This window comes from Rhodobacteraceae bacterium Araon29 (assembly GCA_039640505.1).
Classification (GTDB): domain Bacteria; phylum Pseudomonadota; class Alphaproteobacteria; order Rhodobacterales; family Rhodobacteraceae; genus CABZJG01.
The window spans coordinates 2051884-2167226 of record CP046865.1; the positions used below are offsets into that span (position 1 = coordinate 2051884).

Sequence of the window (115343 nt, forward strand, 5' to 3'; positions counted from 1 at the left end):
TTTGATCGCTCCATAAGATAACACCATACATAGCAGCACCCTTTTTAATTTCATTACCTGATTTTGTTTTAAAATGGCTTTATTAACCATATTTATCTATCAACATTTTCTTGTATTTTGTGTCTAAAATACTCACAATACGCGAATAATGTGTCAGCTCTAGAACGATATGGCATCAGATTTCAAAAAGTAACGTTTTAAAAATCACGTCTTTAACAGGTTAAGAGTTTAAAAAATAATATTTAGACCTGAGGATCATTCATGTCCCCCAATTCAAGTGCAACAAACACAATCATGTCCCCCATAGAATTGCGTGCCGTTTTCGGTCAAAACCTGCGTATTTTGTGCCAGAAACATTCTTCGATTTCGTCAATTTGCCGAGACCTTGGGATCAACCGCACACAATTCAATCGCTATCTATCAGGGGAAAGCTTTCCCCGACCTGATGTCTTGCATAAAATTTGTACTTTTTTTAAAACCGATGCGCGCATACTACTTGAGCCTCTTCAACAAATCGAAGCGCGAAGCGAAGGTGCACTTAGCCACCCGGAAATGCGCGAATATTTTGGCCCAAAAGAAACTGATATCTTGCCCGAAATTTTTCCCAGCGGTTTTTTTCGTTTCTCAAGGCATAGCTTTGGTGAAAAAAACCGTTTTGTTCAGGGTCTAATTTTTGTCTATAAAAAGAATTATCAGATGTTTCTCCGTGGGATGGAAGCCAAAGAAGCCGTTGCAGGTCAAGGATTGGATGCAAATGCCAAAACCCGCGAATTTAGAGGGTTTGTCATTGCTCAAGAGGGCGGCGTTGCAATGCTCGCCTTTCGGCGCGGATCTACGTCATGTTCCTTTAGCTATCTTTCTCCCACACCCTCTTTTCAAAACAATTTTTGGCTTGGCTACACTACAAGAACCTTTCCAGAGCATATAAATTGTACCCGTGTGACGCGCTTGGTTTTTGAACATCTGGGCCAAAAACGCTCTGAAATAATGGCTACGGCGAGACAAGCCGGTATTTGTGAAAGTGATAATCTTTGGCCCTATCACCGAACATTGCTACGCCCCAATGAAGCATTCTCTTAAAGGTGTCGCAAGCTGGCCCTCAGGGTCGCAGATCGGCAGATAAAGCATCACGAAACTGCTAGAGTTGCCTTATCGTGATGCTAGCTATGAGGTTCACCGTGACGCAACCCACGAATTTATCTTCCGTGCGCCGCCCGGTTGCACAGGCAAATGGCTTGCCGAATGAACATTATATTAATAGCGATATCTTTGACGAAGAAAAACATGCCTTGTTGTTTAAAAAATGGGCTGGTCTAGCTGTTGGTGCGGATGTTCCAGACCCTGGTGACGCCGTGCCAATAACCTTTTTGGGAATGCCGCTTCTCTTAATTCGCGATCGCTCCAACCAAATTCGGGTGTTTCAGAACACCTGCAGACACCGCGGCATGATCCTGGTTGAGACGCCGCAAAAAATCGAAGGCGCTATTCGCTGCCCCTACCACAGTTGGTGCTATACCACCGATGGCCGGCTGGTGAGCACCCCTCATGTGGGCGGCCCCGGGCATAACACTCATAAAGATATCGACCGCTCAACGCTTGGCCTTATCGAAATTCGCAGCCATATTTGGCGCGACGTCGTATGGGTGAACATAAACGGTAAAGCCGCTCCATTTGAACAGGCGATGCGCGATGTCATCCAGCGCTGGTCCGAATTTGATCAACCGATGTATCATGGTGGCACCGACAGCCGGTTTGAACTCAAACTAAAGTGCAATTGGAAACTTGCCGTTGAAAATTTTTGTGAAAGCTACCACTTGCCTTGGATTCACCCCGGCTTGAATAGTTATTCAAGGCTTGAAGATCACTACAATATAGAAAACTATGGGCACTATTCAGGTCAGGGAACGTTGGTATATCGCCAGATTGAGGGTGAAAATGGCGCGCGTTTTCCCGATTTCTCAGGTCTAAGCGAAAAGTGGCAAACCTCGGCGGAATATATTTCCGTTTATCCAAATGTACTGCTCGGTGTTCAGCGAGACCATGCTTTTGCGATACTCCTAATACCCGATGGTCCGGAAAACACAGTTGAAAAGATACATCTATACTATCCTTCAAACGCGACTGATGCTGCTTTGCGCGCAAAAAATACAGAGCAGTGGAAAGGTGTGTTTAAGGAAGATATCTTTGTGGTCGAAGGCATGCAACGCGGGCGCCATGGTGCCCAGTTTGACGGGGGCCGATTCTCACCCGTAATGGATTCTCCGACCCACTGCTTTCACGACTGGACCGCACAAAACGTTCAGGCCCATCGAACAGCCAGCCAAAAGAGCGGATGAGTGCTCTAAACGATCAGATTCTCGCAGCATTTTCGACCAATGATAAAAAGGCATTGGCAGAGCTTTACAGCCAAGCCGCAAGGACCGCCAGTACATTGGACAGTGCCTGCTTTTTTGCCACCCAAGCCTATATTTTTGCGCTTGAATGCAATCACGACATTCGCGCTGACCTCTTGGACTTTCTCAAACAGCATGGCCGAGAAGAGTAAAGCCATTTGACAGCCTCTTAGGTTTGCCGCATCACAGTGCTATCGTGAAAGAGACTTATTTGAATGTATTTTAAGAATTGTATACCCACCATTGCCCTGCTGGCACTCGGCGGGCTCGGAGGTTTTATTGCCAGCCTCACATTCATGCCCCTGCCTTGGATGCTTGGCGCGTTGATTGCAACCGCGGGCTTCACAATTGCTCGCCCTGATAGCCTGCCCAATACCTATAAATTCCCAATGCTATTGCGCATGCTCTTTATTGCGGTAATCGGGGTGATGATCGGCGCTCAGGTCACACCAGACCTCATGGCGCGCGCGCCCTTGATGATCCTGAGCTTGATCGGCCTCAGTGTTTTTGTACCCATTGGTTTTATAGCTAATTTGTGGATTTTTCGCCGCTTGGGTGGTTATGATCCAATGACGGCATTTTTTTGCAGCGCACCGGGCGGATTGCTGGAAAGTATCGCGATGGGCGAAGCACGTGGTTGCGATATCCAACTTCTCACTCTGCAACAGTTTTTGCGTATTATTATGGTCATTATGATCGTGCCAATGCTTATGTCGGTATGGATCGGCGCACCCGTAGGCAGCGCCGCTGGGGTGCAAATCACCACTGGGGTTCAGGCCGATATGACTGTGCAACAAATGATGATTAGCGCAGCGGTCGTATTTGCCGGACTGATCTTTGGTCTCAAGCTTAAAATCCCTGCCGGACAACTGATGGGGCCACTTTTAATCGCAGCAGCCGTCAGCCTTTCGGGGCTGGCCACACCGCAACTACCCGAAGGCTTGATCACAATCGCGCAAATGGTGATCGGTACAGCGCTTGGCTCCCGATTTACAGGTCTGAAACGTTATATGCTGTTGCGCGGGATCGCACTTAGTTTTGCCAGTGTGGCAGCTATGCTTTTAATCGCTCTTGCAATTTGCCTTATACTGAGTGCTTTTCAACCCTTACCATTTGACGTTTTACTGATTAGCTTTGCCCCCGGAGGCCTAATAGAAATGTCCCTGATCGCTCTGAGCCTCAACGCCAATCCCGCTTTGGTCAGCCTGCACCATATGTACCGCATACTTTTGACCGTTTTTGGATTGCACGCCTTGCAGCGGTATTTACCGCCAAAAAGTTAAAACAAAGCAGCGCATATTGCGCCGATTGTTCAAAGCTTGCCGAATGTCTGCAGCCCCTTGAATATCTCCGCATTGGGCTGATTTTTTCTTTGTACAAATACTCCCTTTCAGCGGCGCATTTTTTGCCAGACCGTTTAGATTATGACTACGGTGCTGTACAAGTTACCGTCCCCTTGCGTCGCCCTTATGGGGCTCAAGGCTGGTTTTTTTCTTCCAATGTAAGCCAATCGTCTTCCGCAATCTGCAAGGCTTGTTGCCGTTCAACCAGTGCCGCACTTGCTTTTTGAAATTTAACCGGCGCCTGCTGGTAAAGATCGGGCACAGACAGGTACTCTTCAAGCTTGGTGATTTCCGCCCCCAACTTTTCAATCTCCGCAGGGAGGCTTTCAAGCCGATGCCGCTCAGTAAATGTAAGCCCCGGCTTTTCTGCTTGCTGCGCGGTTTTCACCTCTGGTTTGGCTTTGGTCGCTGCGGGTTTTACCGGGGTCGGTGTAACCTGTTTCTGAGCTTGATAATCTGACCAGCCACCAGCATAGGCGACCGTGCGCCCTTGGCCTTCCATCGCGATGGTTGTTGTGGCCACACGGTCCAGAAAATCGCGGTCGTGACTAACCAAAATCACCGTTCCCTGATAATCATCCAGCAGCTCTTGCAGCAAATCAAGCGTTTCCACATCAAGATCATTGGTCGGCTCGTCAAGCACCAAAAGATTGCTTTCCCTCGCCATGATCTTGGCAAGCAATAGCCGTGCCTTTTCGCCCCCCGACAGCGAGCGCACAGGCGCACGGGCCTGTTCTTCGTCGAACAGAAACTCTTTTAAATACCCCACCACATGTTTTGGCGCGCCGCGCACCAATACCTGATCGGCTTTGCCCGATACCCGCATTGCCGGATCACCCGTCAGGCTGTCCCAAAGCGTCATCTCCGGATCAAGTTGGCTGCGGTTTTGGTCAAAAACAGCAGGGACCAGATTGGTGCCATGTTTAATCTGACCTTGGTCCGGATCAAGCTCGCCCATCAAAAGCCGCAGCAACGTGGTTTTCCCCACTCCGTTTGGTCCCACAAGCGCGATCCGATCTCCACGCTGAATGGTGATCGAAAACCGGCGCAAGATAAGTATCTCACCAAAAGATTTCACAACATCTCTGGCCTCAATGACCTTACGGCCGGACTTTGGCCCCGCATTTAGCGCCATCGCCGCTGTGCCTTGCCGGCGGATCATCCCCGCCCGCTCTGCCCGCAGGCTATGTAGCGCCCGTAACCGCCCTTGATTGCGTTTGCGCCGCGCACTGATGCCTTCCACTGCCCACCGACCCTCAGATTTTATCTTGCGGTCCATTTTATGGCGCTGCATGTCTTCGTCTTGCCACAGCTTGTCTCGCCAAGCCTCAAACCCGTCAAATCCCTGTTCATTGCGCCGCACCTGCCCACGATCAATCCACAAGGTCGCGCGGCTGAGTGCATTTAGAAAAGCCCGATCATGGCTGATTAAAACAAAGCCGGCTTTGCTGGTCTTTAACTCGGCTTCCAGCCAGGTGATGGCTTCAATGTCCAAATGGTTTGTGGGCTCATCCAATAACAGCAAATCCGGCGCTTCGGCCATCAACTTGGCCAAAGCTGCGCGGCGGCGCTCTCCGCCGGATGCGGTTTCCACCAAGCGCTCTGGATCAAATTTTAACCCTTCCGCTGCACGCTCTACGCGGTAAAGTTCCCCAGGCTCTAGCCCGCTCGTGGCAAAATCACCCAAAGTGGTAAAGCCAGTCATAGCTGGGTCTTGCTCCATATATCCTGCCGCCAAACCCGGCGGCATCACACGCGCACCGCGGTCCGGCTCTGCCAGACCGGCCATCACTTTCATCAAGGTCGATTTTCCTGATCCATTGCGCCCGACCAAAGCAAGCCGTTCACCAGGGTGAATTACGAGGTCCAGCCGGTCAAAGACCGGATTTCCGCCAAATGTCAGCGCAATATCGTTAAGCTGTAATAATGGAACTCGTGCCATAGCGCGCTGCTAAGCGCCCGATCCCCAAAGGTCAAGAGAGAGCTTGCAAAAGCCGTCTTCGCACGGCCGGAATTGACCCAATTTCTATACCCGTAAAGACGTGCAGCGTATTCATCTGAGAATCGACCACAGCATGATCACTGACCCAGCCCCCCATCATTAAATAACTGCGCAGCAGTGGCGGCATTTTGCGCAGGGCCTGCCTCATATCAGGTTTGCGGCGCAGCCGGGCCGCAAAACGAAAAACCCTTGGGGCTTTTACCCGTGGAAGCCAGCGCTTTGGGGCAAGATATTTATCTCGAAGCACAGCAAATGCATCAAGATATGCTGTTGCATCTGTGCCCTGAAAAGACGCGCAGCCAAACAAAAGCTCGACGCCTTCTTTATCAACGTATTTGGCAAGCGCACCCCACGCTAACCTGAGCACATCAGGGTCTTTGACCTCTGGATGGATACAAAAGCGCCCCATTTCGACAAGTTTACCACTATATGAATGCAGCGCAGAAAGCTCATAGTGCTGCGCAGAGTAGCTTTTTTCAATCTCTGAGCCACCATTCAAGTGCAAAAGCCGGTAGCAGCACACAAGTCGGTTGGTTTTGCACTCTTCTAACAAAACATGAGCACAGACTGGATCAAACTCATCCACATCAAGGCCGCTTGGCGCCCTTAAACCAAATGCGAGATGCCGCAGCTTTTGTGCCGCTAAAATGTCACTTGGTTTATCAGCCAACCTGACGCGGTATTTTTTGCTGATCCGCTTTTCCAAAGACTGCCCCTTCATGTTAAGTCACTTTTGTACAAATACATCTAGAGCAACTGCATGTAACAATCGCATAACAAACAACAGAGAGTTGATGAGTTACCCAGCTATCAAAGACTGGGTGCACTTCCACCCACTGACCCGATGATTTGGCGAATCAAACTTAATTCAGGACCTGCAGCCTTGGTCACTCTGTGTTCTAATGAAATAACGTTGCCATCTTGCAAGCCAAACCGCTCGATGTTGCTCAACACCCCTTGTTTGTTGAAACTTAACACAAGAACCTCGCGGTCCACTTCGGTGGGTCGAGCAAGAGCGCCCTGCCGCATTTGGCTTCGTACATAAAAATATGCATTTTCACGCATTAAACCGCCCGATGAAGGAGCACCCAAGGATTCTGCAACGCTGCCCCGAGTATCAACTCCGACCACAAGGTCATCAACATACTCTTTTGGCGGCATATATCCATGCGCTCGATACTGAGAAGAGCAGGCAGATAGCATAATAAGCAACGCTGCTGCCCCAATTATTGTCCTTGATCTTTTCATAGTTAGATGTACCGACCCTTGTCTTGTTACACATTGGGCTTTATTCCATTTTTGCAATACACGCAAACTTGTCCTGAAAGGTAAATATGTTGCCCTCGCCGACGCCCCCTTCTCCGCAGAGCATATTTCGCTTGGCCGACCTGAGCCAACAGCGCCCAACTTCCTTTGATATCAGCCCGGATGCAAACCAACGTCGTCAACTCGCAAAAGAGCTAGGATTTCGAGCTTTGCGCAAACTACGGTTCACCGGAAAGATGATTGCCAGCGGTAAAAAAAACTGGGCGCTCAAGGCCAAGCTTGGAGCAACCATCGAACAAGAGTGCGTGGTTACACTACAGCCAGTGATCACGCGTTTGGATTGCGCAGTGCAACGGCGATTTATGCCTGCCGCAGACTTGGCACCAATGGAAAATCCGGTGGACGAAATTGAAATGGATGGCGATGAAACGCTTGAGCCTTTGCCAGAGGAAATCAACCTTTTATCGGTCCTGACCGAGGCCCTGTCGATTGAAGCGCCGGATTACCCGCGGGCGCAGGGGGCGGCTTTGAGCGAAACCAATTTTAGCCAACCCGGTGTTGCCCCAATGACTGATGCGGATGCTAAACCCTTTTCCGGGCTAGCCAAACTCCAAGAAAAAATGCAAAAAGATAGCTGAATGTGTACTGTGAGCTCTTGTCAAACACACAAATCGCAGTATTTTCGCGCCTTCTTGCGAAATTGGCTTGTATCTGAACGGCAATTAGATGTATGCGCCTCGGATACACGGATGGAACCAAGGGCTGATGCCCTGATAAATTGAGGTTGAGACATGGCTGTCCAACAAAATAAAGTATCGAAATCACGGCGCAACAATCGCCGGGCTCATGACGCACTTGTGGCGGGGAATCCCAACGAGTGCAGTAATTGTGGTGAGCTAAAGCGCCCGCATCATATCTGTGCTGCTTGCGGCCATTATGGCGACCGTGAGGTTGTTGCGATGGTTGACGAGATCGATCTGGACGAAGACGCGGCCTAGTTTTTTTAGGGCCCTGGTTTGATGACCGCAGCACAAAATACACCGGTAGACGCGCCTCGGCGCACGGTTATAAGTATTGATGCTATGGGCGGTGATCGAGGCCCTGCTCCAGTGGTTGCTGGAATTGCCAGATCTGCAAAGATAAATCCTGATCTACATTTTATTCTGCATGGACCCGACGATAAGTTACAAAAACTTGTCGAGCGGCGTCGTGCCCTCACCGGTCGTTGCGATATCCGCAACGCCACTGATGTGGTCTCGATGCAAGACAAGCCAAGCCATGTTTTGCGGCAAGGCAAAGGCACCTCAATGTGGTCCGCTATAGAATCAGTGCGCAACGGCGAAGCCGAGGTTTGTGTTTCTTGCGGCAACACCGGCGCCTTGATGGCTTTAAGCATGATCCGTTTGCGCAAATTGCCGGGTGTGAACCGCCCTGCAATCGCAATCTTATGGCCATCGCGGAGCGCAGGTGGTTTTAATGTCATGTTAGATGTCGGTGCCGACATTCGTGCAGATGCTAATGATTTGTTGCAATACGCGTTGATGGGTGTTTCATACGCCCGAAACGGTCTACAGCTAAAGACCCCTCGGGTGGGTGTGCTAAACGTGGGAACCGAAGAACACAAAGGTCGCCCCGAATTGCGCGAAGCGCATGACTTGATTGCTCAGCATAGTGAAAGTGGGCATTACGACTTTGTTGGCTTTGTCGAAGGCGGGGACATTCCTAGAGACAAGGCCGATGTGATTGTCACCGATGGTTTTACCGGCAACATAGCGCTCAAAACTGGTGAAGGCACTGCCAGCTTGATCGGCGATTTGCTAAAACAGGCTTTCCGCTATTCCCCACTGTCACGTCTTGCACAGCTGTTGGCCGTCTCGTCTTTGCGGCGCTTGCAAAAGCGCATAGACCCAAGGCAGGTCAATGGCGGTGTCTTTCTAGGGCTCAATGGAACAGTGGTTAAATCGCATGGCTCGGCGGACGCACTGGGCGTTTCAGCGGCGGTCAAATTGGCCGTGCAGCTAACTCAATCAAAGTTTTCGCAAAAAATTGCGGCACGCCTTGCATCTATAACGCCAATAAAGCACGATGAAACATCTGCTGAACCAGGGACCAAGTAACAAATGCAAATTAGGGCCGTTGTACGGGGCGTAGGGCATTACCTTCCAGAGAGGATTGTGCCGAACTCTGAGTTTGAAGAAACCCTCGAAACCTCTGATGAATGGATCAAAGCCCGCTCGGGAATCGAGCGTCGGCATTTTGCAGCCGAAGGCGAAACAACGTCTGATTTGGCTGTTGCAGCCGCCAATGCGGCGCTTAAAGATGCCGGGCTTTCAGCCGATGATATGGATGCGATCATCGTTGCTACATCCACAGCAGACCTTACATTTCCGTCCGTTGCGACCATGGTTCAAGCGGGGCTCCATATGCAGCGCGGCTTTGCCTATGATGTGCAGGCTGTTTGCGCCGGATTTATTTTTGCGCTTTCTTCGGCAAATGCGCAAATAATATCCGGACAAGCCAAGCGCATAATGGTCATCGGTGCTGAAACCTTTAGCAGATTGATGGACTGGAGCGATCGCTCTACCTGCGTGCTTTTCGGCGATGGCGCCGGTGCGCTGATCCTTGAAGCGCAAGAGACCAGCGGCAGCAAAGCCGATCGCGGAATTTTATCGGTTGATTTAAATTCAGATGGGCGGCACCGAGATATTTTATATGTTGATGGGGGCGTATCCACGCACACCACGGGCCATTTGCGTATGCAAGGCAAAGAAGTGTTTCGCCATGCTGTTGAAAAACTGGCAATCACGGCACAAACCGCAATGGATCAGGCCGGCGTCACCGCCGATGACATTGATTGGGTGGTGCCGCATCAAGCCAATTTGCGCATAATCAACGGCACCGCAAAGAAAATGGGCATCCCAACAGAGCGTGTTGTGATCACTGTCCAAGACCACGGCAACACCTCTGCAGCTTCAATTCCGCTTGCGCTTTCGGTTGCCAAAGCCAATGGGCAGCTTAAAGAAAATCACCTTATCGTCACCGAAGCGATCGGCGGCGGCTTGGCCTGGGGCGCAGTGGTTTTGCGTTGGTAGCAAATTTAAATTGCTAAAAACTCCTGAAAAATTTATAAAAGTAAAAAAATGCCTTTTTAAATAAGCCATTGTTATTGACTCGTAAAATCACGACACATTACAAATATACAAAATGGGGATACATAATGAGTGATACAACCTTGACTCGAATGGACTTAAGCGAAGCCGTTTTTCGCGAAGTCGGATTATCAAGAAGTGAAAGCGCCGAACTGGTCGAAAGTGTTTTAGAGCATATTTCGGCATCGCTTGTGCGCGGAGAGCAAGTCAAAATCTCTTCCTTTGGGACTTTTAGCGTGCGTGATAAAAATGCCCGAGTGGGGCGCAACCCCAAAACTGGGGAAGAAGTGCCCATCACCCCGCGTCGGGTTTTGACCTTTCGGCCCTCACATCTGATGAAAGATCGGGTTTCTGAGGGTAACAAATAATAATCCAGAGTGCCGGAATGAACAAATCAGCCGAGGCCTTTAGAACCATTAGCGAAGTTGCAGACTGGCTTGGGATTCCGACTCATGTGCTTCGGTTTTGGGAAAGTAAATTCAATCAAATCAAACCCGTTAAACGCGCCGGAGGACGGCGCTATTACCGCCCTGCTGATATGTTATTGATCGGCGGCATTCGCAAATTGCTGCACGAAGATGGGATGACCATCAAAGGGGCGCAAAAAATACTGCGCGAAAAAGGCATCAAACATGTAAGCAGCCTGTCTCCACCGCTTGAAGCAGTGCTTGCTTCAGATTCTGACCAACCACTTGAGCAAACCGACCCCATAGAGCAAAAAGAAGTGGGTTTAGCCCAGGACAATGTGATCAATCTTACCCGAGCCCCCGTTTTGCCTGCCGATACTGAAAATATAGACGAACAAGGTGAGCAAACTACTTTGAACTTCTGGTCTAATGAAGTTCCAAACAGTGCAAGGACTGATAACGAACCGATTGTTGCAAACACTGCAGGTTTGATCAGGGCAATTAAGCGGTTATCTCCCTTGGGTTCAAAGCCCGGCGATGAATTACATTCGCTCAGTGCAGAACTGAAAGAAGAGCTCGAACGGCGCAAGGCCAACGATCCGCATTAAATGGTACTTTTTCCCTTGCCCCTGCTGTCAAAACCGTTAAGAGATTGTGCAATTACGGGCTATGGCGCAGCCTGGTAGCGCGTCCGTCTGGGGGACGGAAGGTCGCAGGTTCGAGTCCTGCTAGCCCGACCAAAAACAGTTTTTATGTTTTGTTTATTGTTTGCACACCACCCTTTTATAAAGGGCTTTATGGCAAACTCAGGCCAGCCTTGCAAAAGATTGCAGCTTTACCTAAAATTCTGGAGGCCGGTTTTGCACTTATCTTTTACTTTGAATGTGGCTCGTTTTTATCGGTGACAACAATGTGCTCTGGGCCTTTACCTTGCAAATAGCGATCATAGGCCATTTCAAAACCTAGTTCGAGATTGCGCGTGTAGCGGCCTGTATCAAATAATGGATTGGTTTTTATGTTTCGTGAGAGCTTGTTGCGAATTCTGTTCAGTTTTTCACGGTTTTGCGCCAAGTCAAGCGCTAGGCTTTCATACTCTTGATCTGTTGTTGTTATTAATTCTGGTAAGCCTACCGCATTTAGCAGGCTTCCGGCCATTCGGGAAGTGTAACTTTTTCCAGATTTTGTAAGCACGGGCAGACCTGCCCAAAGTGCGTTACTGGCCGTTGCGCCAGCGTTATAAATAAATGTATCAAGAAACAGATCGGCTTGTTGAAACCGGGCAAGATATTTTTTGTGTTCGACTTTCTCTGAAAATACCAGTCTTTCAGCATTTATACCCTGTTTTTGGGCCTGTTTGATCAAGTTCATCTTTGAGGCTTTATTGCTCATGACCAACCAAAGAACGCTATTTGGCTTTTCCTTTAGCAACCGCATCCAAATCTTAAAAACCTGTGGATCAATTTTATAGCTTCTATTGAATGCGCAAAACACAAATCCATCCTTGGGCAAACCCAACTCAAACCTTGACGGCACCGAATGATCCATCAACAGACCATCGTCCTGAGGCTGATATGTATGGGGCATATAGATAATTTTTTCTGAGTAATAAGTCTGATAGCTCTCAGGAATTAAAAAAGGATCCGCAACTATATAGTCCATAAAATCTGCACCCATTGAGCCAGGATATCCAAGAAAATTTATTTGAATAGGGGCTAAGCGGCTGGCAAAAAGACCGCTGCGACCATCTTTTGTATATCCGGTCAAATCAATAGCGATATCAATTTCATCGCTATGCACTGTTTCTTTGATCGCTTGGTTGCTGAGGCCATGGACATCTTTAAATTTATCAAATGTTTCTGCGAGCTTTGTTTGCATTGTATCGAACTTTGAACCAGCGACAGCATATCCAAAGACATCAAAACGTGATCGGTCATGCACCTTAAAAACTTTAGCCATCAGACGTGTAACCGGGTGCTCTCTAAAGTCAGCGCTGAAATAGCCAATCCTAAGCTTTTTAGGCTTTTTTATAGGGGGCGCCGGTAATGACAGTGGGTCATGTTTAAATTTTTCTGCTGCATATTTTTGCGACCGCAATAGATGGCGCTCTGGATTATCTTCTAATGAAAGCATGGAAAACGGCGGCACTGCAGTTGCTTTTATTCCTAATTTTGCAGCACTGGCCAAATCTTGGGTCCTATTGCTCCAATCGCAAATGTGTTGTTTTTGATGAATCATTTGAGTATTGGCACCGGCATATTCAGGTTTGAGAGTGACTGCCTTCTTAAAAGCTTCTATAGCCTCTTCTAGCTTTTCTTGCTCTACAAGAATAACACCCATGTTGTTGTAAGCTTCGGCGAAATCAGGATTAAGAGCCAGAGCCTTCCTTTGTGCATTAATTGCCTGTTCCAGCTTTCCTTGCTGCCTTAAGGCAATGCCCAGATTACTGTAGCCGTCCGCATAGCTAGGACTAAGCTGAGTGACCTTTTTAAAGGCCTCTGCGGCTTCTTTAATCTTGCCAAGTCCTTTATAGGCAGCTCCTAAAATATTCCAAATATCAACAGCTTCCGGGTGTCTTTTGATATGCACGCCAGCCCGCGAAATCACTTGCGTCAACTGCCCCTGATCATAAAGCGTACGTAGTTCATACTCTGCTTCTTGGACAGAGTTTTGCGATCCCGTGATGGTTTGGGCAGTGATTAAATTATTTAGCTTTTGGATGAGATCGCCGGGTAGATTATCATTCTTTGCTTTTTGAGCTAACTTCTTTGCATCGTCAATTTTCCCCAAGTCAACCAAAGTAGAAACACATCTAAGCCAGTGTTTGTGAACGGACGGGTTTGATTTTAAGGCCTTTTCAAACAAGCCAAGCGCCTGCTCAGGCTTGCCAATACTAAAGGCCAATACGCCTAAATTATAATTGGCCGCAGGATGATCCGGTTTCACTTTCAAAATAGAAGTGTAGTATCCATCCGCTTTTTGAGCCTGGCCTGTTTTTTGGGCCTCAATCCCCAGTTTTAATGCATCAGCCAAGGTTAGTTTAGCCATTCGGTAACTCTCTTTTGGTCATTTAAATTCAATAGCTTTCTGAGAATATCAAAATAAAATCCATCGCTTTATAATTCTTACCTGATTATCAACGATGCTGGCGGCACGATCAAGTAAAGAGCTTTTCATCACATAGATGAATATCTTTGAAGCCAAGAGCTTTCTATATTCAACGCTTGGGAAGGGGTGATAACCTCATCGGACCGGAAATCATGTGCACGGCAAAAGCGCTGTATTAATGGTATAAAGTTACCCGCAGGTTCAACAGAGTTATAGTGATGATTAGGCGGTTAAAAGCACCCAGATGTTTAAACATTTTATGTTGCGAGAAGTCATCGAAGGGCTTACTGGTGTACGGTATTATGACAGCAGTGCCTGCCGTCATCTTGAAAAAAGACGCAATGCGTTTAACTGATAACGCTAGGATCGGCGCGAAAAATAGCGCAAGCCTGATAAGAAAATGCAATGACAACAGAGATATACGAAGCCTCAAGTTTCACTAGCCCAACCAAAAAACCGCTTGCAGCCGTATGGGTTCCAGGCGTTTTTTTATTTGGGCAAGCTCCCGAGCAGAGAGGAATATAAGATGAGCGGCGTATTGCCTGACCAAAGTATCCAGCAAATGATCAATAGCGCGACCATTACTGCACAGCCGCCAATTCTATCCGAGCAAATTCAACCTGCCAGCCTAGACCTGCGCCTAGGCAATACAGCCTGGCGGGTTAGGGCTTCGTTCCTTTCAGGCGATGAGCGCAAGCTTACAGATCGGCTTAAAAACTTTGAAATGCATGAAATTGACCTTTCTCAGGGCGCAGTATTGGAAAAGGGCTGTGTCTACGTGCTTCCATTAATGGAAACGCTTGATCTGCCCGACGATATTCAGGCGGTGGCAAACGCTAAAAGCTCAACTGGCAGGCTTGATCTATTAACCCGGGTTATCACCGATAATGGCACCGAGTTTGACCGCATTCGCCCCGGGTATAAAGGCCCGCTTTATGCTGAAATTTGCCCACGGTCCTTTTCGGTTTTGGTGCGCCCCGGCATGCGGCTTAATCAGATCCGGTTTCGTCAAGGACAGGCTATTTTAAACGATAGTGAGCTAAGTGATCTGCATACCAGTGATCGCCTTGTCAGCGGCGAGGCTGTGATCAGTGACGGGCTTGGGTTTTCGGTTGACTTAAAACCGGCCAATGGGACTTTGGTCGGCTACCGCGCCAAACCGCACACCGGCGTGATCGACCTTGACAGGATTGGCGCCTATGAGCCGGCGGAGTTTTGGGAAGAGGTTCACAGCTCGGACGGCCAGATCATTTTAGATCCCGGCGCTTTTTATATTTTGGTTAGCCGTGAGGCTGTTCATATTCCCCCTGCCTATGCTGCTGAAATGGCGCCTTTCCTAGCCATGGTTGGCGAATTTCGCGTGCATTACGCTGGTTTTTTTGATCCCGGGTTTGGCCATCAAGCTGCCGGCGGTGGCGGATCGCGCGGCGTGCTTGAAGTGCGCTGTCACGAAGCTCCATTTGTACTTGAGCATGCGCAGATTGTTGGACGTTTGGTCTATGAAAGAATGCTAAAAGAACCAGCGCAGCTTTACGGCGCCGGGATTGCATCAAATTATCAAGGCCAAGGGCTTAAATTATCCAAACATTTTAAAAGCGGCTAATACGCCTTACAGCTTTCATACTTTTCCGTATCCGCTTTGCGTCAACTTTAGAGGACGGATTTGATTGAGTTTGTTGGTCCCCCTGCTCCGCTTTTGCTGAACGGCTGCCCATAGAAAAGGCTTTGTTTACACCACGGCGCATCAACTGACGCATTGCCATATTCATTATCATCTTCAAAATTCGGGTGATATCCACACTCTATTCCTTTCATCAATATGTGGGGAATAGAGACGAATCACGCCGGAATTGTGGCGCTTTAATTTTAATCTTCGAACAGCTCACTCTGACCGGGGGCGCCAGTATCTTCATCCTCGTCGCTCTCTGGTCCGGGCACGGCACCTAAAGGCGGCCGGCTTTCCAACAGACCAGCGGCGCGCAATTCTTTCAGACCTGGCAAATCACGCGCACTTTCAAGCCCGAAATGGTCTAAAAACGTCTGCGTCACGACAAAGGTAACAGGCCGCCCGGGGGTCATTTTACGCCGGCCAAAGCGGATCCATTCCATTTCAAGCAATTGATCCACTGTGCCGCGCGAAACAGATACACCACGGATTTCTTCGATCTCTGCCCGCGTTACCGGTTGATGATAGGCGATAATGGCCAATGTTTCGATCGCAGCACGGCTGAGCTTGCGGGTTTCAACAGTTTCTTTTTGCATCAAAAACCCAAGATCACCGGCTGTCCGGATGGCCCAAGCATCCCCCACTTTTACCAGATGAACGCCGCGCCCTTCATAGCGCTTGCGCAAATGCATCAAAGCCTCTGCGGCATCACAGCCATGCGGCATTCGGGCATTTAATTCGGTCACTGTCACAGGCTCTGCACTGGCAAAAAGGATCGCTTCCACCATACGTTCCTGCTCGCCCATTGGTGGCGCTTCAAACAGGCTTTCGCTGTCACGGCTGATGTCCGATGGGATGTCAGTCATCGGCGGTTCCTTTTCGTCTAAGCTCTATCGGCGAGAACATTTCATCTTGGCGCAGCTCAACGCGCCCAGCTTTGGCCAATTCTAATGAGGCTGCAAAAGTGGCCGCTGTGGCCGCCCGTCGCCGCTCTGGGTTGTGTAGCCAGTCTTCGGGCAGATAGCTTGAAATATCTGTCCAATCACCGGCATAGCCGATTAATCCCCGCATCCGTTCCAGCGCAGTCTCAAGGGTATAAACATTATCCCGGTCCATCACAAACGGCCGAAATTCATCGCGGGTTTTAATCCGAGAATAGGCCTGCATCAATTCAAGCAAATTAGCCGTGTAACTCACATGGCGGACACGTTCTACGGTTTCAGGCAGCCCGCGCACAAAAAAATCACGCCCCCGTTGATCGCGGGCCATAAGCTGTGCAGCGGCAGTGCGCATTGCCTGCAGACGTTCCAGTTGAAAGGCTAGATGCGCTGCCAACTCTTCCCCACTTGGCCCCTGATCATTTGGATCAGGTGGCAATAAAAGACGGGACTTCAAAAAGGCCAGCCAAGCAGCCATCACCAGATAATCAGCTGCCAGTTCAAGGCGCAGGGCTTTGGCCCTTTCAACAAAGGATAAATACTGGCGCGCCAATTCCAAGATTGATATTTTCCGCAAGTCCACTTTTTGCGTGCGCGAGAGTGTCAGCAACAAATCAAGCGGCCCTTCATAGCCGTCGACATCAATTATAAGGGCCTCGGCCGAGACACGCTCAGCCACTATTGGCTGTAGGTCAAAAGAGGCCGTCGTATCGCTCATTCCATGTCTCCAGGCGCTGAGCTGCCTTTGAAATTGTTTCGTCTTATTGACTGCATAATTTGTATTATGGCATCCCCTTCAGCAACAAAAGCCATCTGTGGGCGAGCGCTCTGCTTAGCGTGTGACAACAGGGACACAATCGGTTTCAGCCGCTTTAAGTGTTGAACAGAAACGGCGCGCGTCACTGAGGTCGCTAAATCCAGCTGCGCGCAGCCGGTAGAATATACGGCCGCCATTCACGGCGCGCTGGATCACCAACTCGCGCCCTGCCATAAAGCTTGAAAATTTGCCGCTAAGCCGGCGCCATTCCGAGCGGGCGATTTCTGGCGAGGCAAAAGCCCCCAGTTGCACCAAAGCCGTGCCAACTGGAATTTGGTCAGGGGCAAGTTCGCGCAAAGCGGCAAGTTCACCGCTGGGAACAGCCACGTCGCGCTGCAATCTATCGGGCCGTTTTTTGGGGCGTAACGAAACAAACTCAACGCTGGTTTGCGGCTCACTCAAGGCTTGCTTGAGCGCATTTTCAATACTAGAGCTGTCAAGACGCACAATTTCGCTTGTATCCAACTCACCATTCAACGGCGCAACTTCGACCGCTATCTGATCGGCTAATGTTTGAATATCAACCGTGGCCGCCTTGCGGCTGGGCGCGGCGATCACGGCCGTACTTACCGGTTCGATTTGCGCCGTAGGAATGTCGTCGTCACCCAAAGCCACTGGTCGCGGCGCGAGAGTGACAAACTCTGGTTGGGTATCATCCCCGGCCTCGACCACTTGATTGACCGATAGACCTTGGTTTAGTGCCGCTGTCCCACCGGGGTTTTGCGGTGCCACGCGCATCGGTTCGGCCGAAGCTTTAATCACGGGTACGCCGCTTACATCGCGCACCACCAGCCGGTATGCCCATAGTGACACCCCGATGACCAGTGCCAAGCTGACCAGTGCCCCGATCCAATTTGCAACTGAGCCAAGCGCACGGCTATCCTCTGCACCCTCTGGATCAGGCGTGCTTTGTTCACTCCGGGAATATACCACCATACTGCCCTCCGGTTTGAAACAGTCATCTGCTGTTCCTACGGTTCTCTGCCTCAGCTCTGCAGATTAGGCTTTATCCTAGCGCATTTCCTCTGCAGGCGTTACGCCAAGAATAGCAAGACCGGCGGAAATAACAACAGAAACGGCGCGTGCAAGAGCAATTTTTGCCTGCGACGTGCCAGGATCATCTTCCTGAACAAACCGCAAGGACGGCTCGTCATTGCCTTTGTTCCAGAGCGCATGCAATTCACTGGCCAATTCATAGAGGAAAAACGCCACCCGGTGCGGCTCATTCGTGCGCGCCGCTATTTCAATCAGTCGCGGCCATTCTGCCAGTTTCTTGGCAACATTTAGCTCTGACGGATGCGACAGCAGCCTTAGATCAGCCGCTTTTAATGTAGTGTCATCAACTGTGATACCCGCCTCGCTTGCGCGGCGCAGCACACTGCACACGCGCGCATGGGCGTATTGCACATAAAAAACCGGATTTTCGCGCGATTGCTCGAGCACCTTGTCGAAATCAAAATCCAGCGGCGCATCATTTTTGCGGGTCAGCATGACAAAACGGGTGACATCCGCGCCCACCTGATCAATCACATCACGCAGAGTGACAAATGTCCCTGCCCGCTTGGACATTTTAAACGGTTCGCCGTCTTTATAGAGACGCACAAGTTGGGTCAGCTTAACCTCGAGCGGGACCTTGCCATCCGACAAAGCAGAAACCGCAGCTTTCATGCGTTTCACATAACCGCCATGGTCGGCGCCTAGAATATCAATCAGCAAATCAAAGCCGCGGTCCACTTTATCACTGTGATAGGCAATATCAGGGGCAAAATAGGTCCAACTGCCATCTGATTTCATCACTGGGCGGTCGACATCATCGCCATGATCAGTGGATTTAAACAACGTTTGCTCGCGCGGTTCCCAATCTTCGGGCTTTTTACCCTTTGGGGGTTCTAAAACGCCTTCGTAAATAAGGCCTTTGGCGCGCAGCTTATCAATTGTAGATTCGATCCGCCCAGTGCCATAAAGGGACTTTTCACTAAAGAAATAATCCATCTTTACACCCAAAAGCGCAAGATCTTCGCGGATCATCTCCATCATGGCCGTGGATGCAAATTCGCGCACATCGGCCAGCCAAAATTGTTCGCCTTTATCAATGAACTCAGCGCCGACTTTGTCTTTAAGTGCCTGACCAACAGGAATAAGGTAATCACCGGGATAGGTGCCATCTTCAAAGGCCACCTCGCGCCCATGCGCTTCGAGATAGCGCAGATAGACCGAGCGTGCCAAAACATCGACCTGAGCGCCGCCATCATTGATGTAATATTCGCGTGTGACCGCGTAGCCGGCGTAATCCAAAAGACTGGCCAGCGCATCGCCAAAGACCGCGCCGCGAGTGTGGCCCACGTGCAAAGGTCCGGTTGGGTTGGCGCTTACATATTCGACATTCACTCGCTGACCTGCTCCGACTGACGAGCGCCCAAAACTCTGGCCATGTTCAAGCACATCTTTGACCAGTGATTGCCAAACCTCAGGCGCAAGCCGCAAGTTCAAAAACCCCGGGCCAGCCACGTCCGCCGCCGTAATCCGCATGTCTTGGCGCAGGGCGGCGGCCAGTAGATCCGCGATCTCACGTGGCTTGCGGCCAGACGGCTTGGCCAAAACCATAGCGGCATTGGTCGCCATATCCCCATGCAAAGGATCACGCGGTGGCTCGACCGCCACAGCGTCAAAGCTTAGTCCAGTGGGCAATTCCCCATCTGCGGTCATTTTTTCAAGTGCCGCAAGAACCAGCGCCCGGATTTCGCTAAAAAGGTTCATAAGTCTTAATCCTTTATCTTGCGCTGCGGTTTATCATGCACAGGGGCAAGGTCAATGTGTCTTTGTTTGTGCAAGCCGTTCGTATTCTTGCAAGGCAAACCGATCCGTCATCCCAGCGATATAATCCACCACAATGCGCGCCAGCGCCACATCATCTTCGGCTTTTTGCACGTCCTTACGCCATTGTTTTGGCAATAGCTCGGGGTGCTGCATAAAAAGTGGAAATAACGTGGTCACCGCCTCGGTAACCTCTTTGCGCATTTTCACCACACTGGGCGCGCGGTACATCCGATGGAATAAAAATTTACGTACCACTTTAAGATCACCCCATAACCCATTGCTAAACTGAATCATTGGACGGCCAGCATAGCGAACGTTACTCGCAGTTTTAGGCGTAAGCTCTGCCAAATTGGTGCGGGCAATGGCAATTACATCTTCGACCAGCACACCAAAAAACCGCCGCAAGGCTTCGTGGCGGCGGCGATAGTAATTCAGGCCCGGATATTTGCGATCAACCTCGGCAAAACAGTCCTGCAAAATAGGGAGCTCTGCCAACTCATCAGTGGAAAACAATTCCGCCCTTAGACCATCGTGAAGATCATGACTGTTATAGGCAATATCATCAGCCAATGCGGCCACCTGTGCCTCGGTGCTGGCATAGCTGTGCAATTCAAGATCATGCAGGGCATTATATTCAGCCAGAGCATAGGGCAATGTGCCGATGACAGGCCCGTTATGTTTGGCAATTCCTTCCAAAGTTTCCCATGTTAGGTTGAGCCCGTCAAAATCCGCATAATGGCGCTCGAGGTTGGTTACGATCCGCAGAGCCTGTGCATTATGATCGAACCCACCATAGGGCTCCATCAGAGCGTTAAGCGCATCTTCGCCAGTGTGGCCAAATGGGGGATGACCCAGATCATGAGCCAGAGCCACCGCTTCGGTCAATTCAGCGTTTAACCCCAAAACGCCCGAAATAGTACGGGCCACTTGGGCCACTTCGATGGAATGGGTCAGACGGGTTCGAAAATAATCCCCTTCATGTTCGATAAAAACCTGCGTCTTGTGCTTAAGTCGGCGAAACGCGCTGCAGTGAATGATTCTATCGCGGTCCCGCTGAAAACAAGAGCGAAACGTGCTTTCGTCTTCGGGGTATAACCGCCCCCGACTGTTCGCCGGGTCTGATCTAAATTCAACAGCCATTATTAGGTCTTTCTTGTCGTGGCGCTTTAAAGCGCTTATATGGTAAAAAAAGACAAGAGTTAACCGGTTGGAGCGGCGTGAAATGCAACTACCCCCAAAAGTTACCGAACGCGCCTTTGCGCGGCTTGCAGAAATCAATGCCGGAAGCGAGGGGCAAGCACTGCGTGTTGCGGTCGAAGGCGGTGGTTGTTCCGGATTTCAATATGATATTCGGCTAGATGCGCCGGCAGCGGATGATTTTGTGCTTGAGGGCAACGGCCAAAAAGTCATTGTTGACAGCACCTCGCTGCCGTTTTTGGAAAATGCAGTGATTGATTTTTCCCAAGAATTGATCGGGGCACGGTTTGTGATTGAAAACCCCAATGCGTCAAGCTCTTGTGGATGTGGTACAAGCTTTTCAATTTAGCCTAAATTTTACAGTATTCTGCTCTGCGGTTAGCTGCGCAGAAAATACTAGCGCATAAGCACCGCATTGCTGCGCGCAAAGCCGGCGAAAAACTCTTCAAAACGGGGGCTTGATTTTTCCGCCAGCTCTAGAATGCTATAAGCATCGGTTGACAGATCAACGGTGATCCTTCCCCGCATTTTTTCCCATTCAGCACAGCGCTGAGCATCCATTTTAAAAATGCTTTCAGATAGCCCCCGTAGTGGAGAAACTGATTTTTGGGAGGCTTGAAAACTCATTGCCCGAGCCAGTAGCTTGCCTTCAAACACGGGGTTTCCCCGCAGAGCGGCCAGCCAGTTGCCCATAAAATATGAATGATAGTGATCCTGAACAGCGCCATTGGCACATTCAGAAACTTGATACTCGGCCAATTCCTCGCCAATCCAGGTTTCCCATTCTTTGGGCGGCATGGCCCCAGCAAATCGCATGGCAATACAAATCTCAGACAGCAGATCAACGTTTTGATCGAGCAAAGCCAGGAGACCGGCGAATTCAAGTGAAATAAAGGCGTCGGCGCTAATCTTGGGGTCTTGATTGCCATACTCACTTAGATAAAAAATAATATGCGTCAGCTCATATGCGGCTTTTTTATTTGGTACGGCGAAGGTTTTGGTATGGCTGATAAATCTGTGTAATCTTTCAAGCAGCCCACCGTTGCCCGAGGCAATTTGGATGCCGCCTCTTTGCAAAAGCCGTTCCGCCTCGGCACGCTGTAAATCTGACAGCTCAGCCGATGCCAAAGACTGTGCATCAACCCAATTGGTCAGGGGAACGGCTTTGCCCCGCGCAAGGCCCAACGCCTCTAAATCTTGGGTTATCGACAGCAAAAACCTGTAGTATTGTGGAAAAAACGACATTCGTTTTTCTATGCTGGCATAAAAGTCGCGATACGGCGCAAGGTCGGCGGGATCAACGGTTAGACCACTGCTGTATAGAATATTCAAAAGCTCAGCGTTTTCTTTAAGCCAGAACACATCATCGCCAAAGCGGCGCTGTGTGGCGAAACACTTTATCATCGCTTCAATCCGGCCGCTTTGCGAATTTGCACGGGGCACGCTAAAGGGAATGACATTTGACATCACGAAACTCCTTTAATTTTGGCTTGGACCGGCAAGCGCTGGCTTGATAAACCAGTGCAACTGTAAAATACCGCAGATGGGCTGGGGGTGGGGTTCAGGGACGCCCATCTGCGGCCACACCGTTCTTGTTTCGCTCATAAACAAGAAAGGCCGCTGGGAACCCGAGGGGTGTCTCAGCAGAGATTTTATGCACGCCCCAAGAACTGGGAGATAGTCGCCAAGGGCATGCGAGAGAATTTATGAGGCTGATACAAACAGCGCGACATTATCCCCTGATGTGCAGCTCACGCCAGTTTCGGGCGAAGAGGCTGAAACAAATAGCTCGACACGATCGCCGGCTTGGCAGTCTGTCCCCGTGCTCGGGGTAGAGGCTGAAACAAAAAGACCAACCTCATCGCCCAGAAGGCAATTCGCGTTCGTTGATGGTGAAGACGCAGACACAAACAAGTCGACGTTATCCCCGGTGAAAAGGCTTTCATTTTCTTGAAAAAATTCTTCGGTTTGGATTTGGGTTGAATGGCTATACATGATTTTCTCCTATCTAATAAATTCACCTTACACAACTCTAGGTTGTATTTCAAGGGATTTCTTTGCCTAAATCTAAACCTGATGTCCTCTCACCCTAACCCTATGTATTCATGCGTTTTAAAAAATATGGAACTGACCGTTTTTCAAAATAAGGTTGATAAATTTGGCATAAGTTAGGATTTTCGCAAGCAACACTTGCATCCAGAAGCGCTTCGGCGATAGATAGAAATCAACCGCTGCCAAAGGGTCTTTTCATGAAAATAGCGAGCTTTAACGTCAATGGGATCAAAGCCCGCGCCAATGCGCTATGCGACTGGTTGGACGAAGCTGCCCCCGATGTTGCCCTGCTGCAGGAAATTAAATCTGTCGACGAGGGCTTTCCCTCCGAGCTGTTCGAAGACCGCGGGTATAATGTGGCCACCCATGGCCAAAAATCCTTTAACGGTGTCGCTATATTATCAAAGCTGCCGCTTGAGGATATCACAACAGGCCTTCCTGGCGATCCAGAAGACGAGCAAGCAAGATGGATTGAAGCCACTGTTGTTGGACAGCAAGCGCTTCGTATTTGCGGGCTCTATCTGCCCAATGGCAATCCGGTACCGGGACCAAAATACGACTATAAGCTGGCCTGGATGGACCGGCTTTACCGCCGCGCGCAAGAGTTGATCCAAGACCCGATGCCGGCCCTAATGGCAGGTGACTATAATATCATCCCACAATCCGAAGATGCGGCGCGACCCGACGCATGGACAAAAGATGCGCTGTTTTTACCCCAAAGCCGCGATAAATTTCGCAAAATTGTAAATCTAGGCTTCACAGATGCGTTTCGCGCGCGCCATCACGGCGCCGGTCATTACAGCTTTTGGGATTATCAAGCCGGCGCATGGAACCGCAACGACGGGATTCGCATTGATCATTTTCTATTAACGCCGTCCTGTGCCGATTTACTGCAGGACTGCCAGATTGATCATCAAATCCGCGCTCGCGAAAAGCCCTCAGATCATGTTCCGATTTGGGTTAAGCTTGATCTTTAGGATTGCTGCGCTGTGACATCATGGCGGTAAAGCCAGTCAAACTGACCAATTAACTGCCGCGGTGCGGCCGCTGCTATGAACCGCATGGATGAATGTGCAGCCCACCGCAGAGGCGGCGCGCTCAGGTGATATTTCCACGCATTGCCAGACGCAGCATGCATAGTTCTTTCAACGCGGGCTTTGCGCCGAGCTTGATAGCCGTTCAAACGCTGTTGCATCGGCGCTTGTCCATCAAGGCTGTTGGCAAGAACCCAGGCATCTTCCAGTGCCATATTTGCCCCTTGGGCCAAAAACGGAAGCATCGGATGCGCAGCATCCCCCACCAGCGCCATTTGGCCCTGCCCCCAGCAAGTGGCTACAGGATGTAAAAACAGCCCCCAAAGATGAACTGTGTCCAGCCCGCCTAGCAGCGATTTTGCCATTCCACCAAAATCGGAAAATGCCGCCTGTACGTTGCAGGGTTCGTCACGCTGTGCCCAGCCCTCTTCTGTCCATTGAGACCGCTCTTGAACCATCACAAGGTTGACATCAGAGCGGCCGCGCAGCGGATAGCTGACCATATGCCGCCTTGGGGCCATATGCACAACGGCATGATCAGGATGATCGCAGGTATTTGGTACAATGGCCCGCCAGGCGACCTGACCAGAGAACCGGGGCAAAGTGTCATTGCCAAGCGCAGGGCGCATCAGGGATTTGACCCCATCGGCCCCCACCACAAAATCCGCTGTGTAGGACAAGCCGCTTTGGGTGTTGATATGCGGCGCATCAGGGATCCCAAGATCGACAACAGTTTGCGAAAATTCGAACTCGACCCCTTTGGCACGGCAGGCGTCATACAAGAGCTGCACCAAATCTGCACGATGGACAAAGGTATATTCAAGATCGGAAACATAGCGCTCTAAGTCTAATCGGCAGACCAAGCGGCCCCGACGGTAATCACATAAATCAACCGCTTTTGCCCGCAGGCCTAATGCACGCAATTGCGGCGCAACACCAAGCGCGTAAAGCACAGCGAACCCATTGGGCGAAACTTGCAAACCCGCGCCCACTTCGCTGAGCGCATCAGCTTGCTCAAACACCAGCACGTCAGCGCCGCGAAGGCGCAGCGCAAGCGCCGTGGCCAAACCGCCGATACCGGCGCCAATAACTGCTATTTTCTGGCCGTGGATCATAGGGCACCAAAAACAAAAAACCGAAGCAGTGCTTCGGCTTTCGGTATTTGCTTATTCGTCGCGGTGAACTTTTTCGCGCCGTTCATGTCGTTCTTGCGCCTCTAAGCTCATGGTGGCAATGGGCCGGGCGTCCAGTCGCTTGAGAGAGATAGGATCGCCAGTCACCTCGCAATAGCCAAATTCACCTTCATCGATTCGGCGCAATGCAGCATCAATTTTGGTGACCAGCTTGCGTTGCCGGTCGCGGGTACGAAGTTCAAGGGCGCGGTCAGTTTCTTCACTGGCGCGATCCGCAATATCGGGAATGTTGCGGGTGCCGTCCTGCAGGCCCTCAATGGTTTCCTTACTATCACTGAGCAAATCGTTTTTCCAAGCCAGTAACTTTTGGCGAAAATACTCAAGTTGACGGTCATTCATAAAGGGTTCGTCTTCTGCAGGAGTATAATCCTTCGGAAGAAAGGCCTCTTGATTCATTTCCTCTCCTTCATGCAAGTCAGCATGGGACATGCTCGCTCCTTCTGATTTAAAAGCGATATTCTGCACCGCACCTAACGCAACACAACGTCATTGTCACTAGTCAATAGCAACGCATTGCAGCAAAATAAGTTTCCGTCTAGGGTTCGCGCGCAGGCCACACGGCTGCGGACCATATCAAGAATACAGTAGGGTTAACTATGAAATTTACCGGAACCAAAGACTATATCGCAACCGACGACCTCACCATTGCAGTGAATGCGGCGGTGACGCTTGAGCGGCCACTCCTCATTAAGGGCGAGCCGGGTACCGGAAAAACCGAACTTGCCAAACAGGTGGCTGCAGGACTGGGTTTGAAGATGATCGAATGGAATGTCAAATCCACCACCAAAGCCCAACAAGGCCTTTATGAATATGATGCCGTTAGCCGCTTGCGCGACAGTCAACTGGGTGAGCAAAAAGTGCATGATGTGTCCAACTACATCCGCAAAGGCAAATTATGGCAAGCTTTTGACGCCGACGAAAAAGTTGTGCTTTTGATTGATGAAATCGACAAAGCGGACATCGAATTTCCCAATGATCTATTGCAGGAACTCGATAAAATGGAGTTCTATGTCTATGAAACCGGTCAAACCGTTGCGGCAAAGCACCGGCCGATTGTGATCATTACCTCGAACAATGAAAAAGAATTGCCAGACGCATTTTTGCGGCGCTGTTTCTTTCATTATATCCGTTTTCCCGATGTCGATACTTTGAAGCAGATTGTCACTGTCCACCATCCGGGAATTAAAGAGGGGCTTTTGACCACCGCGCTGACGCAGTTTTTTGAGCTGCGCGAACAACCCGGTCTTAAGAAAAAGCCATCAACCTCAGAGGTTCTCGATTGGCTCAAGCTTTTGTTGGCCGAGGACCTTACTGCCGATGATCTAAAACGTGACGGAGCAAATGCGCTGCCCAAATTGCACGGCGCGTTACTGAAAAATGAACAAGATGTGCATTTGTTTGAACGGCTGGCCTTTATGGCCCGCGGCGAGCGGTGACGTACTGCAGTCGCAAATAAGCCAGAGTTAACCCTAACGGGGTCACATTTTGGCCCCAAAAAATTTTTAAACGATTCGAATGATTTATGCTCTTTGCCTGAACACATTGGAAATCCTTAGATTTTTACCTTTGCTTTTTGCTGCTTACTCCTATCATGGGTGCAGTCCTATATTGCGAAACTCATCTAGGTTTAAAAGCAAATGAACCGCTGTCTTTCTTTCGTTCTTCTCTTGCTTTGCGGCTGCATGCCGATGCCGCAGGATGAAATTGTGAGCCGGACAGACACCCGCTGGCAAACTGGTTTATTTCAAAATCCGTTTCCCGCATCGAATGTGCCAATTTTGCTAAATTCCAACGTTGATCTGGCACGCGATTTCTTGGATCTGTCCTTTTCTTTAGAAAGTGGGCGTGCTCTGCCTATGTTTACGAGGTTCGAAGGACCAATTTCGGTTCGGCTTTCGGAACCTGCCGCCGAATCACTCCCTGCTGATTTGAACCGGCTGATAGACCGATTGAGCCGCGAGGCCGGTTTGGAAATATTTTTGACGAAATCAAAGACCGCAAATATCACTATTCAATCGGTTTCACGGGCGCAGCTTCGCAAAGCCTTGCCAAACGCGGCCTGTTTTGTTGTTCCAAATGTCAGCTCGCTGAGCGAGTTTAAGCTTAGACGAAACAGCAAGGCCACAAGCTGGTCACACCAAACCAAGCGCCTTAAGGTTGCAATTTTTCTTCCCTCTGATGCCACGCCGCAAGAGGTGCGCGACTGCTTGCATGAAGAGTTTGCGCAGGCGCTTGGCCCCCTGAACGACCTTTACCGCTTGCCCAACTCTGTGTTTAACGATGATAATGTGCATACGGTTTTGACCAGTTTTGACATGCTAATATTAAAAATAACCTATGCTCCTAGCCTCAAGAGCGGCATGAGCCGTACTCAAGTACAGGCGCGATTGCCCGCAATCTTGAAAAAAATTAATCCACGCGGAACCGCGATCCGCCCTAGCTATTTCAAAACCACGCCGAGGGACTGGATCAATTTGATACAAACCTCGTTTAGCCCCGATATATCCCTTAACAGGCGCAGCAAAGCTGCCCGTCAATCTGTATCAATCGCGCAGACCAATGGGTGGCAAGACCACCGCCTAGGTCTAAGTTTCTTTTCGCTGGCTTTGACAACCCAGTCGCAAGATATCAAACTGGCCAGATCTTATTTTGAAGCTGCTATGGAAATATTTCAACGCAATCCAGAATCTCGATTACATCGGGCCTATGTGGCGTCACATCTTGCCTCTTACGCGCTTATGGATAACCATCCGCAAAATGCTCTTGATATGGTAGTGCCAAATATTGTGATCGCGCGTGCGCATGAAAATGCAACGCTGCTTGCCACACTTTTGTTGTTAAAAGCCAAAGCTCTAGAAAACCTTGGGCGCAGAGATGAAGCACGTAGCGTTCGACTGGACAGTTTGCGCTGGGCAGGGTACGGGTTTGGCTCAGAACAGGCTTGGAAAATGAAGCAACGCAACATCAGTGAGCTGAGCGCGCGTTTGCTAGACGGCGGATGACAAAATGTACTTACTTTTTGGCTTAATCGGGGCAACAATCGGCGGTGTGACGGCAAAACGGCGTAAGGGCCGCGCAGCCGATATCGCACAATATGCCGCCGCCTATGGCATTCTCTTTACAATCCTTGGGCTGATGCTAACAATTTTTGTTGAACGGGTGTTGATATAGCCAATGTTTTTGCCGTTTTTTGATAGCTTGCGAAAAACTGGTGTTCCGGTTTCAATGCGTGAATTTCTAAGCTTTCTTGAAGCAATGCAGGCCGGTCTTTCGACCTATGATATTGATGCTTTTTATTTTCTCGCCCGCGCAACAATGGTTAAAGACGAACGCAACCTTGATAAATTTGATCGCGCCTTTGCCGCCACTTTCAAGGGGTTGGAAAAAATATCCGCAGCCGAGGTTCTGAACGCGGTCGATATTCCGGCGGAGTGGCTGCAAAAACTGGCGGAAAAGCATCTGAGCGCCGAAGAGCAGGCCGAAATTAAATCGCTTGGCGGTTTTGAAAAACTGATGGAAACGCTCAAAGAGCGGCTCAAAGAACAGGAAAAGCGCCATCAGGGCGGCAGCAAATGGATCGGTACGGCCGGTACATCGCCATTTGGTGCCTATGGCTATAACCCTGAAGGCGTGCGCATCGGGCAAAACGAAAGCCGCAACAAACGGGCGGTCAAGGTGTGGGACAAGCGAGAGTTTAAAAACCTTGATGACACGGTTGAGCTTGGCACCCGCAATATCAAAGTGGCGCTGAAGCGCCTGCGTAGGTGGGCCCGTGACGGCGCCGAGGATGAGCTGGATATTGACAGCACCATCCGCTCGACCGCTGAAAACGGCTATCTTGATGTGCAAACCCGCCCCGAGCGCCGCAATGCCGTCAAAGTGCTGTTGTTTTTGGATGTTGGCGGATCAATGGATCCCTATATTCGTGTGGTCGAAGAGCTGTTTTCCGCAGCGCGCAGCGAGTTTAAACATCTTGAATATTATTATTTTCACAATTGCCTGTATGAAGGCGTTTGGCGCGACAATCATCGACGCTGGAACGATCAAACGCCAACCGAAGAAGTATTTCGCACCTACGGGCCGGATTACAAATGTATCTTTGTCGGGGACGCCAGTATGTCGCCCTATGAAATTGCCTATCCGGGCGGCGCAAATGAGCATTGGAACCCCGAAGCAGGTCAGGTTTGGCTTGAGCGCGCGCGCGACCAATGGACATCCAATATCTGGATCAATCCCCTGCCCGAACGCCATTGGGGCTATACCCATTCCATTTCCATGATCCGTGAGATTTTTGAAGACCGTATGGTCCCGATGACCTTGGCGGGGCTTCAGAACGGGATGAAAGAGTTGGTGCGCTAAACCTTGTCTTTCGCGCCGCTCTTTACCATATCTTAATAATGCTAAGTTTTGCCCCAATTCTATTGGCTCTAATTTACGGGCTGGTGATGTATCGGTTTTCTGCTTACCGGTTGAGCAGAACGCTGAACAGCCAATCCGTTGAGTTGATGGATCCGAAGCTTCTGCCGCTGATCAAGCGTATGGCGCAGGCACTGGATATCGAAAAAATCGCGGTTTATATCTATGAAATTGAGCCGGTGAACGGGCTTGCCGCGCCAGATGGGCGTATTTTTATTACCCGCGGTTTTTATAAGAAATACCAAAATGGTGAGGTCTCAGGTGATGAGCTTGGCTCGGTGATCGCGCATGAGCTGGGTCACGTGGCTTTAGGCCATTCGCGGCGGCGCATGATTGATTTTTCGGGTCAAAACGCTGTCCGTGTTGCCCTTGGCATGGTGCTTGGGCGTATCATTCCCGGGATTGGTGGCTGGATCGGCAATATGATCGCAAATTTGCTCATGGCGAGGCTGTCACGCAGCGATGAGTATGAAGCCGATGAATATGCCTCTGCCCTGCTCACCAAAACCGGTATCGGCACCGACCCGCAAAAATCACTATTTCGCAAGCTTGAAGCGCTTACTGGTCAAATGGGAAGCGCGCCCGCTTGGCTTCTCAGCCATCCAAAGGTGGAGGATCGGATCAAGGCGATTGAAGCCTTTGACCAGAAATGGACTCCAAAAAGCGACTAAACTGCCGCCAACGTGATACTGACGCAATACCGACGTGATACTGATGCCCGAATTTGATGCAAAATGGGCCGCGCCAGCTTAGGTTTTTGAGAGGTGTAAATAGTCTATCAATTGCCGCGTCGAGCCATCAAGACCGGCTGCAGATTGCGTTCCGGCAACGATAGGACCAAGCGATGTAGCAAGCTCTTTACCAAGCTCAACGCCCCATTGGTCAAAGCTATTGATCCCCAAAATCGCACCCTCAACAAAAACCCTATGCTCATAAAGCGCGATAATCTGGCCCAGTACTTTTGGCGTAAGCTTCGGGTATAGCAAAGTTGTTGAGGGCCGGTTTCCAGCAAACACACGGTGTTTAGCTTGTCGCTCTAACTCATTGCCTTCAAACCCTTTTTCTCGCATCATCGCACGGGCTTCATCCAAAGAGCGGCCACACATCAGTGCTTGTGATTGGGCCAAACAGTTGGCAGACAAAAGCTGGTGATGCTGGTCCATATCCGGCTCATGGCCTTTGGCGGCCAGCATAAATTCACAGGGCACGACCTGTGTACCTTGATGAATAAGCTGGTAAAAAGCGTGCTGGCCGTTGGTGCCCGGTTCACCCCAGACAATAGGACCGGCAGGATAGCCCAGATCCGTGCCATCCATCGCCACAGACTTTCCGTTACTTTCCATCTCAAGCTGCTGCAAATACGCCGGCAACCGCGCCAACCGCTGATCGTAAGGCAACACCGCCCGACTAGAATATCCGCACACCTGATGATGCCACAGCCCCACCAATGCAAGCATCACCGGCATGTTTTCGACCATTGGTGCAGTTTGAAAATGTTGGTCCATTGCTTCGGCGCCCTGCAAGAAGGCAGTAAAGTTTTCAGGCCCAATAGCAATCATCAAACTTAGGCCAATAGGTCCCCACATAGAATAACGGCCCCCAACCCAATCAGCAAAGCCAAACACACGCTCTTCTGCTATGCCGAATTCGGTTGTTTTGTCTGCAGCACTTGATAATGCGGCAAATTGCTCTGCAGGTTTAGCGACCTTTCTTGACATCCAGTCCAAAGCAGTACGCGCGTTGGTCATGGTTTCAATTGTGGTAAATGTTTTTGACGCGACAATCACTAAAGTTGTTTCAGGATCAAGGCCTTGTAATGTATCGGCAATATGCGCAGCGTCGACATTTGAAACAAAGTGGCACCTTGGTCCATCATGATACGGTGCAAGTGCCAAACAGGCCATTGCCGGTCCGAGGTCCGATCCCCCAATACCGATATTAACCACGTCTGTGATGGCGCCCCCCTGCCCACGATATTCCCCACCCCGCACAGCATTGGCAAAATGCGTCATCCGCGCACGGCTTTCACGCACATTGGGCATTACATCAGAACCGGCTACAATGACAGGATCGGAGCCAAAAGTGCGAAGAGCACTATGCAAAACAGACCGACCTTCCGTGGCGTTGATTAGAGCGCCAGAAAACATTGCTGCGCGTTTCTGGGTCAATCCTTGCGCGCTTGCCAAATCTAATAGCGCCTGACGAGCCGGCTTATCTAAATTTGTCTTTGAATAGTCAAAGAACAACTGATCCGCTCGAACTGAAAAGTCACTTGCGCGATCTTCTGAAGCAAACAACGACAGAATAGATCTCTCTTTTTGCGCCGCCCAATGCGTCACAAGAGTTTCAAACATATTTTGATCCTTATTAAACTGCACCCTATCGTGCCGCTATTATGCCGCCCAATGAACCTGTGCGCCATTCAAAACCGCGCGCACCGGTGCCTCGGATGCAGATAAATGCTGTGCCTGTTCTATCGCAGCGCGCTTTTCCGCACCAAAAATAACAATATGCTTCGCTAGCGCTGCATCCAGGACGGGCGCTGACAGTGTGATCCGTGGTTCGGGCGCGCCGGGAGCCCGCATTGCCAAAACAGGCGGCGCATCAGGCGCCAGTGCGCGCTCAAGCTGATCTGCTTCGGGAAACAGCGAGGCCGTGTGCATATCTGCGCCCATACCCAATAGAAATACAGAAATTGGTAAGCTTTTCTGGATACTTGCGGTTATTTCTTCAAGTCCATCTTCTGGCGTATCAAATGGTGCATACAGCGCAATATGACCTGCCTCTTTCGCTCGATTTACAAATAGACGCCGCTTTAATAATCGGGTGTTAGACCTCTCACTGGTTTCGGGCACCCAACGTTCATCGCTCAGCATTATATCAACCGCAGTCCAATTGATCGCAGCAGCACATAGAAGATCAAAAATAGGCCCAGGCGTCGTTCCACCGGGAACCACCAATGTGGCCCGCGGTTGATGTAACAATGCTGCGTTTAGATCGCCGGCAATTTTTGATGCCAGCTCCATGGCTAGTTTTTCACGATCTGGATATTCTATGAGTTGCATTAGCGAATCTCTCGCCATTTTCTGTCATCGCGGTGCATGAGCATCAAGGCATCCTCGGGCCCAGAGCCGCCTGCATCATAGGCTTTTGGCACATCTTTTGTTTGGTCCCAATGGCCTATGATTGGGTCTGTCCAAGCCCATGCAGCTTCGACTTCATCACCCCGCATAAACAAAGTTTGGTTGCCGCGGATCACATCCATAATCAATCTCTCATAGGCATCTGGCACCTCACCCACTTCGGGGCCAAGCGCCTCGGCAAAGGTCATATCAAGCGGCACATCAATCAGCCGCATGCCGCCCGGGCCCGGCTCTTTGATGGTCACATCCATTGTGATACCTTCATCGGGTTGCAAACGGATAATAAGAGCATTCCGGTGGTTTCCCGCTTCAGGGCCGAAAATTGAATGGGGTGTTTCTTTGAAAACAACTGCAATTTCTGAGCTGCGCGCCCGCAGCCGCTTTCCAGTACGCAAGTAAAATGGGGTGCCTGCCCATCTCCAATTGCTTATATGGGTTTTGAGAGCCACATAGCTTTCGGTACGGGATCGCGGATTTTCCACATGAGCACGATAATCAGGGTGATCTGGTGACGCGCCGTATTGCCCACGCACCGTATGATGCGGTGAGACCGGATCAAGTGCGCGGATAACTTTAAGCTTTTCGTCGCGCACAGCATCTGGATCAAACTGTGCAGGCGGTTCCATTGCGATCAAACAAAGAAGCTGCATCAGATGGTTTTGGACCATATCGCGCATTGCACCAGAGGTGTCGTAATATCCGCCCCGTCCATCGACCCCAACAGTTTCGGCAACAGTGATTTGAATATGATCGACATATTGCGCATTCCAAAGGGGTTCAAACAGCATATTGCCAAAGCGCACCGCCATCAGGTTTTGCACGGTTTCTTTGCCAAGATAATGGTCAATTCTATAAATTTGATCTTCGGAAAAATGCTGCGCTAGTGTCGCATTAAGCAGTTGGGCCGATTTAAGATCGTGGCCGAAGGGCTTTTCCACAACTATGCGGCTGTCTGGAAGCGCAATTTCATGGCTATGCAACCGTTCGGCCAAATCCCCAAACAAGGCCGGCGCAACCGAAAAGTAGAATGCCCGCACGTGACCAGCACGCATTTTTGCCGCCAATTCCGTCCAGCCATTGGTCCCTTTGGCGTCTATGGCCACATAGGCCAAGCCACTTAGAAAAGCGTTTGTCACGTCGCTTGGAACATCCTTGGGTCCAAACTCTAAAAGTGCCTGTCTCGCGAATTCACGATACCCATCGGCATCATGATCAGCACGCGCAGCACCGATAATTTGCGCATTCTGCGGCATTTGACCCGCCATAAAGCGGCGAAACAAACCCGGCAAAATTTTGCGGCGCGCCAAATCACCCGTTCCGCCAAAGATTACCAAATCAAAAGGTTCGACCGGAATAACGCGTGAAACCATTTTTAGGCCCTCATTTGTTGGTTACTTTAGCTGATGCTGAACAGCCATCAACCCTGATATTGTTAGCGCTAACGTACGCAGCTTTATCGAACACACTCATCAAAGTCCACAGCTCTCATATATTCACAAATGCGTCAAATCCGCACCTTACGGTTGCTTAGGTGTAAAGGATCGTTAAAACAGTAGTACGACCATTGGAGAGCGAATGAATAAACAGCTACCTGTCCAGTTAAAGGGACGAAAATTCCTACATCGTGAGATAACAGCAGACGGATCGCCACGGGCCTCGGTCACTTTGAGCAGTCCAGAAACGCTTTGGTTCAATACTGGCACATTATGCAATATTACCTGTCCAAATTGTTATATTCACAGCTCTCCCAGTAATGACCGTCTGGTGTATATAAACAGTCAAGAGGTTGTGAATTTTTTAGATCAGATAAATAATCGCAACTGGCCCGTTCGTGAAATAGGCTTTACTGGCGGTGAGCCCTTTATGAACCCAGAAATGATTGATCTTGCTCGGGTTTCGTTGTCGCGGGGCTATCAGGTATTAATCCTGACAAATGCGATGCAACCGATGATGCGAAAATCAATGCAAAATGGATTGGTCGTTTTGCAGAGCAAATTCGCAGAGCAGCTGACGCTGCGAATTTCGTTGGATCATTGGTCTGCTGAAAAACATGATAGTGAGCGCGGTCAAGGCAGCTTTTTGAAAACCATAAAGGGCATGAGCTGGCTGCGCGACAATGGGATTAAGATGACTGTTGCCGGTCGCACGGTTTGGGGCGAAACCGATACCCAGTCCCGACAGGGATACGCCCAACTGTTCGCCAAGAACGGCTTTGACATTAATGCCAGTGATGCTGCGCAATGTGTTCTTTTTCCAGAAATGGATGAAACTGTTGAAGTCCCCGAGATCACGACCTCGTGCTGGGATATTCTAGGTAAACCAGCCGATAGCCCGATGTGCGCCTCGTCTCGCATGGTGGTAAAACGCAAGGGCGCAGATGCCCCCTGTGTGGTGGCCTGCACTCTGTTGGCCTATGATCGGCAATTTGAGATGGGAAGCACTTTAGAAGAGGCAGAGGCCAAAGTTTGGTTGAACCACCCGCATTGCGCAAAATTTTGTGTTTTGGGCGGCGCATCATGCTCTGGTTAGGGTCGATTTAAGACATTTAGTGACCCTCGCCTATATATCTCGCCTATATATGAGGCGCCTTTTTATACAATAGAATCTCTTTTGCTTCAGCGCTCAACTCGACCACCACAGCCGGGTCCGAGGGTGTACTTACAGTTCTTCGTTTTTGGTTAGCAAGTCTTGGATTCGCGGCATGCTTGAGCTCTGTTAAAAAATTCTGGGCAAGCAGACGGACTACAAGCTGCGCTTGAAGCTTGTTAAATTGGTAAGCATTAAATGAATTCATTTGAAAAATCCTTTGTTTGGCATATCCTTAACGGCACTTTTTTAGCTTTTTATAGTCTTATGTATTATTTTATACTCTTTAGTATATTTCTTGAAAACACTGTGTTTCAAATTCCACTTGCCCTCAAAGAGGGCAATACGCTTGAAAATCCGACGTTACGTTATATTTAAAGCGATTAATTTATTCCCCTTCAGAGCTTGACAAACACCCTATCGAAAGAGCCAATAAGGATAAAAAAGCACGGTGCTAGGGGGAAATACTGCCCTCTAAACAGCTCTTTGCTAAAGGGGGAGTGGACTTTTGGATATGCTTCAGCTGCTAATAAGCGGTCTATCGAATGGCTGTGTCTACGGCTTGATCGCAATGGGCTTTGTTCTCATTTACAAAGCCTCTGAAGCGATCAATTTTGCTCAGGGCGACATGATGATGCTGGGGGCTTTTGTCACTCTTGGCCTGACCAACGACCACTATATTGGCCTTCCATTTTGGGCCTCAGTGCCAATTGCGATGCTGCTTATGGGTATGATTGGGTATGCCCTTGATGCGCTTGTTTTGCGCAAGATGTTCGGGCAAAGCCAGATCGCTGTGGTGATTGTCACTATTGCCCTAGGGTTCGTTGCACGTTTTGTGGCAGGCGCAATTTGGGGATATGAGCCGCAAAGCCTTGAAAGCCCAATTGCCGGGCTTGATATTCGCTTTGCTGGGCTTTCGCTTGGGGTGGACGAGTTGATGGTGATCATTGTCACTATTGTGCTGACTGGCCTGCTTTATGTTTTCTTTGCCCGCACCAAACTGGGCATTGCAATGCAAGCCGCCAGTCAAAACCAAATGGCTGCGTTTTATATGGGCATTCCAGTGAAAAGAATGCATTCACTTGTGTGGGCCTTATCTGGGGTGATTGCTGCGATTGCAGGAATTTTATTTGCATCAAAAGGATCAATTGATCCCGCTACTGGACTTTTGGGCATCAAGGCCTTTGCTGCGGCCGTCATTGGAGGGCTTGGCAGTTTGCCAGGCGCGTTGATAGGAGGTTTGCTTGTGGGCGTCGTCGAGCCATTTGCCGCGCGATATATTGAAGGCGACATCGCACGTATTATGCCCTATTTGATACTGGTCGTTGTGTTGATTTTCCGTCCGCATGGTATCTTGTCCCAAGTGCAAAACAAGAAAGTCTAACCCATGCGCATTATTTTCAAAACATCTTATGATGCTGATATCCGCTATTTTAGTAATCGCGTCCCTGCGCTTTGGTACGTAGCGCTTTTACTGCTGGCGATCACGCTACCATTTATCATCAATGAATTCTGGCTGGGCGAATTTACTTTGATGCTTATCTGGGCCATCGCCGGCATGGGGTTGATGCTCTTGGTTGGCCATTCAGGACAGGCCAGCTTGGGCCATGCTGCCTTTATGGCTGTTGGCGCCTATTCAAATGTAATTTTGCAGGAATACGGGGTGCCTTTCATTCTTTCACTGCCTCTTGCAGGTTTTTTTGCGGGGCTGGCGGGTGTTTTGGTTGCAATACCAACAACAAAACTTCATGGTATTTATATGGCCATTGCCACGATTGCGATTGGTGTTTTGGCTGAGGATTTGATTGTTATCCTTGAGCCATGGACTGGCGGCGTGAGCGGTAAATTCGCACCCTCAATAGAAATATTTGGGATCAATTTTGACCGGTACGGCAATGTATCTGGGTTATATTGGCTGATCCTTGGGGTCACGTGTCTCATTGTTTTAGGGTACAAAAATATCTTACGAGCGCCTCTGGGGCGGAGCTTTGTCGCCATCCGAGATAGTGAAATCTCAGCCCAAGCTATGGGGGTCAATATTGCCCGGACACGCACAATTTCATTTGCGCTGTCTTGTGCTATCACCGGGATATCCGGCGCGTTCATGGGCCACTTTAGTTTGGTGTTTACCAATGAAACCTTTAATATCGTGATTTCAATCTATCTCTTATTGATGATTGTCATCGGCGGGCTTGGCTTTATCCAAGGCGCCTTTATCGGCGCCGCTATTGTCACCTTTTTGCCCAGTGTCATAAGCTTTTCTCGCGATGCGTTCTTTTCAAACAGCACTACAATTCCCGGTATTGAAAGCGGTGTCTTTGGGGCGATCCTGATCTTTGTAATTCTTTTTGAACCCATGGGGCTTTATGGTCGATGGTTGAAAATTCGCGCCTATTTTGAGCTTTTTCCATTCTATCGCCGCGACATGTTCCGCCGCCAGAAATCCTACTTAAAAACGGAGCGTATGCGATGAATTTGCTAGACTTGCAAAACGTCACTCTACGTTTTGGTGGCTTGGTTGCGGTAGATAACGTGAGCTTTAGTGTCAAGGAAGGCGAGGTATTTTCACTTGTCGGACCTAACGGTGCGGGTAAATCGACGATCTTCAACATGATCAGCCGGTTTTATGATCCGGCGGAAGGCGATATTTTTTTTCAGGGCCAAAGTATTTTGAAAAAATCCAGCCATGAAATTCCACATTTGGGTATTGCTCGAACATTTCAGAACATCGAACTTTTTGAGCAAGCCAGCGTTCTGCAAAACCTATTGGTCGGCCGCCAACGGCATAGAAAAACAAACACTCTCGAAGAGATTTTATTCCTGCCCAAAGTGCGCAAGGAAGAGCATCGCCACCGTCTTGCCGTAGAGCATGTTATCGACTTTTTAGACCTTCAGCCCTATCGAGATAAATTTATCTCAGGACTTCCGTACGGCATCCGAAAGGTGGTCGAAATGGGCCGTGCATTGGCCATCGGACCCAAGCTTTTATTGCTCGATGAACCGGCATCAGGCCTGTCAACAGAAGAAACACAAGACGTGGCTTTCTGGATTGAAGACATTAAAAAAGTGATGGGAATAACGGTGCTCATGGTCGAACATGACATGCATTTGGTCAACTCTGTATCAGATCGCGTTCTGGCGCTTGCAGATGGAAAAATCCTAGCAATTGGCACACCGAGCGAAGTGCAAAATCATCCGGATGTCATCAAGGCCTATCTCGGAAGTGAAGAAGAGGACGCTCTGACATGAGCTCTGCCATTTTAAAAATCGACAACCTCGAAAGCTATTATGGTCCGATTATGGCTATCAGAGGTGTGAGCCTAGAGGTACACAAAGGCCAAATCGTAACTGTATTAGGCGCAAATGGTGCTGGCAAAACAACACTGTTGAAAACCATTTCTGGGATTATGGATCCGGAAAAAGGCTCAATTGCTTTAGAGGGCGAGTTCATTCAGGGATTAGAGCCGGATAAAGTGGTTCGTAAAGGTGTCACCCATGTGCCGGAAGGTCGGGAACTCTTTCCTCTGCTGAGTGTCGAGGACAACTTGATGATGGGGGCCTATAGCCGCAACGACACCGCAGGCATCGCGCAGGATCTGGAAATTGTTTATGATTACTTTCCCATATTGCGCGATCGGCGCGGGCAAGAGGCCGGAACACTTTCGGGGGGTCAGCAACAGATGGTCGCGATTGGGCGCGGGCTTATGGCGCGACCAAAAATAATGCTTCTGGATGAGCCAAGCTTGGGTCTTTCCCCTCTGCTGGTCAAAGAAATTTTCGTCATCGTAAAACGCCTGAACATAGAACAGGGCGTGACGATGATTTTGGTAGAGCAAAATGCGAAAGTGGCGCTTGATCTGGCACATTATGGCTATGTGATGGAGCTTGGGCGCATTGTGATGGATGGAGAGGCGGAAAAATTGGCCGCATCCAAAGACATACAAGAATTCTATTTGGGACAATCGTCTGAAACATCACAACGTGGACAACGACGCTGGAAACAAAGTAAGACATGGCGGTGATGAAGGAGTTGGCGCAAATGGCGGATGCAATGCCCGAACAACATCAAATTGACGGCTTTTGGGTTAACAAAGACTTAAGCCAAACGCCGCATTTTGTTGATGGGGCAGACACCTTATGCAAGCTGTGGACTAAACGCTGTCATAAATTGGGCCAACGGACGGCGCATCGCGAAAAAGAATACGGCATTTGGAAATCCCATAGTTGGCAAGAGTTTTATGAACGCGCGCAGCAAATTGGCCTTGGTTTGCGCAGACTGGGGCTTAAACGCGGAGAAGTGGTTTCGATCCTCGCCGAAGACAGCAAAGAATGGATATATGCCGATATTGGCATCCAATCCGTTGGCGGCATTGCCAGCGGCGTTTATACCACAGACAGCGCACGCCAACTGGCTTATTTGGTGAATGACAGCGACAGTCGCTTTTTGTTTGTGGAAAATGACGAGCAGTTGGACAAGTATCTGTCAATTGCAGATCAAATGCCGGGACTTTCCAAAGTGATCGTTTTTGATCTCGATGGGCTATATGATTTTGAAGACGATAATGTGATCTCATTAGAGAACCTTTATCAAATGGGCGCAGAAGCAGCAGAGGAAAACCCAGCTGAATTCGAAGATGAAATTGCCAAAGGCTCACCCGAGGATACAGGTCTTTTAATTTACACCTCAGGCACCACAGGTGATCCAAAGGGGGTTGAGATAAGCAATGCGAACATCATGTTTGCGATGTCAATTGGCCCGCATACCTTGCCGGTTTTCGATACTGATGAACAGCTTTGCTTCTTACCATTATGCCATATCCTAGAGCGCCTTTTATCTGTGTTTCTGCCTGTTTTTGCAGGATCAATAGTGAATTTTGCCGAGAGCACAGAAACAGTTTTCGAAAATATTCAAGAAGTAAGCCCAACTGTTTTCACGGCAGTTCCGCGGGTGTGGGAAAAAATGTATTCTCGCATCTCAATTATGACCGAAGATGCGACGCCTTTTGGACGATGGGCATTTAAACAAGCGGTTAAAGCCGGTCGCAAACGATTAAAAGCTGTGGAAAACAATAAACCTGTGCCCTTCGCCTATCAGTTTTGGGATTTTGTGTTACTTCGAAATTTGCGCCGCCTTTTAGGCATGGATAAATTGCGTCGAGGCGGCACCGGCGCTGCGCCTATCTCGCCAGACCTCTTGCAGTGGTTTCGTGCCATTGGTGTGCCCATTTATGAAGGCTACGGGATGAGCGAAACTGCTGGCGTGATGACGATCAATTTGGCTGAAGCGGAAAGTTTAGGCAGCGTGGGACGCGCAGTCCCCGGAGCTGAGGTCCGTATAGGTGACGGGGGTGAAATCCAATATAAGGGTGCAAATTGTTTTAAGGGATATTGGAAAAGTCCAGAAAAAACCAAAGAAACCTTTACCAGTGATGGCTGGCTGCGCTCGGGCGATATTGGACGGTTGGACAACCAAGGATATTTAACAATCACCGGCCGTATGAAAGACATTATTATTACGCAGGGCGGTAAAAATATCACTCCGGCCGAGATCGAAAATCGACTTAAGTTTTCACCCTATATCAGTGATAGTGTGGTGATCGGCGACAAGCGTAAGTACCTGTCTTGTTTGATTATGATTGATCAAGAAAACGTTGAAAAATTTGCCCAAGATCACCGCGTTCCTTTTTCTGATTTTGCCTCGCTTTGCCGCACAGAACCGGTAATAGAATTGATCAAAGGTATCATCGACGAGGTGAACAAAAATTTTGCACGGGTTGAGCAAATCAAAAACTTTCGACTAATTGATACACTTTTAACGGCAGAGGATGATGAGTTAACAGCAACAATGAAGTTAAAAAGAAGCTTCGTAGAGCAAAAATACCAGTCCTTGATTGACGAGATGTATTAATGAGTGCTCCAATAAGACCAAAGAAAGTCCATAATAACCAACTGAGGAGAAAATATGAAAACTCTATTTAAATCAATGGCAATCGTGGCACTTACAGCCACAACTGCCATTTCAGAAACCCAAGGTGTCACAGATACCGAGGTTTTAATCGGCTCGAACCAAGATATGTCAGGGCCTTTTGCAGCCTTTGGCGCACCGGCTGTTCAAGCGGCAAAATTATACTTTGAGGAAGTGAACGCTGCCGGCGGCGTGCACGGCCGTCAAATCCGTTTGGTGGTCGAAGATCACGCCTATCAAATGCCTAAGGCAATGTCTGCGCTGAACAAACTGGTGAATTCAGACAAAGTGTTTGCAATGCTCCTGAGCCTTGGAACCCCGATGAACATTGCGTCGTTCCCACTCTTAGAGGCCAAAAAAATCGCAAATGTGTCACCTTTGACCGCTGCGCGTCAAATGATTGAGCCAGCATCAAACATCAAATACGCTGGGACATCATCGTATCACGCCCAAATGCTCGCTGCGGTGCCTTATCTGGCGGAACAGACTGGCGCTAAAACAATCTGTTCGATGTATATTCCATCCGACTTCGGTCTGGAAATTGCCGAAGGAACACATGATGCGGTAAAAGCCAGCGGCCTTACCTTTGGTGGTGAAACCAAGCACAAGCCGGATGAGTTGGATTTCGTTGGCTCAATATCAAAACTCGCCAGCCAGGGATGTGAAGTGATCACCGTGGCTCTAGGAGTGCGCCAGGCTATCACAGCCGTGGCAACAGCTAAAAAGATGGGGCTAACTGATCTAAAATTCGTGGGATCTTCTGCCTCTTTCCACACAGCTATTGCAAAAGTTCCTGGCGGCGTGACCGAAGGCTTCTATGCAGCTGCTGGTTGGTCTGACATCGTGGCCAGAATGAGCCATCCAGATGTGGCCAAATGGGTGGCTTCCTATCAGGGCGCAACCGGTGAGTTCCCCGGCTCTGGCGCGCTTTTAGGACGCTCTGCAGCGGAGACGCTTGTTCGTGGACTTGAAGCAGCAGGGCATGATCTCACCCCAGAAAGCTTTCAAGCGGGCATGGAGTCTTTGAGCTTTGAAGATACAATTTCAGACGTTCAGGTGGACTATTCAGCCGACGATCATCAGGGCGCTGATCCAGTTGTGATCAGCCAAATCCAAGATGGCAACTGGAAAGAACTGGTTCGTAAATAAGGCATAGCCTGTTTGAGAATAATAAACCGCGCCGGAAGTGAAATTCCGGCGCGGTTTTTCGTGGCAAAACGTCAAACTGGACAAAAAGCAGATGGTCCTACAGGACCAAAAACACCACGGAAAATAGAAACTGCAATAGCTGATCCAACCCTGTTGCTGCCTCGGGCGTTGCCTCTACTATGGTTTTGGGCATTGTGGTGGCTTGGGATGTTACCTCTGGCATCACGCCTGCATGAGTTGTGCCAGCTAGAAAGGTGGCAAAAACCGCTATCTTTAGTTTGTTCATAATCTACTCCTTTATTTTTTGAAAAAGGCCTGACGGCTTTTTTTGAGTTATCAGCCGCCAGGCCAGTTGAATGCGGAACAGTAGAGGCAACAGGGTGGGTTCAAACCGTCCACATCAACGCTTCGAGGGCGTTCTTTCGTTTTCCCAGACCGGCGTGCAGAAAATATGCAGAACCTTTGAGATTATATGAACCTACCAAGGAAATTTTTCGCAATTTATATTCTCAGACCTTCGCCATCTCAAAAATACAAAAATTCAAAACTAGAGGTGGATCAAAACAATGCGTTAGAATATCCTATACCCATATCTTGGCCGGCCTATAAATCGTATCGAGTAAACAATGTTGGTTCCATTGACCCTGCTTGACCTTCCCGAAGGTCTTTCCGATCTGCAAATTGCAAGTTTTGCTTTGGGCCATATTACGGGTGCAAAGCCAGTATTTTTTGAACAGTCAGAACACGATAATGTAGTCTCGTTTTTCGCGCCGGATCGTTTCTACCTGATGCACCAAGTGCAGAACTTGACTGATCGTGATAAATTTCTGCCCCTTTTAAGCTTGAACCCTATAGACCAAGAATTCTATACGATCGACCCCACCTATTGCCACGTCTGCTTTAACGTCTACAAAGAGCATAACGCAGCAGAATTCTATGGCTGGTATCGCCCCAATGAAAAGCAACGCGAAGCCACTGCCGTTGAAAGCGCCTTAAGACCTCATCTTGCAAGCTCCGAGCTTAATTCGATGGCTGTACTAGTGGCCGTTATGAAAAAGCTGGCCACATCATAACCGCCGACACTGCTTTTGTTCTTGGATTAAGTCGCCACCTTTCCAAAAACCCGACACGGTTTCACCATCAGAAAACACATAGATGCCGCAGCCCTCAGATTTATTATTCACAAAATCGCCAATATACTGATCACCATTTTTTTTAATAACCTGTCCAAAACCATTAATTTTATCACTATTCCACGTGCCTTTATATCTATCCCCCCAGGGAAACTCATAAACCCCGAAACACTCGGTCCAAGCACTTAATTTAGATTCAGGACAAATTTGAGACTTGGCAGCAAGTTGGTCTAGTTTTTCGGCAAACATCACAGGATCAAACGGGTAGCCGCCCAAGATCACTTGAAGCGTTTGGGTCAGATCCAAAGGTTTATTGGCGATTTCAGGGTATGTCTCTGTCCAAACACGACGGTAAACCTTTGGCGATGTCAAAACTGGCGCCGGGTTTGAAAATTCTGAGCGGTTGCTGATCTTGACAGCAATTTCGTTTTTTTGCTGTATTTTTTGCTGTATTGGCATCTTTTCACGATCAATGAGCGCAAACTCAGGTTGCCACTTTTGAATAAACAAACCCATTTGGTCAGCAGTCACAAGACAGAGCAATCCAAAAATTGCGCCTAAGAAAATAAAGCTTAGAATTTGTACTAGCTTATTTATCATCTTTTACACTAGATATCCGGTAGAGACATTGCGTTAACGGGTGACTGCGGTTTTATCTTTGTTATTCTAGGCTGTAGCCCTTTAAGACTTCAAGCGTGTTTAATTATTGATGCTCTAGAAATTAACTAATGTACCAAGCCACTTGTACTTTAGTCATGCTAGCGTATGATCATATTGGTGCGATTAACCAAATTGATGATTGTGATTTTAGGCCATTTTTAGAGGCCTTTCACTACCCTAAGAAAGGATGCCAAAATGCGCAATTTTATTTTTCTAATGTCCTTTACGGCTTTGTCTGCTTGCGACATACCCTTTGTTCCTTTCTTCTAAATTGAAGTGCGCTCATGAAACTGCGATCGCGTTTTGTTTTAGAACAGTTTCCAATGAGCATTAAAAATAGATCATTTAAAAGTTAACTTACACCGCATAAAAATTTAAAAACTTTTTATTTTATAAAAATAATTTTTTTATTAAATTTGTAGTTTTAAAAAGATAACACAAACTTTTACTATACTAAGTGAATTGATTTTAATTTCTTGTATTCACTGAATTTCATGCCCTAAACTGTAATTAATTGACATGAAATATAGTTCAAAGGACTTGTGTTGAATACTGTAGATAACCTCATACGCCGTGCGCGGATGTATAGCGGGCTTGTCATATTTTTGTATGTGACCGTGCACCTTGTAAACCACTCGACAGGCTTGATTAGTCTTGAGGCTATGGAAGGTCTTCGGCAACGCATCAGCGCGTTTAATAGACACATTATAGTGACTGGTATTTTGTACGCTGCATTACTTGTGCACGCGCTGTTAGGCTTTCAACATTTACTGACCCGGCGGTCTTTTAAAATGTCTGCAAAAGACTGGATACAATTGGTCACAAGCTTTATTTTGCCGCTTGCGTTGTTGCCGCATATGCTCGCCAGCAGCTACGCGCCAAGATTTAAAGATGCACAGGCGAACTATAAACTTGTTTTAGAAGGCACGCTTGAAGATGGCGGCATATATTTCATGGGTTTATTTGTGATTTTTGTCTGGGTGCATGGCATTATTGGCATTACATCAATGGTAAAATTTCATCCCGTTTACCAAAAATACAAAAACACATTTTTAGTGGGATCTTGGCTTTTACCAATTTTAGCCGTTCTGGGGGCATTTACTGCCAGTAAGGAATTGGCAACCGATATTGAGAACAACAAGATCATCATGGAACAAGTTTATGCCGACTCTAATATTGGAAAAGAACTAGAAGCCGAATTAATGCAAACGAGCGATATGCTCATGCTGAATTATCTTTATGTCTTGCTTGGAGTAATTCTCTTTGTTTTTGTGGTTCATCAGGTCAGAAAAGCGTTTCGCAAAATAAAAATCACCTATCCCAACGGCAAAGAAGTAAGGGTGACCAAAGGCACCTCCATTCTAGAGGCTAGCCGCGAGCATCGCATCGGGCATGTTTCCATGTGTGGCGGTCGGGGGCGATGCTCGACCTGCCGTGTGCGCGTGATGTCGGATGTAGAATCACTGCCACCTCGCAACGGGATTGAGACCACCGTGGCCGAGAGGCTTTCGTTGCAAGATAATGTAAGATTGGCCTGTCAGTTACGCCCTACAACTTCGTTAGAAGTGCGCCCATTGGTCAATGCACCGGTTGAAAGCCTTACCACCGAAGACCGAGAGTCGCTCTGCGGACGAGAAGAAGAGATCGTAGTCATGTTTGTCGACCTACGTGGCTTCACAGCGATTTCAGAAAAGCTTTTGCCCTATGATACTGTTTATCTGCTCAATCAGTATTTCAAGATTGCAGGCGAAGCGATCGTGCGATCGGGTGGGAGAATTGATAAGTTCATTGGTGACGGTATCATGGCTTTGTTCACCGATGGCAGTGGGGTTGAAGAAAATTCCAAAAATGCACTTCTTGCAGCTGGGAAGCTTGCGGAGGGTTTGAAAGAGCTGAGCAACGAAACCACAAGCGATTTTGGTTCAGATTTAAATTTTGGTATCGGCATCCACGCAGGCACATCTGTTGTTGGCGCTATGGGATATGGTGAAAATATCACCGATACAGCCATTGGCGACTGCGTTAATGTTGCCAGCCGGTTGGAACAGCTGACCAAAGAAGAAGAGTGTCAGTTGATCGTCACTTCCGATTTATATCAAAGATCAGGGCTTGCTGTAAAAGCATCTTACGAGAAAAATGTAACTGTAAAGGGCAAAACAAAAGCATTTAAAATATCGGCATTTAAAGACGCGTCAGCTATTCAAATCTAACTCTGGTGCTAAAAAATGAAACTGGCGTAGGCAGCAGGCCGGCGCAAAATACCGGCCTGAAGCAGTTATACTTTAAGCCATACTAGACCCACAAATCATAAAGCTGGCTGAGCGCAACAACGATAAAGCATATTGAATAGACCGCCTTCCAAAGACCAAAAGGTGCCACTTTGGCAAATTGACCAGAATAGCTTGCAGCTTCTTGCTCATCCATATCTGCAATCCAGTTCTTGAATTGATCCATTTGATTGTTGCCCGCAAGAAACACAAAAATTGCAGTGGTGACAACCAGTGCTGAAGTGGCCAAAACGGCCTCGGTTCCTTGGGATATAATATAAAGCGTGACCAAGTTTGAAACCACCCCTGTAAAGGTTACCCACTGAAAATCGCGACCAATTGTACTTCCGGCTATAGCCCGAGTTTGTCTGTCCATTGCTGCAGTATCCATAAATTTTTCCTCACAAAAAAGTTAGCATCCAAGAGAAAGCTTACACTCCAATGGAAAATAATGGCAAGATTTTTAAGGTTAATATATGACTGTATCCATTTGAACTTAAACAGCTATATTTTTTTAGCCCAGTAAAACTAAAGTCTATACTCCACTTAAAGACGGGTGATGTATTCTGCAGCCACCACAAATAAAACCAGCCCAACAAACGTGCCTAAACCAGCGATCAGAAAGAACCTATTTTTAACTGGTTTTCCGTCAATAATTTCGCTTCGCGGCAGTGCTTTACGTGCTAAAACCACCAATAAAGCCACAAAAATTAGAAATAAGCTCAGTCTAATTATTAATATCATTTTTCTCTCACTTTGTTTGACCCGATTATATCACCCTCAAACACAAAAATCAGATAAATGTTGTCTTGCTTGGTGGTGTAGCGGAAGGTCTATAAAATAATCGGCAGATCCAGAATTAAGCAGGTGTTTAAATCTTAGATCTAGACCGACACTGCAGAGATATAAACCTGATAAAGCAGGTTTTATACATTTATGCGGATAACGTGGTACCCAAGGCCGGACTCGAACCGGCACGCCCGTTAAGGCGGGGGATTTTGAATCCCCTGCGTCTACCATTCCGCCACTTGGGCACTGTCGATGGTTTTAACGCGGCTTTTGCACGGCGTCCAGAGGCAAAGCACGCTTGACCACCAAACAATTGCATGCTCAATGCCAGTAACTTTAACCAACTGAATCGTTTAAATGATTAGATCGCTTTACAACTGGACAATGGCGCTTGCCGACCACCCACGTGCCCTTTGGGCGTTGGCACTGGTGGCCTTTGCAGAAAGCTCATTTTTTCCGATCCCACCTGATGTTCTGCTGATCCCGATGATCATTGCAGCACCTCACCGAGCGTGGCTTTATGCTGGTGTGGCGCTTATTGCCTCGGTTTTAGGGGGCCTTTTGGGCTATGCGCTTGGCGCGCTGGCTTTTGAGCAAATTGCTCATCCAATTTTGATATCCCTCGGCAAAGCCGATGCGGTTGCTGAATATGCGCAACGCTTTAACGATGTTGGGGTCTGGACGATCCTCACGGCCGGCGTAACTCCTTTACCGTTCAAAGTAATCACAATAATGTCAGGTGCAACGGCAATGCCGTTGGGTTTATTTATAGTAACAGCCTGTATTGCACGCGGGCTTAGGTTTTTTGCGGTTGCGCTTTTGCTTAAAATTTACGGGGCAGCAATTCGAACCTTTATAGAGCGTTATCTGGGATGGATGTTTTTGCTGTTTATCCTACTCTTTATAGGGGGGATTTATGGAACGAGGTTCTTATGACACCAAAGCAACTTGGGCTTACTGCTGGATTAGGGTCTGCCGCACTTTTAATAGGCGCGTTTGGCTTTGAATATTTGGGCGGGCTTGCCCCTTGCAAAATGTGCCTTTGGCAAAGATACCCCCACATAGCGGCGGTTGTGATCTGCTTGGTCTTTTATGCTTTTCAAAACCGGGCGGTGGCTGCATTTGGCGCTACAGCCTGTCTTACAACAGCAGGAATAGGTTTTTTCCATGCTGGAGTTGAGCAAGGGTGGTGGGAAGGACCAAAAAGTTGCACCAGTGGCGCCATAGAAGGGCTGAGTACAGATGATCTAATCAATCAAATCATGGCCGCCCCAATGGTGCGCTGTGATGATATACCTTGGGCGCTTTGGGGCGTATCAATGGCGGGTTGGAATACTATTTTATCATTTGCTCTTATGAGCCTGTGGCTGATGGCTCTGCGGCGCCTCTAGCCTGCCTTTTTTGTGCTTAGCAAAAGATTTGTTTCACTTTTGGCCACCCCTTCAAAACGCCGAATCTGGGTTAGAATTTCATCCAACTCATCAAGAGAATCGGTACCAATTTCAGCAATTAAATCCCATTGCCCGTTTGTGGCATGCACTGCGCGCACTTGAGGCAGACCATGTAGCAAACGGATGACCCGTTCTGTACCGCGCCCTTCGACATTAATCATCATATATCCGCGAACAGGATCGACTTTGGTGTCATCCTTCAAAACCACCGAGAAGCCTAAAATTTCACCTGACTTCTGCAATCGATCAATACGCGCCCGAACGGTCGTGCGCGACACTCCAAGCAAAATTGCTAAATTCGATAAAGAGGCCCGCGCATCATGCCGTAATGCTGAAATGAGCTTTTGATCTAATTGACTTGGCATATTTCGTTTTGCATCCTTTATATTCCAATTCGGTAATTTAAATACATATTGTACAAATTGATAACTGTTTAATAGCACATTTTGATCAGATATTGATGTATAGATAGGAAATATCCATGCAACATGTCAATTGTATTTTAATCGGCGCTCCTGTGGACAGCGGCAAGCATCGCAAAGGGTGCGTCATGGGCCCAGACGCCTATCGCACTGCAAACTTGCCACAAGTATTGAGCGATTTGGGGTACGATGTCACCGATCTGGGAAATCTCACAGCGGTGGCTGCCACCACTGAAAACGTACCCGACAATCCCACCGAGCTGTCGCAAACCATCGGATGGACCAACCAGCTTGCCGAGGCTGGCGTTGCCGCCTTTAAAGATGGGATACCGATTTTTCTTGGTGGAGATCACGCTTTAAGTCTTGGCTCTGGCCTGGCTGCAGCGCGCCATGCCCAGCACTGCGGCCGGCCGCTGTATATCTTGTGGCTGGATGCCCACAGCGACTTTCACACCCCTGAAACCACGATGTCTGGCAATTTGCATGGGACACCTTTGGCCTATCTGACCGGAAGAAATGGGTTTTTAGGCTTTCCACAAAATGACGCCCCTGTCCCAGATCACCAAGTATGCATTCTAGGGCTAAGGTCGGTTGACCAAGCCGAAAAGAACGCTCTGCAACAGAGCGAAATTCAGTTTTATGATATGCGGGCTATCGACGAACAAGGCATCAAGCGCCCACTTCAATCTTTTTTGGATCAGGTTAAGGCCAACAATGGCTTGCTACATGTTTCATTAGATGTGGATTTCCTAGATCCCTCAGTTGCGCCAGCGGTTGGCACATCGGTGCCTGGCGGCGCAACTGTCCGAGAAGCCCACCTGGTGATGGAAATTCTCTACGATAGCGGCTTGATGACTTCGCTTGATCTGGTTGAATTGAACCCGTTTTTGGATGAACGCGGACGCACGGCACAAGTGATGGTGGACCTTGCAGCATCGGCACTTGGCCGGCGGGTATTTGACCGCCCTACCCATGGTTATTTCTGAGGATAGGAATATGACACCTTGCCCATCTCAAAAAGCGCTTGTTCCATTTGTATCAGTTGATCAAATGATGCAATTGATCAATCATACTGGTTTGACACAAATGATGATTGGCCTCAGCGAATACATTGAAACCGATTTTAAAAGATGGGAGCTTTTTGACAAAACCCCGCGCGTTGCCAGTCATTCTATGGAGGGCGTGATCGAGCTTATGCCAACGTCAGACGGCGAGATGTATGGGTTCAAATACGTCAATGGTCACCCCAAAAACACCAAAGATGGTTTGCAAACCGTCACCGCCTTTGGCCTACTTGCCGATGTCACCACGGGCTATCCCGTGTTGCTGTCAGAAATGACACTTCTAACAGCGCTGCGCACAGCGGCCACATCGGCCATGGCAGCCAAATTCCTTGCGCCCAAAGGCGCAAAAACCATGGCGATGATTGGCAATGGGGCGCAAAGCGAATTTCAAAGCCTCGCAATGCAAGCACTCTGCGGCATCACTCATGTCCGGCTTTATGACATTGATCCCTTGGCGACCCAAAAAGCGGCGGTGCATCTGGCCGCAGCCGGTTTAAAAGTCACCGCATGTAAAACCGCGCAAGAGGCTATTGAGGGCGCTCAAATAATCACCACTTGCACCGCTGACAAACAATACGCCACTATTTTAACCGACAACATGGTCGGCTCAGGAGTGCATATAAATGCCATCGGCGGGGATTGCCCGGGTAAAACCGAACTGCACCGCGATATTCTTTTGCGCTCAGATATTTTTGTCGAGTTCCCACCACAAACCCGGATTGAAGGCGAACTTCAACAATTACCCGATGATTATCCTGTTGAGCAGCTTTGGAAAGTTATTACGGGCCAAACAATCGGGCGGCGCTCAGACAACCAAATCACCCTTTTTGACAGTGTTGGATTTGCCATCGAAGATTTCTCATCACTGCGCTATATTCGCGATCTGATCAAAGGCACAGACTTTTTTAGCCCGCTTGACATGCTGGCTGATCCGGATGATCCGAGGGATTTATATGGCATGCTGCAAAGAGCGCAATAGTGAATTTCAAATACGTAAATAAGTAATTATTTCAGATCACTAACGAAATAACTTAAACATAATCTGCCCGCTGAAGCGAGTATTTTGCCATTTTCTCATTCAATGTCCGGCGGGGTAAACAGAGCTCTTCCATCACTTTGCCAATAGACCCCTTGTGACGGCGCATTGTGTTTTCAATAAGCATCTTTTCAAAAGCTTCAACATATTCTTTCAGCGGTTTACCTTCGGTGGTGACCACGCTTGTGGCCTCTTCTGCGTCGCTCATTAGCAAAGAGGCAATCGTACCTTCGCCGCGGCGCGACTGCAAAACAGCCCGCTCTGCAAGATTGGTCAACTGGCGAACATTTCCATGCCAGGGCGCCTGAAGCAGCTGCGCGGCCTCCTGAGCCCCTATACCAGGGGTTTGACAGCCATATTCATCCGAAAATGCCTCGCTTAATTGATTAAATATTTCCAAAACATCATTGCCACGCTGTCGCAGGGGTGGCACGGTGATATGCAAAGCTCCAAGCCGATAAAAAACATCTTTTCGCAGCCTATTTTGCAATGTTTGCCCTTGTTCCTGTAGATTGCTGATCGCCAGAACCCGTGTCTCAGGCGGTGTGCCTTGGGCATTAAGAGTGCTTAATAGCTTGGCTTGGACCTGTTCACTAAGTGTTTCGATATCTTCAAGAACCAATGTGCCTCCGCGGGCTTCCTCAAAAGCGGGAAAAAATGGATCTTCTGGTAAAACCGGACCAAAAAGACGGCGCATCAAAGCCGCCTCATCAAAGGCTGAACAAGACACCAGCGCAAACTTTTTGCCGGCGCGCGCACCCACAGCATGCAGGGCATGGGCGACCAAAGTTTTTCCGGTTCCAGTTTCACCTTCGATCAGGATATGCCCATCGGCTTGGCCTAGATCTAAAATCTCTTCACGCAACCGTTCCATCGCGGGTGACTTACCGATCAGCTTTTTCATCAACTGTGGTCCATCGCCCAAGTCGCGCCGCAAGGCCCGATTGTCCAAAGTCAACCGCCGGGCTTTTGAGGCCCGCTGCGCCAACTCGCTCATCCGGTCAGGGTTAAACGGCTTTTCAAGAAAATCGAAAGCCCCCATGCGCATGGCTTCGACGGCCATGGGCACATCGCCGTGACCCGTAATCATAATCACTGGAAGCGCGCTGTCCTGCGCCATTAATTTGCGCAAAAATTGCATGCCATCCATATCAGGCATCTTGATGTCCGAAATCACTATTCCGGCGTATTCGCTGTCAATGGTACACAACGCTTCCTTGGCGCTGGCAAAGCTTTCGGTATCGTAGCCCGACAGCGCGAGCCATTGGCTGATAGACAGCCGCATATCTTTTTCATCATCAACAATTGCAATTTTTAAGGCTTTGGTCATGGTCTACTCAGCTGCTTCAACGGGGGGAGAGTTTACTTTATTTTCATCAAATATAGGGAGTTTAACTTCAAATACAGCCCCCCCATCACTGGCGTTTCTGGCGGTCAGCCTTCCGCCGAGATCGGTAACAATCCCGGATGAGATTGCCAAGCCGAGACCCACGCCATCCCCCGGCTCTTTGGTGGTATGAAAAGGTTCAAACAAAAGCTCTAAATCTTTGATCCCAGGACCATTGTCGCGTACGCTGAGCGTAACGGTTTCGCCTTTGCTTAATATGACCTCGATCTCGGGATCGCTTACTGTTTTCAACGCGTCCAGCGCATTGCGTAAAAGGTTGATAAGCACCTGCTCTATGCGCATTCTATCGCCCATCACCAGCACACTTTGATCCGGTGCAATCTGGCGAATCCGTACATTCGAATGTTTTAGTTGCGGCTCCATCATTGATAAAGACGAGGCTAGCGCGTCAGCCATATCCAGAGGCTCAAAATTTTCCCCGCCCTTGCGCGCATAGGATTTTAATTGCCGAGTAATTGCCCCCATCCGCTCGATCAAACCGTCAATGCGGTGAAAGGCCGACAGCGCCTCCTCCGGCCGGTTTCGTTTGAGCAAAAGCGCCGCGCCTGCAAGATAGGTTTTCATCGCTGCAAGCGGTTGGTTTAATTCATGACTTACGGCTGCCGACATTTCCCCCAAGGCAGCCAGCTTTGAGCTTTGCGCCAAAGACTGCTCAGCAACGGCAAGAGTTTTTTGCACTTTTTCCCGCTCTGAAATTTCCCGTTGTAACCTTGCATTCAAATCCCGCAAGTCTTCAGATTCACGTTGAAAAAACATTAATCGCAGCACAGTACGGCGGTTTGATAGATAAAACACACCCACAAACAAAATGGCAAAGCCCATGATTTCCAGCGCCAAGATACCATTCACCCGTTCGCGCACGCTGGCATAGGTGGTAAAAGAAATGATCTGCCATCCGCGAAACGGAATTTGCCCTTCTATGCGCATCACTGCTTCGCCCTGGACATAGGCATCTGCCGGCAATGACGCCCAATCACTTGTCACACGCATGGCCCGCTCAATGGCATTTTGCGGCGGCTGGCGGCGCAGCGCTATGGTTTCCGTCAGACCGCGCCATTTCGGTTCGGTGGCCAGAACAATCTTTCCCTCGCTGCCGATAACAAGCACAGCATCGGAAATACCCGCCCAAGCCCTTTGAAATTTTTGCAAATCAACCTCGACCAAAATCACACCAATGATCTGGCTTTGAAATTCCACCTGACGGGAATAGAAAAAACCTGCCTCACCATTGTCTTTTTCAGCCACAGAAAAAACTGTAATGTTTGACTGTAGCGCATCTAGAAAATAAATTTGGTCACTGTGCAACTTGCCCAGATTATTGCGGTCGGTTGAGGCCACAGTGCGGCCTTCACCGTCCAAAAGCATCAAAGACGCCGCACCGATTTCTTCGACAAAACTCATCAAGCGCTGGGTTGATCGGGAAAAATCCGCCGAGTTCAACGCTCCTATAAGCTCAGGGTCACGCGACAGCAGCTGCGGGACTATAGAATTGCGCTGCAATTCGCTTAGAATATTGCCGCCATAAAGCGCCAGACGCAGTTCTGCCTTGTTTTGTGTCGATTGGGTGAACCTGTCGGTTAAAATAGTATTGGTCAACCATAGTGTCGCCCCGGCCAAGACGAATAGCACGCCCAAAATCACGCGAATCTGCCAAGGAAACGAGCGGAGAGGTTGCGGCGGTACCTCAATGGATTCGGTATGATCACTGGTCATCTTAAGCCAGTTTATACCTTAGTTTTCCAAAGCTGTCAGGTGGTCGCCATCTGCTCAATCAAACCGGCAAAAAACGGCTGACCATCGGCACGCGAGTATGTTGCATCTAACGCGCGCTCGGGATGCGGCATCATGCCAAGAACACGGCGGTTTTCTGATAGCACACCGGCAATATCATCCACAGAGCCGTTGGGATTTTCGACATATCGGAAGGCAATTCTCTGTTGATCCTGCAACGCTGCTAAATCACCTGGGCTCAGATTGTAATTGCCTTCGTGATGAGCGATTGGGATGCTGATCAACTGGTCTTTGGCATAGCCACTGGTAAAGGCGCTCTCGGTTGTCTCAACGCGAAGCTCGACTGATTTGCAAATAAATTTCAGCCCGGCGTTGCGCATCAATGCTCCGGGCAGCAAACCGGTTTCAGTGAGTATTTGAAACCCGTTACACACCCCAAGAACAAAGCCGCCACGCTTGGCAAAGTCAATCACCGAGCGGCAAATCGGCGAGCGGCCTGCGATGGCCCCGCAACGTAGATAATCACCAAAGGAAAACCCGCCGGGAATGGCCACCACGTCCAATCCATCGGGCAGATCTGTATCTTTGTGCCATACCATTGTGACATCGGCGCCGGCCTTGCGCAGCGCAACAGCCATGTCGCGATCACAGTTTGATCCGGGGAAAACAAGAACCGCAGCGCGCATCACAAAAACTCGACCGAATAGCTTTCGATCACCGTGTTGGCCAATAGCTTTTCGCACATCGCATCCACGTCGAATTTGGCTTTCTCAGGATCAGTTTCGTTCAGATCCAGTTCTATAACCTTGCCCTGCCGAACCCCTTCCACGCTATTATAGCCGAGCGCCCCAAGCGCATGGCGAACAGCTTCGCCCTGAGGGTCCAGAACACCGGGTTTTAACATCACGTGTACACGGGCTTTCATCGGCTACCTTTCTTTTCTTTCTTGTTGCGCAAATGCGCTTAGCTAATCAATGTAGGTTTGCTTGCTACCGGAGTGTTTTTTGCCAAAACCCCCAACCGCTGAGCAACTTCTGTGTAGGCGTCTGTCAAACTGCCCAAATCCCGTCTAAAGACATCTTTATCCAGCTTTTGGCCAGTTTCGATATCCCATAAACGGCAACTGTCCGGGCTAATTTCATCGGCCACCAAAAGACGCTGAAAATCACCATCATAAACCCGCCCGATTTCAATTTTGAAATCAACAAGCCGAATACCGACACCCAGCATAAGGCCCGATAGAAAATCATTTACCCGCAGCGCAAGGCTAAGAATGTCATCCATGTCCTGCTGCGTTGCCCAGCCAAAAGCAGCAATATGCTCTTCGGTGACCAAAGGGTCCCCCAAGGCATCGTCTTTGTAGCAATATTCAACAATGGGCCGCGGCAGCCGCATGCCCTCTTCCAGCCCTAAGCGTTTGCAAATTGTGCCTGCTGCAACATTGCGAACAATCACTTCAAGCGGAATAATTTCGCAATTGCGGATCAGTTGCTCGCGCATATTTATCCGCTTGAGGAAATGGGTCGGAACGCCGATTTCATTCAGTCCGTTCATAAAAAATTCGGACAGCCGATTATTAAGCACACCTTTGCCGTCGATAACGTCTTTTTTCTCTGCATTGAATGCAGTGGCATCATCTTTGAAATATTGAACCAGTGTGCCTGGCTCCGGTCCTTCATAAAGTATTTTTGCCTTGCCTTCGTAAATCTTTGTGCGACGGGCCATTGGGTCTCTTTCTGAGGGGGTAGTAGTATCGTCTTCGGATGACGCTGTCTTAAATCAAGCCATCGGCACCCGCAAGCGTTCTTGGTCCTTGTTTCTATAAATATACGGCCCCATATCTTTTAAATAGCAATGGGAGCGGACAGAACCATGACAACTTTTGACGAACGCGAAAACGCGTTTGAGGCCAAATTTGCCCTCGATAGTGAATTGCAGTTTAAAGCCGAAGCACGGCGAAATAAATTAATTGGGCTCTGGGCTGCTGATTTGCTCGGTATTGTGGGTGAAAAAGCAAAGGAATACGCGCTTGATGTCATCCGATCGGACTTTGAAGAACCTGGCGATGAAGATGTGCTTCGAAAATTGACCACGGATTTGCAGCACAAAGCCAGCGAAAGCGAAATTAGGTCTCAACTTGTGGCTTTCATGATCAAAGCCAAAGAGCAATTGCGCAATGAGCTATAGGCCATATTTTTCATAATAGTGATGAAAATTTGGAGTTTGAATTGTTCCACGGCCTATGTCACCGCATGGCCAAATCTATGAGGTGATACTATGGCCAATGCCCTTACGAAAATGCTTTCTGAACGCGAATGGATTTTAGCGGATGGGGCAACCGGAACCAACCTATTTAATATGGGCCTGTTATCTGGGGATGCCCCTGAGTTTTGGAACGACACAGCGCCGCAAAAGATTAAAGCTCTTTATCAAATCGCAGTTGATGCAGGCTCAGATCTTTTTTTAACCAATAGTTTTGGAGGCAACGCCGCACGCTTAAAGTTGCATGATGCGGCTCACCGGGCAGCGGAATTGTCGCGTATGGCAGCTGAGATAGGCCGCGAAGTGGCTGATCGCGCAAATCGCGATATCATTGTTGCCGGCTCGGTTGGACCTACGGGTGATATCATGCAACCCGTCGGAACCCTAAGCCACGCAGATGCTGTTGAAATTTTTCATACGCAGGCTGCCGGGCTGAAAGACGGGGGCGCGGATGTGCTTTGGCTGGAAACCATTTCCGCACCCGAAGAATACCGCGCGGCCGCCGAAGCCTTTGCCCTCGCGGATATGCCATGGTGCGGCACCATGAGTTTTGACACCGCCGGACGGACAATGATGGGTCTGACGGCACCGGCCATGGTAGAGATGGTGAAAAGCCTTGAAAATCCCCCCTTGGCCTTTGGGGCAAATTGCGGCACTGGCGCTTCGGATTTGCTGCGCACAGTCCAAGGGTTTTCTGCGGTCAAACCCCAGACCCCGATCATTGCAAAAGGCAATGCAGGCATTCCCAAATATGTTGATGGCCATATCCACTATGATGGCACCCCGGAACTGATGGCCGACTATGCAGTAATGGCGCGCGACAGCGGGGCACAGATTATCGGCGGGTGCTGCGGCACAATGGGGGTGCATCTATCCGCTATGCGAGAGGCTTTAGAAACCCGCCCCAGAAGCGAAAAGCCATCGCTTGATGCTATCCGCACCGCCTTGGGTGATTTTTCTTCAACCAGTGACGGGACCGGATCAGACAGCGCGCCAGCACGCCGACCACGCCGGCGGAGGGCGGCGTCCTGATCACCCGACCCTTAAACGTTAGGATCGCCCCACAAACACTTTAAAAAAGCTCCATCTGCGCACCGGCTGCGACAGGCACTTTAAAGAGATCGCAGGTCAGTTTCGGCACTTTTTCAAGCAGTCCCAAGCGTCGAATTGCAACTTGAAACCGTTGCTCAATCAGCGCTGCATAGGGTCCCTCACCGCGCATCCGGCGACCCCAGTCAGAGCGGTATAATGCGCCCCCATGCATGCTGCGCAGATGACCTAATACCCGTGCCGACTTATTTGGTTGATGGGTAGCCAGCCAGTCTTGAAATAAATTAGAGACCTCTCTTGGCAAGCGCAGCGCAATCCAGCTGGCACTGCACGCGCCTGCCTTTTTGCCAGCGGCTAAAATTGCCTCTAATTCGTGATCGGTCAGCCCCGGGATCAAAGGCGAGGCCATAACCCGCACCGGGATACCGGCATCAGCCAATTTCCTAATCATCTCCAAACGGCGGAACGGCGCTGGGGCTCGAGGCTCCATTTTGCGCGCCAGATCACGATCTAATGTGGTGATTGAAATTCCCACGCGGGTTAAACCGCTTGCCGCCATTGGCGCCAGTATATCAATGTCGCGTTCCACCAACGCACCGCGTGTGACAATCGCAACGGGGTGCTGGCACTCGGATAGAACCTGCAAACAAGACCGCGTAATCTCATACTTTTTCTCGATTGGCTGATACGGGTCAGTATTGGTGCCAATTGCAATCGGCTTCACCACATATTTCGAATTTGCGAGCTCTTGGCGCAACACCATCGCCGCTTTGGGGCGCGCAATCAGTCGGGTTTCAAAATCAATGCCCGCAGACAGCCCCAAAAATCCATGGCTGGGTCGGGCATAGCAATAGCTGCACCCATGCTCGCAGCCACGATAGGGATTTATCGACCTGTCAAAAGGCAAATCTGGAGAGCGATTATAACTAATCACCCGGCGCGGCAGTTCTTCTGCCACCAAGGTACGCAGCACCTTGGGGGCGATTTGCGTATCAGCCCAACCATCATCAAAGCCGACTGTTTCCAAACGGTCAAACCTATTTCTGGGGTTCTGACGACTGCCGCGAGCCTTAAGAATACTGCCGGAGACCGGGTGAATTGACTGCATACTGCCCAATATCGAACAAAGCATGAACATTTGCAATGAAATTCATATAGAACATGAAAATATTTTTGTGGTCTTTGTGAAATTCCACAGCTAAGTCGGCTTTAAAACGCCCCATGTCGTAAATTGCCAAGTTTGCTGGGAATAAACTAGCCAAAGGTGAATAAATATTAGGCGAAAGCACAGAATAAAAGGGAACATAAATGTCTGACCAAGAAGACGACATCATCCTGTCGGAACTGGACGACGAAGAACTCGTCCAGCAGATGTTCGACGACCTTTATGACGGGCTCAGAGAGGAAATCGAAGAAGGCGTCAATATCCTGCTTGAGCGTAAATGGCAGCCCTATGACGTTCTCACCAAGGCACTCGTGGGCGGCATGACCATTGTCGGTCAGGATTTCCGAGACGGCATCCTATTTGTACCCGAGGTTCTGCTGGCGGCAAATGCCATGAAAGGCGGGATGGCCATTCTAAAACCCCTCTTGGCCGAAACCGGTGCGCCCAGAGTTGGCAAGATGGTGATTGGGACTGTTAAAGGTGATATCCACGATATTGGAAAAAACCTCGTATCCATGATGATGGAAGGCGCCGGTTTTGAAGTGGTGGATTTGGGTATTAATAACCCGGTTGAAAACTATATTGAGGCGCTTCAAACGGAAGACGCCGACATTCTTGGAATGTCCGCCCTGCTCACTACCACAATGCCCTACATGAAAGTGGTCATCGATACGATGGTTGAAATGGGCATGCGTGATGATTACACTGTTCTTGTTGGCGGGGCGCCACTGAATGAAGAGTTCGGAAAAGCCATCGGCGCTGATGCCTACTGCCGCGATGCAGCAGTTGCCGTTGAAACCGCCAAGGAAATGATGGCGCGCAAACACAATCAGGTGACAGCTTAGTCCGTTTAAGCTGTCCGCTTCGCTTACTTTGTGCTGCGCCAAACCGGCCAAAACGGCCAAGAGGAAAGCTATGCAGCCAAGCGATGCTCTGCTGACCCGCCAAGGATTGTCCCCTGAAAGCAAAGGGGGAAGTATTCTTTTGGTCGCCTGCGGGGCGCTTGCACGCGAAATCCTTGAGCTAATCCGCCTTAATCATTGGCAGCATATGGATTTGCAATGTCTTCCAGCGATTTTGCACAATTCACCGGATAAAATCACCCCTGCAGTGCGCGATATCGTCATGGCCAAACGCTCTGACTACGACAGTATTTTCGTTGTCTACGCAGATTGTGGAACCGGGGGGCTGCTAAAAGCGGCCTGCGATGAACTTGGGGTTGAAATGATTGAAGGGCCGCATTGTTATTCCTTTTTTGAAGGCAATGACGTCTTTGACAAAAGAGATGAGGCAACAGCCTTTTACCTAACAGATTTTCTAGCACGGCAATTTGAAGCCTTTGTCTGGAAACCGCTTGGACTTGATCGCCATCCCGAGCTGCGCGATATGTATTTCGGCAATTACGAAAAGCTGGTGTATCAGGCCCAAACCGATGATCCAGAGCTCACCAAAACCGCCCGTGCCTGCGCCGACCGTTTGGGGCTTGCTTTCGAGCGGCGCCTAACGGGATATGGCGATCTGGAAACCAACCTAAAGGCTCAAGCCTAAGGCAGATGAGGGCTACGCGCCCGTTGCGCTGTCTTTAATCCGTTGGATCATGGCCCGCAGACCATTGGAACGCTGTGATGACAAATGCTCATTCAACCCCAAACGCGCCAATTCCGCTTCGGCGTTTACGGCAGAAATCTGCGCTAAACTCAGACCGTTAAACAGACTGCGCAAGAGCGCGATCAGTCCGCGTACGATAACCGCATCACTGTCACCGTCAAACTGAAAGCTATCTTTGGAAATACTAATATGCAGCCAGACCTGACTGGCACAGCCATCAACCTTTGTTGCCGGCACTTTCAAAGCCTCGTTCAAAGGCGGCATGGATTTGCCCTGCTCAATCACATAACGATATCGATCTTCCCAATCCTCTAGGAATTCAAAATCTTCAACAATATCTTCAAAGGCTGGCGTTGCCATTATTTTCTCACTTACTTCATGGCCGGATAGTACCGTTCCTTAGAACTACTTAGAGCGCTGGCCCGTAAAGGTCCAGCGCCAGCGCATTTTTATAGCGCGCCGCCCGGCACAGGAATTGTCTGAACCGATTTCCCTTTGGCAATTAGCGCAATTTCACCTTTGCACAGACGCAGGGCGTCTTCACCAAAGGCTTCGCGGCGCCAACCGCTTAGAGACGGCAAATCACGCTTTCCAGCGGCGATGGCATCAAGCTCGGATGTCGCCGCGATCAATTTGGCTGCCACCCCCATGGTTTCGGTTTTGGACTTTAGAAGCACCCGCAATAAATCTGCCAAGGCTGGATTAACCTGAAGCTTTTCTTCTTCGCCAGGGGCGGAGGGTAGATCTTCTTTGGATAGGTTCTGCGCGGCTTTAACCGCCGCGATGATACCCTCGGCAATCTCGCCTTTGCGCGCTTCGCGCAGCAATAGCCGTGAACGCTTCAGATCTTCGTATCCCGCCGGTTTTGACGAGGCCAACTCGATTAAAGCATCATCTTTATAAACACGGTTGCGCGGGATGTTACGCTGCTGCGCATAGGTTTCGCGAAATTGTGCCAAGCTGCGCACAGTTGCCAAAAAACGGGGCGAATTTGATCGTGTTTTGATCCTCCGCCAGGCCTCCTCAGGCCGAACGATATAGGTTTCCGGGCTCTTCAATATTTCCAGTTCTTCACGCACCCAGCGTGCTCGGCCATTTTGACTAAGCTTTTGCGCCAAAAACTCATAAATCTGGCGTAAATGGGTCACATCAGCCAAAGCATAGGTTTTTTGCGCATCGGTCAAAGGCCGCTGCGACCAATCTGTAAAGCGGGACGATTTATCAAGCGATTGCTTGGCAATTTTGCGCACTAAGGTTTCATAGCCCACTTGTTCGCCAAACCCGCAGACCATCGCCGCCAGCTGGGTGTCAAACAAAGGCTTTGGAATGACTTTAGCGTCCACATAGAATATCTCAATATCCTGCCGCGCTGCGTGGAACACCTTGACGACATTTTCATTTTTAAAAAGCTCATAAAGCGGATCAAGCGATAATCCGTCAACCAGCGGATCGACCAGAACTGCGTTGTCAAGCAATTTGCCCGGCAAAGCCAATTGGATCAAACAAAGTTTTGAGTAATAACTACGCTCGCGCAAAAATTCGGTATCAACCGTTACATATTCGCAAGTTCGCGCTTGTTCGCAAAACTCGGCGAGTTCCTGGGTGGTTGTTAGTGTTTTCATTCAAGGTTTATCTTTTTTAGTTTCAACACCCCCATTTGCTGTTTAGGCCAGATCAGCCACAAAGAAAAGATGTCTCTTTAATGAAAATTCAGGGGCGCGTTGTTTCCCTGTACAAACTGGCGCAGAACTTTAGGATATAAAAGGTGTTCTTGCACTAATACCCGTGCCGCAAGCGCTTGTTCTGTATCACCGGGCTCAATCGGCACTCTGACCTGACCCAACACTGGACCACCATCCAATTCAGGGGTAACCAGATGCACTGAACAGCCCGCTTCATGATCGCCGGCCTCAAGCGCCCGTATATGGGTATTAAGCCCTTTATATTTTGGCAAGAGCGAGGGATGGATATTCAGCATCTTGCCCTGCCACCCCAGCACAAATCCCTCGGTCAGAATGCGCATAAAACCAGCCTGGCAAATTAAATCCAGCTGATAAGGCTTAAGGGTCTTATTCAGAACTGCTTCAAAAGCGGCACGGTCCTTGCCAAATGGCCGGTGATCCACAACTTCTGTTGGCACGCCCAGATCAGCCGCGCGCTGAAGACCCGCGGCCTGCGGATTGTTTGAGATCACAACAGCCGCGCGTGCAGGATGATCGCCGGTCATGCTTTTGACCAAAGCCACCATATTCGAGCCGCCACCAGAGATTAAGATGGCGACTTTTTTGCTCACAGCAAAGACCCATCATATATTACGTCTGGTACGTCAGTGACTTCGCCAAGCTTAACCACTGTTTCGCCTTGCGCAGCAAGCGCCTCAGCGACCGCATGAGAGCTCTGCCTGTCGACCACGATCACCATACCGATACCGCAGTTAAAGGTTTTAAGCATCTCTGCATTTGAAATACCGCCTTGCTTGGCAAGCCATTCAAACACCGGGGGAAGCATCCAGCTGTCTAAATTAATCCGCACGCCCTGCCCTTCACCAAGCACACGCGGAATATTTTCGGTCAAGCCACCTCCGGTGATATGGGCAAACCCGTGCACCCCGCCGGCAGCCATAGCCGCCAGACAGGATTTAACATAAAGCCGGGTCGGCGCCAGCAGCTCTGCGCCCATTGTATCGCCGCCAAACGGGCTTTGGGCATCCCAACCAAGTCCAGAAAGCTCAACCAGCTTGCGCACCAGTGAGTAGCCATTCGAATGCACACCGCTTGAGGACAGACCTAGCAGCATATCACCGTTTTGAACATCTTTGGGAAGTGAAGCCCCGCGCTCCATTGCGCCCACGGCAAAGCCTGCCAGATCAAAATCATCACCTGCGTACATACCGGGCATTTCCGCAGTTTCTCCACCAATCAGCGCACAGCCAGATTGCACACAGCCCTCGGCTATGCCCGCGATAATCCGAGTTGCGGTATCAACATCCAGTTGTCCGGTAGCAAAATAATCAAGGAAAAACAGCGGCTCAGCGCCTTGGCACACCAGGTCATTGACGCACATGGCCACCAAATCAATGCCGATGGTGTCAAAATGTCCGGTATCAATTGCAATCCGCAGTTTGGTTCCAACGCCATCTGTGGCCGAGACAAGAATAGGATCTTCAAAACCAGCCGCTTTAAGATCAAAAAGCCCGCCAAAACCGCCAAGCCCTGCCATTACGCCAGATCGGTTTGTCCGCTTGGCATGGGGCTTGATCTGTTCAACCAAGGCATTGCCTGCATCTATATCTACGCCTGCAGCTGCATATGTCAGTGCATTTTTACCTTCACTCATCCGCGCCTTCCTTATTCTTTGATCGCGAGTTAGCGGATTAGCGTAGAAACTGCAATCTGAAACCCTTGACCTTCTGGCCGCATATGATAGCAAGCCACGCAGGTCGGGCCTGTAGCTCAATTGGTTAGAGCAGAGCGCTCATAACGCTTTGGTTGGGGGTTCGAGTCCCTCCGGGCCTACCATTTGCATCATTCCAAATGGTTAAGGATTTTATAGACCCCCGCCCTTTAAGAATGATATCGCAGTTTGCTCTGAATGTTGAACCGTTGGCATGCTTGACCGCACCATCCAAAGACAGTGAAGGTTACGGCGACATATCCAATTCTCTATTTTTCCATGCGCCAGCAAACCCTATCGACCAGGCTCTACCTAAAGTGCTTGAGCGAGACCTGCCTTTTAAAATTTTGGATTATATAAATTCTAATAATTGCATTTAGGGAAATTTAAATTAACCCTTTTTTATCTTATAAAAATAACCGTAATATTAGTATTAAATTAATATCTACAGACTTAAAGAAAGCCTTCAAAAGTGTTTGAGGGCGCTTAAATTCTTCCCTCTTAATTTTTTTTGGGGAAAAGCCATGTTCATAGAAAATATCATAAACAAAACTGTAAGCTCTGAACTCTTAGAAGGAACTGAAATTAACGATAGTATCACCGGCCTAGAGGGCGATGATACGCTTTTGGGCCATGGCGGCAATGATAACCTAAACGGTGGCCAAGGAGACGATCAGCTATTTGGTGGCATCGGCGACGATACCCTGATTGGCGGAGCTGGAGCAGATCTACTTGACGCTGGCGGCAATAGCTATTGGGGTGATACTGCATCTTATCAGGGATCAGATGCGGCTGTGACGATTAGTTTGACCGATGGCACCGCGTTCGGCGGACATGCGGAAGGCGATACGCTCATCTCAATCGAGAATATTTCTGGCAGTGAGTTCAATGACCATCTGACCGGAAATAACCAGAAAAATATTTTAAGCGGCAACAACGGCGATGACGTTATAGTTGGTCTTGGTGGCAGCGATTGGCTTCAAGGCGGCGGCGGCAATGACCAGATTTTCGGTGGGGATGGCAACGATGGTCTATTTGGTGGCGCGGACGACGACTTCTTGCTTGGTGGGGCTGGAGCAGACCATATTGACGGCGGCAGCAGTATCTATGGCTCTTTAGGGGATACTGCATCTTATCAGGGATCAGATGCGGCTGTGACGATTAGTTTGACTGATGGCACCGCGTCCGGCGGACATGCGGAAGGCGATACACTCATCTCAATCGAGAATCTGACAGGCACAGAATTTGGCGATTATCTTGTCGGCAATAACGCGCGCAACGAATTTATCGGCTTTGCAGGGGATGACACACTTTTGGGGCTGGACGGCGATGACAGCCTAGTCGGCGGTGATGGAAATGACCAGCTTTTTGGAGGAGAAGACACCGACATCCTTATTGGTGGAGCTGGAGCAGACCTACTAGACGGTGGCAGCAATGATCGCTATTGGGGGGATACTGCATCTTACCATGGGTCAAATGCCGCTGTGACGATTAGTTTGACGGATGGCACCGCGTCCGGCGGACATGCGGAAGGCGATTGGCTCATCTCAATCGAAAATCTGACAGGTACAGAATTTGGCGATTATCTTGTCGGCAATGACACGCGCAACGAGCTTTTCAGCTTGGCAGGGGATGACACGCTTTTAGGGCTGGACGGCGATGACAGCCTAGAAAGCGGCGATGGAAATGACCAGCTATTTGGTGGCACGGGCAGCGACTTCTTGATTGGTGGGGCTGGAGCAGACCGACTTGACGGCGGCGGCAATAGCGCGTGGGGGGATACTGCACTTTATCAGGGATCAGATGCGGCTGTGACGATTAGTTTGACGGATGGCACCGCGTCCGGCGGACATGCCGAAGGCGATACGCTGCTCTCAATCGAGAATATTTCTGGCAGTGGGTTCAATGACCATCTGACCGGAAATAACCAGAAAAACCAGCTGAGTGGCGGTTTGGGCGATGACATTATGGTTGGTCTTGGTGGAAACGACTGGATTCAAGGCGGCGATGGAAATGATCAAATTTTCGGCGGGGATGGCAACGACAAGCTCAGTGGCCACAATGGTGCAGATACCATTGATGGCGGCGAAGGGGTGGATGAAGTGAACTATTCTATGAGCTATACTGGCGTGAATGTTAACTTGGAAACCGGCATTGGATCAGGCGGAACTGCCGAAGGGGACAGATTGATAAATATTGAGGTTATTCGCGGGACCTATCGCAATGATATGCTGACCGGAGATGCAGGATATAACCGCATCTATGGATCCAATGGTGATGATAAAATTAAAGGTGGCGGTGGATCAGACCATCTTTACGGGCAGCAAGGTAACGATACCGTTTTCGGCGGTGATGGAAATGACACCATTGAAGCTGGTGATGGGTTTGACGCTCTTTATGGCGGCGCAGGCATCGATCTTCTTAAATATGGTTTGAGTGAAAGCGGTATAACGGTCAACCTTCAGTCTCAAACCATCTCGGGCGGGATTGCCAATGGCGACATAATCAGCGGGTTTGAGAATGTCTCGCTTAGTTCGAACTCAAGCAATACGAATGATGGAAATCATCACATCACCGGCAGCAGCCAAGACAATGAACTGCGGGCAGGCTATGGTGATGACACTGTTTTGGGTGATCAGGGCAATGATCTGATTTTCGGTGCAGCCGGTGAAGATTGGCTGCATGGGGGCAAAGGGCAAGACTGGATTCATGGCGGCCTAGGCGCCGACACGATCCTGGGGGGATCACAAAATGATGAAATTTATGGCTACGATGGTGATGATTTTCTCTATGGTCATAAGCACGCTGATACGATTTTTGGCGAGGATGGAAATGACTATGTGAATGGCGGCACCCACAATGACGCTGTTTATGGCGGTGCTGGCAACGATAAGGTTGTTGGCGGAGGCGGAAATGATCAAGTAAGCGGAGATGACGGCGACGATATTTTATTGGGTCAGCACGGGGATGACGTACTGTTTGGCGGCAATGGAAATGATACCATCAAAGGTGGCCATGGCGAAGATCAAGTCGAGGGCGGCACAGGAAATGACATTATTTCTGGCGGCGCAGGATCAGATACTTTCATTTTCAAAAAGAGTTTCGGCCATGACAGGATCAAAGATTTTGATGGCAATAGCCCCAGCCATGATCGGATCGACCTTTCGGAATTTGGTTTTGAAAATTTCTTGGACATGCGCAGTTCCGTGGATATAGCTCAGTTTGGCAAGTCGACTGTCTTGTACTTTGATGAAGAAAACACAATCACTCTAGTTAAAACCTCTCTGCAGGAGCTTGATGACGATTATTTCGTCTATAACGATTTAATGGTCGCGTAAGACGAGCGCTTGACTGCAATCTCAATCTAGACAAGTCCATGCGCTAGCTCGTGGGCGATAGCGTCAAACTCGAATTGAGGTTGCAGTTTCGTAAGCGGTTTTACATTGATTATCAAAGCAGCTGACCAAAATTGACTCCATTAGAAAGCTAAATCCCTATCTTTGTCGGGCCAAATTATTTTTCCACGCTCTAGCAATCCTAAACGTTGGTATTAATGCGGCTATAAGTAAGTCCACCAGCACCGTCTGTTCCGGTGATTTCAATTATCACACCCAAACCTGAAATGCGCTCGTATTCAACAGCGCGGGCTTGATTTTTCCAAGAATTACATGTGGCTGCAAAACCATATAATCCATCCTCACGAAATTGAGTGTTAAATCCTGTCAGCTGCTCACCAACACATGTTTGAGCGACAAGCTGACGGACCTGAGACTCTGAAAACCCAGCGCGATGAAATCCACCTGATATTATACCATCTGAGACGCGTGCTGAAAATCACTTAGATTTGAAGTCTTTTATATAAGCTCGGGCAAATTCGGTGTATCCACTGGAAGTCACCTGTAAATGCCGCGCCATCAACCGGTGTAACGCCGGCAGGCTGTGAAACGGGACATTGGGAAACACATGGTGTTCGGTGTGATAGGGCATATTCCAGGCGATAAATCGGATCAGCCGATTGGTGAATGTGGTGCGCGTATTTTCAAACATATTGGCGATAAAGGCGCAGCGGCCGTGCTCTGCGAGCAAATAGAGCCGTAAAAACGGAAAACCGGCGGCCAAAGGCAATAGCCAAATTAGTATGACCCTTGGCTCAAACCATAGGGCCACCGCAGCCACTATATAGATCAGCAACATAAAACGCGCCTCGCGTTGGATTTTTGGGCGCGCTGAGGCTGGAATATATCCCGCAAACTCTTGGGAAAACGCATTTTGCCAAAGCACAGAGGCTTTAGCGCTCCAATATGGAACCGTACTTAAGTGCCAGATAAGATCGCGCCGGCTCTCGGGCTTGCCATCCCCGTCTAACTCGGGGTCATGGCCGGGATCATTTGTGTGTCGGTGATGTGCCAGATGAAAATAGCGAAACCATAAAAACGGCTGAAATAGAATAACCCCTGTTAGAAATCCAACAGCCGAATTGACCCAACGCGTTTGAAACGGTGTATCATGAGTGCATTCATGTTGCAGGGTAAAGGTAAACGCCAGCAAAATGGCCAAAGCCACAAAAGCTAACGGCCAAAACGGGGCAAGCTGCCATAGCCAGATGGCGCATCCAATCGTTAACGCCGTATAGATCGCAAGATGCGCAAGTCCTTTTCGGTTTGATTTTTTTGTTAAACTGACCTTATCCGCAGGTGATAAGCTTTGCATAAATGCCTTGTGATCCATCACTAGATCTTTCGAACTGCTTCGGGATTATCGGTTGAATAGGGAATTTGCGCCATGTGTTGCCAAAAGTCTTCGGAGATGTCCTGCTCCGCCCAAGCAAGTGTGTTATCAATGCTGTGCGGCGATGATGCCCCACATAGAGTGGACGTAATCCGAGGATCACGCAGCGAAAATTGCAGCGCCGCCGCGCCCATATCAATCCCAAAGTCTGCGCAAAGCTTTTCAATCGCATAGACCGGCTCAAGCGCGTCTTTACTCGCCTCTTGATAGGTGATTTTAGACGTTTGCTGTGGCCCTTTCGCCAGTATGCCGCCAGCAAACGGCGCGGCGTTGATGATTGCCATACCCTTTGAGGCCGCAAGATCATACATTTCATCCGCCTCGCGGTTGAGCAAGGTAAAGCGGTTGTGGTTGAGGATCACATCAAAATCCCAATCTCGCAGTAAGGGCAGCATAATATCAATCCGCCCCATAGCTAGGCCAGTGGCTTTGATCAGGCCTTCCTCTTTCATGGCAAAAAGCGCATCCAGCGCGCCGCCCTTTCGGGTTACTTCACTGAGATCAGCTGCATATTCTGGATCATGCAAATGCAGGATATCCACCGCGCTCAAATGCAGCGCTGTAAGGCTTTCTTCCAAAGAAGCCTGTGCACGATCTGCATCAAACCGGTTTGTATCGGGATCACGGTCAAGCTTGGTAGACAGCAAAAAACCTTTCGGCCAGCCCCCATACCGCTGCACTGCGCGCCCGATGCGCGCCTCGCTGTGCCCCTGCCCGTAAATGCGCGAGGTATCAAGCAGGTTCGCAGGGCCTTGAAAAATTCGGTCAAGTGTCTGCTGCGCGCGCTCTTCCGGCACCCCATAGCCATCAGCATCCAATATATTTCCCAAAGAAGCGGTTCCAAAACTCAGTTCGGTAAGTTCAATGCCGGTGGTGCCGATTGTGGTTTTTTTCATTCTGTTCTCCTTAGTCTTAAACATAGAAGTTGCGGGCATCTGGGCAAAAACATACTAAAAAACACCCCTGCTGCGAAACTGCTTTATCGCCCATCGCGCAAGGCATCTTCGACCAAGCGTTCCATGGTCTCTTGGGTCAAGGGCCTCGGATTGGTTTCTGCCGCGCTGTCTTTTAGCGCCTTGGCGGCTATCCGCGGCGCGCAATCCTTTGAGGCCCCAATCTCGGTCAGTGTTCTGGGAATATCCAACTCATCAAGCAGCGCGCATATACGGCCATAAAAAGCATGAAAATCTGTCGCCTGCAATCCCATGGCCTGGGCCATTGGCGCCACTTTGGTTTCAATAGAAGGGGCATTATAGCGTAGAACTGAAGGCAAGATGACCGCGTTGGTCAGCCCGTGCTGGGTGTCATATTCTGCCCCCACCATATGCGAAATAGCATGCACTGCCCCTAGCCCTTTTAAAAACGCAACACCGGCAAGACATGATCCTGTCAACACCGCACCGCGGGCTTCAAGGTTCTCTGGCTCAGCCACCGCCACCGGAAGCCATTGCGATACCAACCGCAACCCCTCTAAGGCCATACCATCGCAAAGCGGGTTGAAACACTCAATGCAATAGGCCTCGATCGCATGCACCATCGCGTCAATTCCGGTCCAAGCGGTTAAATGAGCCGGAAGACCAATGGTAAGCTCGGGATCAAGAATTACCATGGCCGGTTTCAATTCAGGATGCCAGATACACCATTTCATCATCTGTTTGGTGTCGGTGATCATGGCCGTGCTTTCGGTTTCTGCCCCGGTTCCAGCGGTGGTGGGAATGGTAATCAGTGGCGGAAAAGCGCGATAGTTTGTCATATCCGGCGGCTCGGCCCGGGTATCAAACGCCCAGAGATCAGCCTCATTATAGGCCACCAAGGCGATAGCTTTGCCGCCATCCATACCGCTGCCGCCCCCGATGGCGATCACCCCGTCATGCCCGGCGGCCAGAAACTGTGCTTTGCCGGCAAAAACCTCATCATCGCGTGGATTGGGCGAAATATCTGCATAGAGTGCTGAGGCCATGCCCGCGTTTGACAAATAGGCCTGTAAATCGGTCAAAAACGGCAAACCAAGGCTGCCATGATCGGTCACAATCAGTGGATTTTTCATACCCGCTTGCGTACAATGGATTGCGATTTCGCTCAGACGGCCGGGCCCATAGGCAATCGGGACAGGAAACACCCAGTCTTGGGGATCAGTTAAATTTACCATGGTTCCACCATCAATTTTTTCCACCTTGCGATAGGAAACGAAGCACGCAAAATGTCAAGCAAGTTCAAGACTTTTGCACTGGGGCACTTGACCGGTTTATAGCTGTAGCGGGTTAGCGGGTTGCGCGCCAACCGGCGGCAATGGCTTCTCTTTCCGAACAAAACCAACGTTCGCCTTTTGCCGGGGTAACTTTGGTTCTGCTGTACCATGCCGAAGCCGGAGTATGATAAATTCGCACCCCTTTGCTATTGATATTGCCTTTGATCACACAGCCCGAAGCAGCCGGTTTTGAATTCTTTGCCCGTCTATGGCCGGACCTCCAATCCCACGGCGCAGTAAACGCGCCCTGCCATAAGCCTTTTTGCCGGTCTTTGGCCTGACGTTCTTGGGCGAGATAGGCTTTTGAATACTGCCGATATGCCAGTGCAAAACCATCCGCCACCATACGCGCGTTTAAATCGGTTTGATCCAATGAACAAATCGCCAGATATCTTTGATAGCGATCTTTTCCCGTCACAGCGCAACGTATATTTCGGTCACGAATGTACTGGGCCAGACGCGTTTTTGCCGCTGCACCACAGGGCCACGCATCACCTTTCTGATCAAAGCAGTTTTGATCTTTTTCCGGGGCGTCAATGCCAAATAGACGAATACGTTTTTGGTTAATCTTAAGACTATCACCATCGGTGACAGTCGCTCGACCAGAAATAATCTGATCCGCCAAAGCAACATGGAATGGCATCACAGCATAGGCACAAAACAATAACAAAAACAAACAACGCATAGACTTATATTAGTCATTTTGATAATTTTAACCATCATTTGAAACTCTCATTTTTTATTTTTATTATATCTAATGAGCCATTTACCTAGATTGAACCCGCCTAGTGCACAGATTTTATGTTCATCTACCATATCTGAGGCGCAGAAAACGCCAAAGTGGTCGTGCCAAAAAAACCACAGGTGACAGCAGCAGCGCGATAATCTATGAATATCATATCGACTATTTTAAAAGCCAAACGAGGGCTTAATACCAAATTAGATGGCGGCCCGACAAAGATGAATGAGACGACACCCGAAGAAGAGCTTCAAAACCTAAAAAAAGAGGTCTCTCGGCTACGACTAGAAGCCAACCTACGCAAGTCCTTGGCCACGCAGTTGGAAAAGCAAAAGAAGGTCGCAGAGGACGCCAAAGCCGAAGCCATGACCAAATCGCAACAGTTAGAGGCGGTTTCGGGCCAGTTGGCAAAATATCTTTCACCGCAAATTTACGAATCTATTTTTAGTGGTAAGCAAAATGTCGAAATCAAAAGCTATCGTAAGAAGCTAACAGTATTTTTTTCTGACATTATAAATTTTACCAATATCTCGGAAACGCTCGAATCCGAAGAGCTTACCGCACTGCTAAACTTTTATCTCAATGAAATGTCCCAGATTGCGCTTAGTTTTGGTGGCACCATTGATAAATATATCGGCGACGCAGTGATGATTTTCTTTGGCGACCCCGAAACACTGGGGATCGAAGAAGACGCCCATAGATGCGTTTCTATGGCCATTGCCATGCAAAAGCGCATGGTGGAATTGCAAGGCTACTGGGGAAAGCAATTTGGCCTAAAACAAGACCTTCAAATCCGGATTGGAATTAACACAGGTTATTGCACAGTGGGTAATTTTGGCAGTGAAGACCGGCTTGACTATACCGTGGTGGGCGCCGCTGTAAATTTAGCGTCGCGGCTTGAAGGCGCTGCGCCCGCCTCTTCTATTCTGATATCAGAGGAAACCTTTCTTCAGGTCCAACAGCATTTTGACTTTAAAGAGGCCACCGAACTGGAATTAAAGGGCGTTGGCCGCAAGGTGAAATCCTATGAGGTAATGATTGATGATTATGAAGTCAGAAAAATATTGAACTTTTCCGGCGACAGCTATGATTTAACAGTTCGCAAAGACCAGCTTGGCGAAAAAGACATTGACGCATTGAAAAAAATCATCTCCGAGCTTTAGCTCGATCAACGCGGCACTGCTGAAGCCACGGCAAATTCTTGTTCCAACATTTCGGCAAAGGCTAATAGCGCCGCCTCTTGGCGGGGCTGACCGACAATTTGCAGCCCCACAGGAAGCCCTTGGTTGGTAAACCCGCAGGGCAAGCTAACCACGGGGCAGCCTGTCATTGAAAGTGCAAACGTAATTGCGAACCAATCAATATAGGTTTTGCACGGCTGGCCGTCGATTTCGGTCACAAAGGGCTTTTCAACATCAAACGGCGCGACCGAGGTGGTCGGACAGATCAAAAAATCACAGCGCTGGAAAAAACTCTGCATTTGCAGTGTGATGGATTTGCGGATTTTCTCGGCCGAGATGATCTCTTGGTTGCTGACCTGATGGCCGACCTCTGCATTTTTGACAATATCGGGCAGTATGGCATCGCGGTGCTGGGCAAGCAAATCATCAAGCATAGTGGCTATTAAAAGCCCACGCAGGGTATGAAAGCCCTCTAACACACCAGAAAAGTCGGGAATTTCATCACTAACATCAATGCCAAGGCCGGAAATTTTGGCGCATGCCGTGCGGGCCGTTTGGGCAACTTCGCGCGCCATGGGGACAATGCCAAGATCTTCACTAAAGGCCACACGCGTGGGGGCATCAAAGGCTTTCAAATCGGTTACATACGAGCCCAAAGATGTGTGAAACGACAAGGGATCCTGCGGTGAATACCCCGCGCCGGCATCCAGCATCAGCGCCACATCGCGCACCGAACGCGCCATGGGGCCTTCCACCCAAAGCGTATCAAAAGGTTGCAAGCGCGTGCCGCGAGGCACGACGCCGGGACTGGGGCGCAGCCCGACGATGTTGTTAAAAGCCGCCGGAGTGCGCAGACTACCCCCAAGGTCATTTCCGGTGGCCAGCCAAACCTGACCACTGGCGAGGGCTGCAGCAGACCCACCAGACGATCCGCCCACAGTTTTGCTTGGATCAAAGGGATTGCGCGTGACCCCAAACACCGGATTGAATGTATGCCCACCGGCCCATTCCGGCACATTTGACTTGGCCACGGGATTGGCACCATTACGTTCCAGTTGGGCAACGGTCGCATCAGAGTGCTGCGCAACATGCTCTTTGAAAATTGGCGAGCCATATGTTGTCCGCACCCCGCCAAGATCATTGTAATCCTTGACTGCAATGGGCAGCCCCATCAGGCTTTTGGGGTTTTGCCGCTCAGCAGCCAGATCAAGCCGTTGCGCCCTGTCGCGGGCCCGTTCAAAGGCGCGGATTGGCAAGGCGTTGATCGCCCCGTCCACGTCTTCAATGCGCGCAATGGCTGCATCTAGGGCCTCGACAGGTCCAAGCGCGCCACTGCGCAACAAAGAGACCACCTCATGTGCAGGTAATTTCCAAAGTTCTGATACCACAATCCAAACCCCATTTTTAGGAATGATTGTTCAGCTTTGGGTGAAATGAAACCCTTTTTATCATAATCGACAAAGAATTTTTCCCGCGTACAGCGACGAAAGTCTTTTGGGATACCAGATGTTAGGGGGGAGAGTGCGCATGATCCGCAATGCCCATCGGCTGCAGATAAGGGGATGAGATGGCCCGAAGGCCATCTCATAAATTCACTTAAGCTTTCGCTTTATCCGTCTCTGTTACAGCAACATTCCAGATAATCACACCGAACGCGATTTTGTTAATCACATCGGCGAGGTTATAGATAATGTTGAGCGACGCAGCTGAGGATTCTGGTCCTGCACCTGTGAAGTAGCCCATGAAGTAACCCAGTGGATAGATAGCCCACCCAATGGTCACAATCCAACGCATTGTTGAGAAAGCGTTTTGGACTGATTCTGGGGCCTGATCTGACGCCACCTGACCAGCTTCGCCAAAGAAGATTTCATAAAGGATATAGGCCCATCCGGCCATTCCAACTATAAAACCAATTAGCGGGCTGATGTATCCTGCTTCACCGGCATAACCGGCCGACAGCATTACCAATGTCCCGATCATCAAGCGCCAGAAAACGCCACCGGATACATTTGTGATAGCCCGCAGGATAAGATAGAACTCAACCATCAACAATGGAACTGTGATGAGCCAGTCGATGTAGCGATACACGAGCGGTGTTGAGCCTGTTTCAATCCAAACGTCCCGCATGTAGAAATAGTGCACTGCAGCGACAAGAGTGACCAAACCGGACACTGTTAAGGATGTTTTCCATTTACCTTCGACCCGCTGCGTTTCCAAAAAGAAGAACGCTGTCGACGCCACAAGGGCCATAGAAATCAACCAAAAAGAAATGCCTACGAAATCATCGGACTCTAAGTTTGAACTTGCCGAAGCGAACGTTGGTAGAAGTACAAGACCGGCCGTCGCCGATACGAGTTTAAGTGAAGATAGTATTTGTTTCATTTTCTTCTTCCTCTAGAGATTCAAGAAAACATCCCTTACGCATTTTTTTATGCGCACCCAGTTGTAAAAGTTAACCTTACGGTAAATTTTACACGGCTAAATTATCGCATGTTTTATATTTTTCAAGGTATTTAATTCAAAAAAAGAAATTAACAGAAGCCTTTCTGCCCAAATTTACCCTAAAATATTGTTATTAAGTGTATTTTTTAATGTGTGCCGTTTGGTAACTTGACCAAAAATAACCAATTTTTAAAGTAAAATGGGCATATAAAAATGGAATTTTGCAAACGCATGCAATTCCCAAAAGAAACGGCAATGCATCTAAGGTTGATTTCAAGACGGTGCAGGTTACAGACTGCCTGTCACAGCAGTTTTTAACTAACTTTGGTAAAGGTATTAACCAAGGCAACGCCAACCACAATCAAGCAGAGGCCAGCGATGGCCTGCCATTGCAGGCTTTGGCCGAATACCAAATAGCTAAAGAGCGCGATCAAAAACACCCCAAGGCCGGCCCAGCTTGCGTAAACAATTGCAATCGGGATATCGCGCAGCGCAAAGGTCAGGAAATAGAACGACAACATATAGGCCACCACCAGCACGGCGCTTGGCACCAGTTTGGTAAAATTCTGCGATGCCGGCAAAAGCATGGTACCGATGACTTCGAATATGATGGCTAAGGCGAGAAAAAAATACGACATTGTGCTTCCTATATTTCCAGCCCCGTGCCCTCGGCATAAAGCAGGCTTAGCGTAAATCTAGCGGGACCGCGCGGGCTTGCAAGGGGATTATTGCGCCCCAAAGATCTATGGCTCGGGGCTCTCTGTGCTTTCTGCCAGCCAAAAGATATCTTCTACTTTTACGCTCAAAGCCTTGGCAAGCTTAAGCGAGAGCAGTGTGGAGGGATAAAACACGCCATTTTCCACCGTATTAATTGTCTTGCGACTAACCTCGACCAGATCGCCAAGCTGCTGCTGGGTCAGCTTGGCCTCCTTGCGCAGGTTTTTAAGACCGTTCTTTAGCATCATCCGGCCCGCCCTGAAAAATGTGCAACGACCATATAAATCGAGGGTGTTACGAGTGAAAATCCCATAAACCAAAACGCAGTTGCAGGCTTTACTATACCGATCAGAATAAGCGCCAGACAGATTAGAAATGTGGCCACCGCTGCGAAATAGCCCAAAGCTTGGCTCCGCCTTTCTGTTTCGGTTGTTTGTTCATCAAATGCTACGCGGCTTTCTTTTGGGAAAAAAAGCCAAAAAGCCGTATGGATCATGAAAATGACCGGCGCTGCCGCGATGCCAATCCATGCAACTTGCTGCGGTATATTCTGACCTGTGAAAAACAGGAAAAACAGGGCAGCCACATAAAGTGCCAAACCCACATGCATGATCAACGATATAGCTGAAACTTTGTTCATAAAAATAGTCCTTTCAATATCTCATAATGTAACTCACAGGTTACATATATAACTCAAAAAGTGTAACGTCAAGGTTACTTTCTGAAAAGTATGAACTGTCGCGCTAACTTGGAAATCCCTGCAGGCAAATGTTTAAAGTTATTCGGCTATGCTAAATGCCCGACATCGTTCTTTCATTGGTCACCCTATGACGATGTGTTAAGATCGGGGTAGGAAAGAGCTGAATGGGCCAAGCAGTCATAGCGCATCGCGCATTAAACGGCACCCGACAGGGCCAATACCAAAGAACACTTTAGCCACCCTCTGTGGCACAAATTTTATTGAAATCAATTGGGCCTTTTGTGGCCGGCTATTTAGAAAGTATTCCTTATGAGATTTTTACCCCTGTATGTGTTGGCAGCCTTGTTGATTGCGGCGCTTGTTCAAAGCTGTTGGAACAATGAAAGAAAACCCTATGTTATCAACGCTAATGGCGCCTCTATTGTGTTTCCAATTTATGGTGCGTCCGTTGCAAAAGCCTTGAAAAAAGAGGTGTATGGTACTCTGACAAAAGAGCAAACCGAAACCCTAGCATCGGCGGTGAGGGTCATTACAAACGCTGTGCTTTATTCAAATCTTGAGAGCAGGACTCACGAGATGGAAGGCTGGTTTCCTGATGCGGATGTTACATTTTTATATAAATATCTTGTGGAACATTCGATCACAGATCGACGTGGAGGGATGTACGTCCTTCGTGATTGGAACGTTACACCCGCCACTATTGCATTCACATTGTATTATACCATGTCGAATGAATCAGATGATGGGTTCTGGCAGGGTGATGAGGATTACAATATCAAAATCAGATATCATTTTGCCGCTGATGATCAAGGTCACTGGGCGTTTTTGAAAAACGAAGTCATCGGATTTGCCCACCACAGTCGAAATTAGTCTCGAATCCATCTGTCGTAAAATAGAATGAGTGCCCTCAGATGATCACAAATAGCATGGCAAGGATAGCATCCTTGCCACTCACTCAATGGAGAAAATCATGACAAATATAGGCAAGGACTTTCCGATAGGTTTCAAAAAGAAATTTCTTGTTGCAGCACTGATTGCCACAGTTAGTTTTTGTATATTTATCTTTGCAACTCTTTATGTAGGCATAAATACCTTACAAAAAATTGGCACAATAAGCATGTTACTAAGTATTTCCATTCCTGTCTGGAAATGGTTTCAAAGAAAACGAGATGAATTTGTCAACGAAAATGATTATTCCAAAAATGTCATGGATATTTCTATTAAATTGATACGCGCGTCAATTGTTATGATGGCCGTTACCTTAATGATCTTAATTTATGTTGAGTACTTTGCCTAAGGTTTTTGACCGATATTTAAATTACTCCCGACAGTAGAGAATAACCCCTAATCCATGTATCGCAAAATAGAATGAGTGCCCTATGAAACATGTTTTACGGCTGACGTTTCTACAAAATTGCTGGTTTAAAGGCGTTTATGCTTTGCGGCGTGACAGAACAGGTCCAAATAAGTCAAAATATTGCAAATGGTGCTGTTTTTACCAATAAAATAAATATGAGGGCTCATGCAGTTGAACAACTTTCTAAAGGCAATACCCACTGCGCTGCTAGCTGCCACCAAGGTCGTTTTGACTATTAAATCCCCAATAAAAGCCAAAGGTGGAATATTTTTCACCTTTCGCGTCTTTATGACCGGTTTGATCATTTTATCGGCATTCATTCATCCTAGTTTATCAGATGAAAAAAAACTCAATAAGATATCAAAAATCAAAGCCATCGAAATGCTCGAGGAAACTTTCTTTAAGCCCGTAGAAAAAAATCCAGAGCTAGCCGTTACATGGAAAGGAGATGAACGATTTTGTGTTCTGCCTTTTACAGGAGACAAGGAACTTCTAAAATCTGTAATTGGTGGCATAGATGACATTAGAAGAGCCTATGAATTGAGGTTCACAATTGACTTTAGATTGCACGTTTCTGAATGCGACATATTTTCCACAGACATTTATATTCTGATTGGGCCTAATCCAGGAAATGCCGTTTTCGAAGAGATAATCGATAAAATTTTGGGAGCGTCAATGCCCATGAACCACGAAAGACGGTTGGGGTTTTCGATGCCCATTCCCGGGCATAAAAAGCGGGACTTTATATTCGTGGCGAGCACTCCGATTGAAATAACGCATCACAAAATCAACCCAATCGCGATATTCCGAGAGGAATTATTGCATACACTTGCTAACGCATCAGATGTGTTGTCGAAAGAACCACTCATATCTCAATTATTTGAGGTTATACCACCAAGCAATAGCTACTCAGACTGGTATGAATTTAATCCACTCGGTTGGTGTATATCTGATTTTTTGCTTTTAGAGGTGCGTTTGGGAAAATGGAAAGAGCTTTCTAAAAACCCATCAAAAGTTCGCAAGCTATTCGAAGAGTCTTTTGAACAAGTTTTGGAAAAATCGATAGAAAGAAGATCACTTCTGGAAAGTTTTAGAGATGATCGCTGTTGAAGAGCAACATTAAAGCCAAGCTGCGCCGAGCACATTGATCATAGACTGACCCGATTGGAGCGCTTAGAGAACTGGAACATATATAACTCAATAATTACTGATACTAAAATTATAAATTTTGAGTGGAAATATTAAATATTGAGCTGAAAGACGCAGTTTACTATTTATAACTGGATCATTTAATTTTCTAATCTTAAATGCGACAGAACCCATTGATCCTCATGAATACTAAAAAAACGCTCGATACGGTCTCGCTGCTCAGAACTTAAAATTTCGAAACCTGCACCGACATCTGAGTTGGTTTCAGAAATTAATTCATTTGAGTTGATTTTATTTTCATTGAAATCTGAACTTAATTTTTTTCCGTCATCAAATTCACTTATAATCTTTTCAAACTGGATTTTTGGGTTCGAGCGTAAGCTTTCGTAACGAACAACTTTTGCAGAAACCTCATCTTTGTAATCTAGCCAACTTGATAAAAAGTTCATATACCACGGCAAATAGTAATCGATGGTATATTCGATATAATCATTAAGGTCCCAATTGTCCTTACAGTTTTTCAACCAAACAAATGAATAACCAGTCAAACCTGACGTGCTTGCATCTGAAGTCTTTTTTTTCATCAAATCCCTCGCAAAACTGACAGTTGAATCATAAACATTTCGAGTTAAGACTAATGTCTTGAAATTAAAATCCGACATGAGCAGAATATTGTGAGGCGTAGCCTTTATATGCATTTGAGCAATTGAACATACATCTGAGTTCGCCAACAACGCGGGCAGGTAAAGATCGTGCTCATTACTTGACCATGCATAACAGTAACGCGTCACTTGGCAATCGATTGAATTTGCAAGTACGTTTGTTACCCAAGTTGATCCTGACTTCGGCAACGCCGCTACTAAATAAAAGTCTTTGTCAACTTTACTTCTTTCATGCCAACGTAAATTTCTTAGACTTGGAAAAATGCGAGTATCATTTAAAAGTTTAAATACATCATTTTTATTGACTTTATACTGCATAATGCGTCTTTTATAAACACCATGTGCTATCGCGAGAGCTATATCTTTCGTCTATCTCTGCCGAATGATATAGCATTCAAACTCTGCGAATGCTCTCATTTTCTAAAACTTTAGTTGTGCAAATGCTTGAAATTATTTGCTGACGATAAATTTCCAACCTCACTATGTCAATAAGGTTTTGCGTCCATTGAGAAAACTCGAAAAAAGAAAAACGGCCGCAATACCTTGCAACCGTTTGTCTTTGTTTTGATGTAAAAAACACTTACCGCTTTGAGAACTGGAAGCTCTGGCGGCGCTTTGCGTTTACCGTATTTTTTCCGTTCAACAACCCGGCTGTCGCGGGTCAGGAAGCCGGCAGCTTTGATCGCGCCGGCGGTAGTTCAAGCGCAAATCTAGCGTGCCTACACGGGCTTGGACGGGAATTATTTCAACTCAAAGAGTTCTGAATGAAACTGCTGCGCAGAGGCCTAGTCGTTTTCGTCTAACTCAGGTTCATCAGCATCATCAAGCAAACGCTCCAACCTCTCTGCAATCGTTTCACCTTCAAACATCCAATATTGCCAGCCATTAACTGTTTGCCAAGTATATCCTTCGCGCTGCAAAAGCATCAGGGCAGACCTGCTTAGGCTTGTTTCACCACCCTCAAAAAGGATTTTCTTTTCATTGATAACCTGCGCCGTAACTGTATCATCGTTTGCATAGTAAATGGTATCGCCTTCGCTCAAACCTGCGTCGCTAAACTTATACGTCTTCCGCGGTTTACGGGTTGCTTTCTCTAGCGCTTTCACACCTTCAATATCTTCAGCTATGTCACTTTTCGGCGTTACATCGCGCCCACGCGTTAGCTTAAGCGCGGCGATTACCCGCTGCGTATCAATTTCAAAAAACTCTCTTGTTGTTCGTGTTCGATGATCAGCAAAGGCTTGATGAACAAGTTTCTCAACCTGAGCCTCATCATCTACTTCGATGGCATACACACAGCGAAATGGCAACGGCACACTCGTGTTATCCAGCGTGCGAAGCCTTTGCTCTAAATTGGTCGTTTTACCCACCTTTACGTAATCTTTAAAAGCTGGATTAGTGAGAACGTAGACTGTTGCCATAATTTGAAAATGCCTGTTTGCAAATGCTTTAAGTTAAGCACTTAGGCTAAATTGCTGACGACAATAGGTCAATGATGTCATTCGCCTATTGAGAAAACATATAAAAAGCACTTACCGCTTTGAGAACTGAAAGCTCTGGCGGCGCTTTGCGCTCTCTACCAGCCCAAAAATAGCACTTTGAACTGCTTCACCCGTAAAGGCAGGCAGGGCATTTCTAAATTCAATTTGGCTTGAAAGTCTGAAATTTTAATTCGGTCGTGAACCCCGCTGATGCATGCCAGTCACATGATTTAAATGTTTCAAAAACAACGCCTGATTTAAAAGTCTTCGAGCAAATTAACATCACCTCAACATCCTCATAATTTATCGAGGCAGCATCAATTACCCCTTTCCACCAATCAGGACTTCTTACTGTAATGTGCGCATTTTCGCCATTTGGCAGTAGAGCCCTGGCTTTATAGCAAGCAACATTTATCACAAGTAGCTTGTTTGTAAGAGAGAATAGCTCGTCTATAATATTTGGAATGTCTGCGACAAAGATATGCTCGAGTACATCCATGCACACAACACAATCGGACTTGCTTTTGTCCATTAAATTGCGTGCGGGTTCAAATATGCATACTTCTTTTACACGGAAAAATTGCTTTGCTGTTTCTCCGGTTGCTGGATCAAAACCGGACGCATCCCAATCTGAACCTCCTCCGCCATAATCCAACACCGTTTTTATTTCATCTCTTGAGATTTGTTCTTTGCAAAAATTTCTAAATTTTCTCAATTCAAAATCATTATATGCATTTGATACTTTGGAACCGTCTGTTCTTGCGTAGCCAGTGACTGCCATCTCTTCATATAATTTAATTAACTTGTTTCCTTTATCCGATAGCTTCAAGTTCTTCACTCTTCCTCTCCAGCACGGGACTGCTCTTAACATAAAGACTATGGGCATACCTACACCAGCACGCCAGACAAAAGTAAACCGTTTGTATTTTCGCTAAGGAAGCGCCCAAGTCACCATAAAATCATGTGCTAATTATCTTGGGAACTGACTGTGGTATATAAAAAAACAAGCGCAAACTTTCGTAAGCGCTTGTTTTAATTTCATACTCAATAAAACGTATATTACCGCTTTGAGAACTGGAAGCTCCGGCGGGCTTTGCGTTTACCGTATTTTTTCCGTTCAACAACCCGGCTGTCGCGGGTGAGGAAGCCGGCGGCTTTCAATGCGCCGCGCAGGGCGGGTTCATAGATTTGCAAGGCTTTTGAAATGCCGTGCTTGACCGCGCCGGCCTGACCTGACAATCCGCCGCCTTTCACTGTGGCGCTCACATCGAACTGATCTTCGACACCGGCCACCTGAAACGGCTGGCGCAGGATCATCTGCAACACCGGGCGGGCAAAATAAGCATTCATTGCTTTGCCGTTGACGACAACTTTACCAGATCCGGGTTTGATCCAAACACGTGCCACGGCATCTTTTCGTTTGCCGGTGGCATAGGAACGGCCAAGGTCATCACGCACAGGTTCACGAGGCGCGGCGACAGCTTCGGCCGCGACCTCGGGTGTATCAGCGACTGTTTCCAGATCGCTCAGAGATTTGATATCTTCGGACATTAGACAGCCACCCGTGTGTTTTTAGAGTTCATCGATTTGACATCCAGCACTTCTGGCGCCTGCGCCTCATGCGGATGCTCGCTGCCAGCATAGATGCGCAAATTGGTCATTTGCTTGCGGCTGAGACGGTTGCCAGGCAGCATCCGCTTGATCGCGCGCATCAAAACCCGCTCGGGGTGATCGCCTTCAAGGATTTCTTCCTTGGTGCGCGATTTGATGCCCCCGGGATAGCCGGTGTGCCAGTAATAATTTTCCTGCCGCTTTTTGCCCGTGATCTGGACTTTTTCAGCATTGATGATGACCACGTTGTCGCCGCAATCCATATGCGGTGTGAACGATGCTTTGTGCTTGCCACGCAGACGCATGGCGACAATCGAAGCCAAACGGCCCAGAACAACGCCTTCTGCGTCGATCATGATCCATTTCTTTTCGATATCTGCAGGGGTTGCAGAATATGTTTTCATAACGGGCGATCCCTTGATATTTCATGTCACAAAGCCGCCGCGGCCCTGTGTGATCTAGAGTGCTGTGTATAAAGCCTCTAATTGCACAGTCAAGCGCATTAAAGTTGATTTATTACAATGTTTTCAATTGGTTACAAAATAGGTATTATTTTACCCCACAACACAAAGCCATTAATCCTGCCAAATCCGTCTTAAACCAGATTAAAACCAGTTCATGGTTTTTGTTGCTAAATCCGGTTTACCGTGTTCTTCTTTTTTTGTATTTTACCTAATTTTATTTGTGAAGACGTTTTTATGGACGCGAGCTTTGTTCGCCTGATTAATTATGAAGGGAAAAGCATATGTGTGATATTTGCGTAATGAATTCGGTTAAGAAAAAAATGTTGTCGAGGCGTAGTTTTTTTAAAGCCACGGCAGCGACGGGCCTTGCGGCCGTGGCAACTGGGGCATCGGTGCCTGCGGCTCTGGCAGATGGGCATGGTTCGGTCGAGGACATGACCCATACTTTGCATACCGATTTTCCAACTTATTTTGGCGAGTCGCAGTTTTCAAGCGAGCAGATTTATAATTATGCGGAGCATTCTTTCAACCTTAACCAATACACCGTCAATGAACACACCGGCACGCATATCGATGCCCCGCTGCATTTTTCCAAAGACGGCACCTCGGTTGATGAAATTCCAGTATCCGAGCTTGTTGCGCCGCTTTGTGTGATTGATATCGCTGCGCGCGCGGCAGAGGACGCCGATACACAGGTTACGCCGGATGACATCCGCGCTTGGATTGCGACAAACGGCGACATTCCAAACGGTGCTTGTGTGGCAATGCACTCGGGATGGGCCGGTAAAGTTGATACCGATGATTTTCGCAACTTTGATGGCAAAGCGCAGCACTATCCAGGGTTTCATATCGAAGCTGCCCAGATGCTGATCGAGCAAACAGCCGCCCGCTCACTAGCGGTAGATACCCTATCGCTGGATTACGGTATCTCGGCTGATTTTGCGGCCCATTATGCTTGGCTGCCAACGGGTCGATTTGGCATCGAGAATATCGCCAATTTAGATCGGGTTCCAGCCGCAGGGGCAACTTTGGTCATCGGCGCACCAAAACACGCTGGTGGCTCTGGTGGCCCGGCACGGATTTTTGCATTGGTATAACACGCGTTACGAGCAAGCTGCGCGCTTGATTGAAAGCATAGAAATTTATTTCTAAGCGCGGCTTGTTCCTTAACGTTCCTTTACGCGGCCCAAAAAAAAGGGCGGTACGCAACTATATTGTCTTTTTCAAAGACAGCCCTGCCGGATTTGCCGCAGTGACATTGGCTGGCATAAAAGCCCTGCAGTTTTGCACTGCCCCTTCTGTTGAAGCACTGTGTCTGGCCTTCAAAACATATAGCCAATTCGGCCCAAAGCTGTTCGAACTTTCCAAATCTATCGCCGCATACGACAATACTAATATCACCAGCTGATTATTATTGCCATTTCCCCTATAGCGTGTTTTCCTAAATTTATATTTTACCTATTATAGAAAGTCTTTCCCATGCACTTCAAAGCGCGGCTGGTGGCGGGCCAAACCCTAAGCGGACTTGCCTATGGGTTCTGGCTGGCCACGGCGGGGATATATTTTATCGACAAAGGGCTTGAGCTTTGGATGGTGGGGCTGATCCTCGGGCTTAGCCCTGTAGTGACCGCCGCGCTAGAAGTGCCCTTTGGCATGCTGGCCGATCACCATGGACGGTTGCGTATTTATCGGCTGTCCGTGCTGATTATTTTGATAGACCTCGCAATGCTGTCGCTGTTTCATTCGGTGCCAATGTTCATTGCCGCATCGGTTTTGGGCGGGATAGGACAGGCGCTTCAAAGCGGCTCGCTTGATGCATGGTACGTGCAGCAGCTCAATCAGCGCGGCGAAGGCGAGAAACTTGAGATTTTAAGCGGGCATTTGCAGGCCGCAATGGCCGCCGGTATGGCGGTGGCGGCCATTGCTGGCGGTTATACTCCCGATTTTATGCCCAACTTTATGGGCATTTCCGGCACCGAATGGAATCCGCTCATCGCTTCGGGCGTGCTGATGGCGGTTTTACTGCTAAGTTACGGGCTGTATTTCGAAGGCGAAAACCATCACGGTGCCAGCGCCGAGGACGCACCGCATCAATCCATTGGCGGCATTCTGCGCGACGCGCTGCGCAACCCGTTTGTGGCCGAACTGCTGCTGGTGGGCGTCATGGCCGGCGCTTCCATCGCGGCGATAGATCTGTTCTGGCAGCCGCGCCTGCGCGAAATTGCGCCGGACATATCCTATGCCATCTTTGGCTGGATGACCTTTGGCTATTTTGCCACTGCCATTCTTGGCCCATTGCTGATCGGGCAGATTGCCAAAGCGCTTAATATTTCCCCGCGCCGCCAGATGCGGCTGATCCCGCTTGGGTTTTTTGGCGTGATCCTTGCGCTTGGGTTTATCGGATCGGTGCCGGTTTTTGTGCCGGTTTATTTGGCCTTTATGCTGCTTTTTTCAATGCTGAGCCCAGCGACCTTTACGCTGATCAATGAGGCCTCGGAAAACCACAACCGCTCAGCAATGCAAAGCCTGACCAGCCTGACATTTACCTTGGGCGCGGGCACCACCGCGCTTGGGCTGTCGTGGATTTTGCGTAGCAGCAGTCTTTCCGCGCTCTGGATCGGCATCGCGCTCTTTGGCATCACGCTGACCCTTGGCAAAAACCTTTATATGCGCCGCTTCGCTGAACCAGAAATTGAAGCCAGTGATTAAGCGTCCAGCTCGCTGTCCCAGTAAAGGAAATCCATCCAGCTTTCGTGTAGGTGGTTGGGCGGAAACTGACGCCCCGCATTGCGCAGCTCTTCGGCTTCTGGCTGGCGCGGCGGGCGGCGTAAATTCATCCCGGCACGCTTTAGGCTTTTAGACCCCTTCTTAAGGTTGCAGGGGCTGCAGGCCGCAACAACATTTTGCCAGCTGGTGACCCCGCCGCTTGCGCGCGGCACCACATGATCAAAGGTCAAATCCCCACGTGCGCCGCAGTACTGACAGCAAAAACTATCCCTTAAAAATAAATTAAAGCGCGTGAAGGCCACGCGCTTTTGAGGTTTTACATAGTCTTTTAAAACAACCACAGAAGGGATTTTTATTCGCGTCGTCGGACTGTGAACGTATTGATCATATTCCGCGACAATATCGACCCGATCCATAAAGGCCGCTTTGACCGCATCCTGCCAACACCAGAGCGACAAAGGATAATAAGACAAGGGGCGATAATCAGCATTTAGCACCAGTGCCGGATGTTGCCGAAGAGCCGAGGGGTCACGTACAAATTCCGTTCTAAATTCACCGTCCATAAAGTCGTGACCTCACCTTACTGCTCGCTCTGTTTTGTGGAAAGGTCTCGGCCTTTCCTTGTGCCCACTATATATCGCAGATGCCTTCTGACAACCCCCGATATCTTGGTTTATCAGGTCTTTAAGGTGATTTCGTACCGGCGATATGACGCGACAAGCGATTATGGGTCAAAGGCCCAGCTTATCGCGCATAAAAGCAAGCGCCACAGACAATCCATCCGGCGCGATGCCGTGCCCGGTGCCTTTTTGGATATGCGCAAAAACATCCTTAAAACCGGCACTTTGCAGGGCCTCGGCCGCTTCGGGCATCGATTGCACCGGCACCACTTCATCCTCATCCCCATGGATTAGCAGTACAGGCGGGCGGCTGAGCACATCGTCAATTAATAATTCTGGCTCGACCAATCGCCCAGAAAACCCAACCACACCGGCAAAGCTGTCTTCGCGGCGCGGCGCAATATGCAAGCTCATCATCGTGCCTTGGGAAAAGCCGAAAAGCACAACCTGTTCCGGCAACAGGTCATGATCCACCATCAATGCATCTACAAAGGCATTGAGATCTTCAAAAGCGGCCTGCATGCCGCGTTGCGAAGCCTCTAAGCTTGAGCCGTCGATCCATGGAATGGGAAACCACTGATATCCCATGGGAATACCTTCGCAGCTTTCCGGCGCATCCGGCGCAACGAAAAGCGTATCAGGCAAATGTTCACCGAGCGGATCGGCAAGGGACAACAAATCGGCCCCATTTGCACCATAGCCGTGAATAAAAACCACTGCCGAGCGTGTATTGCCCGAAACCGGTGCGCGCTGCTCTGCATTTAAAATCCGTGTCATCGAATGCCCTCTCGCTGTTTGGCAATTTTGTAATAAGCCCAGAGCAGCCGCGCTGCAACCGCTCTCCAAGGGGACCAGTCTTCGGCCATCTGCCGCAGTGCGCGTTCGCTTGGCCGCTCGGGCAACTCAAACAGAATACGCGCCGCTTCTTGCAGCGCAAGATCACCAGGGGCAAACACATCCGCACGCCCAAGGCTAAACATAGCGTAAATCTCAGCGGTCCAGACACCTATTCCAGGCACTTCGGTTAAGGTGGCGATGACCGCATCGCTAGGGGCCTCGCGCAGCGCGCCATAGTTAATGCGCGCCTCGGCCAAGGCTCGTGCATAGCGGATTTTCTGCCGGCTCAGGCCCGCCGCGCGCAATGCCTCATCGCTGGCCCATTGAATTTTGCGCGGCCCGGTCAGACGTGCATCGCGCAACCGGCCCCAAATGGCACTGGCCGCAGCGACACTAACCTGCTGGCTTACGATGGCGCTGAGCAATTGCGCAAATCCGTCCGGCCGCCGCCGCAATGGCAGCGTGCCCGTCAGCGCAAGCGCTTTGGCAAACCGAGGCTCCGACTTGGCAAGCCAGAGCGCTCCTTCGAAAACGCAGGCCGGTGCGGTTATTATTCTTTCGCTGTGCATTTCCCCCCAAAGCCTTAAGAACGCCAGACCGCAAACGCGGACCTAACTTTGATTTATCTTACTTGGTCAAAACTGTACAGCAATGCACCCTGCCCCGATGCCCCTGTGCACCTAGGGTTAGAGCACATAACCAGAATATGATTTTTGCAGCGAGATAGAGTGCGGATCCGAAGGTATGGGCGCATCAGCCCTAGCGTGCGGCGATGCTGCGCCAGTCCTTGAGCAACACATCAGAGCCCTTAAAGTCACTGCGCTGCCCTTTGGTCCGAGGTGCGCGACGAAGCTGACTTTCACAATCCTGTCGCAGATGACTGCTATTAAGTTCGTTAAGCCAAGCTCTCAATGCCAAATGATATATCATCGCTCATGCGCTGGGTTCTGTCTTCTTTCGTTTTTGTTGTATCAAGACAATAGGAACCAACATGACAAGTCCAACTAACATTGTCGAGACGCCAGGCGCGATAAACAGGAACGCGGTGATACCGACATACCAACGCTCCCAGTTTTTGAGAGGCGCGCTTAAATAACCGGAGAACGCTACTCCTAGAGAGCCAATGCCTAGTAGCGCTCCGACAAGTGTATAGGTAAATGCCCACCACGTGAATCCATCTGCGACTAGCAGTAAAGCTGGTGAATAGACAAATACGAAGGGAACAAGTGCTTTGGCAATGCCTAGCCGGAACGCCGTATTGCCTGTTTTGAAGGGGTTAGACCCCGCGATACCTGCGGCGGCATAGGCTGCTAGTGCGACGGGCGGAGTGATGTCAGCTAGAACGCCATAATAGAAGACGAAGAAATGCGAAACGATTGGTTCAACTTGCAATTGCGCCAGTGCAGGTGCCGCGACAGCAACTAGGATGATGTATGTCGCAGTCGTTGGGATGCCTGCGCCCATTATGATGCACGCAATCGCGATTAGAACGAGTGAAAAGAACAACGCCCATTGACCGACGCTAAAGTGATTGAGCGGCCAGATACCACCGACGACCTCGCCAATGTCGGTGGCCGTTTGCACCACCACATAGCCCAAACGAAAGCCAACCCCCGTCAGGGTGACTACCCCCACAACAATACCAACTGTCGCGGCGGCTGCGCCCACGGCAAGTGTGCTTTTTGCTCCGGAGCCTAGCGCGTGCCATAAATCAGAGAGTGACAGGCGATTATTCGGGTTTAAAAATCCAACAACTACACAGGCAATGATCCCGTAAACCGCAGCATAGTCAGGTGTTTTTCCAGACAAGATCAAATAAACCAAAATGATCAGTGGGATTATCGATAGCCAGTGATCTTTCAGCACTACACCTATTTTAGGAAGCTCTTCTGCCCTTAAGCCGCGCAGGCCCAATTTTTTCGCTTCCAGATGGACCATGATGAAAATACCGAAATAATGCAGCAAGGCCGGAAACAAGGCCGCTGCCAACACATCTCGCAAGGGAATTTCAAGGTATTCGACCATGATAAAGGCTGCAGCCCCTAGGATCGGCGGTGTTATTTGTCCGCCTGTTGAGGCCGTGGCCTCCGTAGCACCAGCAAAGTGCGCGGGGTAGCCAATACGCTTCATTGCGGGGATTGTTAACGCGCCAGTCGTTACAGTATTGGCAATTGATGAGCCAGAGATCGTCCCCATGAAAGCCGATGAAAATATCGCTACTTTTGCCGGGCCGCCAGAGTAGCGACCAGCCACGACCATTGCCAAATCGATGAACAGCTGACCAAGACCAATGCGTGTCGCCAGCACGCCAAAAAGGATAAATAGAAATACGTATTGCGCCATGACGCCAATAGCTACGCCGTAAAGGCCCTGATTGGTCATGTAGAGGTGGTTGATGATGCCTAGCCAGCTTGAGCCACCATGCTTCAATGCGCCAGGCATCCAAGGTCCGAAATAAGCAAAAGCAATGAACAAAATTCCGATGATCGGCAGGGTTGGCCCCACAGACCTGCGGGTTGCTTCAAGCGTAAGCAACAACAGTGCGGTACCCATCAAAACATCTGATTGGGACGGATTGCCGACCCGCTCGGAGACGATCTCGGGCGGAAGTAAAGGCAGATAGATCGCAGCCACAACGGCCAAAGCCGAGAATAGCAGATCAAGTATTGGCACGCCTTGTATCCGAAACCTACCAGCCACAGGAATTCGTCCGGTTTCGCGACGCCATCCAAATAGGAAAAACACAAGCCCAAGGACAAAAGACAAATGGATGCCACGATGCAAAAGTTCGCGGATCAGACCAAAGCCAGAGGCATAGAAATGATAAACAGACATGGCCACAAGAATGGCTGTAACGAAAAAACCAACCGCAGCACCTGTTGGTCTAAAAGCAGTCTCAGGATCAAATTTGCGTTCTAATTCTGCCAATTCTTCGGCAGTTAACTCGGGGCTCAGGGCCGGTGGTGAGCCGGACGTATCTTCAATCTTGTCATCTGTCTCTCGGTTGACTGTCATGATTTTTGTCCAGCTTAAAGATCAAAAAAGGCTCAAGAGGTTTGCACCACTTGAGCCTATTGTTTAAAACCTATTCCTACTTAAGTAGGCCGGCTTCTTTATAGAAACGCTCAGCACCTGCGTGAAGTGGCACACCAACGCCATTCAGCGCAGTAGCGGGTGTTATGGTCTTGCCTTTGGCATGGCCCACGTCTAGCAGCTTGCGGCTCTCGTCGTTCCACAGAGCTTTGGTAATACTGTAGATCAGTTCTTCGTCTTCATTTGCTGAAGTGAACCACTGTGCACCAACAGCTACAGTAGGGGTTGTCTTTACACCCTCATACGCGCCCTCAGGTATATCAGAAGATGCAAAAAATCCATATTTGGAGGTCAGGGCATCAGCACCAGCACCGTCAATTGGAACCAATTTGATGGACGCCGCAGATGCCAATTCAACTAAAGAACCCGTTGGGTATCCAGCGACAACAAAGAACGCATCAATCTTGCCATTACGGAGTGCTTCGGACGCTGCACCACCTTTCAAGGCCTCTGCAGTGATCATATCAGCTGACAGGCCGTTGGCCTCCAAGATCAGGTTTGCGTCGACATACGTGCCAGAACCAGGCTCATCAAGCGACACGCGCTTGCCTTTGAGATCAGCGACGGAGTTTATGCCACTGTCAGCCATAGTCACTAGATGGATGTGCTCTTCAAAAAGAGCGGCGATAGTCCGTAGATCCTTTGCAGGTTCTTTGCCTTCCATTGTGCCAGTGCCTGTGAAAGCCCAATAGGCCACATCGGACTGCGCGAAACCAGAGTTGCGCAATCCTGAGATAATCGCGTTTACATTGTCCACAGAACCACGCGAGGAAACAGCCGACGCAATCAGACCATCGACCCCACAAGAGCCACCTTTGCCGCATTCGCGCGATCCCGGAGGTTTTGAGATTGCGTTCGCAATAACACCACCAACAGGGTAGTATGTATAGGCCGTACCGCCTGTTCCAATTGTGAAAAAGTTTAATTCCTGCGCTTTCATTGGCAGCGCCAACAACAACGTTGATGTGGCGGCCAAAGCCGCTGTGCGAAGGTATTTATTCATGAGTTTCCTCCCAGAAAGCTTATCATTTCTTTGCCCGAATCTAGGCGGCTTTATTAGGCCAGTTCTAGTCTCTGACTTCAACCTATCCAAAAGATTTATCACCCTTAAATGTTTTTTCAACCAATGGCTTGCCTTTCGCTTGGTCTCACACTAGCACTTTTTGAATGATAATTTCTTCCCCTGATGCACAGGCCAAACGCAATGTCGCTGTGCTTATTTTTGCCCAAGCCATTTTAGGCTCGCAAATGCCGATTATTTTCATTCTGGCTGGTCTTGCAGGCCAGTCGCTGGCGGAAAATATCTGTTATGCCACCCTACCAATATCGGTGATTATTATCGGCTCGATCCCAGGCGCGCCGATGATATCAAGCATCATGCAGCGCTACGGGCGCAAGGCCGGGTTTTTCATTGGTGCAGGCGCCGGCGCCATCGGGGCCATTATCGGCAGCTTCGGGCTATACTACGATTCCTTTGCGCTGTTTTTACTGGGCAGTCTTTTTACCGGCATTTATATGTCCGCCCAGGGGTTTTACCGCTTTGCCGCCACCGATACCGCCTCGGATGCGTTTCGGCCGAAAGCCATTTCATATGTTTTGGCCGGCGGACTTTTGGCCGCCATCATCGGCCCGCAACTGGCCAAGATCACCTCGGATGCTTTTGTTATCCCCTTTCTTGGCGCCTATATGGCGGTGATTGCGCTCAATGTGTTTGGCGCTTTTGTGTTTGTGTTTCTCGACCTGCCAAAGCCGGATCAGGATGCAGCAACCAGCAGCGGTGGTCGCAGCTATCTTGAATTGCTGCGCAGCCCTAAAATTGCCACCGCAATGCTGGCAGCGATCATTTGCTATTCGATGATGACGCTGGTGATGACCGCAACGCCTTTGGCCATTGTGGGCTGCGGCTATTCGCAAAACACCGCAGCCGATGTGGTCTCTGCCCATGTGCTTGCGATGTTTATGCCATCGTTTTTCACCGGTCATCTGATTGTGCGCTTTGGCGTTGAGCGGATTATTCTGTGCGGTATTGCGCTGCTTGGCGCGGCCTGCATTGCAGGCCTTAACGGCATCACCATTGGTAATTTCTATGGCGCGCTTGTGCTGCTGGGTCTGGGATGGAATTTCGGCTTTATCGGCGCCACAACGCTTTTAACCAGCGCCCATAGCCCCGCAGAGCGCGGCCGCGCGCAGGGGATGAACGACTTTTTTATCGCGGCCAGTATCACCATCGCGTCCTTTGCCTCGGGCGGTTTGATGAACTGTAGCGGCAATAGCACGGCCGAGGGCTGGAATGCGGTGATTATGACTATGATCCCGCTGCTGGCGGTGGCGGCAATGGCGATCCTGTGGCAAATGCGGCAAAGTGCGGCGCAGCTTACCAGCGGCCGGTAAAACTGCGTAGCAAAAGCCCGGCGCGAAGCGCAAAGGGCGAAGCGGGCTGCAAGCCGCTGATCACCCGTTCGGGCGCCCGCCGCGCTTGCATAAGAACCCCTTTGGCGGCCGAACCGCACAGCAGAGCCGCACCCGCTTGGGCGGAAACTTCACTGCGCGCCGCGCGCGCTTTGGCAAGCTGCTGCAAGCCCCGCTCGGCCAAGGCGCGGATCGCTTCGGGCGATGGATCAAGCAGCGGCTGGCGGCCGGCGGCGATTAACGCAGGCACGGCTGCGAAAAAATTTGCAAGCCCCACGGCGCTGCCGAAATCTTCAAGCAAATCACTGTCACCGGGGCCGAGCGCCTGCGCCGCAACCCGCAAAAGCCGCCCCGAGGTGTGGCGCAGATAGCTGCCGAAATCATCTGCATCGGTGAACGGCTCGCGGTAGATATCCCAGCGCCGCGCGGTGACCAGATCGCGCAGGTCTTCGGCGGCCTGCACGGTGAGCGCGTCGGCCAGCGGGGTGACCACTTCGTGCCGGCGCACTCTGCCCCCTGCTGCAATTTCACCCAGCGCATCCTGCCACCATTGCAACCGCATTTCGGCAATCATCGGCTCTTGCGTCATCCAAGGCGCGCGCGCCACTTCTAGGTTAAAGGCAAAAATCGCAAACAGCTTTGGCCGCAGCGGCGCCGGCGCGGCCATCACCGCACGAAACCGCGCCGCATCGCCGCGTTCAAGCAGTCGGGCACAAGCAGAGATATCATCAGAAAACGCCATAGAGACCTTTGGGACAGACAGCAGTTGCCCTCTGGCATATAGCGCCCCCACGCTCAAGGGGCAATTGGGGGGTATCGGCCATAGCCGCCGATCAGTCGCGATAATCCCTTATCGATCCTTGATTGAGAATCTTTGCTGGAACAAGGCGATAATGCCGCTCTTCAACGACCTTGATCTCGTCGCTTTGCAAGGTGAGTTCAAACAAAGCAATAATCTGATTATCCATGAACTGAGCGGCGATAGCACGACACCGCATTCCCGGGAATTTGTCTTCAACAAAGCGGATATCTTGTGAAATTTGGACCATCCCAATTTGATCATTCCCACCCTTTGCCTGAACTGGAATAACGTAGTGACATCCACGTTTATCGAGACCGACATAGAGCTCATCGATCTCGATCTGGCCAATGCCTGTCACGGTTGTGCGTAGGTGGTTTTGTAGACTGTATGTCGTAAGCCCCAAAAAGGTGTCTATAAGTCGATTGTAACGAACAATAGCCAAAAGTGCCTGCTCGTCGTCCAGCGCATAGGCGCGGATTAGCTCCGGCGTGGCATCAGGAATTTCGGTTGTCAAAAGGTCTTTACGAGGCAAGACACGATTAAATTTGACCAAGCGAAAACTGTAAACTGCCTTCCCGGCAAGCTCAATTACCCACTCCATACCATCTGGCTGAGTGTTGAGGATTCTATCAGGCAAAGCAGCCCTGAACCTAAACCAATAAAGCAGGTCCCCCAAGTTCTTTGGTAGTTGTATATTTAGCGTCTTGGCAGCGTCTTCAATATCTGTACGTACAAATTCGAGTTCGGTTTCCCCGTCCACGTAAAGATCAAAAAATATCTTATCAATAAGAGCGCCATACCGATTAGATTTTTTAGCCATGTGCGACCCTCTCAGTTTTGAGATCTTCCTCAATCTCTTCCTGTTTCCGCTTTGTTGCGCCGCTTTTCCGGTCACGTTTGCTTGGTGGGGCCTGTACTCCAAAATATAGCGACGCTTGGGAACGATCGAGTGTCAAAAGTTTGGGGTCCCCAAGAGAGATAGCGTTGCTTGGGCTCGATGGCTTCTTGCCAAGTGCTTCAATCATTTTGGTTGCAATAACCCTAGCCAACGGTGGAGGGACAGAATTTCCGATTTGTCGTGCTCCGTGCCATTTTGTAACATTGAACCTGAACCAATCGGGGAATCCATGCAGCCGTGCCATTTCGCGCACGGTTATGCAACGCGCATAGCGATAGTGGATCGGGCGCGGGCTGGTGAATGCTCCCCTCGCGCCATCCGTCCCTGCCCGAAGCGTATTCGAGACTCCACCTCTTGGAAGTCTGAAAAACCGGCTTATTGGCTCAACTGTTCCCTCTTCCGTTTGTTGAAACCGCCTTCTAGAAATTGCAGTATGTGCTGTTCGAGCGCTAGAGGTTAGGGTATTGGGTTCCCAATGTCGCAAATAGCCAAAATGCCATGCATTGTTCGTAAGGCAGCGCAGATCAGCCGCGTACTCAGATGGGTTGCCAAACCGAACTGTCCTAACAGAATCGTAGACGTTGAGCGTTTCAAAGATGTCTGCGTCGGGTAGGTCGCCTATCGCATCGGCACACGATGGCCCAAATTCCAATTCTTGGTAAAGCTTTGGCCTTCCAGAGATGTTTGTTGTTGGCATTGGATATGTGGGAAGCGTCTTGCCCTTTTTCACACCCATCAGAATGAAGCGCTCACGCGATTGCGGGGTGCCAAAGTGAGCCGCATTGAGTACCTTCCAAGGCAAGCGACATTCATAACCTGCCTGATCGAACGTGTTTACCAATTCTTTTAAGAATACCTTGTGTTTGCCGACAGTAAGTCCTTTGACGTTTTCGAAGATGAAACTTTCAGCATCTAGCTCCCTTACAAGCCGAACAAAATCTAGAACGAGTTTGTTACGCGGATCGTTGAGTACGCGATGGCCGATCAGGGAAAATCCCTGGCACGGCGCTCCACCGAAGACGCAATCAATTTTCTCATCAGTTAAGCCTGCGCGCTTCCTGATTTCGCTACCTGAAAGGTCTGCCACTGACACGGGAATCACAGTCGTGTCAGGAAAGTTGAATTTATGAACAGCACAATGAACCGGGTCGATCTCAACCGCGGCTTTAACATCAAATCCTGCCTGCTCGAAGCCAAGGCTTAAACCCCCGGCACCGGCGAATAAGTCGATGCCGATTGGTCTCATATTACATCCCCACACATAACGTCACCTTACCATAATTTAAAAATGTATGCACGTCGATCATAGCATACAAACAAAAATTATGTTGAATGCTACTTCATTGGAAGCGTGACAGCCATAGAAATCGACGAGCTGCAAAAGTAGATCGATGCATGCGAAAGGATTCTAAATTACTAGGTTTAATTTAAACTTCCACGGCTGGCACCTCACGAATGCGCACCCGCAAATAGTAACCTGTTTCCCGACATTTCAATAGAAACCACCAAAATTCCCACCACCGCGAAACTGCCGTGATACGGACGCAATACCGACGTGGGAATTTGGCGGTTTTAGCCCCGATCGCGGACCCGTTTCCAACGGGTCGCATCCAGCAGCGCCTCAAAAGCTGACATCCACAATATTGGGCGAAACGCCCACCCGTGGCCCAGCGCCGTCCCTGCGTCCGGTCAAAGAGCGCAGTGGAACGTTGCCATAGTTTTACAGCGCCCCGATCAGCGAGGCTAAATAAAGATACGCCTGCGGCCGCAGGGCGACGCCGCCCTATGCGCAGGCTGCAAAAAGCCAAAAACCTTAGCTAAAGCACCGCAATTAAACGTAAAAAATCAACTTTTGCGCAGCACCAGATAGGCCGTTAACCCACTTGAGACCGAGCAAAACACAAGGCCTTCTACCAGAAACTCGCCAAGCGCCAAAAATGGAAACCCGGTGATGGTCCATAAAAAAACAAGCCCCGTGGTGCCATAGGCCGCAATCCCAACCAGCGCACCGTTTTGGATTGCAGCCCGATACTGGCCTTTCTCAATCGCCGGCTGCACAGCCAGTTTTAGCAAAACAAAGGCAATCATAATAAAGAAAAGCAAAATCGTCCAAGCATGGTTAGGCTGCTCTGACATCACATCACGAATACCAGCGCTTTCATAAAGCCCGCCCATGAATTTTAGCCCGAACGACATCTGGTAGGCAACATCTACGACGATATATATGACAAATATCAATACAAATTGGGTCAATCGGTTTTTCATATTATTCACTTTCTAATGCATTTGCTGATTATCTATTGATGGGCGTTTCCACCCCTTTAGGCAGCGCTGTTAATATAATTTTTTCGCACCATAATTAAACGACGGCAGATACACAATCCAAAGCGGTCCCGGTGGCCGCAACGTTATATGCGCTTTTAGCGATGGTTGCCCGGCCGCTGTCCCCAAGTCTTACCGCTTTTAGCGCGCTGCACACGGGGCTTTTATCGCTTTGGGGCACAGGGTTTTGCAAAGTCTTGCAATGGCGCACATTAGGTGGAACGCTTAACCTCATCCCCAACCTTTATATCGCCGCCCTCAAGGATTGCACAATTCAGCCCCGAGCGATGCTTTAAAAGATCACAAACGCTTTTACCGGTCACCGGATCAAGATAACGGCAGGGCGTATTAAGCCGACCGCCAAGCAATACCACATCGCCCACCCAGAAGCGCTTGCCAACAAGATGGTTTACCGGCACATCCCGAACGGTCAGGTTGCGGCGATGCTCGTCAGGTGCAAGGCATATGTAATGGTCCCGCCTGAGCGCCCCTAGGGTTTCCATTTCTATAAGAGTGACCTCAGCGAATATCTTCAATTTGTAAATATTTTCCTGCGCCTTGCTGATAGCGGTCAATTGCGATCCCGGCCCCGGCAATCAATGTGGCCAAGGTTTGAAAGCTTAAAGTTACCCACGCGCTCACAAGCCCGCCGTTTGATAGGCCGCAGCACAGCACCGCCCTGACCAGTGATTTTCTTTCTTATTTGCAAAAAAATATCTGCAGGCCAAGAGGCTATCTTTTTAAGAAACCTTAATGATTTTAGGTGTTTAAATCAGACAATTATTACTGACTAAAATAGTCAACTATATGTTTTTATTACTTTTTCTTGACTTCTTTAGAAAAATTCTAATTTTAGAGACATCGGTTAGCCAGCGCGTGCAAGCCATACCGATACATGTCAAAACCGTTGAAGGAGATTAGGGATGGCAGAAGCCTGTAACAAATGCGCTTATTTTAAGCATCAAGACCGTCAGGTCACCGCAGGATCAGATTTGGGCGCCTGCAGAGTAAATCCGCCAAGCGCGGTTGCCCAGGATAAGCTGGCTTTCTGGCCGGTGGTCAAACCCATGGACTGGTGCGGCAGTTTCGAAGCAAAATAATCAAACCGGCAGAGGCGCGGGGCATTTAGCCCTTCGCCGCCGGCGGCCGCATTTGCGCGGGTGGGCGCAGGCAGAGATATCATCAGACAACGCCATAGAGACCTTTGGGGCAGACAGCCGTTGCCCTCTGGCATATAGCGCCCCCACGCTCAAGGGGCAAATGGGGAGGATTGGGCCAGAGGGACCGTTTGTGAGAAGTCAATCTAGAACAGCTTCCAGCCAAAAGTGAACAGAAGTATGCAAACGGTAGAGCTAAACTGGTGTCGGGCTTAATTTGTAATACCAATTCAACGCGCAGTATTTATGAATAATATTTTCGATTTGGGGTAAGCCAATGCATGATATTCACGCAGTCTACATCAGACTGTGAAAGTCGGTTGTATAACTGATAATCTTGGGTAAATACTCGAACTTTTTCTTTTTTCAGCCGAGGAACACATGAAATAATGGCAGCATCCGCAAGGCCTACCTTCTCGTACTCTGAAAGTTGAGTAACGTTTTTACTAGGCTGAAATATCTCTTCAAGATTTGCAATGTAGCGGCTCAATGCGAAAGCGGCACCATCAACTGCTTGTTGTTTACCAGATCCTAGATGGTTGGAGGCTTCAGTTAGAACGTTTGGCAATGAGATGTGTTTACGAATTTCTAGTAACTCATCATTCAATTTCTGCCACATTCTTTGAGTATGCTGTTGGGTCTTTCCTGTTCCAACAAGATCAAGCCGCAAAGTACCAAAAACAAACAATACCAGCGGTCCGCTATCCAACAAAACATAGGCCACGGCTCAAGTAAGTTTCTCGAAGTTACCTTGATTGTCCAAATGGACGCACCGCACAAGTCGAATGGTCTTGGTGGTCTTGGTGGTCTTTTCATTAAAATTACCCAGAATAGACTTGGCAAAATTTCCGGATTCTTGCGAAGTTTCCTCGACACCTCCATCGAAACCGATGGAAACAATCCATCCGTTATCTTTGGGTTCTAAACCTTCCAACAAAACCCCATGCAAGTTTCCGGACTTTTTCATAAGTTTATCAAAGTATTCGAACGCCCGATCAACAATCGCCTCAACATCCAGTGTCTTCTGCTCTTCTGACATCACCAAATTCCTTTAGCTTATAACGTGAGCCAATCGCGCTCATCCAGCACTCCAATGATCTAATCCTCTAGCTTTATGATCGTACTGCTTGGTAAATTTTTTAATTTATCAATCTAAATATGTATACAATTATTACATTCTATTTAAAAGAGAAATATACATTTTGATTTATTGGCACTTTCCATGCCTGATCAAGAATTTTGAAGCGTCGTTTCCCCCAAAAACCCATCAAAAATCCCACCACCGCGAAACTGCCGTGATACGGACGCAATACCGACGTGGGAATTTGGCGGTTTTAGCCCCGATCGCGGATCAGTTTCCAGTTGATCGCATCAAGCAAGGCCTCAAAGCTGGCATCCACAATATTGGGCGATACCCCCACCGTGGCCCAGCGCCGTCCTTGGGCATCTTCGCTGTCGATCACCACCCGTGTCACCGCCTCGGTGCCGCCTTGTGTAATGCGCACTTTGAAGTCCACAAGGTGCAGATCATCAATCACATCCTGATAGGGCCCAAGGTCTTTGGCCAGCGCTTTGGCCAGCGCATTGACCGGCCCGCGATCGGCGCCAATCTCATCCATCGACTCGCTAACCGAGAGTTTTTTGACCCCATCCACCTTGACCACAACGACCGCTTCGGACAGGCTAACCATTTGATTATACTTGTTTTTGCGGCGCTCAACCGAAACGCGGTAGCGCTTGACCTCAAAAAATTCGGGGCATTGGCCCAGCTCGCGCCGCGCCAGCAGCTCAAAGCTGGCCTGCGCGGTGTCATAGGAATATCCCTCGGCCTCGCGGGATTTGATCACCTCAAGAATACGGCCCAGCGCCGGATCGCCCCGCTCGACCGCAATGCCCGCCGCGCGCAGCCGTTCGCGCAGGTTCGACTGACCCGCCTGATTGGACATCGGAATGATGCGCGCATTGCCCACTTGCGCAGGGTCCACATGCTCATAGGTGCTGGGATCCTTGGCGATCGCACTGGCGTGCAGCCCGGCCTTATGGGCAAAAGCAGACGCCCCCACATAAGCCGCCTGCCGCATGGGAACCCGGTTGAGAATATCATCAAGCAGCCGCGAGGTACGTGTAAGCCCCTGTAAAGACGTCTGTTTTACGCCAGTCTCAAAGGTGCTCGCATAGGGCTCTTTGAGCAAAAGCGTGGGGATCAGCGATACCAGATTGGCATTGCCGCAGCGCTCACCAAGGCCATTGAGCGTGCCTTGGATTTGCCGCGCGCCCGCATCCACTGCCGCCAATGAGTTGGCCACCGCGTTTTCGGTGTCATTATGGGTATGGATGCCCAAATGATCCCCCGGAATCCCCGCCGCAATAACATCGCCAACAATCGCGCTTACCTCGGCCGGCAGTGTGCCGCCATTGGTATCACATAGCACCACCCAGCGCGCACCGGCATGATAAGCCGCCTTAATCACCGCAATCGCATAGGCTGGATTTGCCTTATAGCCGTCAAAGAAATGCTCTGCATCAAACAGCGCTTCACGGCCCTGCGCAACGATATGTTCAATAGACTGCTGAACAGAGGTTAGGTTTTCCTCAAGCGAAATACCCAATGCTTTTTCCACATGGAAATCATGGCTTTTGCCCACAAGGCACACCGCTTTCGTATCCGCATTCATCACCGCAGCAAGAACATCATCATTGGCCGCTGACCGCCCTGCCCGTTTGGTCATGCCAAAGGCTGTTAAGGTGGCGCGGGTTTTCATGGATTGATCGAAAAACTCGCTGTCGGTGGGATTGGCGCCGGGCCAGCCGCCCTCGATATAATCAATCCCGAGCTCATCCAAAGCAGTGGCAATTTGCACTTTGTCTTGGGTGGAAAACTGCACGCCTTGGGTCTGCGCTCCATCGCGCAGTGTCGTGTCGTAAAGATAGAGCCTTTGCTTTGCCATATATTTGCCCAATCCGCTGATCTTGCAGCTTTTTTGCCTAGTTTAACCCAAGTTGTCCAATTGGGCTATATCAAAGCCTGCTGAGGGGACAAGGGTCACCTCAGTTTTGCTCATCCTGACTTCCAAACCGGCGTGTTGATAGGCACTTTTCAATCGATCAACTTCGGAAAAGTCCTTGGTTTGCATGGCTTTTTCGCGCTCGGCAAATAGGCGTTCTTCGTAAGCAGACAAATCAACAGCGGCCGCCCAGTCCCCCAGATGATCGCCAAGCAATCCCAAAAGCTCTGCCGATGCGCGCAGTCCAGCAGCATCGCCTTTAGAGGCCAAACCATGCAATGCGGTAATGGCGCCAGCAGTGTTTAGATCTTCACCCAAAGCCTTGACCACCGCTACGTCAACTGTGCCGGGCGCATCGGCTGCCGCGCTGATTTCCCGCCATTTACGAAGCGTTTTTTCCGCCTCACGGGCTTTGGTATCGGTCCAATCCATTGGCTTGCCGTAATGCGTTGAAAGAAACACGAACCGGATCACTTCGCCTGCGTACCCCTGATCAAGCAGGTCACGTACAGTAAAGAAGTTGCCCAAAGATTTGGACATTTTCTTCCCGTCAACCTGCAGCATTTCATTGTGGAGCCAATAATTGGCAAATCCATGATCTGGATGGGCACAGCGGCTTTGCGCCAATTCATTTTCATGGTGGGGAAACAGCAAATCATTGCCGCCGCCATGAATATCAAAGCTCGCCCCGAGCAAGTCATGAGACATGGCAGAACATTCAATATGCCAGCCCGGACGTCCCACTCCCCAAGGGCTCTCCCAGCCTGGTTGATCGCTGCTCGAAGGTTTCCATAGTACAAAATCCATTGGATCGCGCTTATAGGGTGCAACCTCTACCCGCGCACCGGCAATCATGTCATCTACTGACCGCCCCGAAAGTTGTCCGTATTCGGGATCGCTTTGCACTGAAAATAGCACATGCCCGTCGGCAGCATAGGCATGGCCCTTTTGTATCAGCCCCTCAATCATGGTAATCATTTCGGCGATATATTCCGTAGCCCTTGGCATATGATTGGGTTCAAGATTACCCAGCGCTGCCATATCCTCAATGTACCACGCGATGGTTTCTTCGGTCACGGCCGAAATAGATTGGCCGCTTTCAGCCGCGCGCTGATTTATTTTATCATCAACATCGGTAAAATTGCGCACATAGGTCACATGCTTTGGGCCATAAACATGCTGCAACAGGCGAAACAGCACATCGAACATAATCACATTGCGCGCATTGCCCATATGGGCGCGATCATACACTGTTGGGCCACACAAATACATCCGGACATTTTCCGGATCGATCGGCACAAACCGTTCTTTTTTGCGGGTTTTTGAGTTTTGCAGTGTGATAGTCGTCATTGAGTACAAGCCTTTCTACGGCGCTGATTGGCGGGCTTAGCAACTTTGTTCTGGTTTGAAAATGACGAAAGAACCGGCCCGCTGAAAGTTTTCAGCAAGCAATACAGATCGAAATGATCGTAATGTGTTCCATATGGTCTTGTTAAGCGAAAGCGGCTTCGTTTGCAACCGATAAGTGTTTGACTTTTGTGCATGTCACTGTCCCATATGGAGCAGTTTTTTGGCGGAGTAGAATCGTGCAGGCATCGCATCGCATAAGCAATATAAATGATCAGGGCTCTGACGGCTGGGAAGTTTTTCTACGCGCGCGCGCATTAATGGCCGAAGGACACCAGATCACCGAACTGACCATAGGCGAACATGATATCCGAACCGATCCAAGTATTTTAAAGGCGATGCATGCCTCTGCTGCCGCAGGCAATACAGGGTATGCTATGGTGCCAGGCTCTGCAGCATTGCGCCAAAGCGTTGCAGATAGGGTTACTAAGCGAACTGGCATTGCAACGACACGCGATAATGTGCTGATCACGCCCGGCGGTCAGGCGGGACTTTTTGCCACCCATATGGCGGCCTGTGATCCCGGGGATACAGCGCTTTATCTTGATCCCTACTATACCACCTATCCCGGCACTCTTAGGGCACAAGGCCTTGTCCCAATTGCGGTTCCAACCCGATCAAAGCACGGGTTCCAACCGCAGCGCGAAGAATTGGATAAGGCGGCAAAAGGGGCAAAATCACTTTTAATCAACTCCCCAAATAATCCAACCGGAACTGTGTATTCCACATCAACAATGCAAAATATTGCAGAGGTATGCTGCCAACATAATTTATGGCTGATCTCGGATGAGGTCTATGACACCCAAGTGTGGTCGGGGACACATATTACACCGCGCAGCCTGCCGCAGATGGCTGAACGCACATTGGTCATTGGCTCAATGTCGAAAAGCCATGCCATGACAGGCAGCCGGATCGGCTGGGTGGTTGGGCCAGAAGATATGATTGCGCATATGATCCATCTGGCAACCAACACCACCTACGGCGTTGCCGGCTTTGTGCAGGATGCCGCGCTTTTTGCGCTTGGACAGGGCATAGAATTAGAGAAAAAAATTTCCACTCCTTTTGCGCGGAGACGGAAAATTTCTTTGGATATCTTGCGGGATTTTCCGAAAGTGAAAGCAGTTGCACCGCAAGGCGCAATGTATTTGATGCTGGATATCCGCGCCACCGGACTGAGTGGAATTGAATTTGCAAACCGGTTGCTTGATGATCATCAAATTGCCGTCATGCCGGGAGAAAGTTTTGGCCAGTCTGCCGCTGGGCATCTTCGTGTAGCAATGACAATATCCGATGACGCCTTTGGTGCGGCTTTACGAACATTATGCGCTTTTGCCACCCAGTTGGCTGATGGCTGAAGCTCTTTCCACCATTCGCAACATTGGCCCTGCACTAGAGTCTGCATTTCAACGCGCCGGCATAAATGATGCCGAGACCCTGCGCGACATTGGGGCGGATGCAGGTTATCTTAAGCTGTTAAATTCGGGAGTACGTCCGCATTTCATCGGTTATTACGTCATCGTTATGGGACTACAGGGCCGCCCGTGGAACGATTGCCAAGGCCAAGAAAAACGTGATCTTAGGGATAGGTTTGATGCGCTCAAAGCGCAGTCTGTACCCAATGGCGATGCGGCGAAAACTGAGTTGGAAAAAATACTTGACCGAATAGGCGTCGTAGAAAAGAAAAATGGGCGAAAGAAAAAGCTTTCGCCCAAATTCAAAGCTTAGCCAACCAGTTCGATGCCAGAAAAGAAATACGCGATTTCAACAGCTGCGGTCTCTGGGGCATCAGAGCCATGTACAGAGTTTTCGCCCACAGACTCGGCAAATTCGGCGCGTACTGTGCCTGGCGCTGCATCTGCTGGGTTGGTTGCGCCCATAACTTCCCGGTTTTTGGCAATTGCATTTTCACCTTCTAGAACCTGAACAACCACGGGCTCTGACGACATAAATTCGCAAAGCTCGTCATAAAATGGGCGTTCGGCGTGAACCCCATAAAAAACACCTGCTTGCGCTTTGGTCATATGAATACGTTTTTGCGCTACAACGCGCAGGCCTGCATCTTCGAATTTCGCATTGATTTTGCCGGTTAGATTGCGGCGGGTGGCATCGGGTTTGATGATGCTGAATGTACGCTCGAGAGCCATTTTTTAAATATCCTTGTATCGCAGGGGCAGACCCCATGTCAGCCCCGTGATTTGCGCCTGCCCCCTACCATGCAACCATCCAATTGAAAAGTCTGATCTGCGTTATTTGGATCATGGTGGGCCACGCGTCCAGTTTGCCGCAATGCCCAGCGCTAAAACTGGCCTTTTCTTTGTTTAAGGTGTCCAAAAGTTTTGCAATGCGTTTCAAAGAAGCCTGTTGATTCCCGATGGTAGAACCCATTGTGACCTGCTATGGCCTGCGCCATGTTAAAAATATCAAATATCAGCTATTCCGTAGAGGGCCGGCCCCTTTTTGATGGCGCCAGTGCAACCATCCCTGATGGCCACAAAGTCGGTCTTGTCGGCCGTAACGGGACAGGCAAAACAACTTTGTTCCGATTGATCCGAACAGAGTTGGCCCTTGAGGGAGGCAGCCTTTCTCTGCCTTCTCGGGCGCAAATTGGCGGCGTCGCCCAAGAGGTACCAAGCAATGATATCTCGCTGATTGACACGGTGCTGGCAGCTCATACTGAGCGTGCTAGCCTGCTGGCCGAGGCAGAAACGGCCACCGATCCAATCCGGATTGCCGATATTCAAACCCGCTTAAGTGATATTGATGCATGGTCAGCCGAAGCGCGCGCGGCATCAATTTTAAAAGGGCTTGGCTTTGACAGCGAAAAACAGGCGTTGCCGTGCAGTGCGTTTTCCGGCGGTTGGCGAATGCGCGTTGCGCTGGCCGGTGTACTTTTTGCACAGCCTGATCTTTTGTTACTTGATGAGCCAACCAACTATCTTGATCTTGAGGGCGCAATTTGGCTTGAAAGCTATTTGGCAAAATACCCCCATACCGTCATCATTATTAGCCATGACCGCGGTCTGCTTAATCGCTCTGTTGGCTCGATCCTGCATCTCGAGGATAAAAAACTTACCTTTTACAATGGCGCCTATGACACCTTTGCCAAAACCCGCGCCGCACGATTGGCAACCGCCGAAGCCGAATCCAAAAAGCAAGACGCTCGGCGCGCTCATCTTCAATCCTATGTGGACCGCTTCCGCTATAAGGCAGACAAAGCCCGGCAGGCGCAATCAAGGCTGAAAGCCATCGCACGGCTTGAACCGATCACCCGCCCGCAAGAGGCCGCCTTGCGCCGCTTTAGCTTTCCGGAACCAGAAGAGCTGTCCCCGCCTATTTTAAGGGTCGAGGATGGCATTGTAGGCTATAACGGCACCGCGGTTCTATCAAAGCTTGATTTACGGATTGATCAAGACGACCGGATTGCGCTTTTAGGTCAAAACGGTGAGGGCAAATCGACCCTTGCCAAACTTATATCCGACCGCCTGACGCCCATGGCGGGCCGCGTTGTGCGATCCTCAAAATTAAGGATTGGATATTTCGCCCAGCATCAGGTGGATGAGCTACACATAGACGAAACTCCGCTTGACCATATTCGGCGGCTACGGCCATCAAAAACCCCCGCCCAGCTTCGGGCCATATTGGGCGGTTTCGGCATTGGCGCAGAGCAAACCGAAACGCTTGTTGGCCGGCTGTCTGGGGGGCAAAAAGCACGCCTTTCGCTGCTATTAGCAACGTTAGATGCACCGCATATGCTTATTTTGGATGAGCCGACCAATCACCTTGATATAGAAAGCCGCGAAGGTCTAGTTGAGGCTTTGACCGCCTATTCTGGGGCCGTCATCCTCATCAGCCACGATATGCATCTATTATCGCTTGTAGCCGACCGGCTTTGGTTGGTGAAAGATGGCAAAGTAACACCCTATGAAGACGACCTAGAAACCTACCGCAAGGATTTGCTTAGCACTGAAAAGTCGAACGCTCAGAAAGTACCGTCGAAACCAAAGCCCAGGCGCGCAGGCCGCGACGAGATCTTGGCGCTTAGATCTGAGGTGCGCAAATGCGAGGCCAGGTTGGAAAAGCTCAATGCCATGCGCGATAAACTTGCGGAAAAACTGGCTGATCCCGCGCTTTATGAAGATGCGCGCATCGGCGAGCTTGCAACTTGGAACAGCAAGTATGCGGAAGTCATGGATGCCTTAGAGCGGGCAGAAAATCTTTGGATGGCCGCTCAAGATAAACTTGAAAAGGCCAGCCCCTAAAATCAAACTTTAGGGATTATCGCCACGGCCAATCGGCGTCCATGATTGCAATGGCGGGGGCAACCCCCATATAAAACCTGCAAATTGCAACTAAATTTCTTACCTAAAGTGACTATTGCCAATCCTATTTCTTGACCATTTTGTACCATCAATAACAAAAAAGGAATTACGTTATGTATGAATTTATATCGTCTTTGGGACTGATAGGATATTTATTAATTGGGGTCTTAGGGCTTGCAATATGGAACCTCCGCAAATTGTGGAAGCTTCGCACACCACTGGATTCCCCTCAGCACAAGGCTTGGCGAAGAAGCCACGGATGTGACCACCCAGATCATCTTGATCCTCTAAACAAGCCCTAAGGCAACACGCCAATCGTATGACGGCCCTAGTCTTGACCGCCCAAGTGGGGCAGAATAAGGATCGACCCGAAAGGAAATTTTTGTTGACGCTGATAGATACCGCTTTTTTGATCACCGCGTTTGTGACGCTTTTTGTCATTATTGACCCTATTGGTCTTGCGCCTTTATTTATTGCGATCACTCAAGGCATGTCGCAAAAAAAGCGCCGCAGCATTGCGCTACGGGCCGTAGGTGTGGGCGGTGCAGTGCTTTTTCTATTTGCCGTATTCGGAGAGTCGGTTTTGTCATTTGTAGGTATATCCATGCCCGCGTTTCGAATTGCAGGCGGGGTTTTGCTATTTTTAACCGCGCTTGAGATGCTCTTTAATCGCCGCACCAAACGCCGTGAAGATCAAAGTGATGATGATGTGGCCGACGACCCATCCGTTTTTCCCTTGGCCATTCCATTAATTGCCGGGCCCGGCGCCATTACGTCGGTTATCTTGATCACCGACAACCATCCCGGGTGGCTTGGTATCGGTGAGGTCACAGCTGTTGTAGCTGCCGTTCTGATATTGGTCTATGTGATGTTTTCGATCGGAACGCTACTAGAGCAATTACTTGGTAAAATTGGCATCAATGTCATTACGCGGATACTCGGCATGCTTTTGGCCGCCTTGGCAGTGCAGTTCGTGATGGAAGGAATTTCTGCTTTTGAACTGCTCTCTGAGGCCCGTCAGTAAATGCCGCAAGATATAGATTTTGCACGCTTGGTTTACTTAGGCTTGCTTGCGGCTGTCTTGCTTGGCTCGGTACTGATGACCCGACGTGGGGCTTTTAAGAAAGCCGCCTTTCAGGGCGGTATCTGGTTGGTGATTTTTGCAGCTCTGGTTGCCGCAGTGGGAATATGGCAGGATATTCGATCCGGTCAGAGCAGCACATCAAGCTTTACTACCCAAGAAGGTCATGTAGTGATTTCACAAGGCGATGATGGTCATTATCGGGTCAAGATCAAAGTCAATGACCAGACCCTTTCATTTTTGGTCGACACAGGTGCTAGCCGTGTTGTTTTGACCCAGAAGGACGCAAAAGCATTGGGCTTTAAGCTAGAAAACTTACAATTCTGGAACACTGCAATGACTGCAAACGGCCCGGTCTCTACAGCGCCTGTGCGGCTTGGGGAAATGACGCTAGGACCCTATATTGACCGCAATGTCAGCGCATCCGTGAATAGTGGCGAAATGAAGCAATCATTGCTCGGCATGAGTTATTTAAACCTATATTCGACCATAGAGATCAGCCAAAAGCGAATGATCCTAAAGCGCTAGCCGTCAGAGGATTGACTATCTGCCATTTTTTGCCACCGGCCGCTTTCTTCGGACCAGTATTGGGCTGAGCAGCCTGCTTCGGTCAATGTTTTCCACTGACCACGCGCTTGCTGCATCGCGGTTTGATCTAGCCCGTCGAACAATATACACACTCTTTGGCTATCGTTCACCTCTTGAGCGTTAACCATAGCCCCATCTATGGACATGATACACTCAAACCCAGCTTCGGCGTTTGTGGTGAGCAAAATCGGCTGATGCGCATCTTTATCGCTGCCAGCCAATCCATGCGCCAAAAACCCATCATCTGGCCCCAGCCAAAGCTTTTCATCTAACCATTGCATCCGCTCCAAGCTGGTGCCCCGGACCTCAACCCGCCAACTGGCCCCAGAGGCCTTTTCAAGCAGCGCAGGCAAAGCCACCTCTAAGGGCTGGCGGGTCAAATGATAAAAATAGGCTGCTCCCATTGGTTTAAGTGTTTTCAAATAAATCGCTGATCAATCGGTTCAGTGTCATCACACCCCATCCGGTTGCACCCGCCGGAGCATGGTCACTGTCGGATTTAATGTGCGCAACACCAGCAATGTCTATGTGCGCCCAAGGCGTGCTGTCTTTGACAAACCTTTGCAAAAACTGTGCGGCAGTGACGGATCCGGCCGGCCGGCCGCCAATATTGGCCATATCCGCAATTCTTGATTTGAGCAGCTTGTTGTATGGCTCGCCCAAAGGCATGCGCCAAGCGCCTTCGTTTTCGGACTTGGCAGCCCCAAGTAGTGCATCGCACAGCACGTCATCATTGGAAAAAACGCCAGCATTTTCATGCCCAAGACCGACAATGATTGCCCCGGTCAACGTGGCTAAATCAATCATCGCAACCGGATTAAAGCGCTCTTGTGCGTACCACATCACATCACACAGAACCAAACGTCCTTCTGCATCTGTGTTCAGCACTTCGATGGTATCACCTTTCATTGAGGTGATCACATCACCTGGCCGGATCGCTGTGCCAGAAGGCATGTTTTCAACCAATCCAACCAATCCAACCACATTTGCTTTTGCTTTGCGGCTGGCCAGGGCCATCATTGTTCCAGCCACAACAGCAGCGCCGCCCATATCCATTGTCATATCCTGCATGCCCGCACCGGGTTTAAGTGATATGCCGCCGGTATCAAAGACCACCCCTTTGCCAACCAGCGCAAAGGGCTGCTGATCAGGCGCACCACCATTCCACTGCATCACAACCACTTTCGATGGGCTGGCAGAGCCCTGCCCTACACCCAAAAGCGCCCGCATACCCAGATCGGCCAGTTGTGCTTCGTCCAGCACCTCAACCTCGAGCCCCAAGGGCACAAGGTCCATTAGGCGTTCAGCAAACGTGGTCGTGGTTAGAACATTGGCTGGCTCATTCACTAAATCGCGCGTAAAAAACACAGCTTCAGTGATTGCTACGCTTGTTTCCAAAAGCGGCTTTAAAGTTTCCATTTTATTGTGGGAAAAAGTAACTTTGCCGAAACTCTTTTCATCTTTTTTAGATTTGTGCGCCAGAAAGTGATAGCTGCGCAATGTAATGCCTTGAAAGAAACTGTCCCCAAAGCGCAAAGCCCCCGCAAGAACCAACAACGTCTCTTCGCCGCGTAGCTTGGCCAAAGCAACGCCAGCGCGGCGGGCAGCAGTGCGATCAGCGCGTTTATCGAGCACCACAAGGTCAATTGCTATGGCCTCAACTCCCGTGGGATAGGCCAAGGTGATTACCGTTCCCGATTTGCATTTATAGAACTCAGGATCCTGAGTGACACGCAGAACAGCACCTTTGGTCAATTTATTTAAGCGGCGTGTGATCTGATCAAGCCGTCCGTCTGGGGCTAGTATAGCTGCGACACGTCCACTTGCTTGAGACATGCTATCTAAATTCGTTTCTAAAAATTCAAAATTTTCTGGCATTGGTACTTTGGTCTCCTGGCCCTGGCTTTTTGACGATTTAGCGGCGATCCGCCATTATTTTTAATATTCAGTTTTCCCCGGAAATTATTTGAGATAAACCATATCTAATAGAAAAAGACCACTGGGGATTTTTGTGTCAAGGTTCGACCGCTACCTACTGCGCCAAATGTTGGTTGCCTTCGGGTTTTTTTCCCTAGTGTTAATCGCGATTTATTGGGTTAACCATGCAGTAATTTTATTTGATAGACTGATTACAAATGGTCATTCTGCACTGGTATTTCTAGAGTTTTCTCTGCTTAGCCTACCAAATGTAATCCGTTTAATGCTGCCTTTATCGGCATTTGCAGCCACCATATATGTCACCAACCGCCTTAGCACCGAAAGTGAACTGACAGTGATGCAGGCCACTGGGTTTAGCCCGTGGCGATTGGCACGACCATTTTTTGTTTTCGGATGTTTTGTTTTACTGCTCATTGCTTTGCTTACCCATTATCTTGTACCCTCAAGCCTTGCCCAACTTCGCCAGCGCGAACATGAAGTTTCGGCCAGTATTTCAGCGCGCCTGCTGCGCGAAGGAAGTTTTATACACCCGCAATCAGATGTGGCTTTTTACATTCGTGAAATCACAACAGAGGGCGAATTAAGAGATGTCTTTCTCTCGGATCGCCAAGCTCCGGATTCAGCCACCACATACACCGCAGAAAAAGCCTACCTCGTGCGCGAGGATGAAAAGACAACCATGATTATGGTAAACGGACTGGCCCAAACTCTCGATTATGAAACCCAGTCACTCTCAACAACAATATTTCTAGATTTATCCTATGATATGAGTGCTTTGGTTGATCCAAACCAAGTTCTTCAAGGGCGCATTTCAGAGCTTTCAACAAGCGAAATTCTAGCTCGGGCAGAACAGCTAAAATCTAAACCGGGCGGAAGTAGGGCGCTTCTACTTGAAGAAGCCCATGACCGCTTTAAGCAACCTCTTTTAGGTTTGGCAACCGCCCTCATAGGATTTGCGGCTTTGATGCTTGGCGGATTTAGCCGCTTTGGATCGGGTCGCCAAATCCTATTTGCAATTTTTCTTTTGGTCGTGTTGAAAATGTCTGAAAGTTTCGTTGCTCGGCCTGTGCGCGCGGATGCGGGGTTATGGATATTGAACTATACTCCCGTGCTGATCGGTTTTATATTTGCCTTTGGTTTACTTTTGGTAGCTTCGTTTTCTTTCGGTGTTTTAAATCTAACGCTCCGCAAAAAGGTGAGCCAATGACTTTGCATTTCTATTTTGCAAGACGTTTTGCGATATTTTTCATTCGGGTCTTTGTCTTGTTTTTTCTATTTTTGTTCCTGATTGATCTGGTCGGTCAATTACGCAGTTTCTCATCAATCATTTCGTTTCGACAGGTTGTTACTTTAACCCTCCTCAACAACCCCGAAGTTTTGTACCAAATGATGCCACTGATCATGATTATTTCGGCGGCTGCGGTGTATATTTCACTGAGCAGGTCTAATGAATTGGTTATAAGCCGAAATACTGGGCGATCCTCGATGCAGGCACTTATCGGACCGTTATTGGTGACCATCTGCCTTGGAGGCATGCTGGTTACTGTGTTCAATCCAATTGTATCAACCACATCAGCCCTCTATCTTGATTTGAAGGACAACTACTCAAATCAAAAGCGGTCTGTCATTTCAATTGGTGCAGAAGGTTTGTGGCTTCGGCAAGGCGACGAAAACGGACAAACCGTTATTCGCGCAGAGCGCGCTAACTTTGACGGCTCTGTCCTTTATGGAGTTAGCATGCTTGAGTATCATTCAAGCGGTGGCCCCAGACGCCGCATCGAAGCCAAATCGGCAAGCTTACAAGGGGGGGATGGTGGCTCAATAAAACCAAGGTTTGGCCTCTTATTTCGGGAATAAACGCTGAAGAAAATGCTCAAAAACATGAGTGGCTACGTGTGCCGTCTAGCCTAACCACAGATCAAATCCGAGACCGTTTTGGAAAACCTTCAACCGTTTCATTTTGGGCCTTGCCCGTCATGATAAATCAGCTCAAGTCTGCTGGGTTTTCTGCACGGCGTCACGAGGTTTGGTATCAAACAGAAATAGCAAGACCCTTATTCTTGGTCGCAATGGTAATTATAGGGGCTGCGTTTACCATGGGCCATAGCCGGCAACGCAGCATGGGGCTAGGCGTGTTAATGGCCATCTTGCTTGGGTTTGGATTGTTTTATGTGCGCAATTTTGCGCTGATCCTGGCAGAGAATGGTCAATTGCCGGTTATGCTTGCGGCATGGGCGCCACCATTAGCGGCCATTTTGCTAGGGTTGGGTATTCTTTTCCAAGCGGAGGAAGGCTAGTGCGGGGGCCACCCACTCCTAATTTTCTTTACGACGCGGCCTTCCCTTTAAACGCTATGGAAACTAAACAAGAGACTAAGCTGCGCATTTGTTGCAGGGATGTTAGGATTAAATCATGATTAACCCCTTATTGAAGAGCTGCTCGATACTAGTGGCACTGTTTGTTTGGGCAAATTCCGCGTTTGCGGAAAACTTATTTTCCACAGCCATCAAAGTTAACGACAGATCCATTACTGTCTACGAACTGCGTCAGCGCAGCCTATTTCTAAAGCTGCTGAATGTACCAGGCGATCCAGACGCAATTGCAAGAGAGCAATTGATTGACGATCGGTTAAAATTGAACGCGGCCAAAACCATGGGGATTGAACTGACCAATGCCGAAATCAAGGGCGGCATGGAAGAATTTGCTGCCCGTGGAAAACTGGATCTGCCAAGTTTTATTAAACAGCTTAAAGCTCTGGGCATAAGCGAAGCGACACTGCGCGATTTTGTAAAATCCGGGTTGCTGTGGCGAGCAGTGGTTCAGACCAAATTTGGAGCCCAAAGCCAAGTCTCTGACGCACAGCTTGAACGGTCGACAAATATCGAAGGCTCAGGCGGCGGCATTCGGGTTTTGCTGTCAGAAATTATTTTGCAAGTGCTGCCCGGACAAGAACAAAAAACCCAAGACCTTGCTGATGAATTGTCAAAAATAACCTCTACAAACGCTTTTTCCGATGCAGCGCGGCGCTATTCGGTCGCGCCTACCAGCGCCTCTGGTGGTCATATCAAATGGCAAGCTTTAGAAAAACTACCCGCAGTCGTACAACCGCTTATTTTTGGTCTGGCGCCGGGTGATGTAACAGACCCTCTGCCCATTCCAAACGGGCTTGCCTTGTTTCAGTTAAGAGCCGTCGAAGAAACCGGTGATAAACGCAGCAAGAAGGCGATCATTGACTATTTGACCTATGGCTTTCCCAAAGGTGATCAAGCAACGCTGACCGGACTGCAAGAAGATGTCAAACATTGCGATGATCTTTATGCCTTGGCCGCTGCTCACCCTGACCATATTTTGAACCGCACCAGCAACACTTTGGCTAAAATAGGTTCTGATATTCGCAAATTGGTTGCGCGCCTCGATCAACAAGAAAAAGAATTCTTATCTGTTGATAATCAAACGCTTATGGTGATGGTCTGCGGCCGCAACACGCTCGCACAAGACCCTGCCACAGATCTTGAGAAAATCCGGTTTGGCCTGCGCAATAAACGTTTGGCTGGGTATGCAGAGGGCTATCTTGAAAATCTACGTCAGGACGCGCGGATTTTTGAAAAATGACCCGTAGTCCGGTACTTATGACCTGCGGCGAACCGTCTGGAATTGGCCCCGAGCTGGCGCAAAAAGCATGGCAGTGTCTCCGCAATGAGATGGTATTTTGCTGGATCGGAGACCCGGATATCTTGCCAAATCCCGAAGCGGCGATCAAGATCAAGCATCCGTCCCTTGCAGCCCAAGCAATGACAAATGGACTTCCAGTTTTGCCGCACGCCTTTTCATCCGACGTGCAGGCAGGGCATCCAAACCCGGCCAATGCCGCCTCGGTTATTGATATCATCGCACGGGCAGTTGAGTATGTTCAAAACAATGAAGCTTCTGCAATTTGCACCGCTCCCATTCACAAAAAAGCTTTGCAGGATGGCGCTGGATTTGGCTTTCCGGGACATACCGAGTATCTGGCTCATCTTGGCTCTGTCGAGCATGCGGTCATGATGCTGGCAAGTCCCAGCCTGCGTGTGGTGCCCACAACGATCCATATCCCCTTAGATCAGGTGGCAGATACTCTTACCCAGCCGCTGTTAGAACGCACCATTTCGATCACTCGTGCAGCGTTAATAGATAAGTTTAACATAGCCGATCCACGTCTTGCGATCACTGGACTCAATCCACATGCAGGCGAAGGCGGAAAAATGGGCTCTCAGGAAACTGATGTGATTATACCCGTCATTGAGCGCCTAAAGGCCAAAGGCTGGCATCTTACAGGGCCGCATTCTGCCGACACATTATTTCATGACCGCGCACGTGCATCATATGACGCGGTGATTGCCATGTATCACGATCAGGCGTTGATCCCGATTAAAACTTTGGACTTTGATCGCGGCGTGAATGTCACACTGGGCTTACCTTTCGTGCGGACATCACCCGATCACGGCACTGCCCTCGATATTGCAGGGCAAGGCATTGCCAATGCAA

General features: G+C 49.3%; 117 protein-coding genes, 3 tRNA genes and 2 pseudogenes (2 of these 122 only partly in view). 54 read left to right on the top strand and 68 right to left on the bottom strand.

From position 1 onward, the window contains the following. A protein-coding gene (locus GN278_09850) for a hypothetical protein (protein ID XAT61013.1) crosses the window boundary here: on the bottom strand, nt 1-31 show its 5' portion. 317 nt of this gene lie to the left of the window's left edge; only the first 31 of its 348 coding nucleotides appear in the window; the start codon lies at nt 29-31; its stop codon lies beyond the left edge, outside the window. 230 nt (nt 32-261) lie between these two features. Between GN278_09850 and GN278_09855 the strand changes: the two genes are divergently transcribed. The 4 genes from GN278_09855 (at nt 262) to GN278_09870 (ending at nt 3676) form a co-directional block, all read left to right on the top strand. Next, nucleotides 262-1080 (top strand): helix-turn-helix domain-containing protein, encoded by an 819-nt coding sequence (locus GN278_09855; GenBank protein XAT61014.1) that lies wholly within the window; start codon nt 262-264, stop codon nt 1078-1080. A 98-nt stretch (nt 1081-1178) separates the two neighbouring features. Beyond that, nucleotides 1179-2336 (top strand): Rieske 2Fe-2S domain-containing protein, encoded by a 1158-nt coding sequence (locus tag GN278_09860; GenBank protein XAT61015.1) that lies wholly within the window; start codon nt 1179-1181, stop codon nt 2334-2336. Further along, complete coding sequence (locus GN278_09865; protein XAT61016.1) at nt 2333-2545, top strand: hypothetical protein; 213 nt, start codon at nt 2333-2335, stop codon at nt 2543-2545. Before GN278_09860 ends, GN278_09865 begins: the two co-directional genes overlap by 4 nt. A 63-nt stretch (nt 2546-2608) precedes the next feature. Next, nucleotides 2609-3676, top strand: a complete 1068-nt coding sequence (locus GN278_09870) for an AbrB family transcriptional regulator (GenBank protein ID XAT61017.1) — start codon at nt 2609-2611, stop codon at nt 3674-3676. 193 nt (nt 3677-3869) lie between these two features. Here GN278_09870 and GN278_09875 read toward each other — a convergent pair whose 3' ends face one another. The 3 genes from GN278_09875 to bamE all read right to left on the bottom strand — a co-directional run bounded on the left by GN278_09875 (nt 3870) and on the right by bamE (nt 6986). Next, a complete protein-coding gene (locus GN278_09875; protein ID XAT61018.1) occupies nt 3870-5678 on the bottom strand; it encodes an ATP-binding cassette domain-containing protein in 1809 nt (602 codons plus the stop codon). A gap of 31 nt (nt 5679-5709) precedes the next feature. Then, a complete protein-coding gene (locus GN278_09880) occupies nt 5710-6459 on the bottom strand; it encodes a GNAT family N-acetyltransferase (GenBank protein XAT61019.1) in 750 nt (249 codons plus the stop codon). 89 nt (nt 6460-6548) lie between these two features. After that, entirely contained in the window at nt 6549-6986 is a 438-nt protein-coding gene (gene bamE, locus GN278_09885; GenBank protein ID XAT61020.1) for an outer membrane protein assembly factor BamE, read from the bottom strand. Between the two features lie 86 nt (nt 6987-7072). On the opposite strand from bamE, the gene GN278_09890 reads away from it, so the two are divergent. From GN278_09890 to GN278_09920, 7 genes are all read left to right on the top strand, one after another. Next, the gene (locus GN278_09890; GenBank protein ID XAT61021.1) at nt 7073-7642 is read left to right on the top strand and encodes a DUF177 domain-containing protein; all 570 of its coding nucleotides are present in this window, start codon (nt 7073-7075) and stop codon (nt 7640-7642) included. A gap of 153 nt (nt 7643-7795) precedes the next feature. Further along, nucleotides 7796-8002, top strand: a complete 207-nt coding sequence (gene rpmF / locus GN278_09895) for a 50S ribosomal protein L32 (GenBank protein ID XAT61022.1) — start codon at nt 7796-7798, stop codon at nt 8000-8002. 21 nt (nt 8003-8023) lie between these two features. Next, the gene (plsX, locus tag GN278_09900) at nt 8024-9121 is read left to right on the top strand and encodes a phosphate acyltransferase PlsX (GenBank protein ID XAT61023.1); all 1098 of its coding nucleotides are present in this window, start codon (nt 8024-8026) and stop codon (nt 9119-9121) included. A 3-nt stretch (nt 9122-9124) separates the two neighbouring features. Next, complete coding sequence (gene fabH / locus GN278_09905; GenBank protein ID XAT61024.1) at nt 9125-10096, top strand: beta-ketoacyl-ACP synthase III; 972 nt, start codon at nt 9125-9127, stop codon at nt 10094-10096. 125 nt (nt 10097-10221) lie between these two features. After that, complete coding sequence (ihfA, locus tag GN278_09910; protein XAT61025.1) at nt 10222-10521, top strand: integration host factor subunit alpha; 300 nt, start codon at nt 10222-10224, stop codon at nt 10519-10521. A gap of 17 nt (nt 10522-10538) precedes the next feature. Further along, nucleotides 10539-11168, top strand: a complete 630-nt coding sequence (locus GN278_09915) for a MerR family transcriptional regulator (GenBank protein XAT61026.1) — start codon at nt 10539-10541, stop codon at nt 11166-11168. Between the two features lie 55 nt (nt 11169-11223). Continuing rightward, a tRNA-Pro gene (locus tag GN278_09920) sits at nt 11224-11300 on the top strand. A gap of 133 nt (nt 11301-11433) precedes the next feature. On the opposite strand, the gene GN278_09925 is transcribed toward GN278_09920, so the two are convergent. After that, nucleotides 11434-13605: a tetratricopeptide repeat protein gene (locus GN278_09925; GenBank protein ID XAT61027.1), complete on the bottom strand. Its 2172-nt coding sequence runs from the start codon at nt 13603-13605 to the stop codon at nt 11434-11436. 586 nt (nt 13606-14191) lie between these two features. On the opposite strand from GN278_09925, the gene GN278_09930 reads away from it, so the two are divergent. Then, the gene (locus GN278_09930; protein ID XAT61028.1) at nt 14192-15268 is read left to right on the top strand and encodes a 2'-deoxycytidine 5'-triphosphate deaminase; all 1077 of its coding nucleotides are present in this window, start codon (nt 14192-14194) and stop codon (nt 15266-15268) included. Here the strand turns inward: GN278_09930 and GN278_09935 are convergent. The 6 genes from GN278_09935 to GN278_09960 all read right to left on the bottom strand — a co-directional run bounded on the left by GN278_09935 (nt 15255) and on the right by GN278_09960 (nt 21043). After that, nucleotides 15255-15464: a hypothetical protein gene (locus GN278_09935; GenBank protein ID XAT61029.1), complete on the bottom strand. Its 210-nt coding sequence runs from the start codon at nt 15462-15464 to the stop codon at nt 15255-15257. The two genes, GN278_09930 and GN278_09935, sit on opposite strands and share 14 nt — an antisense overlap. A 67-nt stretch (nt 15465-15531) precedes the next feature. Next, on the bottom strand, nt 15532-16197 hold the full coding sequence (gene scpB / locus GN278_09940) for an SMC-Scp complex subunit ScpB (protein ID XAT61030.1): 666 nt from the start codon (nt 16195-16197) through the stop codon (nt 15532-15534). Continuing rightward, nucleotides 16190-16987 carry a segregation/condensation protein A gene (locus tag GN278_09945; GenBank protein XAT61031.1) on the bottom strand — a complete coding sequence of 266 codons (798 nt, stop codon included), beginning with the start codon at nt 16985-16987 and terminating at the stop codon, nt 16190-16192. The genes scpB and GN278_09945 overlap by 8 nt, the downstream gene beginning before the upstream one ends. Nucleotides 16988-17101: 114 nt before the next feature. Next, the gene (locus GN278_09950) at nt 17102-18022 is read right to left on the bottom strand and encodes an SPOR domain-containing protein (protein ID XAT61032.1); all 921 of its coding nucleotides are present in this window, start codon (nt 18020-18022) and stop codon (nt 17102-17104) included. A gap of 75 nt (nt 18023-18097) precedes the next feature. Beyond that, nucleotides 18098-19843, bottom strand: coding sequence for an arginine--tRNA ligase (locus GN278_09955; GenBank protein XAT61033.1), 1746 nt, complete (start codon nt 19841-19843; stop codon nt 18098-18100). Nucleotides 19844-19894: 51 nt separating this feature from the next. Beyond that, nucleotides 19895-21043: a deoxyguanosinetriphosphate triphosphohydrolase gene (locus tag GN278_09960; GenBank protein ID XAT61034.1), complete on the bottom strand. Its 1149-nt coding sequence runs from the start codon at nt 21041-21043 to the stop codon at nt 19895-19897. Between the two features lie 82 nt (nt 21044-21125). Between GN278_09960 and GN278_09965 the strand changes: the two genes are divergently transcribed. After that, nucleotides 21126-21449: an iron-sulfur cluster assembly accessory protein gene (locus GN278_09965; protein XAT61035.1), complete on the top strand. Its 324-nt coding sequence runs from the start codon at nt 21126-21128 to the stop codon at nt 21447-21449. A 47-nt stretch (nt 21450-21496) separates the two neighbouring features. Here the strand turns inward: GN278_09965 and GN278_09970 are convergent, their stop codons facing one another. Continuing rightward, nucleotides 21497-22567 carry a hypothetical protein gene (locus GN278_09970; protein ID XAT61036.1) on the bottom strand — a complete coding sequence of 357 codons (1071 nt, stop codon included), beginning with the start codon at nt 22565-22567 and terminating at the stop codon, nt 21497-21499. Between the two features lie 237 nt (nt 22568-22804). Further along, complete coding sequence (locus tag GN278_09975) at nt 22805-23095, bottom strand: hypothetical protein (protein XAT61037.1); 291 nt, start codon at nt 23093-23095, stop codon at nt 22805-22807. Between the two features lie 254 nt (nt 23096-23349). On the opposite strand from GN278_09975, the gene xth reads away from it, so the two are divergent. Further along, on the top strand, nt 23350-24129 hold the full coding sequence (xth, locus tag GN278_09980; protein ID XAT61038.1) for an exodeoxyribonuclease III: 780 nt from the start codon (nt 23350-23352) through the stop codon (nt 24127-24129). On the opposite strand, the gene GN278_09985 is transcribed toward xth, so the two are convergent. Both GN278_09985 and dksA read right to left on the bottom strand, forming a co-directional pair. Continuing rightward, nucleotides 24126-25301 carry an NAD(P)-binding protein gene (locus tag GN278_09985; GenBank protein XAT61039.1) on the bottom strand — a complete coding sequence of 392 codons (1176 nt, stop codon included), beginning with the start codon at nt 25299-25301 and terminating at the stop codon, nt 24126-24128. The genes xth and GN278_09985 overlap by 4 nt on opposite strands. Before the next feature lie 51 nt (nt 25302-25352). Next, nucleotides 25353-25775, bottom strand: a complete 423-nt coding sequence (gene dksA, locus GN278_09990; GenBank protein XAT62624.1) for an RNA polymerase-binding protein DksA — start codon at nt 25773-25775, stop codon at nt 25353-25355. Between the two features lie 200 nt (nt 25776-25975). Here dksA and GN278_09995 point away from each other — a divergent pair, with 200 nt between their 5' ends. The 5 genes from GN278_09995 (at nt 25976) to GN278_10015 (ending at nt 30466) form a co-directional block, all read left to right on the top strand. Beyond that, a complete protein-coding gene (locus tag GN278_09995) occupies nt 25976-26815 on the top strand; it encodes an AAA family ATPase (protein ID XAT61040.1) in 840 nt (279 codons plus the stop codon). A 201-nt stretch (nt 26816-27016) separates the two neighbouring features. Continuing rightward, a complete protein-coding gene (locus GN278_10000; GenBank protein ID XAT61041.1) occupies nt 27017-28381 on the top strand; it encodes a DUF2927 domain-containing protein in 1365 nt (454 codons plus the stop codon). Nucleotides 28382-28385: 4 nt separating this feature from the next. Beyond that, on the top strand, nt 28386-28550 hold the full coding sequence (locus GN278_10005) for an apolipoprotein acyltransferase (GenBank protein XAT61042.1): 165 nt from the start codon (nt 28386-28388) through the stop codon (nt 28548-28550). 3 nt (nt 28551-28553) lie between these two features. Further along, nucleotides 28554-29738 (top strand): VWA domain-containing protein, encoded by a 1185-nt coding sequence (locus tag GN278_10010; protein XAT61043.1) that lies wholly within the window; start codon nt 28554-28556, stop codon nt 29736-29738. Between the two features lie 38 nt (nt 29739-29776). Further along, entirely contained in the window at nt 29777-30466 is a 690-nt protein-coding gene (locus GN278_10015) for a M48 family metalloprotease (GenBank protein XAT61044.1), read from the top strand. A 78-nt stretch (nt 30467-30544) separates the two neighbouring features. Here GN278_10015 and GN278_10020 read toward each other — a convergent pair whose 3' ends face one another. Genes GN278_10020 through zwf form a run of 3 tightly spaced genes read right to left on the bottom strand, consistent with a single transcriptional unit; the run spans nt 30545 to nt 34308 of the window. Continuing rightward, nucleotides 30545-32149 (bottom strand): glucose-6-phosphate isomerase, encoded by a 1605-nt coding sequence (locus GN278_10020; GenBank protein ID XAT61045.1) that lies wholly within the window; start codon nt 32147-32149, stop codon nt 30545-30547. A gap of 39 nt (nt 32150-32188) precedes the next feature. Continuing rightward, nucleotides 32189-32860: a 6-phosphogluconolactonase gene (gene pgl / locus GN278_10025; protein XAT61046.1), complete on the bottom strand. Its 672-nt coding sequence runs from the start codon at nt 32858-32860 to the stop codon at nt 32189-32191. After that, nucleotides 32860-34308 carry a glucose-6-phosphate dehydrogenase gene (gene zwf, locus GN278_10030; protein XAT61047.1) on the bottom strand — a complete coding sequence of 483 codons (1449 nt, stop codon included), beginning with the start codon at nt 34306-34308 and terminating at the stop codon, nt 32860-32862. The genes pgl and zwf overlap by 1 nt, the downstream gene beginning before the upstream one ends. Nucleotides 34309-34513: 205 nt before the next feature. Here zwf and GN278_10035 point away from each other — a divergent pair, with 205 nt between their 5' ends. Then, a complete protein-coding gene (locus GN278_10035; protein ID XAT61048.1) occupies nt 34514-35467 on the top strand; it encodes a radical SAM protein in 954 nt (317 codons plus the stop codon). 43 nt (nt 35468-35510) lie between these two features. Here the strand turns inward: GN278_10035 and GN278_10040 are convergent, their stop codons facing one another. After that, complete coding sequence (locus GN278_10040) at nt 35511-35732, bottom strand: hypothetical protein (protein ID XAT61049.1); 222 nt, start codon at nt 35730-35732, stop codon at nt 35511-35513. Between the two features lie 300 nt (nt 35733-36032). On the opposite strand from GN278_10040, the gene GN278_10045 reads away from it, so the two are divergent. Genes GN278_10045 through GN278_10070 form a run of 6 tightly spaced genes read left to right on the top strand, consistent with a single transcriptional unit; the run spans nt 36033 to nt 42638 of the window. Next, nucleotides 36033-36908, top strand: coding sequence for a branched-chain amino acid ABC transporter permease (locus tag GN278_10045; GenBank protein ID XAT61050.1), 876 nt, complete (start codon nt 36033-36035; stop codon nt 36906-36908). 3 nt (nt 36909-36911) lie between these two features. After that, a complete protein-coding gene (locus tag GN278_10050; GenBank protein XAT61051.1) occupies nt 36912-37997 on the top strand; it encodes a branched-chain amino acid ABC transporter permease in 1086 nt (361 codons plus the stop codon). Further along, complete coding sequence (locus tag GN278_10055) at nt 37994-38773, top strand: ATP-binding cassette domain-containing protein (protein XAT61052.1); 780 nt, start codon at nt 37994-37996, stop codon at nt 38771-38773. The genes GN278_10050 and GN278_10055 overlap by 4 nt, the downstream gene beginning before the upstream one ends. Continuing rightward, nucleotides 38770-39546 (top strand): ATP-binding cassette domain-containing protein, encoded by a 777-nt coding sequence (locus GN278_10060; GenBank protein XAT61053.1) that lies wholly within the window; start codon nt 38770-38772, stop codon nt 39544-39546. Before GN278_10055 ends, GN278_10060 begins: the two co-directional genes overlap by 4 nt. 17 nt (nt 39547-39563) lie before the next feature. Next, nucleotides 39564-41432, top strand: a complete 1869-nt coding sequence (locus GN278_10065; protein XAT62625.1) for an AMP-binding protein — start codon at nt 39564-39566, stop codon at nt 41430-41432. A 54-nt stretch (nt 41433-41486) separates the two neighbouring features. Then, nucleotides 41487-42638, top strand: a complete 1152-nt coding sequence (locus GN278_10070; GenBank protein ID XAT61054.1) for an ABC transporter substrate-binding protein — start codon at nt 41487-41489, stop codon at nt 42636-42638. A 97-nt stretch (nt 42639-42735) separates the two neighbouring features. On the opposite strand, the gene GN278_10075 is transcribed toward GN278_10070, so the two are convergent. Further along, nucleotides 42736-42924 carry a hypothetical protein gene (locus GN278_10075; protein ID XAT61055.1) on the bottom strand — a complete coding sequence of 63 codons (189 nt, stop codon included), beginning with the start codon at nt 42922-42924 and terminating at the stop codon, nt 42736-42738. 340 nt (nt 42925-43264) lie between these two features. Here GN278_10075 and GN278_10080 point away from each other — a divergent pair, with 340 nt between their 5' ends. Further along, nucleotides 43265-43711, top strand: coding sequence for a hypothetical protein (locus tag GN278_10080; GenBank protein ID XAT61056.1), 447 nt, complete (start codon nt 43265-43267; stop codon nt 43709-43711). Here GN278_10080 and GN278_10085 read toward each other — a convergent pair. Next, nucleotides 43706-44371: a hypothetical protein gene (locus tag GN278_10085; protein XAT61057.1), complete on the bottom strand. Its 666-nt coding sequence runs from the start codon at nt 44369-44371 to the stop codon at nt 43706-43708. The genes GN278_10080 and GN278_10085 overlap by 6 nt on opposite strands. A 605-nt stretch (nt 44372-44976) precedes the next feature. Here GN278_10085 and GN278_10090 point away from each other — a divergent pair. Continuing rightward, complete coding sequence (locus tag GN278_10090; protein ID XAT61058.1) at nt 44977-46641, top strand: 2Fe-2S iron-sulfur cluster binding domain-containing protein; 1665 nt, start codon at nt 44977-44979, stop codon at nt 46639-46641. Between the two features lie 82 nt (nt 46642-46723). Here GN278_10090 and GN278_10095 read toward each other — a convergent pair whose 3' ends face one another. The 3 genes from GN278_10095 to GN278_10105 all read right to left on the bottom strand — a co-directional run bounded on the left by GN278_10095 (nt 46724) and on the right by GN278_10105 (nt 47732). Then, nucleotides 46724-47089, bottom strand: a complete 366-nt coding sequence (locus tag GN278_10095; GenBank protein XAT61059.1) for a hypothetical protein — start codon at nt 47087-47089, stop codon at nt 46724-46726. Between the two features lie 155 nt (nt 47090-47244). Then, nucleotides 47245-47442, bottom strand: a complete 198-nt coding sequence (locus GN278_10100; protein ID XAT61060.1) for a hypothetical protein — start codon at nt 47440-47442, stop codon at nt 47245-47247. Between the two features lie 204 nt (nt 47443-47646). Continuing rightward, nucleotides 47647-47732: transfer RNA gene (locus tag GN278_10105), tRNA-Leu, on the bottom strand. 112 nt (nt 47733-47844) lie between these two features. On the opposite strand from GN278_10105, the gene GN278_10110 reads away from it, so the two are divergent. Then, the gene (locus GN278_10110; protein ID XAT61061.1) at nt 47845-48423 is read left to right on the top strand and encodes a DedA family protein; all 579 of its coding nucleotides are present in this window, start codon (nt 47845-47847) and stop codon (nt 48421-48423) included. Next, nucleotides 48420-48878, top strand: coding sequence for a disulfide bond formation protein B (locus tag GN278_10115; GenBank protein ID XAT61062.1), 459 nt, complete (start codon nt 48420-48422; stop codon nt 48876-48878). The genes GN278_10110 and GN278_10115 overlap by 4 nt, the downstream gene beginning before the upstream one ends. Here GN278_10115 and GN278_10120 read toward each other — a convergent pair. After that, nucleotides 48875-49303: an AsnC family transcriptional regulator gene (locus GN278_10120; GenBank protein XAT61063.1), complete on the bottom strand. Its 429-nt coding sequence runs from the start codon at nt 49301-49303 to the stop codon at nt 48875-48877. The genes GN278_10115 and GN278_10120 overlap by 4 nt on opposite strands. A 116-nt stretch (nt 49304-49419) precedes the next feature. Between GN278_10120 and rocF the strand changes: the two genes are divergently transcribed. Together rocF and GN278_10130 are read left to right on the top strand one after the other, a co-directional pair. Beyond that, a complete protein-coding gene (gene rocF / locus GN278_10125) occupies nt 49420-50346 on the top strand; it encodes an arginase (GenBank protein XAT61064.1) in 927 nt (308 codons plus the stop codon). Nucleotides 50347-50356: 10 nt separating this feature from the next. Beyond that, complete coding sequence (locus GN278_10130) at nt 50357-51403, top strand: ornithine cyclodeaminase (GenBank protein XAT61065.1); 1047 nt, start codon at nt 50357-50359, stop codon at nt 51401-51403. Nucleotides 51404-51455: 52 nt separating this feature from the next. On the opposite strand, the gene GN278_10135 is transcribed toward GN278_10130, so the two are convergent. From GN278_10135 to GN278_10155, 5 genes are read right to left on the bottom strand one after another with little or no spacing between them, the layout of a single operon-like run. Beyond that, on the bottom strand, nt 51456-52790 hold the full coding sequence (locus GN278_10135; GenBank protein XAT61066.1) for a response regulator: 1335 nt from the start codon (nt 52788-52790) through the stop codon (nt 51456-51458). Nucleotides 52791-52793: 3 nt separating this feature from the next. Then, a complete protein-coding gene (locus GN278_10140; protein XAT61067.1) occupies nt 52794-54581 on the bottom strand; it encodes a sensor histidine kinase in 1788 nt (595 codons plus the stop codon). Between the two features lie 35 nt (nt 54582-54616). Further along, nucleotides 54617-55285, bottom strand: coding sequence for a phosphoribosylformylglycinamidine synthase subunit PurQ (gene purQ, locus GN278_10145; GenBank protein ID XAT61068.1), 669 nt, complete (start codon nt 55283-55285; stop codon nt 54617-54619). Next, the gene (gene purS / locus GN278_10150) at nt 55285-55524 is read right to left on the bottom strand and encodes a phosphoribosylformylglycinamidine synthase subunit PurS (protein ID XAT61069.1); all 240 of its coding nucleotides are present in this window, start codon (nt 55522-55524) and stop codon (nt 55285-55287) included. The genes purQ and purS overlap by 1 nt, the downstream gene beginning before the upstream one ends. A 38-nt stretch (nt 55525-55562) precedes the next feature. Further along, complete coding sequence (locus tag GN278_10155) at nt 55563-56324, bottom strand: phosphoribosylaminoimidazolesuccinocarboxamide synthase (protein XAT61070.1); 762 nt, start codon at nt 56322-56324, stop codon at nt 55563-55565. A 147-nt stretch (nt 56325-56471) separates the two neighbouring features. Between GN278_10155 and GN278_10160 the strand changes: the two genes are divergently transcribed. Then, complete coding sequence (locus GN278_10160; protein ID XAT61071.1) at nt 56472-56786, top strand: DUF1476 family protein; 315 nt, start codon at nt 56472-56474, stop codon at nt 56784-56786. A 90-nt stretch (nt 56787-56876) separates the two neighbouring features. Further along, nucleotides 56877-57893, top strand: a complete 1017-nt coding sequence (bmt, locus tag GN278_10165; protein XAT61072.1) for a betaine--homocysteine S-methyltransferase — start codon at nt 56877-56879, stop codon at nt 57891-57893. A gap of 40 nt (nt 57894-57933) precedes the next feature. Here bmt and GN278_10170 read toward each other — a convergent pair whose 3' ends face one another. Continuing rightward, nucleotides 57934-59019, bottom strand: a complete 1086-nt coding sequence (locus GN278_10170; protein XAT61073.1) for a PA0069 family radical SAM protein — start codon at nt 59017-59019, stop codon at nt 57934-57936. Between the two features lie 200 nt (nt 59020-59219). Here GN278_10170 and GN278_10175 point away from each other — a divergent pair, with 200 nt between their 5' ends. Beyond that, entirely contained in the window at nt 59220-59921 is a 702-nt protein-coding gene (locus tag GN278_10175; GenBank protein XAT61074.1) for a cobalamin-binding protein, read from the top strand. A 70-nt stretch (nt 59922-59991) separates the two neighbouring features. Next, nucleotides 59992-60624: a DUF1638 domain-containing protein gene (locus GN278_10180; protein ID XAT61075.1), complete on the top strand. Its 633-nt coding sequence runs from the start codon at nt 59992-59994 to the stop codon at nt 60622-60624. A gap of 12 nt (nt 60625-60636) precedes the next feature. On the opposite strand, the gene GN278_10185 is transcribed toward GN278_10180, so the two are convergent. From GN278_10185 to GN278_10200, 4 genes are all read right to left on the bottom strand, one after another. Beyond that, a complete protein-coding gene (locus GN278_10185) occupies nt 60637-61044 on the bottom strand; it encodes a cysteine desulfuration protein SufE (GenBank protein XAT61076.1) in 408 nt (135 codons plus the stop codon). Nucleotides 61045-61133: 89 nt separating this feature from the next. Then, a complete protein-coding gene (rnd, locus tag GN278_10190) occupies nt 61134-62306 on the bottom strand; it encodes a ribonuclease D (protein XAT61077.1) in 1173 nt (390 codons plus the stop codon). 77 nt (nt 62307-62383) lie between these two features. Continuing rightward, nucleotides 62384-62977, bottom strand: coding sequence for a phosphoribosylglycinamide formyltransferase (locus tag GN278_10195; protein XAT61078.1), 594 nt, complete (start codon nt 62975-62977; stop codon nt 62384-62386). Beyond that, nucleotides 62974-64020: a phosphoribosylformylglycinamidine cyclo-ligase gene (locus GN278_10200; GenBank protein XAT61079.1), complete on the bottom strand. Its 1047-nt coding sequence runs from the start codon at nt 64018-64020 to the stop codon at nt 62974-62976. Before GN278_10200 ends, GN278_10195 begins: the two co-directional genes overlap by 4 nt. Nucleotides 64021-64125: 105 nt before the next feature. Here GN278_10200 and GN278_10205 point away from each other — a divergent pair. Beyond that, nucleotides 64126-64202: transfer RNA gene (locus GN278_10205), tRNA-Ile, on the top strand. 399 nt (nt 64203-64601) lie between these two features. Next, on the top strand, nt 64602-67415 hold the full coding sequence (locus GN278_10210) for a hypothetical protein (protein XAT61080.1): 2814 nt from the start codon (nt 64602-64604) through the stop codon (nt 67413-67415). A gap of 496 nt (nt 67416-67911) precedes the next feature. Here the strand turns inward: GN278_10210 and GN278_10215 are convergent, their stop codons facing one another. The 4 genes from GN278_10215 to GN278_10230 all read right to left on the bottom strand — a co-directional run bounded on the left by GN278_10215 (nt 67912) and on the right by GN278_10230 (nt 71756). Continuing rightward, a complete protein-coding gene (locus GN278_10215) occupies nt 67912-68805 on the bottom strand; it encodes a fatty acid desaturase (GenBank protein XAT61081.1) in 894 nt (297 codons plus the stop codon). Nucleotides 68806-68807: 2 nt separating this feature from the next. After that, nucleotides 68808-69761, bottom strand: coding sequence for an aldo/keto reductase (locus tag GN278_10220; protein ID XAT61082.1), 954 nt, complete (start codon nt 69759-69761; stop codon nt 68808-68810). Between the two features lie 83 nt (nt 69762-69844). After that, nucleotides 69845-71014: an iron-containing alcohol dehydrogenase gene (locus GN278_10225; GenBank protein XAT61083.1), complete on the bottom strand. Its 1170-nt coding sequence runs from the start codon at nt 71012-71014 to the stop codon at nt 69845-69847. 112 nt (nt 71015-71126) lie between these two features. Next, the gene (locus GN278_10230; GenBank protein ID XAT62626.1) at nt 71127-71756 is read right to left on the bottom strand and encodes a thermonuclease family protein; all 630 of its coding nucleotides are present in this window, start codon (nt 71754-71756) and stop codon (nt 71127-71129) included. Between the two features lie 245 nt (nt 71757-72001). Between GN278_10230 and GN278_10235 the strand changes: the two genes are divergently transcribed. Next, nucleotides 72002-73015 carry an adenylate/guanylate cyclase domain-containing protein gene (locus tag GN278_10235; GenBank protein ID XAT61084.1) on the top strand — a complete coding sequence of 338 codons (1014 nt, stop codon included), beginning with the start codon at nt 72002-72004 and terminating at the stop codon, nt 73013-73015. 5 nt (nt 73016-73020) lie between these two features. On the opposite strand, the gene GN278_10240 is transcribed toward GN278_10235, so the two are convergent. The 5 genes from GN278_10240 to GN278_10260 all read right to left on the bottom strand — a co-directional run bounded on the left by GN278_10240 (nt 73021) and on the right by GN278_10260 (nt 76832). Beyond that, nucleotides 73021-74421 carry an amidase gene (locus GN278_10240; protein XAT61085.1) on the bottom strand — a complete coding sequence of 467 codons (1401 nt, stop codon included), beginning with the start codon at nt 74419-74421 and terminating at the stop codon, nt 73021-73023. A 208-nt stretch (nt 74422-74629) separates the two neighbouring features. Beyond that, entirely contained in the window at nt 74630-75415 is a 786-nt protein-coding gene (locus GN278_10245) for a biphenyl 2,3-dioxygenase (GenBank protein XAT61086.1), read from the bottom strand. Between the two features lie 374 nt (nt 75416-75789). Further along, nucleotides 75790-76113, bottom strand: a complete 324-nt coding sequence (locus tag GN278_10250) for a QacE family quaternary ammonium compound efflux SMR transporter (GenBank protein XAT61087.1) — start codon at nt 76111-76113, stop codon at nt 75790-75792. Between the two features lie 105 nt (nt 76114-76218). After that, entirely contained in the window at nt 76219-76440 is a 222-nt protein-coding gene (locus GN278_10255) for a helix-turn-helix domain-containing protein (protein XAT61088.1), read from the bottom strand. Further along, nucleotides 76437-76832, bottom strand: coding sequence for a hypothetical protein (locus tag GN278_10260; protein ID XAT61089.1), 396 nt, complete (start codon nt 76830-76832; stop codon nt 76437-76439). The genes GN278_10255 and GN278_10260 overlap by 4 nt, the downstream gene beginning before the upstream one ends. A gap of 369 nt (nt 76833-77201) precedes the next feature. Between GN278_10260 and GN278_10265 the strand changes: the two genes are divergently transcribed. The 3 genes from GN278_10265 to GN278_10275 all read left to right on the top strand — a co-directional run bounded on the left by GN278_10265 (nt 77202) and on the right by GN278_10275 (nt 79359). Continuing rightward, a complete protein-coding gene (locus tag GN278_10265) occupies nt 77202-77762 on the top strand; it encodes a hypothetical protein (GenBank protein XAT61090.1) in 561 nt (186 codons plus the stop codon). 100 nt (nt 77763-77862) lie between these two features. Then, nucleotides 77863-78189, top strand: a complete 327-nt coding sequence (locus tag GN278_10270; protein ID XAT61091.1) for a hypothetical protein — start codon at nt 77863-77865, stop codon at nt 78187-78189. Between the two features lie 225 nt (nt 78190-78414). Then, on the top strand, nt 78415-79359 hold the full coding sequence (locus GN278_10275; GenBank protein XAT61092.1) for a hypothetical protein: 945 nt from the start codon (nt 78415-78417) through the stop codon (nt 79357-79359). 179 nt (nt 79360-79538) lie between these two features. On the opposite strand, the gene GN278_10280 is transcribed toward GN278_10275, so the two are convergent. The 6 genes and pseudogenes from GN278_10280 to rplM all read right to left on the bottom strand — a co-directional run bounded on the left by GN278_10280 (nt 79539) and on the right by rplM (nt 83556). Beyond that, the gene (locus GN278_10280) at nt 79539-80378 is read right to left on the bottom strand and encodes a hypothetical protein (GenBank protein XAT61093.1); all 840 of its coding nucleotides are present in this window, start codon (nt 80376-80378) and stop codon (nt 79539-79541) included. Between the two features lie 262 nt (nt 80379-80640). Further along, nucleotides 80641-80749, bottom strand: a pseudogene (gene rpsI, locus GN278_10285) (30S ribosomal protein S9). A 96-nt stretch (nt 80750-80845) separates the two neighbouring features. Beyond that, nucleotides 80846-81484, bottom strand: a complete 639-nt coding sequence (locus GN278_10290) for a GIY-YIG nuclease family protein (protein ID XAT61094.1) — start codon at nt 81482-81484, stop codon at nt 80846-80848. A 217-nt stretch (nt 81485-81701) separates the two neighbouring features. Beyond that, a complete protein-coding gene (locus GN278_10295; protein ID XAT61095.1) occupies nt 81702-82379 on the bottom strand; it encodes a hypothetical protein in 678 nt (225 codons plus the stop codon). A 221-nt stretch (nt 82380-82600) separates the two neighbouring features. Then, nucleotides 82601-83092: a 30S ribosomal protein S9 gene (gene rpsI, locus GN278_10300; protein XAT61096.1), complete on the bottom strand. Its 492-nt coding sequence runs from the start codon at nt 83090-83092 to the stop codon at nt 82601-82603. Next, nucleotides 83092-83556: a 50S ribosomal protein L13 gene (gene rplM / locus GN278_10305; GenBank protein ID XAT61097.1), complete on the bottom strand. Its 465-nt coding sequence runs from the start codon at nt 83554-83556 to the stop codon at nt 83092-83094. The genes rpsI (GN278_10300) and rplM overlap by 1 nt, the downstream gene beginning before the upstream one ends. A gap of 341 nt (nt 83557-83897) precedes the next feature. Here rplM and GN278_10310 point away from each other — a divergent pair, with 341 nt between their 5' ends. Continuing rightward, complete coding sequence (locus tag GN278_10310; protein ID XAT61098.1) at nt 83898-84713, top strand: cyclase family protein; 816 nt, start codon at nt 83898-83900, stop codon at nt 84711-84713. Nucleotides 84714-85095: 382 nt separating this feature from the next. Further along, complete coding sequence (locus GN278_10315) at nt 85096-86325, top strand: MFS transporter (protein XAT61099.1); 1230 nt, start codon at nt 85096-85098, stop codon at nt 86323-86325. Here GN278_10315 and GN278_10320 read toward each other — a convergent pair. The 5 genes from GN278_10320 to GN278_10340 all read right to left on the bottom strand — a co-directional run bounded on the left by GN278_10320 (nt 86322) and on the right by GN278_10340 (nt 91896). Next, nucleotides 86322-86906: an HNH endonuclease gene (locus GN278_10320; GenBank protein XAT61100.1), complete on the bottom strand. Its 585-nt coding sequence runs from the start codon at nt 86904-86906 to the stop codon at nt 86322-86324. The genes GN278_10315 and GN278_10320 overlap by 4 nt on opposite strands. 168 nt (nt 86907-87074) lie before the next feature. Then, entirely contained in the window at nt 87075-87740 is a 666-nt protein-coding gene (locus GN278_10325) for a prolyl oligopeptidase family serine peptidase (protein XAT61101.1), read from the bottom strand. Further along, a complete protein-coding gene (locus GN278_10330; GenBank protein ID XAT61102.1) occupies nt 87737-88369 on the bottom strand; it encodes a DNA-3-methyladenine glycosylase 2 family protein in 633 nt (210 codons plus the stop codon). Before GN278_10330 ends, GN278_10325 begins: the two co-directional genes overlap by 4 nt. A gap of 364 nt (nt 88370-88733) precedes the next feature. After that, nucleotides 88734-90755, bottom strand: a complete 2022-nt coding sequence (locus tag GN278_10335) for a TRAP transporter fused permease subunit (GenBank protein ID XAT62627.1) — start codon at nt 90753-90755, stop codon at nt 88734-88736. A gap of 136 nt (nt 90756-90891) precedes the next feature. Further along, on the bottom strand, nt 90892-91896 hold the full coding sequence (locus GN278_10340; GenBank protein XAT61103.1) for a TAXI family TRAP transporter solute-binding subunit: 1005 nt from the start codon (nt 91894-91896) through the stop codon (nt 90892-90894). A 164-nt stretch (nt 91897-92060) separates the two neighbouring features. On the opposite strand from GN278_10340, the gene GN278_10345 reads away from it, so the two are divergent. Next, nucleotides 92061-93284: an MFS transporter gene (locus tag GN278_10345; GenBank protein ID XAT61104.1), complete on the top strand. Its 1224-nt coding sequence runs from the start codon at nt 92061-92063 to the stop codon at nt 93282-93284. On the opposite strand, the gene GN278_10350 is transcribed toward GN278_10345, so the two are convergent. The 10 genes from GN278_10350 to GN278_10395 all read right to left on the bottom strand — a co-directional run bounded on the left by GN278_10350 (nt 93268) and on the right by GN278_10395 (nt 102836). Continuing rightward, nucleotides 93268-94044, bottom strand: a complete 777-nt coding sequence (locus tag GN278_10350) for a phytoene synthase (GenBank protein XAT61105.1) — start codon at nt 94042-94044, stop codon at nt 93268-93270. The genes GN278_10345 and GN278_10350 overlap by 17 nt on opposite strands. Nucleotides 94045-94135: 91 nt before the next feature. Beyond that, nucleotides 94136-94924 (bottom strand): endonuclease, encoded by a 789-nt coding sequence (locus GN278_10355; GenBank protein XAT61106.1) that lies wholly within the window; start codon nt 94922-94924, stop codon nt 94136-94138. Continuing rightward, a complete protein-coding gene (gene dcm, locus GN278_10360) occupies nt 94917-96248 on the bottom strand; it encodes a DNA (cytosine-5-)-methyltransferase (GenBank protein ID XAT61107.1) in 1332 nt (443 codons plus the stop codon). The genes GN278_10355 and dcm overlap by 8 nt, the downstream gene beginning before the upstream one ends. A 599-nt stretch (nt 96249-96847) precedes the next feature. Then, nucleotides 96848-97267 carry a DUF2177 family protein gene (locus GN278_10365; GenBank protein ID XAT61108.1) on the bottom strand — a complete coding sequence of 140 codons (420 nt, stop codon included), beginning with the start codon at nt 97265-97267 and terminating at the stop codon, nt 96848-96850. Nucleotides 97268-97536: 269 nt separating this feature from the next. Then, complete coding sequence (locus GN278_10370; GenBank protein ID XAT61109.1) at nt 97537-97860, bottom strand: hypothetical protein; 324 nt, start codon at nt 97858-97860, stop codon at nt 97537-97539. Between the two features lie 434 nt (nt 97861-98294). After that, nucleotides 98295-98507 carry a hypothetical protein gene (locus tag GN278_10375; GenBank protein XAT61110.1) on the bottom strand — a complete coding sequence of 71 codons (213 nt, stop codon included), beginning with the start codon at nt 98505-98507 and terminating at the stop codon, nt 98295-98297. Nucleotides 98508-98725: 218 nt separating this feature from the next. Then, a complete protein-coding gene (locus GN278_10380; GenBank protein XAT61111.1) occupies nt 98726-99190 on the bottom strand; it encodes a hypothetical protein in 465 nt (154 codons plus the stop codon). Between the two features lie 18 nt (nt 99191-99208). Continuing rightward, nucleotides 99209-99520 carry a hypothetical protein gene (locus GN278_10385; protein XAT61112.1) on the bottom strand — a complete coding sequence of 104 codons (312 nt, stop codon included), beginning with the start codon at nt 99518-99520 and terminating at the stop codon, nt 99209-99211. Between the two features lie 295 nt (nt 99521-99815). Further along, nucleotides 99816-101429 carry a citramalate synthase gene (locus GN278_10390; protein ID XAT61113.1) on the bottom strand — a complete coding sequence of 538 codons (1614 nt, stop codon included), beginning with the start codon at nt 101427-101429 and terminating at the stop codon, nt 99816-99818. Nucleotides 101430-101471: 42 nt separating this feature from the next. Beyond that, nucleotides 101472-102836, bottom strand: coding sequence for a cysteine--tRNA ligase (locus tag GN278_10395; protein XAT61114.1), 1365 nt, complete (start codon nt 102834-102836; stop codon nt 101472-101474). 236 nt (nt 102837-103072) lie between these two features. On the opposite strand from GN278_10395, the gene GN278_10400 reads away from it, so the two are divergent. Further along, nucleotides 103073-104248 carry an aminotransferase class I/II-fold pyridoxal phosphate-dependent enzyme gene (locus GN278_10400; GenBank protein XAT61115.1) on the top strand — a complete coding sequence of 392 codons (1176 nt, stop codon included), beginning with the start codon at nt 103073-103075 and terminating at the stop codon, nt 104246-104248. Further along, on the top strand, nt 104241-104618 hold the full coding sequence (locus GN278_10405) for a competence protein TfoX (GenBank protein ID XAT62628.1): 378 nt from the start codon (nt 104241-104243) through the stop codon (nt 104616-104618). The genes GN278_10400 and GN278_10405 overlap by 8 nt, the downstream gene beginning before the upstream one ends. Here the strand turns inward: GN278_10405 and GN278_10410 are convergent. After that, nucleotides 104615-105037, bottom strand: a complete 423-nt coding sequence (locus GN278_10410) for a nucleoside-diphosphate kinase (GenBank protein XAT61116.1) — start codon at nt 105035-105037, stop codon at nt 104615-104617. The two genes, GN278_10405 and GN278_10410, sit on opposite strands and share 4 nt — an antisense overlap. Before the next feature lie 264 nt (nt 105038-105301). On the opposite strand from GN278_10410, the gene GN278_10415 reads away from it, so the two are divergent. The 3 genes from GN278_10415 to GN278_10425 all read left to right on the top strand — a co-directional run bounded on the left by GN278_10415 (nt 105302) and on the right by GN278_10425 (nt 108821). After that, on the top strand, nt 105302-107152 hold the full coding sequence (locus tag GN278_10415) for an ATP-binding cassette domain-containing protein (protein ID XAT61117.1): 1851 nt from the start codon (nt 105302-105304) through the stop codon (nt 107150-107152). A 451-nt stretch (nt 107153-107603) separates the two neighbouring features. Continuing rightward, on the top strand, nt 107604-108236 hold the full coding sequence (locus GN278_10420) for an NAAT family transporter (protein XAT62629.1): 633 nt from the start codon (nt 107604-107606) through the stop codon (nt 108234-108236). Beyond that, on the top strand, nt 108237-108821 hold the full coding sequence (locus tag GN278_10425; protein XAT61118.1) for a TIGR02281 family clan AA aspartic protease: 585 nt from the start codon (nt 108237-108239) through the stop codon (nt 108819-108821). Here the strand turns inward: GN278_10425 and GN278_10430 are convergent. Then, nucleotides 108818-109285, bottom strand: coding sequence for a DNA polymerase III subunit chi (locus tag GN278_10430; GenBank protein ID XAT62630.1), 468 nt, complete (start codon nt 109283-109285; stop codon nt 108818-108820). The genes GN278_10425 and GN278_10430 overlap by 4 nt on opposite strands. A gap of 4 nt (nt 109286-109289) precedes the next feature. Further along, nucleotides 109290-110759 (bottom strand): leucyl aminopeptidase, encoded by a 1470-nt coding sequence (locus GN278_10435; GenBank protein XAT61119.1) that lies wholly within the window; start codon nt 110757-110759, stop codon nt 109290-109292. Between the two features lie 133 nt (nt 110760-110892). On the opposite strand from GN278_10435, the gene lptF reads away from it, so the two are divergent. The 4 genes and pseudogenes from lptF to pdxA all read left to right on the top strand — a co-directional run. Further along, on the top strand, nt 110893-112026 hold the full coding sequence (lptF, locus tag GN278_10440) for an LPS export ABC transporter permease LptF (GenBank protein XAT61120.1): 1134 nt from the start codon (nt 110893-110895) through the stop codon (nt 112024-112026). Continuing rightward, a pseudogene (lptG, locus tag GN278_10445) lies at nt 112023-113116 on the top strand (LPS export ABC transporter permease LptG). The gene lptF and the pseudogene lptG overlap by 4 nt, the downstream one beginning before the upstream one ends. 115 nt (nt 113117-113231) lie before the next feature. Then, the gene (locus tag GN278_10450) at nt 113232-114431 is read left to right on the top strand and encodes a peptidylprolyl isomerase (protein XAT61121.1); all 1200 of its coding nucleotides are present in this window, start codon (nt 113232-113234) and stop codon (nt 114429-114431) included. Next, on the top strand, nt 114428-115343 hold the 5' portion of the coding sequence (gene pdxA / locus GN278_10455) for a 4-hydroxythreonine-4-phosphate dehydrogenase PdxA (GenBank protein XAT61122.1). Its footprint extends 53 nt past the window's final position; 916 of the gene's 969 nt are visible here — the first part of the coding sequence; the start codon lies at nt 114428-114430; its stop codon lies beyond the right edge, outside the window. The genes GN278_10450 and pdxA overlap by 4 nt, the downstream gene beginning before the upstream one ends.

Coding starts and splice junctions, on each gene's coding strand:
- GN278_10100 (XAT61060.1), bottom strand. CDS start 47,442: ATGATATTAATAATTAGACTGAGCTTATTTCTAATTTTTGTGGCTTTA.
- GN278_10435 (XAT61119.1), bottom strand. CDS start 110,759: ATGCCAGAAAATTTTGAATTTTTAGAAACGAATTTAGATAGCATGTCT.
- GN278_10350 (XAT61105.1), bottom strand. CDS start 94,044: ATGGCGTTTTCTGATGATATCTCTGCTTGTGCCCGACTGCTTGAACGC.
- GN278_10070 (XAT61054.1), top strand. CDS start 41,487: ATGAAAACTCTATTTAAATCAATGGCAATCGTGGCACTTACAGCCACA.
- GN278_10170 (XAT61073.1), bottom strand. CDS start 59,019: ATGCAGTCAATTCACCCGGTCTCCGGCAGTATTCTTAAGGCTCGCGGC.
- rocF (XAT61064.1), top strand. CDS start 49,420: ATGCAACATGTCAATTGTATTTTAATCGGCGCTCCTGTGGACAGCGGC.
- GN278_10365 (XAT61108.1), bottom strand. CDS start 97,267: ATGAAAAACCGATTGACCCAATTTGTATTGATATTTGTCATATATATC.
- GN278_10115 (XAT61062.1), top strand. CDS start 48,420: ATGACACCAAAGCAACTTGGGCTTACTGCTGGATTAGGGTCTGCCGCA.
- GN278_10020 (XAT61045.1), bottom strand. CDS start 32,149: ATGTTTGAAACTCTTGTGACGCATTGGGCGGCGCAAAAAGAGAGATCT.
- GN278_09975 (XAT61037.1), bottom strand. CDS start 23,095: ATGTATAGCCATTCAACCCAAATCCAAACCGAAGAATTTTTTCAAGAA.
- GN278_10005 (XAT61042.1), top strand. CDS start 28,386: ATGTACTTACTTTTTGGCTTAATCGGGGCAACAATCGGCGGTGTGACG.
- GN278_10265 (XAT61090.1), top strand. CDS start 77,202: ATGAGATTTTTACCCCTGTATGTGTTGGCAGCCTTGTTGATTGCGGCG.
- GN278_10395 (XAT61114.1), bottom strand. CDS start 102,836: ATGACGACTATCACACTGCAAAACTCAAAAACCCGCAAAAAAGAACGG.
- dcm (XAT61107.1), bottom strand. CDS start 96,248: ATGAGACCAATCGGCATCGACTTATTCGCCGGTGCCGGGGGTTTAAGC.
- GN278_09870 (XAT61017.1), top strand. CDS start 2,609: ATGTATTTTAAGAATTGTATACCCACCATTGCCCTGCTGGCACTCGGC.
- ihfA (XAT61025.1), top strand. CDS start 10,222: ATGAGTGATACAACCTTGACTCGAATGGACTTAAGCGAAGCCGTTTTT.
- GN278_10415 (XAT61117.1), top strand. CDS start 105,302: ATGTTAAAAATATCAAATATCAGCTATTCCGTAGAGGGCCGGCCCCTT.
- GN278_10325 (XAT61101.1), bottom strand. CDS start 87,740: ATGACACGGATTTTAAATGCAGAGCAGCGCGCACCGGTTTCGGGCAAT.
- GN278_09865 (XAT61016.1), top strand. CDS start 2,333: ATGAGTGCTCTAAACGATCAGATTCTCGCAGCATTTTCGACCAATGAT.
- plsX (XAT61023.1), top strand. CDS start 8,024: ATGACCGCAGCACAAAATACACCGGTAGACGCGCCTCGGCGCACGGTT.
- GN278_10110 (XAT61061.1), top strand. CDS start 47,845: ATGATTAGATCGCTTTACAACTGGACAATGGCGCTTGCCGACCACCCA.
- GN278_10000 (XAT61041.1), top strand. CDS start 27,017: ATGAACCGCTGTCTTTCTTTCGTTCTTCTCTTGCTTTGCGGCTGCATG.
- GN278_10345 (XAT61104.1), top strand. CDS start 92,061: ATGATAATTTCTTCCCCTGATGCACAGGCCAAACGCAATGTCGCTGTG.
- GN278_10080 (XAT61056.1), top strand. CDS start 43,265: ATGTTGGTTCCATTGACCCTGCTTGACCTTCCCGAAGGTCTTTCCGAT.
- GN278_09925 (XAT61027.1), bottom strand. CDS start 13,605: ATGGCTAAACTAACCTTGGCTGATGCATTAAAACTGGGGATTGAGGCC.
- GN278_10375 (XAT61110.1), bottom strand. CDS start 98,507: ATGATATCTCTGCCTGCGCCCACCCGCGCAAATGCGGCCGCCGGCGGC.
- GN278_10270 (XAT61091.1), top strand. CDS start 77,863: ATGACAAATATAGGCAAGGACTTTCCGATAGGTTTCAAAAAGAAATTT.
- GN278_09950 (XAT61032.1), bottom strand. CDS start 18,022: ATGGTGGTATATTCCCGGAGTGAACAAAGCACGCCTGATCCAGAGGGT.
- rplM (XAT61097.1), bottom strand. CDS start 83,556: ATGAAAACATATTCTGCAACCCCTGCAGATATCGAAAAGAAATGGATC.
- purS (XAT61069.1), bottom strand. CDS start 55,524: ATGAAAGCCCGTGTACACGTGATGTTAAAACCCGGTGTTCTGGACCCT.
- GN278_10035 (XAT61048.1), top strand. CDS start 34,514: ATGAATAAACAGCTACCTGTCCAGTTAAAGGGACGAAAATTCCTACAT.
- GN278_09890 (XAT61021.1), top strand. CDS start 7,073: ATGTTGCCCTCGCCGACGCCCCCTTCTCCGCAGAGCATATTTCGCTTG.
- rnd (XAT61077.1), bottom strand. CDS start 62,306: ATGAAAACACTAACAACCACCCAGGAACTCGCCGAGTTTTGCGAACAA.
- GN278_10135 (XAT61066.1), bottom strand. CDS start 52,790: ATGACCAAAGCCTTAAAAATTGCAATTGTTGATGATGAAAAAGATATG.
- GN278_10185 (XAT61076.1), bottom strand. CDS start 61,044: ATGGCAACGCCAGCCTTTGAAGATATTGTTGAAGATTTTGAATTCCTA.
- GN278_10410 (XAT61116.1), bottom strand. CDS start 105,037: ATGGCTCTCGAGCGTACATTCAGCATCATCAAACCCGATGCCACCCGC.
- GN278_10175 (XAT61074.1), top strand. CDS start 59,220: ATGTCTGACCAAGAAGACGACATCATCCTGTCGGAACTGGACGACGAA.
- GN278_10385 (XAT61112.1), bottom strand. CDS start 99,520: ATGTCAGAAGAGCAGAAGACACTGGATGTTGAGGCGATTGTTGATCGG.
- GN278_10425 (XAT61118.1), top strand. CDS start 108,237: ATGCCGCAAGATATAGATTTTGCACGCTTGGTTTACTTAGGCTTGCTT.
- GN278_10450 (XAT61121.1), top strand. CDS start 113,232: ATGATTAACCCCTTATTGAAGAGCTGCTCGATACTAGTGGCACTGTTT.
- GN278_10220 (XAT61082.1), bottom strand. CDS start 69,761: ATGAAAAAAACCACAATCGGCACCACCGGCATTGAACTTACCGAACTG.
- GN278_10085 (XAT61057.1), bottom strand. CDS start 44,371: ATGATAAATAAGCTAGTACAAATTCTAAGCTTTATTTTCTTAGGCGCA.
- GN278_09930 (XAT61028.1), top strand. CDS start 14,192: ATGAGCGGCGTATTGCCTGACCAAAGTATCCAGCAAATGATCAATAGC.
- GN278_10330 (XAT61102.1), bottom strand. CDS start 88,369: ATGCACAGCGAAAGAATAATAACCGCACCGGCCTGCGTTTTCGAAGGA.
- GN278_10245 (XAT61086.1), bottom strand. CDS start 75,415: ATGAAACAAATACTATCTTCACTTAAACTCGTATCGGCGACGGCCGGT.
- GN278_09855 (XAT61014.1), top strand. CDS start 262: ATGTCCCCCAATTCAAGTGCAACAAACACAATCATGTCCCCCATAGAA.
- GN278_10275 (XAT61092.1), top strand. CDS start 78,415: ATGCAGTTGAACAACTTTCTAAAGGCAATACCCACTGCGCTGCTAGCT.
- GN278_10075 (XAT61055.1), bottom strand. CDS start 42,924: ATGAACAAACTAAAGATAGCGGTTTTTGCCACCTTTCTAGCTGGCACA.
- GN278_10130 (XAT61065.1), top strand. CDS start 50,357: ATGACACCTTGCCCATCTCAAAAAGCGCTTGTTCCATTTGTATCAGTT.
- GN278_09985 (XAT61039.1), bottom strand. CDS start 25,301: ATGATCCACGGCCAGAAAATAGCAGTTATTGGCGCCGGTATCGGCGGT.
- GN278_10280 (XAT61093.1), bottom strand. CDS start 80,378: ATGCAGTATAAAGTCAATAAAAATGATGTATTTAAACTTTTAAATGAT.
- GN278_09880 (XAT61019.1), bottom strand. CDS start 6,459: ATGAAGGGGCAGTCTTTGGAAAAGCGGATCAGCAAAAAATACCGCGTC.
- GN278_10310 (XAT61098.1), top strand. CDS start 83,898: ATGTGTGATATTTGCGTAATGAATTCGGTTAAGAAAAAAATGTTGTCG.
- GN278_09915 (XAT61026.1), top strand. CDS start 10,539: ATGAACAAATCAGCCGAGGCCTTTAGAACCATTAGCGAAGTTGCAGAC.
- GN278_09995 (XAT61040.1), top strand. CDS start 25,976: ATGAAATTTACCGGAACCAAAGACTATATCGCAACCGACGACCTCACC.
- GN278_10215 (XAT61081.1), bottom strand. CDS start 68,805: ATGGATCACAAGGCATTTATGCAAAGCTTATCACCTGCGGATAAGGTC.
- GN278_10315 (XAT61099.1), top strand. CDS start 85,096: ATGCACTTCAAAGCGCGGCTGGTGGCGGGCCAAACCCTAAGCGGACTT.
- GN278_10055 (XAT61052.1), top strand. CDS start 37,994: ATGAATTTGCTAGACTTGCAAAACGTCACTCTACGTTTTGGTGGCTTG.
- GN278_10255 (XAT61088.1), bottom strand. CDS start 76,440: ATGATGCTAAAGAACGGTCTTAAAAACCTGCGCAAGGAGGCCAAGCTG.
- bamE (XAT61020.1), bottom strand. CDS start 6,986: ATGAAAAGATCAAGGACAATAATTGGGGCAGCAGCGTTGCTTATTATG.
- purQ (XAT61068.1), bottom strand. CDS start 55,285: ATGCGCGCTGCGGTTCTTGTTTTCCCCGGATCAAACTGTGATCGCGAC.
- GN278_10015 (XAT61044.1), top strand. CDS start 29,777: ATGCTAAGTTTTGCCCCAATTCTATTGGCTCTAATTTACGGGCTGGTG.
- GN278_10235 (XAT61084.1), top strand. CDS start 72,002: ATGAATATCATATCGACTATTTTAAAAGCCAAACGAGGGCTTAATACC.
- GN278_10340 (XAT61103.1), bottom strand. CDS start 91,896: ATGAATAAATACCTTCGCACAGCGGCTTTGGCCGCCACATCAACGTTG.
- GN278_10260 (XAT61089.1), bottom strand. CDS start 76,832: ATGAACAAAGTTTCAGCTATATCGTTGATCATGCATGTGGGTTTGGCA.
- zwf (XAT61047.1), bottom strand. CDS start 34,308: ATGGTTTCACGCGTTATTCCGGTCGAACCTTTTGATTTGGTAATCTTT.
- GN278_10050 (XAT61051.1), top strand. CDS start 36,912: ATGCGCATTATTTTCAAAACATCTTATGATGCTGATATCCGCTATTTT.
- bmt (XAT61072.1), top strand. CDS start 56,877: ATGGCCAATGCCCTTACGAAAATGCTTTCTGAACGCGAATGGATTTTA.
- GN278_10010 (XAT61043.1), top strand. CDS start 28,554: ATGTTTTTGCCGTTTTTTGATAGCTTGCGAAAAACTGGTGTTCCGGTT.
- rpmF (XAT61022.1), top strand. CDS start 7,796: ATGGCTGTCCAACAAAATAAAGTATCGAAATCACGGCGCAACAATCGC.
- GN278_10120 (XAT61063.1), bottom strand. CDS start 49,303: ATGCCAAGTCAATTAGATCAAAAGCTCATTTCAGCATTACGGCATGAT.
- GN278_10040 (XAT61049.1), bottom strand. CDS start 35,732: ATGAATTCATTTAATGCTTACCAATTTAACAAGCTTCAAGCGCAGCTT.
- GN278_09955 (XAT61033.1), bottom strand. CDS start 19,843: ATGAACCTTTTTAGCGAAATCCGGGCGCTGGTTCTTGCGGCACTTGAA.
- fabH (XAT61024.1), top strand. CDS start 9,125: ATGCAAATTAGGGCCGTTGTACGGGGCGTAGGGCATTACCTTCCAGAG.
- GN278_10160 (XAT61071.1), top strand. CDS start 56,472: ATGACAACTTTTGACGAACGCGAAAACGCGTTTGAGGCCAAATTTGCC.
- GN278_10140 (XAT61067.1), bottom strand. CDS start 54,581: ATGACCAGTGATCATACCGAATCCATTGAGGTACCGCCGCAACCTCTC.
- GN278_09965 (XAT61035.1), top strand. CDS start 21,126: ATGCAACTACCCCCAAAAGTTACCGAACGCGCCTTTGCGCGGCTTGCA.
- GN278_10355 (XAT61106.1), bottom strand. CDS start 94,924: ATGGCTAAAAAATCTAATCGGTATGGCGCTCTTATTGATAAGATATTT.
- GN278_10060 (XAT61053.1), top strand. CDS start 38,770: ATGAGCTCTGCCATTTTAAAAATCGACAACCTCGAAAGCTATTATGGT.
- pgl (XAT61046.1), bottom strand. CDS start 32,860: ATGCAACTCATAGAATATCCAGATCGTGAAAAACTAGCCATGGAGCTG.
- GN278_10200 (XAT61079.1), bottom strand. CDS start 64,020: ATGAGTGAAGGTAAAAATGCACTGACATATGCAGCTGCAGGCGTAGAT.
- GN278_10065 (XAT62625.1), top strand. CDS start 39,564: ATGGCGGATGCAATGCCCGAACAACATCAAATTGACGGCTTTTGGGTT.
- GN278_10155 (XAT61070.1), bottom strand. CDS start 56,324: ATGGCCCGTCGCACAAAGATTTACGAAGGCAAGGCAAAAATACTTTAT.
- dksA (XAT62624.1), bottom strand. CDS start 25,775: ATGAATCAAGAGGCCTTTCTTCCGAAGGATTATACTCCTGCAGAAGAC.
- GN278_10225 (XAT61083.1), bottom strand. CDS start 71,014: ATGGTAAATTTAACTGATCCCCAAGACTGGGTGTTTCCTGTCCCGATT.
- scpB (XAT61030.1), bottom strand. CDS start 16,197: ATGACTGACATCCCATCGGACATCAGCCGTGACAGCGAAAGCCTGTTT.
- xth (XAT61038.1), top strand. CDS start 23,350: ATGAAAATAGCGAGCTTTAACGTCAATGGGATCAAAGCCCGCGCCAAT.
- GN278_10405 (XAT62628.1), top strand. CDS start 104,241: ATGGCTGAAGCTCTTTCCACCATTCGCAACATTGGCCCTGCACTAGAG.
- GN278_10390 (XAT61113.1), bottom strand. CDS start 101,429: ATGGCAAAGCAAAGGCTCTATCTTTACGACACGACACTGCGCGATGGA.
- GN278_10250 (XAT61087.1), bottom strand. CDS start 76,113: ATGTCGTATTTTTTTCTCGCCTTAGCCATCATATTCGAAGTCATCGGT.
- GN278_10210 (XAT61080.1), top strand. CDS start 64,602: ATGTTCATAGAAAATATCATAAACAAAACTGTAAGCTCTGAACTCTTA.
- GN278_10095 (XAT61059.1), bottom strand. CDS start 47,089: ATGGATACTGCAGCAATGGACAGACAAACTCGGGCTATAGCCGGAAGT.
- GN278_09960 (XAT61034.1), bottom strand. CDS start 21,043: ATGGCTGTTGAATTTAGATCAGACCCGGCGAACAGTCGGGGGCGGTTA.
- GN278_09945 (XAT61031.1), bottom strand. CDS start 16,987: ATGAGCGATACGACGGCCTCTTTTGACCTACAGCCAATAGTGGCTGAG.
- GN278_10320 (XAT61100.1), bottom strand. CDS start 86,906: ATGGACGGTGAATTTAGAACGGAATTTGTACGTGACCCCTCGGCTCTT.
- GN278_10230 (XAT62626.1), bottom strand. CDS start 71,756: ATGCCATTCCATGTTGCTTTGGCGGATCAGATTATTTCTGGTCGAGCG.
- GN278_10430 (XAT62630.1), bottom strand. CDS start 109,285: ATGGGAGCAGCCTATTTTTATCATTTGACCCGCCAGCCCTTAGAGGTG.
- GN278_10180 (XAT61075.1), top strand. CDS start 59,992: ATGCAGCCAAGCGATGCTCTGCTGACCCGCCAAGGATTGTCCCCTGAA.
- GN278_09875 (XAT61018.1), bottom strand. CDS start 5,678: ATGGCACGAGTTCCATTATTACAGCTTAACGATATTGCGCTGACATTT.
- rpsI (XAT61096.1), bottom strand. CDS start 83,092: ATGTCCGAAGATATCAAATCTCTGAGCGATCTGGAAACAGTCGCTGAT.
- GN278_09970 (XAT61036.1), bottom strand. CDS start 22,567: ATGTCAAATGTCATTCCCTTTAGCGTGCCCCGTGCAAATTCGCAAAGC.